Origin of the sequence: Acinetobacter sp. YH12145, assembly GCF_013418335.1 — a bacterium.
In the GTDB taxonomy this organism is placed as follows: domain Bacteria; phylum Pseudomonadota; class Gammaproteobacteria; order Pseudomonadales; family Moraxellaceae; genus Acinetobacter; species Acinetobacter amyesii.
The window spans coordinates 57672-173014 of the sequence record NZ_VPCE01000001.1; the positions used below are offsets into that span (position 1 = coordinate 57672).

Here is a 115343-nt window from a genome sequence, read left to right on the forward strand (position 1 = left end):
ATAATTAAGCGCATTGCTTGGCTATAACTCATACCGAGAGCATAAGCTGCAGAAGTTTGACCTTTAGGAATTGATTGAATACCGGCACGGACAATCTCTGAAAAGTAAGCCGCTTCAAATAGCATGAAGGCCACGATACTCGAAACGAGGGCAGTATCAATCGTTAGATAGTTACCGGTGATCCCTGTGTAGATAAAGGGTACTGCAAAGTAGAACCACATCAGCACCAAGAGCAAAGGAATAGAACGAAAGAGGTTCACATAGCCTTTAGCAAAAATATTTAAAGCCTTAATCGAGGACAGGCGCATCAACGCCAATAAAGTCCCAATAAAGACACCACCAATGGTTGCCGTGATCACCACTTTGAGTGTGATGCTGAAACCATGCCATAGCGCAGGGCCAGACGCTTGAAGGTCTTGAATAAAAGAACTGAGCCATTCCATTATTTATCTCCTGCAATTAAGCCAGGAACGCGTAGGCGTTTTTCCAGAAAATTCATTAAACCAATTAAACAGATGTTGATCACGATGAAAATAATGGTGACGTAGGTATAAATTTCGATAGTGTTTTGCGTGTATTCACTGATGGTTTTCATCTGTGAAATGATTTCTGCAACACCGACCAAAGACGCAACTGAGGTGTTTTTGACACAGTTGGTCAACTCAGAGCTCAGTGGTGGCAAAATCGTACGGAACGACTGAGGTAAGATCACATAGCGATAAAGTTGAGTCGTGCTAAATCCCATGGCATAACCAGCATTGGTTTGCCCCAAAGGAAGCGCTTCAATACCAGTCCTGACTTGCTCACAGACCCGTGCAGCTGTAAAAAGACCCAAGCCGACACTTGCGGAAATTAAGGCGGTCGTATTTGCCCCAAGGTCATTCATCCACCAGCTTTTAATCGCAGCAGGGAGGAAGTTGGGTACAACATAGAACCATATAAATAGTTGAATCAATAAGGGTACATTTCGGAAAATAGTCACGTAGGCCGTACCAATACCTCGTGCTACAGGACTCGGTAGGGTACGCATAATACCCAAGATGCTGCCGAGCACCATCGCAATGCTCCATGCCACCAAAGCGATGACAAACAGCCAGCCGATCCCAATTAAAATCCAATTCAGGTAGGTCGAATCACCTACACCTGTAGATTGGAACAGCACACCCCAATTCCAGCTATAATTCATAGGAACTCCCTATAATGAGCTTAAGCCAAAATCCGTTTGGCTTAAGCATCTTTAGAATGTTTAGGGAAAGTTATTCGTCACGGTCATGTGGATTGCTAATCAATGCTTTTAATTGATCAGACATCGGGAAATTCAAATTGATATTTTTTGGTGGAATTGGCGTTTGGAACCATTTTTTATACATGTCATTGATTTCACCAGAGCTATAGGTCGCTTTGATTGCATCATCAACCACTTGTTTAAAGCCAGTATCGCCTTTACGCAGCATACAACCATAGATTTCATGAATCGGCGCTGTACCCACGATTTCCCATTTATTTGGATCTTTGGCTTTCGATTTTTCACCCGCCAGCAAAATATCATCCATCATAAATGCCGCTGCACGACCATTTTGTAGCATGAGGAAAGACTCAGCATGGTCTTTGGCAGAAATGACTTCACCAATACCTAATTCTTTTTCATGTTGACGAATATAACGCTCAGATGTCGTTCCTGCCGTGGTGACTAACTTTTTGCCTTTTAGGTCAGCAAAGTCTTTAACCCCAGAGTCTTTTGCTGTAAGTAAGCGTGAACCGACCTCAAAGAAACCTGTTGAGAAATCTACTTGTTGTTGGCGTTCTTTATTGTTTGTGGTTGAACCACACTCTAAGTCGACGGTGCCATTAGAAACCAATGGAATACGGTTTTGGCTAGTCACTAAGTTATAACGGACTTTTAATTCGGGAAGATTTAATTGCTTTTTAACCGCCTCAACGACTTTTAATTGAAGATCGTGTGCATAACCTACAGGTTGGTTTGGATTATCTGCGATATATGAAAATGGAATCGATGAATCGCGATAGCCTAATACAATCGTGCCGGATTTTTTGATCTTATCTAAAGTCCCTGAGTCAGAAACAGCAGCTTCACTTCCTGCAGCTTTATCCGTTGTAGGTGCTTTATTGTCACTACATGCGCTAAGCCCTAAAGTGAGCGCACTTGCACAGAACAAAGTTGCTAAATGTTTTTTTGACGTCATCGTTAAAACTCCTTTTACCCTGATTTAATATCCACTTTTTATGATCTTGTTTCTCGTTAGATTTTATTGCTTTGTTTTTAAGAATGTTTCAACAATAAAAAAGAGATCATTTTCTACATCTTAGGTGATAAATTGAGCAAGGCTCAAGCAAAATTTATTGCCGAATTGTTACTAAGAAATGAGATAAGTTATGAACATTTTTTATAAGAAGGTTTGCTATAAGTCATTAAATATAAAATAATTTAATTTTATTGTGAAATAAATAATTAAAATAAAAGGGCATAAAAAAACCTCCAAATGGAGGTTTTCGGGATTAAACTTTAGTTTAATCTCTGTATTAATGCACAAACATATCCATAAATTCACGAATTTCTTGAATCGCTGTGTCTACGTCAGCAGTCAACCAAGTCGGTTCAAAAAAGCCAGCATAATGCTCCAGTCGATCTTGGGGAACAACTAAGCGAATCGGACATTCTTCTTCGAGCAAGCGCCAAGGAATAATAGGCACTTCATTATCTAAAAAAGCCGCAATATTTCGAATATCAATCACCATCGCATTGATGCATTCAGGGAATGGCATCACTGAAAACTCTTCAGTACGTCGGCGGAAATATTCCAAATCACCCCATTTCAACACATAACTCGGCTTACTAAATTCAATAATGCCAATAAGATGCTGATCACGAGTGTAATGAAGGGAACATTGATGAGTGACGTCAGTGTCAAGATCAAGCGTTACACCTTGTTGATGGTACGCCATAGATTTGATAACAGGTGAAAAATAAGGTGCATGATTATAGCTCATTTCATTCATCAAAAGCAGATAATTCCACCGGGCTCAAAAAAGCAGTTATTTTCGAAAAACTTATCACTCTGAAAATGAATACGATTGAAATGTAGTATTCAGTTCATTGTCCGATATTTATACCTTAGCGATTGATTTTAAATCTAAAATTAAGGGAATTATCTAAACAGAAAAACGGATATAAATTGAATTGATCTTTCAAGTTACACGTTTTCACTGATTGTAATTGTTCTTCACACAATACAGGATATTGTATTGCTAGTATAAAAATTCAACTATGAACAACAAAATAGCGAGGGGAATATGACACACGATTTTAATAAACCACCCCATACCACCAGTACGGAAGAAACAACACAAAAAAAACGTATCCCTGTGTACATACTGATTTTAGTGGGTATCTTTTTAATCGCATTATTATTTTATATGTTTGCAGATATGAAACCTTCTGCTTCGGATGCACCGCCTGATCATCCTGCACCCAATGCACAAACTGCGACAGCCAATGATACGACTAGCGGTACAGCGGGAGATGAAGCTGTTGCTAATGACTCAAATACCGCAACTGCGACAGATCGTTGATAATAATTGATGATAAACATGAGTCAGAGTTACATGAGTGCAAGATCTGAACCTTAAGTATCTCTTCAGAGTGACATAAATAAAGCCTTGGTTGTTCCAAGGCTTTTTTACATTCAATTGTGAGCTTTTGTTGGAGTTATGCATACTTTGGTTGATTAAAAAATATGCAAAAACTAAGGTGGAAAAGAAAGCTTAAGTTCAAAGCACTAATGCTGTGTGATACGCGGCATACGTAAAAATGCACATAACAACAGATCATGTATAACAATGAGGGCGAACATATGAATGATTATCTGGGTGGTCCGCGTGGCCGTTTTGATGCCATGTATTATTGGGAACAGTTTCACCCCATTTTAAGTGCAGTAGCAATTCTCCTGATAGGTTGGGTCATTGCCTTATTGATTGCTGCTGGCGTCAAAAAAGTTTTGCAAAAATTAGGTACAAATCAAAAACTTTCAAATGCAACTGGGCACCGTTCCAATGTTGAAAATATAGTCTCCAGAGTTGTGTTCTGGATTATTTTGATCATTGCTGTCATTGGTGCACTCAATGTGCTGAATTTGACCAGTGTCAGCGGCCCATTCAGTAATATGATTCAGCAGTTCTTGTTATTTATTCCACAGCTTTTGGCTGCGGTAGCTGTAGGTTTTATTGGTTGGATCGTGGCAAGTTTGGTCAAAGTCGGTTCAAAGAAACTGCTGGATAAAACCCAACTCGATGAAAAACTCAGTTCTGAGGTTGGCGTCAGCCCAATCAGTCAAAATATCAGTGAAATAGTGTATTGGCTAATCTTGTTACTTTTCCTACCGATTGTTTTATCGATCTTGGGTTTGAACGGTCTATTGTTCCCAATCCAAAATATGGTCACTGAAGTTGTTTCTTATCTTCCCAATATCTTTATTGCTGGTGTCATCGTCTTTGTGGGTTATATCTTAGCGAAGATTGTACGAGGCATCGTGGAAGGCTTGGTGAACAGTTTAAGTCTGCAGCAGCAAGTCGAAAAAGTGGGCATGTTTAAAAACGCAAAACTTGCTCAAGTTTTGGGTAATTTTGTCTTTGCTATAGTCATTATCACTGCATTAATTGTGGCTTTCGAAGCACTTGGTATCGAGGCGATTTCTCAGCCTGCAACAGCCATGTTACATGAGATCATGTATGCGATACCGAACATCATTGCCGCAGGTTTAATCTTAATCTTGGCCTATGTGGTGTCACGCTTTGTAGCGCGTCTAGTGGTGGATGTGATCTCGGGTACAGGTGTTGATACTGTGCCAGAAAAATTAGACATTCAACGCTTTTTGGGCAAAACCAAAGTGTCGGATGTTGTCGGTTGCCTCATTGTATTTTTCACCATGTTATTTGCGGTATCTGAAGCTGCTAACCGTTTAGGCTTTGAGCAAATCAGTGCCCTTATTGCTATGTTTATCCAGTTCGGTGCAAGTATTTTACTTGGTGCTGTAATCTTGGTGGTGGGTTTCTGGCTTGCCAATATTGTGGCAAATGTGGTGCAACGAGGGGAATATAACAGTTCACGTTGGTTAGGTAATTTGGTCCGTGTGCTGATTATGGGCTTGGTTGTAGCCATGGGCTTGCGTGCCATGGGTATTGCTGACTCGATCGTGAATTTGGCCTTTGGTTTAACCCTCGGTGCGGTTGCAGTTGCTTTCGCTTTGGCCTTTGGTCTAGGTGGTCGCAATCCGGCGGAACGATTGTTATCAGATCTTATCGATAAAGCGAAACGCGAAGCCAATGAACCGAATCCAGTACAGGAGCAGGCAAAGGCGAAAACCACCTTTAATACACCTACATCGTCTGTAGCGAGTCCAACGCCATCAACATCTGTGATGACTTCTGAAGTGAAAACCGATGATGGCTATCCAAACATTCAACAGGCTGCTCCCGGTGTCAGTGAAAAAGAAACGGCCACGCCAGATCAGTTGGATGTAAACCCAAGTGATCAACCACAAAATAATCCATTTGGTTCAACTGGTGAGGCTGAAAAAGAGGTCGATGCACCTTCGGCACCTTTAACCCCGCCAAAACCAGATGATCCAAATTAAACTATTCTGTCTTTAAAAAAATCGGCCACGTTTATGTGGTCGATTTTAATGATTTATAAGGAATATTTGTATGGCAAAAGCACCGAATAAATTTTTAGCCCCAGTGATTATTGCAGGGATCACAGTTGGTTTTTTGGCGAGTGCACGACGCTTTATTTTTGCAAAATCAAAACGCACTGATTTGGAGCAGACAGAACAATCACCGCTAAACAGTGAAAATAAAGATACCAATCAGTCCAAAAATAATGATTGAAATTTACCCGAAAATTGGTATTTTAAGTAATAGTGATATATGGAATATTACTTAAAATATAAAAACTTAGGATTCATATTGCTGTCATGAATGACACTTATGATCTGTGCAAAGGAATGGCAAAATGGGGGTAATTTCAATGCTCAATACTTTAGTATCGACACTCAAACAAACCGCAAGCGTGCAACCACAACATATTTCAGTTGCCGTTGAAAAAATGGATCTGACAATTCAACGAACTTCGACGTCGTCAGTATCATTATTTAAAACCGACTATCTTGAATAAATCAGATCGGATAAGAAAAAGGGCTGAATGAATCAGCCCTTTTTTATGCAGAGATCATCTGCAGGTTATGTTTAATTAATTCTTGTCGAGATCAGACGTATTCGGAAGCTGCATGCGCAGAAGCCCATGCCCATTGGAAGTTGTATCCACCTAAATGACCTGTTACATCAAGTACTTCGCCAATAAAGTACAAACCTTTCTGTTTTTTACTTTCCATGGTTTTTGATGAGACTTCTGTGGTATCCACACCACCGAGTGTAACCTCAGCAGTACGGTAACCTTCAGTGCCTGATGGTTTTACTTCAAAGCTTTCTAAACGGCTTGCAATGAGTTCTAGTTTTTCATCACTGATATTGCCAATGGCTAATTCAGCTTGTTCAGGCCAAATCAGATTTTGTAATTCTATAACTACACTTTTCGGTAAGTGTTCATTGAACAGTGTGCGCAGTAGTACTTTGGGCTGACTAGACTTTTTAGATTTGAGGAAATCTAAAACATCTAAAGCAGGCAGGAAATTGATATTAAAACGTTGACCGACATCCCAGTAGTTTGAAAGCTGCAATGAGCTTGGGCCACTTAAACCACGGTGAGTAAAGAGTAAAGCCTCAGTAAAACTATTTAACTCATTCGATAACGTCGCTTCAACAGCATTGCCGCTCAAGCGAGTGGTTACTTCTTTAAAACTATCGGAGAAAGTGAAGGGTACTAAGCCTGCACGAGTGGGGTAGACAAAATGACCAAATTGTTTGGCAATCTCATAGCCAATTCCTGAACCACCTAACGTTGGAATGGACAGACCACCAGTGGCAATAACCACCGATTCTGCTTCAAAAAAGCCTAGATTGGTTGCCACTTGAAAGCCTTGTTCAGGTAAGGCATTGACTGCTTTTACTTCACAGTTGGTTTTAATATCTACCAAGCCTGTTTTGTCACATTCTGCCAATAGCATGGCGAGAATTTCTTTTGCACCATTTTGGGTAAATAACTGCCCATGTTTGCGCTCTTCGTACTCAATGCCATATTCGCAGACCATACCAATGAAGTCCCAGTTGGTATAGCGAGTTAATGCCGAAATAACAAAGTGCGGATTATGTGAAATATAATTTTCTGGTTCGACATACAAATTGGTGAAATTACATTTACCACCACCAGACATCAGGATCTTTTTGCCAACTTTATTGGCTTTTTCAACCACCAAAACTTTGCGTCCACGCTGCGCCGCTTTATATGCCGTCATTAAGCCTGATGCACCAGCACCTAAAACAAGGACATCATATTGATTTTGCGACATGGTAAGTTTCCGCATGGAAGAAAGGACGCAGGATTATACGCTTTTTAGTGCTTCGGTTGAACCTTTCAGGCGACCTTGTAGGCCACCAGTATGGATCACTAAAACACGTTGATGGTTTGTAATTTGACCCCGCTCAATCATGCTGAAAATACCTCGCAGCATTTTAGCCGTATAAACTTGTTCTAATGGGATCGCATAGCGTTGTTCAAAGTCATGCATAAACTGTAATAGTTCCGGCGTTATTTTGGCATAGCCGCCACAGCAAAATTCATCACTGATGTTCCAATTGGTTTTCTGCGTCAACTGAGCAACATCGTCGCAAAGAAAATTGCCTTTGAGCGCTGAAAAACCAAGTACATGTTGATGTTCCGCACTGGCTTCGATCAAGCCCGTTATGGTTCCACCTGTACCGACGGCACAGCAGATGAGATCAAAATTTTGTTGATTTTCATGGCTTAAGATTTCCGTACAGCCACGGATAGCCAAGGCATTGGTTCCACCTTCAGGAATGACATAATGTTCGGGATATTGCTGTTGTAATTGCGCTAAAGCGTCAACTTGTTTCATTTCCCGATACTGTTGGCGTGTGACAAAACTGAGCTGCATACCAAACTGTTGGGCGGTGGCTAAAGTAGGATTTCGGGCTTGATGTTGTAATTCCTCCCCACGGATGATGCCTAAACTGCCGAATCCGAATAAATGTGCAGCATATGCAGTGGCTGCAATGTGATTTGAATAAGCACCGCCAAAGCTAAGCACCTGTTTAAACCCTAATTTCTGCGCCTCAATAAAATTATATTTGAGTTTATAAAATTTATTGCCTGATATTTGTGGGTGTACCAAGTCCAAACGCTTAATACATAAATCAACCCCTTGATATTGAATAGTCTGCTGAGGAATGGCGTGGGCGATAGATTCAAACATGTTGGTAATCGTTATCTTGGTCGTTAGAGTTCAAATAGGTAGGCATTGTAAAACGGGAGGTGCAGAAGATAAAATCCTTTGCATCTTGGTCAGTTCAACTCTGCTTATAGCACTTCACTGCTGATATCTGCTAACTAGCAACATCAACGGAGGTGACGACAGACATACCGGGTCTTAAGTTTTCCAAACCTTGTTGATTGGGATCAATTGCAATTTTCACGGCAATGCGTTGCACGACTTTAGTGAAATTTCCTGTGGCATTGTCAGGTTTCAATACACTAAATTCAGAACCAGCCGCAGGGGAGATTTGCTCAACTTTGCCGTAAAATTTTTGATGTTTCATGCCATCGACGCTGAACCAAGCTTTTTGACCAATATGCATATCTGCAATTTGCGTTTCTTTAAAGTTAGCAGTCACCCAGCGCTGCTGTGGAATTAAATACATCAGTTGAGAGCCTGCCGCAACATATTGACCAATACGCGGGCTGACTTCGCCAAGCTGACCATCCATAGGTGCCACAATCGTGCTGTAGTCTTTAGTGGTCACTGCCTGATCAAATTGTGCTTTGGCACTATTCACTTGCGCTTTAAGCCCTGTCGCTGCAACTTGTGCAGTTTTGAATGATTCTTTGGCAACCAGCAAATTGGCTTCTGCTTGATGAAGTTGGGCCAAACTATTTTTAGCGTCTGCAATCGCTTTATTTTGTTCTGATTTCGATGCAGCGCCAGTATTGCCGAGTTGTTGGTAGCGCGTCATTTGTGCAAGAGCTAATTCATAGGCCGCACGTGATTGGTCCACTTTCGCTTCGGCTGCCGTAATATCTGCTCTGCGTTGTTCAATGGCCTGGCTTTGATTGGCAAGCGAGTTCTGTGCTTGTTCCACCCCAGATTCAGCCTGTGTGACTTTTTGATCATAGGTCGTTGCATCGATATGCATAAGCACTTGACCTTTTTTCACATGATCAAAATCCGTCACCAAAACATCTTTCACATAACCATTAATTTGTGATGAAAGCACCGTGGTTTTGCCTTTGACATAGCTATTTTCAGTCGACTCGATACTGTTATGAAATGGACCAATCCGCCACGCCCATAAGATCAGCGCAATTCCCAACAAGAGGATGATCAACATAAAAATCAAGGTACGCTGCGGCGTAGAAATAAGCTTGCTCGATGGCGCAGGCATAGCGGTTGCTGTTTGTGGTTGCTGCGGTGCTGCTTGCTCAGTGGGTTTATGGTCTTCGGTCATGTTGTTCTCAATATCAATTAGGTCATTTGGCGGTTGCTTATGTTGTTTAAGTCGGGAAAATTTTAACTACTATCCGTGCGTTGCTGTTGGCGTAATTGATATTTATTTTTGCCCATCAGCAATAAACCCCAAAGCAACAATAAAACGGCGAATATGCCATTTAAAAAAATCACATCGTTATAGGCTCGAACTTGGGCTTCTCGAGTGATGGTTTGATTAAGGCTACGTATGGCTTGTTGTTGGTCTAAATTGGGGTCTAAAGAATATTGATGCGCAATTTGAGCCAATAGTTGTAGGCGCTGTTCCACTATAGGTGAGGTTTGCGATAAATCATTATAAATCTGTGCCTGATAGGTTTGGGTACGCATTTGCTGGTAGGTCGAAAAGAACGAGGATCCGACCAATCCCCCAAAGGTTTGCGTTGCAGAAAACAGCACGATAAACGTCACCATGTGAGATGGGCCTTTTTGCAAAGCACTGATAATGCCTGTAAGCAAAAGTGGGCCAATAAACATGCCACTGGCAAAGCCCACCAAAAACTGACTCCAATAAAAATCATGCGGTCGAACATCACTGGTCAGGTGGTAGTCCAGCGCACAGGCAAAGAGCACGAGACCTGCTGCACCAAGCAGATGAAGCACGATTTTTTCTTTGGAAAAGGTCAGGGCACTAAACACTGTACCTAAGACAATCCCGATCAGCACGACGGTATAAAAGGAAACAAATTGGTCGGGTCCCATGCCCATGGTTTTCAAAAAATTCACGGCCGCATAGCTTTGTTCTGACATGAGGAAGCGAATGGCAAAGGCACCGATAATAAAACTTACGGTAGACGATGTTCCGAGCCAGCGTGTGACAATCAGGGGGTTGACCCGAAAATGTTCATAGGTCAGACCGACAACTAAAAGAATCAAAGCCGCGATGAGTAAATAGGCCAACCATTCAGCCTCAAACCACCAAAGAATCGGGCCTTGAGTTAGCACGATACATAGCAAAGCAAAGCCGGGTGCCAATAATGCAAAGGTGAATAAATCCTGCTTTTCAAACACTTCGATTCTTAGACTTCGTGGCAGTTTGAGCGAGACCACCATCGCCAAACAACATAAGGCTAAACCTAATTCAAAGGTATAGAAAATAGACCAATCGTTGACATCGACCAAATAGGGAGACATGATCCATGCCAGCGGAATCCCCAACTGCTGAAAGCCCAAGGCTAGATAAAGCCCACGACCAAAATGGGCGCGTTTAAACGCTTGCATGATGTAATACATCCCAAGCGAACTGAGTGGAGCTGCAAGTAAGCCGCTAATCACCCGTGCAAAAATTGCCATTTCATAGGTATGGACGAATAAATGCAGCACCATCACCGCGATAAATAAAACCAAACCAATTTCTGAAAATAGCCTAAGTCCATATTGTTGACGGGCTTTAAATAAGATTAGGTTGGAGCTGACATTGGCCATAACAAATGCCGCAGGAATCCATGCCGCTTCTGAAGGCGTTAAGCCATATTCACCTTGTAGAAGGGGTAAATTTGCCGTGATAAATCCATTACTTAAACTCCCCGAGATCGCAACAAATAAACCGATAAAGAAGTATAAAAAACGCTTATAGGTGGGATGTGCAATCGCAGCCGGAGAGCCGGGCAGGGTCGGTTTTTCTTCAGGTGTCCAATCCGGAGCAGGTTCCAATAAACGCGGTGATTTGGACATGATGTGTTACCCGCAAATACCATGTAGTAAAAACTCCACGGCACGTTTGGCGAGTTTTTCCTGATCTGCTTCGGTATGGCCTTGCAATGCTGCACGTAAAATGGAGGTGACCATGGCATAGTCCGCCGGTTTAAAGTCTGCTCGACAGCGACCATTTTGAATGGCCTGATCAATCATCGGTTGTAATATGGCATCACGTCGTTGGTATATTTCAACCATGGCAGGATCATCCCGATCGATCACACGCCAATATTCCATTAAAGCCGTGAGATAGGGAATATTATAAATATGGTCTTGAATGAGGCGAATAAATCCATCATCGAACTGTGCATAATTAAGCGCACGTTGTTCAAGTCGGTTTAAGGCAGCTTGCATTAAGGCGAGTACTAACTCACGACGGTCATTAAAATTACGATAAAACGTCGCACGTCCAACTTGAGCTTGATCCATGATGAGTTGTAAAGGCGCATTGATCCCGTGAATACGGAATACCTCAATCGCAGCTTCTAAAAGCACTTCTCGGTTTTGCGCAGCGAGTTGTTGACGTGTGGACATTATTCTTTGACATCATCATTCTAAATTTATCTAGCCATTAAACGGACAAAAGTGTCCGAAGTAAAATCGTATTCGATAGCAGTTTTGTAACTTGTCTTTTATGTAGTTCAAATAAAATGAATAAATTATTTATTTTTAAAGAAAAAAAATCATATCTGCATGAATCTTAATCCGCATTGGTAAGACAGTCGAGACATAATTCCTGACAATTGACCCTAAATCGGCAGATAAATAAGGTGAATATCTGCACAAAAATGCTATGCTGATTTTATAATCAAGATAATTATAAAAATGGAGGGCATCCAATGAGCAAATTAAGACGGGCTGTGCTGCCTATGCTGTGCCTGTGCAGTTTTTGGATGGTTGGCTGTGATACGACTGACGAATTGCATCGTCCTCAAAATGAACATCGCACCATGATCATTGGCGGTGTCCCTGTGAATGACCATGACTATAAATTGCCCCGTGAAGATGTTGCACTCAATGAAGCCGCTGCAGATGACGATTAGCACATAGGTGCATAAAAGGTGCATAAAAAATAGGGTGGACATACTGTCAGTACACGGTAGTGAGACGTGACATGTAAAGAGTCACAGATGCAGTGTGCTACGTCAGATGTGTGAACATTTTGAAGTAGACGTCTTACTTCTGCAGTTTAGTTTGTTGGATTAAAGCCTTACAAACATTTAAAAAGGCTCTGTACTCGCCCAGTATGCCCGAACTGGAATGAACCGTGGTTCAAATGACTAAATCAGGTCAATCTATCAGGTCTATTTGCCAATTAGATGCCTGAATTTCTAAGTTATTTTGTCTAAGTTGCTGACTAATGCTATCGGCCTGTTTCTGTAAATCTGCCACTGCAATGGTTTTAATCCAACGGATTTCACTCGAGCTATAACGACCATTTTCACGGCGTGAGCTGTCAATCGCTTGTTGCAAGATACGATGCTGTTGGGTCAACAAATCACGTTCATTGAGGACTGAAAGCATGGAGCGTCCAGAACTGGTTTTAGCTTGTGCATTGGTGGCGTGAATCTTTTCAATTAAGCCATAAAGTTCTTTATTTACGGCAAATGCTTCTTGAATTAAAGCATTTGGTTCTTCGCTGGGTGCATCACCTTCTTGAATGAGCACGTTGTTATTGATTCGTTGTTGCAGCGAGGCCAATTTAGTTTGTAAGTCACTGCGTAAAAGTAGGGCTTCGGCTAATTTCATTGTCTTGATATTAATTTGTACTTTTAGCGATCATGCGATGGATTAATGCGGTATTCAAGTTATTTATAGTGAAAAATTTGGTCAATTAAAATAAACACTGCAAATTATAGGGAGAAATTCAGAGATTCTATCTGTAAAATTGCCACGAATTTAAGTGAAAACGGTGTGACAGTGGAATCATTTTGGATATTAGGCTCGATTGCGGCAGCACTATTACTTGGTGCAATGAGCCCGGGGCCAACGTCAATTTATGTGGCGAAAAATTCCATTGCGATTTCACGTAAACACGGTTTATTTACCGCTCTTGGTACAGGTTTGGGCGCTGCAATATTTGGCCTATTAGCGGTATTAGGTTTGCAGGCATTTTTATTGGCTGTACCTTCTGCATATTTGGCCTTGAAAATTTGTGGTGGTTTATACCTGCTTTGGATGGCATTTAAAATTATAAAACATGCCAAAGAACCCATCGAAGCAGGCAATTCGAGCATTTCGCAAATGTCACTCCGTCGTGCATTTACCACTGGTTTAATTACTCAGTTGTCGAATCCGAAAATTGCAATTGTGTTAGCCAGTATTTTTACGGCACTTTTACCGAAAGAGATTCCGACTTATTTCTACTTTGTATTGCCTATTTTGTGTTTCTTTATCGATGCAGGCTGGTGCTCATTGGTCGCTGTGGCTTTGTCAGCAGAAAAACCCCGCAAAGTGTATTTGAAGTTTAAAGCGGGTTTTGATCGGGCAGCTGGGGCAGTGATGACAGTGCTTGGGTTAAAGCTGATTTTTGGAATGAAGTGATTGAACGAAGCAAAAAAGCCTCTTTGATAGAGGCTTTTTTATTGGGTTTATTTTTAAATTTACCATGAAATTCTCTCTCCTTTTAGGAGCTGAGAAGCACTTGCTTTGCAAGGGGGGATGGGTTTTAGTAAATTTGATCAAAATCTTTCTTGTGAACCGTAATTTCTATTGAATTCTCTCGATCAGATGGTTGTTTTTGGCGTAAATCTTCAACAATGGCGAATACAGTCGAAAAAATAGCAGATCTCGTAAATTGAAGTAAATTCTGAAGACTACTTTCAAACTCACTTATTTTTACATAAGTATGTGTCGTATCACTAGATAACTCAAATGAGTTTGGAACTAAAAATAAAATATGATGTTCTAGAGAATTTCTCCAAATTTTATAAAATCCAAATTGTCCATTTTTTTCATTCAGATCGTATATAAGACTATTAATTGCAATCAAAGCAAAATTTTCTTTTTCTTCAAGTTCTAATTTGTTTGTATGCCAAAAATTATTAAAAGCCGTATTTTTATTAATTGTTAACCCAAAATATTGGCAAAGGAAAATTGCTAATTTATCTAGAATAGAAAAACATAATCTAAAACAAGTTCTAAGTTTCTCCGATCTTATATTTATGATTTCATGTTCATCTAATTCTGAATAACAGCTTTCAAAATCAAGCTTGGAACTCTCGGTGAATTTAGATTCATAGTAGAGAACTCTAACCAATGAAAATTCAGCTTTAATTCGGTTTAAGTATTGTTCGTATTTGAGAATCTTTTGAGAAGAAATAACTCCTTCAAGTAATGTCAAACTATCTCGCTCATTGGCTATACATGAACAATACATGCCGTGAATATTCAAAGTTAAATTTTCTTTGATACACCATTGTCGGAATTCAGACATTGAGGAAATTTCTTTAGATGTCTCTAATTCGTCAATATCTAAATTTTTGGAACTTAATTGTTTGGTTAAATAATCTATCTTGTGATTGTAATAGGGTATCCAAGCTTTAGGGATTAACGGAGATTCGCTAGCAAATCTATATCCTTTTAATATTTCAATAATCATTTTTTCAGTGCGATGATCTAATAATTGATCGAATTGCTCTAAACATGATGTTCGATTTAGCCATGCTTGAGGGTAGGGAGTATTTTTTTGAATTACGGAATTATAGAGTTGTAAGGCTTCCGAAAAACGAAATTGTTGTTTTAGAGTATTTGCAAGATTAATTATATTTTGCTGATATAAATCGTAGTCATTTTCTTTTTTAATTAATTTATATGCTTTCCAATATAGGTTTTTTACATCATTGTATAAATCTATATTATTAAAAGTTACTTTTTCTTCGGAATAGCCACAGTCATTTGCTAAGGATAATTTTCCATTTGCTAAATTATAATAATAGTTCATATTAGATTGAATTTCATAATACTCTGAGTTTTTTTCTAAAATTTGGATTCCTTTAGAAACGGCATTTTTATTTCTTAAAGATGTACCTACATCTATAAATTGCCCTGCTAAATTAAATAATAAATGTAATACTGTTTCGGTAGTTTCATACTTTCCAAGTTCAATTAACATCATCTCCGAACCTAACAATGCTTCATCATATTGTTCAATATCAATTGAATAAGAAATAGCATTTATTGCTTCATTGATTTTTTTTAATTCTAATTTCATTTGATTTACTTAAATAAAAAGCCCTACTAAGAATATAGCAGGGCTTCTCGTAAGTGTCTAAAAATTAAGAAACTTTATCGCCAGCTTTAGCACCTGTTTCAGGTGAAATCACCCAAACACCTTCGCCATTACCCGCAGCTAAAACCATACCGTTTGAAATACCAAAACGCATCTTACGTGGAGCAAGGTTTGCCACCATTACCACCAATTTGCCTTTAAGGTCTTCAGGTTGGTAGAACTCACGAATACCGCTAAACACGTTACGTGGTTCAGCTTCACCGACATTTAAAGTCAATTGAAGCAGTTTGTCAGAACCTTCAACGTGAGCAGCTTCTAAAACTTCCGCCACACGCAAGTCAACTTTCATAAAGTCTTCGATACCGATAATTTCAGCTTCGCCAACTTTAAGCTCAGGTTTCTTTTCAGCTTTCTTCTCTTTTTTCTTCTCAGCTTTTGGTGCTTCCGCAGGTGCAGCTAAAGAGTCTTTAGACGCATCAACCATAGCAGCAACAGCTTTTGGATCTACACGCTGCATTAATGGTTGGAATTGAGCAATTTCATGATCCACCAAAATCGTTTTACCAGACGCAAAGTCGAAAGATTCTAATTTTAAGAAGCTTTGAACTTCTGCTGCCAATGTAGGAAGTACTGGTGCAAGATACACAGCCAATTGACGGAACAAGTTAATACCGACAGAACATACGTCATGAACTTGTTGTTCTTCACCTTCAATTTTCGCAAGTGCCCAAGGCTTTTTCTCGTCGATATATTGGTTGGCTTTGTCAGCAAGCGCCATGATTTCACGGATTGCAGCAGAGAATTCACGTGCTTCATATTGAGCAGCGATTGATGCACCTGCATCAATAAAGCTTTGTACCAATTCAGGCTCTGCACACGTTGCAGAAAGTTTGTTATCAAACTTGGTGTTGATGAACTTGGCACAACGACTTGCGATGTTCACGACTTTACCAACCAAGTCAGAGTTTACTTTCTGAACGAAATCATCAAGATTTAAGTCAGAATCTTCAACTTTGTCAGAAAGCTTCGACGCGAAGTAGTAACGTAAGTATTCAGGGTTTAAATGCTCAAGATACGTTTCCGCTTTAATAAACGTACCACGAGATTTAGACATCTTCTGACCATTTACAGTCAAGAAACCGTTGACGAACAGGCTTGTCGGTGTGCGATAGTTTGCACCTTCAAGCATTGCAGGCCAGAATAATGCGTGGAAATAAACAATGTCTTTGCCAATGAAGTGATACACCTCATTTTTAGAATCTTTTTTCCAGTAGTCGTCAAAGCTTAGGTCAGGACGTTTAGTCTTGATGTAGTTTTCAAAGCTCGACATATAGCCGATTGGGGCATCTACCCAAACGTAGAAATATTTGTTTGGCGCATCTGGAATTTCAAAACCAAAGTAAGGTGCATCACGAGAAATATCCCAATCCGATAAACCTGCTTCAAACCATTCATCAAGTTTGTTGGCAATTGACACAGGCAGACGACCTTCGTCACGTGTCCATTTTTGCAGGTATTCACCAAAGTTCGGCAGTTTAAAGAAGTAGTGATCTGAAGATTTTTCTACAGGTGTCGCACCGCTCAAAGTCGATTTTGGATTGAGTAATTCAGTTGCGTTGTATGTTGTACCACACACTTCACATGAGTCGCCGTATTGGTCTTCCGCTTTACATTTCGGGCATGTACCTTTAATGAAACGATCCGACAAGAACATTGCTTTTTCAGGGTCAAACAATTGCGTCACAGGGCGTACAGCAATGTTGTCCGCTTCACGGTTCTTAATATAAATCTCAGAAGCACGCGCTTGGTTTTCAGGGCTGTTGGTTGAGTCGTAATGATCGAAGTCAACTTTAAAGCCAGCAAAGTCACGTTCATGTTCTTTTTGCACATTGGCAATTTGCTGTTCAGGCGAAATACCATTGGCTTCCGCACGTAGCATAATCGCTGTGCCGTGAGCATCATCTGCACATACATAAGTCACGTTATGACCCATTGCACGCATGGCACGAACCCAAATATCAGCTTGGATATAACCGAGTAAATGACCCATATGAATTGGGCCATTCGCGTATGGAAGGGCGTTAGTAACTAAAATATTACGCACGGATATGACTCTCTCATTCGTATTTATGCAATGGGCTGTAATTTTACATGAGATAGCCAGTACTTGCACAAGGGAATAGGTGAAATCTTTGCAAAAGTAAAAAAATCTATATTGCTGACACAATTACAGTGATAATAGGGCATAACTGTGATGCCTAAGAGTAACAAGCCCATGTATGAAGATGACTATGATGACGATCAGCCAATCACTCGTATTCCTCAAAATGAACAGCGTCATAAATTGGGGCATCACATTATTAAAGATGCACAGCAATATTTAGAACAGATTTCTGCAGATGAGCATGCCTTACTGATTCAAACCCTGCGTCATTTGGCACAAGATGAGCCTTATTTCGATATTTTGGCCGATGAATTAGATCAGCCTGTAGAAATGAAAGTAGCGAATGATGCTTTAAATTTATTGTATTTTTGGCAACTGCTTCATCAACATGAAAATGATGCAGACTTTGATTTTCTGAATGTCATCAATAGCGAGTTTTTCCAAACTGAATTGTTGAAAGCCTTTGATGCTTTGAATATTGGTGAACATAAAGCACAGCGCCGTCAGGTACTTCTAGATGCGTTTAAACTGTATAAATTAGACATCCATGCCGGTTGTATCCCTGTCTTGTATGCACAGTTAGAAGGCATTTTAACGGATGTACTGATTCAAACGGGCTTTTTAAAGCAGAGCGGTACCAAGTTTGTCGATGTCTACAAAATTGTTCCCGGTCTAAAAGGCAGTGAAATTAAAAGCCTGTGGCACAAATCTAAAATTGCTAATGAGTTGAATCCATATTTTGCCGAATTGGCAGCCTATCAAATGGATAGCAGCTCTACCGTAGCCATGACCCGTCATAATATTTTGCATGGTACAGATGTCGCGCATTTTAATCAGGGACGGAGTTTCATCCTATTTATTTGGCTGTTTTCCGCAGTAAGCTTTATGAGCACGGTCAGCAAATAATCTTTTTATGTAGCGGTAAAGTGCGTCATTAGGGGCTTTACCGTTATTCCTTTTGCTTAATTTAGATTGATGAATATCAATACAATAAAAATAGCCTTTATATTTTTCAATGATTTAATACATTTAAACTCGGATCAATTTTAACTCCTAACCTTATGCCAAAAAGCATAAATGCAACGTCATGTAGCTCAATTGTTTCTAAATGCATATTTTTAAGGTCATCCCGTCAAAGCACGTTATAACTATTGTTAGACAATAACAGAGAAGAGGCGAGAACGATGACAACTGAAAATAAAATTGATCAATTGAAAGATAAAGCGTCAGAATTGGGTGATGATCTAAAGCTCAAAGCCAAAGAAGCTCAGCTTGAAGGTGAAAAAGCCCTCGATGGTGCAAAGCATAAAGCTGAAGAGTTAAAACTCGAAGGCGAAAAAGCCTTAAATGATGCGAAACATGAACATGCAGAACAGCATGCAGAAACCAAAGATCGTCTAGATCAGTTAAAAGCAGAAGCCAGTCACAAATTAGATGAAGCCAAAGTCAAAGCCTCCGAACTTAAACATGAGGCTGTCGAAAAATTTGATGAACTCAAAGTGCAGGCGACAGAGAAATTTGACGAGTTAAAAAAGAAAGCCACTGACACACTGAATAAGTTTAAAAAAGATGATCAAGCTTAATTGGGGCTGATCAAAAAAGCCGTTCTATCAAGAGCGGCTTTTTTAGGATTCATTGTTTTAATCTATCTAAATTTTCAGTCTTAATATTTTTGACTTGATCATCTACTACGGTAATCACGTAGCGCATATTAGCAATTTCATAGGTGTAATCTACCGCTAGTTTCGCAGGCAGATTTTTTTCTTGCAGCGGATAGGACAGCATTTTCATCGGAGAAGCTTGCATACGCGAGCGCATGAGATCGAGGCTATCACCAATCGCCACAGTTTGTCGGTCAGGTGTTTGAATGGCTTCAGTCATAACTTCTGCATAGGCTGCTGAAGTCAGGAGCATCAAGGCACATAAACTCGTTTTATACACAGACTTCTTATAGATAGTCTTCTGATACATCGTCATCCCCATTTTAAAAACTAAAAAGCACAAAATGTGCCTTTAGATTGCACATCCATCGCAATGATTATTCTGTTGAAACGATTGAAATATAAACTGAAATTACGCTGTAAAAGTATGGTTGATATGTAATCAATTTAAAATTTAATGGCTTTAGTTTAGCCGCATAGATCAACTATAAGGGCATTTTAAGTGGCACACGCTTGAAAACTTGCTTGAAAGCTGACTAAATTAATCAACTTTATAAGTTTATAGGGATAAGTCATTCATCTCCCTCTTACTCTGGGGCAGATGAACAGGTAAACTATCGCTATTATCTTTTGATTTTCCTGTTTGGAGACAACATAATGTCGTGGCTTTCTTCTCTAAAATCTGTGTTTTCACCCTCCCAAGAGGTGAAAGAAGAGGAAATCCAACAGGTTTTACAAAACTATGTACTTCCCAATTCAAATAATGCTTTAAAAGACCGTATTACACAGGTAAATGTGCAAGGTCAGATCTTGCAGATCACGATTAATACCTTTCCTTCAGAAGCCGATGACTTACAAAAAATCCATGATGATTTGGCCGATGCATTGGAAAAATGTGGCATCACAGAATTAAATATGCACGTGATTCAGCAAAAGACTGGACATACATCGGGTGGTTGCGGTCATCACCATGCAGAAGGCGAAAGCTGTTCTAGCCAAGAAAAAGCTGAAAGTTCAGCAGCAAAAAGCCAGTTACCTCCAGTTGTGGATGCGTCTGCGAAAACACCCGAAGCACCTGCCGAAGTTGATCCGAATAACCCACCGATTCAAAAAGCCGCTCCACAACAGCGTGATGTACCGAAACATCCACGCATTCAAAATGTAATTTTAGTGTCTTCAGGCAAAGGTGGTGTGGGTAAGTCAACCACGACAGTTAACTTAGCTTTGGCATTACAGCAATTGGGGCTAAAAGTTGGCGTTTTAGATGCGGATATCTATGGTCCAAGTATTCCAACTATGCTCGGTAACGCTGGCCGTACGCCTATGATTGAAGCTGAACAATTTGTACCAATTGAAGCTTATGGTTTGGCAGTCTTATCGATTGGCCATTTAACAGGTGATAACAATACCCCTGTGGCTTGGCGCGGACCAAAGGCGACTGGCGCATTAATGCAGTTGTTTAATCAAACCTTATGGCCAGACCTTGATGTCTTGGTCATTGATATGCCACCAGGTACAGGTGATATTCAGTTGACGCTTGCACAGCGTATACCGGTGACAGGTGCTGTGATTGTGACGACACCACAGAACGTTGCATTAATGGATGCGACCAAAGGCATTGAGTTGTTTAATCGTGTACACATTCCCGTGATGGGCGTGGTTGAAAATATGTCGACCCACATCTGTTCGAGCTGTGGACATGAAGAGCAAATCTTTGGCACAGGTGGTGGCGACCAACTTTCAGCCCAATACGACATTCCACTCTTAGGCCGTTTACCGCTGAACGTACAAATTCGTGAAAATGCCGATGCAGGGAAACCATCTGTGATAGCAGGTGATGATGCTGCTGAAAGCTATATGGCGATTGCGCAAAAAATTGCAGATGCATTGCCTCAGGCTGAAAAAGATAAAAACCGTATTTTCTAAGGGTGAACTGAAATTTAAGTTGATCGTATTAAAATCTGGCCTCGTGCCAGATTTTTTATAACGTGGTATTGGGAGTGTTTGAAAATTATGAGTACTGAACTTTAGACATTCAACGATGTCTATGAATTACACATCTAAAAAACGATTTGCACAATTTCTTATTTTTCCTGCGATTATAAGCCGTCTGCCAAGGATAAAATTCTTGAGGCATATCAAAGGATGTCGCGTTTGTACTTAGTTTTTACAAAATAGCTTTCACGATATTTCTATTATTTTGGCTAGGATCAATTCTTTGAACGGCAGTAACTGTACAAACGCATTGTGTCTTAGATTTTTTGCCAAATGTCCTCTGTTACAAGGGGCTTAGCATTGAAAAAATATAGAGGAACAAATAATTTTAAATATTATTTGAAGTCATTAAAACCCACCCATCAAATGAGGGTACGCCTTAGTCTAAGAAATTAAAAAGCCCGGTAATTACCGGGCTTTTTAATTGGTTTTTTAGGAGGAAAGAGACGGGTTTGCTTTACGTTTAGCAGTGATAATATTCACCGTAATTGCGATGATGACCATGATAATGCCTACAATATCTGTAATGGTTTCTGGAATAATCATACACAGCGCACCCACACCTAAAAAAATACGCCAGAACCAGTTGAGATAAGTCTTGAAATAACCTTCAACTGCGGAGCCTAAAGCGAGAATTCCTATCACTGAAGTGACAGTAATACTCACTATAGTTGTCCATGCAGGAAAGGCAAATTCTCGAGCATTGACTGCAACATTGGTGGTATCAATCATCAGCATGGCAGGGTTATAAACGAATAAAAATGGAACAATAAAACCAGCAAGAGATAGTTTTAAGGCCTGAAACCCAGTGCGCATTGGATCACCGCCTGCAATTCCTGCGCCCGCAAAGGCGGCAAGGGCAACTGGTGGGGTGATGTTTGCAAATAAACCAAAATAGAACACAAACATATGCGCGACTAATACAGGGATATCAAAGTTTGCGAGTGCTGGTGCTGCCATGGTGGCAGTAATGATATAGGCCGGAATAGATGGAAGCCCCATGCCTAAAATCATCGATGCAATCATGGTTAAAAATAAAGTGAGAAAGAGACTACCTGCACCTAAACTCATAATTGAAGAAGTCATTACTGAACCAAAACTTGTCAGACTTACTACGCCGATAATAATACCAACGACAGCACAAGCAGCCATCACAGATAATGATTGTTTGGCTCCATCAACGAGCGCATCTAAAATATCTTTTACACCCATTCGTGTTGATTTTCTTAAAGCTGCTACAAAGATGGTCAGGACGATGGTGTAGACAGCAGCATAGCTCACAGGAATATTCTGAAATAAGAAAAAGACCAGTGCCAAAATTGGAATAAGTAAATGTCCACGCTCTTTTAGAACTTCTTTTACTTTAGGTAAATCAGCTTTAGGTACGCCTTTCAGATCATCTTTACCCGCACGGAAATGAACTTGAGCCATGACGCCAAGGTAATACAATAAGGCAGGTAATAATGCGGCTAGTGCAATCGTGCCATAACTCACGCCAGTTGTTTCGGCCATAATGAAGGCACTCGCACCCATGACTGGCGGCAAAATTTGTCCACCGACGGATGCACTGGCTTCAACGGCACCAGCAAAATTCTTGTGATAACCAATTTTTTTCATCAATGGAATGGTAAATGAGCCTGTGCCAACAACATTGGCAACAGCAGTTCCATTAATACTGCCCATAAATCCACTTGAAATTACAGCAACTTTGGCAGGACCACCTTGTTTATGACCCGCCAATGCCATGGCAAGATCATTGAACAATTTCCCCATACCTGATTTTGCAAGAAAAGCACCAAAAAGGATAAATAAGAAAATAAAAGTGACGGATGCACCAATTGCCGAAGAATATAAGCCTTCGGTTTTTAAATACATATGTCCGAAAATGTCGCTGATGGTATAAGGGCGAGTAATTAATCGATCTGGCAACCAATCAAAGTGACTGATAAATGTATAGGTCAGGAAAATTAAACTTAAAATGGGCAGCATCCACCCCATGACCCGGCGAGTTGCTTCTATGACTAATACCACACTCATAATTGCAAACGCGATATCTAAGGTATTTGGAATACCACCTCGAGTGGTCATAATAGATTGATATTCTTTCCATAAATATAAAAAACTGAAGATGGAAAGCAAAGCCAAGAACCAATCGAGAAGTGAAATATGCTGCCGGGAGCTTGCTTGACGAGCTGGATAGAGTAAGAAAATGAGTGCTAGGCCAATAGCGACATGGGCTGCACGCTGTATTAACTCAGGTAAAGGATTAAACGTAATAAATAAATGAAATAATGAATAAAAGATCGCTACAAATGCAACAAAGTAGGTAACAGATTTGCTCATATTGATTCGAGTAACAGATTCCCGATCAAATTTTTCTAATATGGCTTGTTGTTGTTTCTCATCGAGTTGTTCTAATACAACTTTATCTTCTTTGGAATTCATAGGCATTCTCCAATCCACCAAGACTTCCATTTGGGTTGATATTGAACCGAGATGTTGACCAAACTATAGTCTGGGTAACTTTGAAAAATAGACCAAATTTTTTGGTCAGCGAGGATCGTGCCTTGCATATTTCTAGAAATCACCCAGTTGATTTCATCTATATTTTGATTGACCCGCATTCTAATCACACCATTTTTTTGAAACTCAATGGGATAATTTGAGGGTGTACCTGCACCAAATGAAATCAAATCGGTGTGGCGCAGTAAAAACTTATTCTTTTGACGCTGATATTGTTCAGACCAAGCCGTCTTTTCTACTGAATGCTTCCACTGTAAATCAAATTGATCAGTTGAAATTTTGCATATATCAGTTTCAACTCTAACCTGCGTATACAGTGTTGGATAGCTAGCATAGATTAAGAAGAACAATATAAAAAATGCAGTATAAACTGCATTTTTTTGAAGCTTATTATTTTTTAGCCACTTCATCATAGTAGCGTTTCGCGCCTGGATGTAGAGGCGCTACAAGGCCTTGTTGAGCACCTTCAAGCGTGATTTCTGTTGCTGCTTGGTGTGAAGTTGCCAATTGAGGCAAACTGTCAAAGAAAGTTTTTGTTAGTTTGTAGACATCATCATCCGATATATCTGTGCGAACAACTAATGCATTTTTAATTGCGGCAGTTTGAATGTCCGCAGTATTGCCATATGTGCCTTTTGGAATAATCATCGGTAAGAAATAACTTTGATCTTTAGCTATTTCTTTGACTTTATCTGCATTGATTGAAACTAACTGTAGATCAAAGCTTTGTTGAAGTTCCATGAGTGATGAATTTGGAATGCCACTAGTCAGGAATGCTGCATCAAGCTTGCCACCTTTTAAAGCATCAGCGGCTTCAGCATAGCCTAAATAATCAACTTTAATATCTTTATAGGTGATTCCAAAACCATTCAACAGTGTACGTGCATTTACTTCTACACCTGAATTTTGTGCACCTACAGCGATACGTTTACCTTTCAAATCTTCGATATTTTTGATCCCTGATTTTTTAGAGGTTACGATTTGTACGTAGTTGGGATAAAGCGCTGCGACTTGGCTGACATTCTCAACTTTACCATTTGCGAAACTTCCTGTTCCGTTCAGTGCTTCTGTTAAGCTGTCACTCATAACAAATGCCATTTCAACTTTATTCTGTTTGAGAAGGTTTAAGTTTTCGACTGATGCACCTGTAGTCTGAGTCTTAGAATTTACACCAAAAGTTTTGTTATAAATTTCTGCAAGACTCGTCCCAATCACATTGTAAGGTCCTGATGCTCCGCCAGTTGCAATGGTTACGAACTTAGTTTGAAGTTGGTTAGATGTAGCTGTTTCTGTGCTTTTTCCTTCCGTGGTATTTTTTGAAGTAGATTGATCATTTGAGCAAGCAGTAATACATGCCAAAGTGACCGAGAGTAACGTGAGTTTTGTCCATTGGTTCATAGAAACGTCCTTTTACACATAAATTTTGAATATTGATTTGATGAATTTTAGTTTTAATTTCCACTACTCAATTGAACATAACTTAATCAATTATTTTTGAAAAGTATTTTTTTTGATTTTTAGTTTCCAATAAATAATGGCTATGCGTAAGAATGGCATGGGGCGGTATTGTTTATTTTAATAATATTTTGTTACGTGTAAAAACTGTAGGGTATACATGGAATCATGTGAAATTTCTATTAATAAATATAAGTTCAAGATATTTCTTTGAATTGTAAGGTGCTCTGAATGACTGTTCAGCTAAGGTTTTGTTTTTCTATTTAAGTTACTGAATTTATAATTAAATAAGGAGTTTTTTATAAGCGTTTCTATTTTTTATTTTGCTAATACGAAACAACTGAATTAATCTTCGCGGATTAAGTTTGAGGTCAAAGTATGATTTCATGGTTTTTTATTGGTCTAGTTATCAGTATTTTGTTAACGCCAGGACCAACCAATACCTTACTCGCATCTTCGGGTATTCAAGTTGGGCTACGTAAATCATTCCGACTCATTCCAGCGGAAGCCTTTGGTTATCTTATTTCGATTAGCCTATGGGGTTTTCTCATTGGTAAAATTTCCGTACATCTGCCTTTACTACCGACCATTTTAAAACTGTTTAGTGCTGGCTATATTCTATTTTTGGCTATGCGATTATGGCGTACAGCAACTGTTGCTGAAAATTTTAATCAAAAGGGCATTCGTGCACGCGAACTCTTTGTTGCGACTTTATTAAACCCCAAAGCATTATTATTTGCATCTGCGATTTTCCCTGCGTTGGCTTGGCAAAATGCGCAGTATTATGTAGCTCACATGCTGATCTTTCTGTTGTTGATTGTTCCTATTGCATTCTTTTGGACCTTTCTTGGTTCCGTTTTGGCATCGAATAAAATTAGTTGGCTCAATCAAGCCAATCTACAACGAACAGCATCGCTAGTCTTGGTCAGTTTTTCGATTCCACTGAGTTATTCTGCGATTTTAAAACTCTAAATTGATTTGAAAATGACTAAATCCGCTTAGTTCGGCAAAGCTTATTTTCATTAAGTCGGATTTCAGTTAAAGTACCACGCAATAATTGATTTAAGTTTTTGGATAGAGATAAATGGCTATTAAGTCTGATCGTTGGATTCGCGAAATGAGCGAAAAACACGGCATGATTGAACCGTATGCAGAAAACCAAGTCCGTTATGATGAAAATGGCGAAAAGCTTATTTCGTATGGCGTGTCTAGCTATGGTTATGACGTGCGTTGTGCTCGTGAATTTAAAGTCTTTACCAATGTTCATTCAGCAATTGTTGACCCTAAAAACTTTGACGATAAAAGCTTTATTGATATCGAATCAGACGTTTGTATCATTCCGCCGAACTCGTTTGCACTAGCACGGACAGTCGAATATTTCCGTATTCCACGTAATGTGTTAACCGTTTGTTTGGGTAAATCGACCTATGCGCGCTGCGGTATAATTGTCAATGTGACGCCTCTTGAACCAGAGTGGGAAGGTCACGTGACTTTAGAATTTTCGAATACAACCAACTTACCTGCACGTATTTACGCGGGTGAAGGTGTCGCACAAATGTTGTTCTTCGAATCAGACGAAGTGTGTGAAACCTCTTATAAAGACCGTGGCGGTAAATACCAAGGTCAAACTGGTGTGACATTACCGAAAGCTTAATCCTTCGGATTTAGTTAAATAAAGCGGGCGAATTAGCCCGCTTTTTTGTTGGGTCATTCATCGGAAAATAGACCATTCGGTGGGGAAGTTTTTGCAATTGAGTAATTATTCAGCATAATAAAAAGTTAAGTGACTGGTCTATCACAAGTCTGCATTTAAGGAATAAATGGACAATAACATCAAAGCCAGTTCTCAGGAATAAATATAAGAGAGATGCTGAGCATCTGATAAAAGGAAGGTCGAGATGACTCAATTCACCCAGGCTAAGTTATTCCGCCAGAGTTGCTTAGCAGCCGCAGTCAGCATTTTTGCTGCACCATCTGTATATGCGCTTCAAGATTTATCAGATGAAGCACTTTCAGCCACAACTGGTGAAGGTGTTGCACTCACTTTAGAAAATTTCAAAATGGTCTTTCAAGGCCCAAATGACCGTTCTACAGCTTCTAGTTATGCGTCAGGTATGGTTGATCCAGGGAAAAGCGATACAGGTTTTATTCGGATTATTCCTACAGGTGAAAACTATGAACAATTAGGGCAGCGTGCTTACGATAAAATCTACAAAGCAGCTTATGTTGATGCCTATCAGCAAGGCCGAGTTACGGGCTATAACGGTGTTTATGACTCAACTTTTATAAGTTCTAAAAGCACTTATGAGACCAATAATGCTACACGAGTAACCAATGAAACCATCGCAACATATTCAACAGAATATCGTGGCCGATTAGTACAGTCTTATCTTGAATCACCAACGATGAAGGCATATTACGATCAGCGTTATGCAGATTATTATAATGGTTCATCGGCTGGCTTATCTTTTGAAAACGATGGCACAACGAAAGAATCAATTACACCGCTCTTAAAAGAAAAGTCTCAAGCTGCCGCTTTAAAAAATACCTATGAGATGATTGAGTTACTATACGGTAACAATAGTACGGGTAACTTGCCAACCACTTCGACTTTTTATAAAAATTATGTCTCAGGAAAAATAACACGTTCAAATATTATAGATACAACAAAAAATGCTCAGTTGAATGCCAAAGCTGCAGAAACCCTCAATCAGTTGGCAACGGACTATGCCAAGCTTGAAGCTCAAAAGGCAAGCGATGCAGCATTAGCAACTGTGAAAAAAAATGCTGAGATTACAGCCAAACAAATTGCATCTACTGCAACGGTATCGAGTCTCAGATCGAAAGCAGATGTATTTATGTATGGCTTAGCCCTGTCCAACAGTAAAGATAAAAATGGCAAAAGTTCATTAGCAACACGCTATACCGATCAAGGGTTTAATTGGGGGACAGCTGAAAATCCGTGGCTTTTCCATGCGGGAAATCAAGATGTTGAACAATTTGCGAAAGATAATAAGGGGAATGTTGGTTACTTAGCCATTGAGGCACCATTAAAGAAAATTGCAGCAGATGATGCATCTAATAACATCAAACTTGGTTTGTGGATGGACGTATTTTCACGATCTTTGAATTCAAGTAATGTTGTTGATCCTATTACCGGTGCGCCGACTAGTGGCTTAGATAAAGACTATCGTTTACGTACTCAAATTGTTGCGAATGGCCTGAGTTTTAATGGATCACAAGTTCGAATTTTTCAAACCCTAAAATCTACAAATACAAATTACAACCAAACCTTAGGTTTAGCCAGCCTAATTCGTATTAATACCAATGATCGTGCTGAATCACTCAGTATTAATGATGGTGATTTAGATGCTCGTGGTATACGTATTAGTACAGCTGCACGTTCTGAACTGGATGATGGTACTGCAGCGACACCCGCTATGGATCGTTCTGTCGCTCCGATTTTCCATGAAACGGAAGGTCTATATTTATATAGCCCAAACATCAATTTAGTTTTAGGCAATATGTATCAACCCTTTATTGTGGGATCGGAAGGTCGAAATATTATTTTGGAAGTAACACGTATTCCTAACGTGCCTTCTATATACAGTAAAATTTATACTTACTATACAGATATCGCTGGAAATACCACAGGTACATCAGGCTTAACTGCTGCTGACTTTAAAGGTTCAACCTGTAATGTCTATAGTTGTGGCACAGACTTAAAAGCTAATGCTTCAGATACTACAGCACTGTACCAAGGGCGTGATGCAACACATAGTAGTATTGCAATCGGTACAGTAGAACGCTTGCCTGGTAATCTGCTGAATGCAAAAAGTACGGATGCTGCGACAGGTGTAGTGTTTAAAGGTGTTAATGGACAAAGCACGAACTTAGGATCTGTTGCCATAGATGGCGTCTTGATTCAGCACTTAAAAATAAGAACAACAGGGCTGTAGGAGAAATTACATGTATAAAATTTTATGCGCTGTTGTGTGTGCGGCACTGACACAAACTCATGCAGGTTTAGTGTCTATGGATAATAGCGAACTTACCGCTGCAACCGGTCAAGGCGGTGCTGATCTCAGTTGGACACTTTCATTAAACCATCAATATGCCAATGATATGTCAAAAAACAACATATCAATCATGGATGCGAATGGAAAAACGACTCAAGCTTTTTATGGATATCAATGTTCATCCAATGAATTTTGTCGCTTAGCACTTGCACCCAATAATCATGTGGATGCAAATGGTAATAAGAAATGGTTGGTGTTTAAACAGTTTCAAGGAACGTTACAGATCGATCAATTTTCACTAGATGGTGTGACGATTATCAATCGTGAAGGTAATCCACAAACGGCTATGCAGTTGACATTTTATGATGATAAGCCATTAAAAATTAGAAATTTAGGTTTTGGTACGTTGGCAGTAGAAACAGGGACGACAGGTAAGGAAGGTTATGAAAATACCAGTACTTATACGACCTATACCGAAAAGAAAGCTGATGGAACAACTTCAACTTTAGCTGTGCCTGATTTTGATCGTGGTTCAGAACAAGGATTTATGGGTGTTAATGTGCATGGCAACATGCACATGAGTGGAAAGTTAAACATCTTCAGTTTTAACTGCACTGGAAATGGTGCAGGTCGCTGTTAATCAGCTGTGACTGAATATAAGGATATTGTGATGAAAAAAATAACAACTTTAACGGCACTCGCAACCAGTATTTTACTTGCTCAACATGCATATGCTTTTGAAGCGATGACCGATGAAAGCTTGGGTGCAGTTACTGGCCAAGATGGTATTTCGATTACCCATGAAGTTTCTAGAGTCAAAGTTGATCAGTTAAATTGGGTTGACCCAACTGACCAAAATAAGATGAAAATGGGTTTGCACAATGTACAAATAGATGGCGTTGGGCAAAGCACCATTACATCAAAATTAGATTTTGATGTTGGGACTACGGATGCTGGTGTAGGCATGCGTATAGCTGCAAGTGTCAGTCCATTTACGGCTGTTGCGCAAAATATTATGCTGCTGTGTCAAGGCACAACGTGCCAAACGCCTACGCAAAATTTAGGTTCACTTACGATTGCAACATCTTCACCTTTAAAAGTATTACTTGAAACCAGCAATGGTCTATTTAACCGTAATGATACGGCGTATATGGAATTTCAATTGCAAAATGCCAGTATTAGTCATGGTATGAATGGACATAGCGTAACCTTAAAGGACTTTAACTTTAACTTTGCGGGTTCAGGTTATATGTATGTGGCTGCTGATGAAGGCATTGTTCTCACTACAAAATCTACAGGGAGCAAAGACCATACGGTCAATTTGGGGCGGGTCAAGGACACTTCAGATGTACATAGCTCACGTAGCGATGCCACAAACCCCGGCGTTAATATCGATTTACGATACGGTACCGATGGTGGTGCACAGCGCAATTTAATTCGTATGGGAGCATCGGGTGCTGTCACTAATGCACGAGTTGCCTTAAATGCCAATCAAGAAGGAATTAAAGATTTTGGTCTAGCAACGAAAGCTTCAGGATATGAGTCCGTTGGTTCAGGTGGTTTACATTTAGGTGTGCGCGCGGATTTCACTTCAAAAGATGATCCGAGTCTTGTTGCAGGTCAAGCACCGACAACCTTAGAAATTGGCCATACGGGTATTGGTAGTTATGCCATTGAATTTTCTAATTTAACGTCTTTAGTTGCTGATAAAAATGCCTATATTGATTTTGGCGATATTTATATCAATACCATTCAAGCAAAAAGCCTTGATTTTCTGGTAAATGATAAATTAAAAGCGACATTAGGTTTAACCAATAATGTTTTAACCCAAAATCTGTCAAATCAAACGGCGGGTGGAAATTTTGCACTTGTGGCGATTCGTGGTATGGATTTTCAGTCCATCGCGCGTACCGCACGATTTATTTCGGATAACTCAATTGCTGCAATTGCAAGTAATGACAACAGTTGGGGGATTGGTATCCCGATTTATAATATGAATGCCAACGTTGCATTATCAGAGAAAAAATACAGTTATAAAAATGCGGCTGAAAAATCAGGTATTGGCTATAACCTTGTGATGAGCACAGATGGTTATGGTGTTGATAAAAAAACAGGAACGCCAAGTACAACATCCATTATTTTGATTGATGGTAAAAAAGGTATTAATGGTCAAGAAGTCAATTATTATGCAGGCTTAAGAAACATCAATGCACTTATTCAATCTGATGGTGTGATTGGCTATGAAAATGATGGCATCTATGTACGTGCAGATAATTTATTGATTGCAGCCAATGCCGAGTTAGCGATTGGTCAACTGCCGGGTTCAACCTATAACTGTGCGATTACAGCTTCTGCCAAATGTGGGACCACAGTACCTTTAGATAATTTCTCTAAACGTGATGATGTGTTGACGAATATTGCGTTTAAACTTGATGGTAAAGGTGAGCTATTTATAGTACCGGGTCTAAATGACACTGCAGAAAATAATTATTTATCTTTCCGTGGGAGCTTTGAATTTAAAGCATTAACTGATGCTGAAAAGAAAGATCAAAAAGTTATGGGAAGCTATTTAAGTTTGATGAATGAAGATGTAAATGCCAGCGGTGTCGTTTCAGCTTCAAGTATCAATATTAATAAAATGCAGGGCGATCTAGGCTTTGATGCTCGAATTAAAATGAAACAAGATTCGGTAGAGTTTGATAATCAGGTAAAATTCAATCCAACCAATAATATGTCTAAAGCGTTTCGTGCAGAAGTTTCGATGTTAACAAATGGCAATATGCAAAAGATGGCGGATATTGCCCTAACCGGTGGAACAATGCGAAGTACGATGGGGATTACTCCACGCTAGTAAAATTAAAGCAATAACAAATAAATAAAATAACGAACAGGGAATTTGTTATGAAAAAGAAGTTAATCAGAGGTTTGATATTCTCGACATTTGCGATGAGTAGCTTATCTCATGCAATGATGGCTTTAGATGATGAAAGCTTATCAAAAGTTGATGGTCAAGCTTTACTCTCCATGGAATATACGCAGGGGTATAATTCTGTGGATGAGAGTGGACAAGCCGTTGACCAATCCAAAGTTGGCTTTTATAAACTTGGTTTGGAAGCTGAAATGGAGCTCAATGCCAATATTAAAAAGCTCCAATTGGGTTGTGGTGGTGCAAATGGCTCAGGTGCTTGTGATATTGATATTGATCATATTTCACTGAGTGGCTTGCCTGCAAATAGCAATTATACGTCGGATGAACGTGCGGCAACTTCAGCTTTGCTGACCAATCCTTTTATCGAAATTGCAATTAAAGATCCGAAATCAGCGGCAACACGTGAAGTGATGGGCTTTCGTTTGAGCGCTGAAAAAATTTCTGGATTAATGACATTAGGTACAGAAAATAGCAATACACCCAATGGTATCAATACCTTTAGTGGTTATATGAAAACAAAAGCGTCTGCGGGTGTTGCAACAACTGCCGAGCGTGTGATGGACTATGCTTCTACGCAGCAATACATTGAAGGGGCTGTTAAGGGGACATTATTTGGTGCTGAAGTTGATCTACCGCTTCACTACAAATCAGATAATTATTCCTTTAATTTAAAATCAACCACAGCTCCTTTTACGATTCCAGCCACTGTTGTAAGTGGGAATCGAATGACAGATGTACAGTTAAAGGGTACAGGAACTGTTGATCGTCTAGATTTTAGTGGTCCATTAGTAGCTCAAATCTCTCTACTCGGTTTAAACATTAATTTGGATAAAGATGTGACGGGGTATCTTACTGGGCTAAAAACCGATATTACGGTAAATCAAAGTTTAGGTTTGATTCACGCACTTTATCTAAATAACCCTGCTTCGCTATCTTTACAAGCTCAAAAAATACTCTGGCCTGGTGCTGCAGTCGCAGCAGAAAGAGGGTGGTGGCTGGCGATGGAAGATGAAGTCGATTTGGGCAGTATTACACCATCAGATAAAGTGGCGATTACAGATGAAGTGTTGAAACAAACGATCGCCGGAATTAACCATGACTTAAGTACCAATGTTCGTAACTGTGGAGATTTAATCTTTGGTTGTGTTGCGGGTTCTGCTTTAGATGTTAAAGAGATTAAAAACCCGTCATTAATTGATTTCCCATTAACCAATTTAAAATTGTCTGGACAGGAGTTTCGTTCTAACTGCTTCGGGGGGCTGAAATTCTGTTAAGGCTTAAAATATTTGATATAAAAAATCCCGCACCTAGCGGGATTTTTTATGTTTAGCGTAAATTATTTTGCAAGTTTCGCTAAAAGGTCTTCTTTACTGAGGTTGCTTGATTCTTCATCACGGCGACCTTTGTACTCAAATGTACCAGCATCCAAACCTTTCTCGCCAATGACAATACGGTGTGGAATACCTGTTAACTCGATATCAGAGAATTTAACACCAGGACGCTCATTACGATCATCAAGAAGAACATCATAACCAGCAGCAGTTAATTCTGCATACAGTGCTTCAGCTGCTTCCATTGTACGTGGTGACTTATGTGCATTCATTGGCACGATAGCAACTTCGAAAGGAGCAATTGCAGACGGCCAAATAATACCTTTGTCATCGAAGTTTTGTTCAATCGCAGAAGCAACAACACGAGTTACACCAATACCGTAGCAACCCATAGTCACAACGAGAGGTTTGCCATCTTCACCTAAAACTTTGCAGCCAAGCGCTTCAGAGTATTTTTGACCCAACTGGAAGATATGACCAACTTCGATACCACGTTTAATCAAGATTGTACCTCGACCATCTGGAGAAGGGTCACCTTCAACAACATTACGCAGGTCATAAACTTCGGTGTATTGTGCATCACGTTCCCAGTTTACACCTACAGCATGTTTATCAACTTGGTTTGCACCAGCAACAAAGTCTGAAAGTACAGACGCTGCACGGTCAACAATAACGGTAATGCCTTTTTCGGTTAAGCCTTGAGGGCCACAGAAACCAGCAGTTAAGCCTAAGTCAGCTAATTGTGCTTCAGTTGCAAAAGTTAATGGAGCAGCAATTAATGGGTGTTTTTCTGCTTTAATTTCATTCAGTTCATGGTCGCCACGTAGGAATAAGGCAACCACTGGTGCAGCTTTACCTTCTTCAGCAACACCTTGAACCAATAATGCTTTGACAGATTGAGTAGGGTCTGATTTAAGGAATTCAGAAACCTCAGCAATGGTTTTCTGATTTGGTGTATCAACAATCTCAAGTGCTTTAGTCGGAGCAGCACGTTCACCTACTAATACTGCTTCCGCCATTTCTACGTTAGCAGCATAATCTGACTCTGTAGAGAATGCGATGTCATCTTCGCCGCTAGACGCAAGGACGTGGAATTCGTGTGAACCAGAACCACCAATTGAACCTGTATCCGCTTGAACTGGACGGAAATTTAAACCTAAACGAGTGAAAATCTTGCAGTAAGCTGCATACATCTTGTCATAGGTTTCTTGTAAAGAAGCTTGGTCAACATGGAAAGAATAGGCATCTTTCATGATGAATTCACGTGAACGCATCACACCGAAACGAGGGCGGATTTCGTCACGGAATTTGGTTTGTACTTGGTAGAAGTTTGCAGGCAATTGCTTATAGCTTTTCAATTCATTGCGAGCAAGATCTGTAATCACTTCTTCATGTGTAGGGCCAAGTACAAAGTCATTGTTATGACGGTCTTTAAAACGTAAAAGTTCTGGACCATATTGTACGAAACGACCTGATTCTTCCCATAAAGATGCGGGTTGAGTGACAGGCATCAGGACTTGAAGTGAACCAGCACGATCCATCTCTTCGCGGATAATCGCTTCAACTTTATTTAATACGCGAACGCCCATCGGCAGCCAAGTGTATAAACCTGAAGCCAATTTACGAATCATCCCGGCACGAAGCATAAGCTGATGTGAAATAACTTCAGCATCGTTTGGGGTTTCTCTTAACGTTGCAAATAAAAAGCGACTCGCGCGCATGGAAACTGTCCTAAAAAATTAAGCGTTAAAGTGGAGAGTATACAATAAAAAATGAGGTGAACATTTTCCAAAGTCACCTCATTTTAGATTTTGTCATTATGACATGATTTTTTTGGCCTGACGTGCAAGGAAGTTTCGGAAATCATCCAAATAGGTAAAAATCACCGGCACAACCACAAGTGTTAGTAGGGTAGAGGTAATCACCCCGCCAATCACGGCATGTGCCATTGGTGCACTTTGTTCACCGCCTTCACCTAAACCAAGTGCAAGCGGAATCATACCCATCACCATTGCACTGGTAGTCATTAAAATGGGACGTAAACGGGTTTTACCTGCTTCAATAATCGCTTCATAACGATCTACACCATGATCCATGGCTTTTTTAATAAAGTCGATGAGTAGAATTGCGTTCTTTGTCACCAAGCCCATGAGCATAATAATCCCGATAATGGAAAAGAGGTTCATGGTTGAATTAAATAAGAATAGGGCTAAGAAAACCCCAATCAATGATAAGGGCAATGAAGCCATAATGGCTGCAGGGTGAATGAAGCTATTAAATTGTGAACCCAAAACAATATAAATAAATACAATAGAGAGGGTAATCGCTGTCATTGCATAACCCGCAGACTCAGCCATATCTTTATTGGCACCTTGCGTGACAAAACTATAACCTGGTGGCAAGTCGAAGTTTTTCTCTATCTCATTGATTTCGGCACCAATATCACCCGCAGGACGTCCTGCTGTGTTGGCTTCAACCATCACTTCACGTGCCAGATCACGACGGTTAATTTGTGAAGCACCGAGTGTTTCTTCAAAGCTTGCCACACTTGCCAATGGAACTAAAATAGGTAAGCCTGCAGCATCGGTTTTTTGTGATGTGATGTACATGCTTTGAATGTCAGTTGGCAGTCGACGCTGATCTTCAGTGAGTCTTAAATTTACATCATAGGTTTCGCCTTTATCATCCTTCCACGTTGTTACATTATCACCCGCAAGAAGAGGGCGTAATACATTGGCGATTTGATTGACGGATAAACCTAAATCACTGGCTAAAACGCGATTGATATGTACACCTAAGGTCGGTTTAGGTTCTTTGAGTGAGCTTTCTAAGTCGACAATACCGTCGACTTTCGAAATTTCTTTCATGAAGCGGTCAGAAATACGTTGTAACTCATCTAAGTCTGGTCCCTTAATCGAGATCATTACCGGCTTTTGGCCGCCCGATACTGTTTCATCAGCTGAGGCAATCGAGGTAATGGTAATACCTGCTACATGTTTTAAGCGGGTACGGAATTCATTGTTGAGATCTGTTAGGGTTTGACTACGCTCTGTACGTGGTGAAACGGTGACACGAATGCTGGCATGGTTTTTACCCCGATCAGTGGCACTATTAATTGCACCATAAGTGGCTTTGACTTCTGGATGTTGGCGAATGATACGATCTACTTGCTTAAGCTTAGCCTGCGAATATTCAAGGGTTGCATCAACTGGTGTTTCAAATTTGATCCGAATTTCACCTTTGTCTGGTACGGGTACAAATTCAGTTCCGATCATTTTGGATAAAGCTAATGCGCCAAATAAAGACGCGACGGCGATTAAAAGGGTAATGAGCCTAAATCTTAAAGCAAGCTTGAGTAATTTTTCATAATGATGGCTTAGGTTGTCGAGCTTGCTCGAAATCCAGTTAAAAAAACGTTTGATTTTACCCGGCTTTTTATTTGGATCTTGGCGCTCTGCCCAGTGAGCAGACAACATGGGGTCAAGGGTGAAACTCACAAACATTGAAATCAGTACAGCGGTACTGACGGTTACACCAAATTGATAGAAGAAACGCCCAATAATGCCGCCCATAAATGCCACAGGTAAAAATACCGCGACAATGGTCAATGTTGTGGCCAATACGGCTAAACCAATTTCTTTCGTGCCGTCGAGTGCAGCGGTGACGTGGTCCTTGCCCATATCGGCATGGCGGACAATATTTTCACGAACCACAATGGCATCATCAATGAGTAGACCGATACTTAGTGAGAGAGCCAGTAGGGTCATCATGTTGATGGTAAAACCAAAAATCCAAACAAAGGTGAGGGTACCTAGTAGCGAAATCGGTAGGGTTAAACCTGTAATGGCTGTCGAACGAAATGAGCCGAGAAATAACAATACAATGAGTACCGCAAGTACTGCACCTTCAATAATCGTACGTGCCACGTCTTTAATGCTGCCACGAATACCTTTTGAAGAATCAACCACAATTTCTGCGGTCGTGCCTTGCGGCAATTGCTTTTGGATTTTACTTAAGGTTTTACGGGTATTATCAACCACCTCAATCACATTAGAGTCCGAACTTCTCAGAATGTCGACAGCGACGGCTGTTTTACCATTCAGATAAGCACTCGACTCCATTTCAGCTTGGCTATCTTCTATTTCGGCAATTTGTTTGAGATAAATCGGCGCGCCATTTTTATTGGCAACCACTAAATCACCGAATGAGTTTGGGTGAATAACGCGAGATTTAATTTCGACCACCAATTCTGAATTCTTTTGTTTTAAGGTTCCTCCCGGAACTTCAATATTTTCAGATTTTAGGGTGTTTATAACTTGGTCTATCCCAATCCCGAAACTTTGTAATTTTTGCGGATTTACTTGAATACGAATTTGACGCTGTGCATCACCCAATAAATTGACCGTACCGACACCGGGAACCGTTCTAAGCTGGGGCACAATCCGTTGATTCAGATAGGAACTCAAATCACGTAAAGACATGTCCTTCGATTCAAAAACAATCGACATAATTGCACTGGCAGTAGGGTCATAACGTTCTACGATGGGGTCATCAATTTCATCACGAAATTGTGCGGTTACTGGTGCAATTTTATCTCGAATATCCTGTGCAGCTACAGAGGACGAGACATCTAGATTAAATTCGACAATAACCGTGGATAAACCTTCACTGGATTGAGAAATGACTTGCTTGAGGCCTGAAATGGTATTGATCTGATCTTCAAGTTTCTTGGTGATTTCAGATTCGACAGACTCAGGAGAAGCACCCGGATAGTTGGTGTAGACAACAACAAAAGGGAAGTCGACATCAGGAAACTCTTCAACACCCATACGTTGCCAAGATGCGAGTCCTAGTACCATCAGACAGAACATCATCATGATGGTGAAAACAGGATATTTCACACTAATTCGGGTTAACCACATAACAACTGTCCTGCCTTATTCTTTTAATTTTGGCTGATACTTACATCTTGTTTGATATCTGAATCATTAAATTTAATTCGGCTGATCAGATCGCTATTTTGTAAGCCCTGAACAATCGCGGTGTTATTGCTATAACTCTGATTCAAAATTTGTACAGGTACTTTGGCAATTTTATTTTGACGAATGACCCAGACGTAAGGTTGGTCTTTTAGACTTTGAATGGTATCGAGTGGAATTTTTTGGCCTGAAATATTATCCGTGCCTAAGATGTGACCTTCGACAAAAGCACCAATACTTAATGAAGTAATAGTTTCATTTGGGGCTGCAAAAAATTCAATTTGACGACTGGCTTGATTGGCAATCGGTGAAATCCGGCTGATTTGTGCTGTGAGTAAATTGCTATTACCTTGGATGCTATATTCAATCTTTTGTCCAATTTTCAGTGCAGCTTGCTGATCACTTGGTAATTTGGCTTGAATTTCTAATTGGTCTGGATTGACAATTTCAAAAAGGGTTTGTCCGGCAGCAACCGTTTGTCCCGGTTCAACATCACGTTTGGTAATCACGCCTTGGATAGGGCTATAAATGGTACCATCTTGACTGGCTTTTCGCGCAATATCGACATTAGCTTGTTGGGCACGAACATTTTCCATTTGAGCTTGGTAATCGACACGACTTTGTTCAAACTCTACTTTGGAAATAAAGCCTTGATTCAGCAAACGCTGTTTACGTTCCATCATCAGTTTGGCTTGATTGGCTTGAGCTTGCGTTGATGCAAGGTTTGCTTGAGATTGAGCAAGACGTGCGGCATTGTCTTGATTATTTAAACGCACCAACACTTGGCCTTTGCTGACACGTTGTCCGACTTCTGCATTAACATTGGTTGCAGTCGCAGTGACTTGGGCTTGAATACTGCTCTGATTGACTGCCCGAATGGTACCTGTAAAGACTGTTTTTGAAATGGCATTGCCTTGTTCGATCGTGACCAGATCTTGTTGAATCAATTCAATCTTATTTTCTGGTTTAACACTTTGCTGCGGATCTTCTTTTTGACATGCAGCCAAAGCCAGGCTTATGCAAAGCAGGCTAAGCTTTAAAAATGGGGATGATTGCTGTGCAGAGTGCATAATGGTCCTTGTATCAGCGGTCTACAAAAGCAATTGAATAACAAGTTTATTCCATCGCTTTTAAACGCGTAATAATTCTGTCGTATTCAGCTTCTGTATTTCGATAGCGAGTTTGTAACGATTGAATGTATTCTTTTTTCGCTACCATATTTTTTTGATTATTATCCAACATTGTTTTTAATTTTGCCGGAACGGTTTCACCTTTTCGAAAATGTTCACGTTCTTGACGAACAAATAATACACGATCATTTTGTAATTGTTTTAATTGTTCTTGTTCAAACACGATCTGTTTACGTATACCAGTCAGTGCATCACGTTTTTTAATGGCTGCAGTTCGGCTATTGGTATAGGCTTTTTTAAGTTTGATATCTGACGCTTGCTGACGTGCTTGGGCAGCACGCTGAGGAGCTTGTCTAATGTCAGCTTCAGCATTGTAGGGGCGGTTACGTTTAATCACTTGCATATTTTGATCAAGTGCTTCATAACCATAGCGGATGTGATTTGGTGTCACATTGGTACTGATGTTTGCTACACCTTTACTGTCATAGTAACGATACCAAGTCGCCTTTTGTGGTTGCTGTATATTGGTTGGTGCAGCAAATAAAAGCGGGGTATAAGCCAGTAAACAAGTCGTCAGAATGATTTTTTTTGAGAAATGTTTAAGGCCAATCAAGTGAATTTTTTTTGTAAGCGGACTCAACCTTGTACTCCCCAGTTTAAAGTTGACTAAATTACTTATTTTAAAGTAATAATCTTGCTATAATATGCTTAATTAAGATAATTAAATACTATTCCAAGTTAAAAAAAAATCGTTGGTCATCGGAAAGTGTGAAGCAGTTAATAAAAACAAGAAATCTTGTGTGTTTGCGCAGAAAATGTTCATTGAAAACGCAAGTAAAGATATGTTAAAAATGTTCACAACTTGTAAATAATAATGCTGCTAACTTAATTGTTTGTACATCCTCAATGGGTAGGGTCAATAAATGGACGATAAATTCCAAAATCTAAAAGTCATGGTAATTGATGATTCAAAAACCATTCGTCGTACGGCCGAAACGCTGCTTCAGCGTGAAGGATGTGAAGTGGTCACTGCTGTAGATGGTTTTGAAGCACTTTCAAAAATTGCAGATGCGAATCCAGATATCGTATTTGTCGATATAATGATGCCACGTCTAGATGGCTATCAAACTTGTGCCCTGATTAAAAACTCTCAAAATTATCAAAATATTCCTGTGATTATGCTTTCAAGTAAAGATGGTTTATTTGATCAGGCGAAGGGTCGTGTTGTAGGTTCTGATGAATACTTGACTAAGCCATTCAGTAAAGATGAATTGCTGAATGCAATTCGTAATCACGTTACAGCTTAATTAGATTTTTTATTTTTTGGGGAAAAAGCATGGCACGTATCCTAATCGTTGATGATTCACCAACAGAAACATTCCGTTTTAAAGAAATTTTAAGTAAACACGGATTTGAAGTTATTGAAGCTTCAAATGGGGCAGATGGGGTGACAATGGCTCAAGCTGAGTTACCTGATTTGGTCTTAATGGATGTGGTAATGCCGGGTGTGAATGGATTCCAAGCAACACGTCAAATTGCACGTGGTGCGACCACCAAACATATCCCAATTGTCATTGTAAGTACCAAAGATCAGGCAACTGACCGTGTTTGGGGTAAACGCCAAGGTGCTTCTGATTATCTGACTAAACCTGTAGACGAAAAACAATTAATTGATGTGATTAAGCAACACCTCAATGCAGGATAAAGCTCTATGGCAGCAAATGGATTTATCGAATTACTTCGAATCGCAAAACGAGGAAACAAAAACTACGTTTCCACTGAAAATGAAGTAAACCGATGGTCAGGCATTGCTTTTGAGATGATGGGGCAATATTACGTTGCTCCTTTAGGTGAAGTAGCTGAAGTGATCTACCCACCAAAATATACGCCAGTTCCCAATACCCAACCTTGGGTGATGGGATTAGCCAATATTCGGGGACGCTTACTTTCTTTGTCTGACCTAGCACAATATATAACCGGTCATCGAAGTAGTTTTTCACCCACTCAAAAAGTTTTATGTATTAGTCATAATGACCATTATGTCGGTTTGGTAGTCGATCAAGTTTTGGGTATTCAACACTTTAATAAGAAAAGTTATTTTTCTAAACATAATGAGTTGGATCGAAATTTGCAGGAATATTGTCAGGGGTATTTCCACCAGCATAACCAGCAGTGGAATGTATTTCTCTTCAGTCGTTTACTGCAAAATCCAAAATACATGAACGCATCTATAAAATTTATAAATTAATTGTCGCGCACGAACGAAAGAAGGCGTAATCGGGGAGAAGCTGAATGGGCTTTAAACTTAAAAAGAAAAATACGGGTGAAAGCACCAGTGGTCGTAAAGGCGGTAATGCTTTTCTGGCAAAACTGCAATCACAGACAGATCAATTATCTCGAGTTTTTGGTGATAGTGAAAAATCCAAACCATTTATTTATGGTGCGATTGGTTCATTAGTACTGGCAACGATTATTTTATTATACCTATTCTATAGCGTTCCTCGCGGTAACCAATTAACGCAAAGTTTGGGTGAACTCCGTCTTCTTTCGCAAACAATTTCGCGTCAAGCAACTGAAGCAACTGCATCAGGTACTGAAGATGCAATGAAAAAATTAATTGCCTCTCAAGATTCGTTCAAAGAAAACTTAGAAACTGTAAAAGACATTCATGCAAATACAGATGCGCTGAAATCTGTAGATACGCAGTGGGCTGAGGTTTCAAAAAGTATTGACTTGATTACTTCGCAACAAAAAATCATTAATAAGTTATATGACACGAACATCGCGATTGGTGAAACCATTCCGGGGATTCAGGCTGAATATAACTTGATGGTCGACCAAATGGCACGTCAAGACATGCCTTCGAACCAGGTGGTTATTGCGAAAAACCAGGTATTCATTGCTGAACGTATTTTACGTTCGATCAGCTCGGTGCTTTCCGGTTCTGATAGTTCACGTGAGTCTGCGGATGACTTTAGTGCCGATACTGAAACCTTCGGTTTGTACTTAAATGCCCAATTGGATGGTAGTACAGAGCTTGGTGTACAACGTATTGAAAGCCCTGAATTACGTGAGTCTCTTGAAGGTATTAAAGCTGAATATGACGATGTATTAAAATCAGCGGCTGCGACAATTTTGAAAAACTCAACGCAAATTGTGAACGTACGTAAAGCATCTTCACAAATTTTTGCTGAGTCAGACAAATTATTGGACAACTTAAATCAATTGTCTTCTAGCACAGGTCTGAAAACCATTTTACCTGCGGTAATGTTGATTCTTGCTTTAACAGCCTTCTTGATCTGTGTGTTCAAACTTCTTTCTTTACGTGGTCAATCGGATAAATTCCGTGTAACCCGTCTTCAAGAAGAATATGACCGTAACCAGAACGCGATTTTACGTTTACTCGATGAAATTGCCGATCTTGCAGACGGTGACTTACGTTCGTATGCGACGGTATCTGAAGACTTTACTGGTGCGATTGCCGACTCGATTAACTTCGCAATCGACCAATTACGTGACCTTGTATCGCGTATTACAGAAACTTCTCAAGAAGTTGCGCAATATACGGCGAATACGCAGGGTATTACCAACCAGCTTGCAGAAGCCTCTGAACATCAGGCGCAAGAGATTGCTGGTGCATCTGCCGCGATTAACGAAATGGCAATGTCGATTGACCAAGTATCTTCGAACGCTGAAGAATCAGCTGTTGTAGCAGAACGTTCTGTACAAATTGCTGCAAACGGTGCAGATGTCGTAAACCGTTCAATTGAAGGTATGGACACGATTCGTGAACAGATTCAGGAAACTTCAAAACGTATTAAACGTTTGGGTGAGTCTTCTCAAGAGATTGGTAACATTGTCGCACTGATTAACGATATTGCCGACCAAACAAACATCTTGGCATTAAACGCAGCAATTCAGGCGTCGATGGCGGGTGAAGCAGGTCGTGGTTTCGCCGTGGTAGCGGATGAGGTACAGCGTCTTGCGGAACGTTCAGCGTCTGCAACCAAACAGATTGAAGGCTTGGTAAAAACCATTCAAACGGATACCAACGAAGCCGTAATTTCAATGGAACAAACGACTTCGGAAGTTGTACGTGGTGCGAACTTGTCTAAGGATGCCGGCGTAGCACTGGATGAAATTCAGTCTGTATCGGGTAACTTGGCGAAACTGATTGCAAACATTTCGGATGCTGCAAAACTTCAGTCTGCTTCAGCAGGTCATATTGCGACAACGATGAACGTTGTACAAGAAATTACCTCGCAAACCACCAGTGCAACATTTGATACTGCACGTTCGGTATCTGAATTGGCGAATATGGCTGAATCATTACGTGAATCTGTATCTGACTTTAAACTCCCAGAGTAAGTCAGGCGCAAACCTGTAGTACCTTAGCTGCGGCTAGGGTACTGCACCGATTACAGATAACACATCGATAAGGTGAACTTAACGTCACAGTTAAGTCTTAGGTGATGGTTACAATTAAGTTTGAGCAACCTTCTTGGTGGCAAAACATAAGAAGCCTTAGCTATGAAAGAAATATTAAAAAATTTAGTTGAAACAACTACGCTTCCTGAAGATAGTTATCTTGATCAAGATGCAGAAATTTTAGAGATTTTTGTTGAAGAAATAGAAGAAATCTTTGAAGAACTGGCGGGTTTATTTACAACTTGGTTGGAAAATCCACAAGATAAAGACACTTTAACGACGATTCGTCGTCATTTCCATACCCTGAAAGGTTCAGGTCGTATGGTCGGGGCAAAATCGGCGGGTGAAACTGCATGGGCAGTTGAAGATACGCTGAACCGTGTCATTGCGGGTTCAGTACAGTTAACGCCGACCGTTCAAAAGTTTGCACAAACAGTTTTAAATGTTTATCAATATAAGCTCTATCCACGGTTTAAAAATGTTGCCGAATTGGATGTTGACTTACGTCCATTGGTTTTAATGGGGCAACAATTACAACAAAATATTAGCCTTGAGCCTGCACTCGAAGAATTATTAAAACTGGCAGATCAATTAAAATCTGAAGATGGTGTCACTGGTTTAGAACTGACTGATGTTGAAGCTACAGCACCTGTAGAAGTGCTTGAAAACACGATTAATGAGGTTGTTGAATCAGAACCTGCTCCTGAACAAGTGGATGCAGATGCATCACTGGTCGAAGAGACAGTGAGCATTTTTATTGAAGAAGCTGAAGAACATCTACAAACGATTGATCAGTTCCTCCAATCTGATGACAGTAAATCACAAGATTATAATGGTTTGATTCGCGCGCTACACACCTTGCGTGGTAGTTCGTCGATGGCGCAAATCGAAGAGATTTTTGAAGCCAGTTCAAAAGTTGAAAACTTATTCAAAACCTTATTACAAGACGAAATCGTATCGAGCTCGAAAGAAACTGCTTTATTGATTCAATATGCTGAATTTGTTCGTGATTATTTGCACGTGCTGCGTTCAGGGGATAAGGCAAATCTTGCATCTATTTATGAAACCTTCAAAGCTGCTTGGGATGATTATGGTTTTGCTAGCCAAGATCAATTGGCGCCTGAAGATAATCCGCAAGGTTTGGTTTCTAAACTAATCGAATTAAATATTGATCAGTTATTAGATGCTGAATTTGAGTTTGATAAACGTGCCCTTGCTGAATTCCCAGACTATATTCAACAGCTCAGTCAGCAAGCTTTAGAGTTGATTGAACATACGGATAATCGTGCGTCTGTTGGAATCCATGATTTTACAACTCAATTGCGTGCAGCGTATCAGTCTTTAGTTGAAAAGCCTGAATTACTCCATGCTGATTATGGCTATGAGTTATTTGCGCAAGCACATCAAGAGTTTATTCACTTATTTGACACCTTAGCTGCGGGTCAGCGTGTAGTGTTAAGTGAAGAGGTTCAACGTTTCTTAAATGAGCTGACTGCATTTGTTCAACAAGACATTGAAGCAGTTGCAGCGACGACAACACCAGAAGCCCATGTAGTTGCTGAACCTGTTGCCACAGTAGAAGATAAAGCCGCTGTTCCAAATACAACAGCAGTAGACTTTGCTCAATTAAGTCAGCGTATTCAACTTGATCATCAACAGATGCAAGCGGCGGATGCGAATAATGACTTTGATGAAGATCTTTTGGGGATCTTTATTGAAGAGGCTGAAGAATTATTGGTGGGGATTGACCAAGACCTCAGTACTTGGACGCGCGATCAAACCAATACTTCAGCTTTGAATAATTTAATGCGCTATTTGCATACCTTAAAAGGTGGTGCAAATATGATTGCCGCGTCTCATGTGGGTTTGATTTCGCATGAATTGGAATCAATTTATGAGCGCATTATTCGTCAGCAAATTTCGAATACTCCTGCGTTAATTCAAATTATTCGTTTGGTGCAAGATGATATTTCAGATCGTATTCAAACCATTCGTGACCAAGGGATCGACTACCCTGCGAATAATGTGATCGATATTCTAAGGAATATTCAGTCAATTGTGGCAGGAGAGCGTTCAGAACCTGTTGCATTGGCTTCGGCTCCTATTTCAGCTGAAACTCTACAAGCTACAGTAGAGCCAGATGTGTCGGTGTCAGAGCCGATGGATGCTGCTGAAGACACTGCAGAAGCAGTGATTGAAGCTCAAACGACTGCTCACACTGAGTCTGCTGTTGAACATCTTGAACATGCGGTTGCTGAACATGTTGAGCATCCAGATGACGATCTACGTTCTGTCATGGAAGAAACCTTCCTTGAAGAGTCTGAGGAAATTCTTGAACAAGCCGTTCAATTATTAAATCAATGGACTGAACAACGTAGTGACCGTAACGTATTGCTTCAATTACAACGTGCTGCCCACAGTATTAAGGGTGGTGCGCGTATGGTTGAAAATGAACCTGTTGCCGCAATTGCGTATCAACTTGAGACGACGTTTGAGCATTTTGCGGTTCATCATTTCAACTCAAATGCATATGACGGCTTACTCAAAACGACGTTGGCATGGTTAAAAGAAGCAATCTTCAACCATGACTATAGTAATTTTGACAGCATCAAATTGAGCTTAGAATCCATTCAGTATGTGGATGTTACGGTTCAATTGCCAAACCGTGTTGCAGAATTAGAACAAGGTATTGTCAGTAAAGGCTTTGAATTTATTCAAGGTGATGGTGTTGAACCTCCATCTATGTTGGGTGAATGGTCTGAAGCCAATTCTTCTGATAACAGTAATGAGATGATTCGTATTTCGGCTGATCTCGTCGAGAAGATGATTGACTTATCAGGCGAAAACTCGATTAACCGTTCACGTATTGAGATGGACTTAGGTCAGCTAGGCAATACCTTGAATGAAATGGAGTTAGCAATTAAGCGACTTGCTGACCAGTTACGTCGAATGGATGGTGAGCTTGAGTCACAAATTATTGCCAAACATGGTTCTGAAAATTCACGCTATGCGGATTTCGACCCATTGGAGATGGACCAATATTCATCGATTAACCAATTGTCAAAATCTCTAGCCGAATCTGCGTCGGATTTGGTTGACTTCAAGAGTACTTTGGCAGAAAAAATCCGTGATGCGGAAGGTTTGTTATTACAGCAATCACGTATTCAGTCAGAAATTCAAGAAAGTCTGATGCGTACCCGTTTGGTGCCATTTGATCGTTTGTTACCACGTTTACAACGTATTGTGCGTCAAACTTCTTCGACCTTGAACCGTCCTGCAGAATTGATTGTTCAAAATACAGAAGGTGAATTGGACCGTACGATCTTAGAGCGTTTGGTGACACCATTTGAACATATGCTGCGTAATGCGGTCGACCATGGTTTAGAAGATACTGCTGACCGTTTGGCTTTGAAAAAGCCAGAAGTGGGTAGCATCGTCTTGAACATTAGTCGTCAGGGTACTGATGTACTGGTGTCTTTCAGTGATGATGGTAAAGGGATTGATGAAACCAAAATTAAAGACAAAGCCTTAAAACTTGGTTTAATCAAAGCGGATCAGTTCCTCGATAAACAAGAAATCTTGCAATTGATCTTCCATCCAGGTTTCTCAACGGCACAAGCGGTAACGCAAATTTCGGGTCGTGGTGTTGGTCTGGATGTGGTGCAAAGTGAAATTAAAGCCTTGGGTGGTCATGTTTCCGTTGAGTCTGAGTTAGGTAAAGGGACGACCTTTACCATTCGTGTACCAACGACAGTAGCGGTCAGCGATGCCTTGATGGTGAAAGCGGGCGATCAGCAATATGCGATTTCATTAGCGCAAATTGAACGTATTGTCCGTATTGCACCTACGGCACTCGAAACTTATTTCAATAGTAATGATGACGTGTTTAAAATTGACAACACCAATTACAAATTACGTTATCTATCAGAGTTTGTGGGTAATCAGCCAATTCCACGTTTAAATAATGTCGGCCATTCATTGCCTGTACTACTAATTAAAGGCAACAGTGGTCAAACCATTGCTTTATTGGTCGATCAGCTGGTGGGTTCACGTTCTCAAATCGTGGTGAAACCAATTGGTCAACAATTTACCAGTGTAGCCGCGATTGCAGGTGCCACGATTCTAGGTGATGGTCATGTATGTTTGATTTTGGATGGGCAAAATATTGCACGTCAAATTCAAACTACGCAGCGTGTTAAACATTCAGCTGAACAGCGTGATTTGGGACGTCAAGCCAATGCGCGTCGTTTAGTGATGATTGTCGATGACTCGGTAACTGTACGTAAAGTGACTTCACGCTTACTTGAACGTCAAGGTTATGACATTGTGACAGCGAAAGATGGTGTGGATGCAATTGAGCAGCTTGAAAATGTCCGTCCAGACTTGATGCTACTCGATATTGAAATGCCACGTATGGATGGTTTCGAAGTGACTAACTTAGTCCGTCACCACGACATTCACCGTGACTTGCCAATCATTATGATTACATCGCGTACAGGTGAAAAACATCGTGAGCGTGCATTTAGCTTAGGTGTGACTCACTATATGGGTAAACCGTTCCAAGAAGCTGAATTGCTTGCCAATATTGAAGCTTTAATTGCAGAAAAGCAGGGGTAATCTATGAGCCAAAATACTGTTTCTCAGGTTGTCAGTGATAAAATTGATCAGCAGGAACTGCAACATCTCATTACGGTATCTACCGGGTTTATCGATGCATATATCATTGATTGTCATGGTAAAGAGCCAATGTTGTTGCCACAAAATATTGTGCTATCAGCGCTCGATAGTGCAACCAAGGTTCCTTTTGTTGAATGGCATGAATTGAAATTGCCTGTTTTCTCGGTCAATGATCCTGCAAAAAATCAGGGCGTGGCTTTGGTGATTGAAGGCGATGATGTTGGGCAGCGTTTTGCACTGATGTGTAATGAAATGCCGAAAACCATTCGTCTGCGTATTTCTGAAGTGGTTGATGAAGAAAAAGCTGTGAAAGACGCCAATATTTTCCAATATGTACGCATGGCCGATCAGGTATTTCATATTCCAAATTTAGCTAATATTCAAAACAGTATTGGGCTTCAAGCAGCTTAGTATTTGCAAAACGCGATATAAAAAAAGGAACTCAATGGAGTTCCTTTTTTTTGACTATGCAGGGAATATTTAAGCCAACAGGTTTTCTAAAATCTTTTCGTAAATTTCAGAAAGTGGCTCCAATTCTTCCACATTGACATGTTCATTGATTTGGTGAATCGTGGCATTTAAAACACCCAGTTCAAGCACCTGCGCACCTGTAGGCGCAATGAATCGACCATCAGAAGTACCACCACTGGTCGAAAGTTCAGTTTCAGTCCCAGTAACTTCTCGAATGGCATCACGTGCGGCATTCACTAACTCACCTACAGGGGTTAGGAATGGCAAACCAGATAACGTCCAAGAGATGTCATATTCAACGCCATGACGATCTAGAATTTCTAAGGTACGTGCTTTGAGTTCATCTGCCGTTACTTCAGTTGAATAACGGAAGTTAAACAGTAGATTCATCGTGCCCGGAACAACGTTGGTTGCACCTGTACCGGCATTGATATTGGAAATTTGGAACGACGTTGCAGGGAAGTATTCGTTACCATTGTCCCACACGGTATCGCAAAGTTCAGCCAGTGCTTTTGACGCAGTATGGATTGGGTTTATTGCTAGATGTGGGTAAGCAACGTGCCCTTGTTTACCTTTAACCGTTAAATTGGCATTTAGCGAACCACGACGACCATTTTTAACAATATCGCCAAGTGTTTTAGTACTAGAAGGTTCACCCACCAAACACCACGTCATTTTTTCATTACGCGCTTCTAACGTTTCAACAACTTTGACGGTCCCGTTGATCGAAGGGCCTTCTTCGTCAGAGGTAATGAGAAAGGCAATCGAACCTTTATGATTTGGATGCTTCGCAACAAAACGTTCTGAAGCGACAACCATAGCTGCCAACGCGGTTTTCATATCTGCACTGCCACGACCATACAGTTTACCGTCGCGAATTTCAGGAAGAAATGGGTCAGAACCCCATGCATCCAAGTTACCCGTAGGTACTACATCAGTATGACCTGCAAAACAAAATACTGGTGCTTCAGTCCCTTTACGTGCCCAAAGATTATCTACATCATCAAAACGCATATTTTCAATGTTAAAGCCAATCTTGGCTAAACGTTCCGCCATAATGTTCTGGCAGGTATGGTCAATCGGTGTCACCGACGGTTGGCGAAGTAGTTCTAGGCTGAGATCAAGAGTTGCTGTTGAGGTCATGCTAAATACAGAAGTCAAAAATGTCGCAATATAATAGGCGAATCGACAAGCGAAGGGAAATTTAGACGTAAAAAAACCCTATTTAAAAAATAGGGCTCTTTTATAAATTCTTGGGAAAGAAATTAATTGCGGCGAATTTCTTCCGAAGTTTTCTCAGCAGTATTGGTTACAGCATCTCCAGCTTTAGATACGTCTTTACCAACACCTTTTACTGTATTACAACCTGTCAGTACGAAAGCAACCATAAGTGATGCAGCTAAAATTTTTTTCATTGAATGTAATCTCCATTATGAAAGAATAATTTTTAGAGGACTAAATTATTCTGTTGTGAGATTTAGATTAAAAAATAGCCGTATCAAACAGTAGGTGGTTTTTACGGTGGTTGAGTAAATAAATGTAAATTTCTACTAAATGGTGCATTGAGTCTTAAATTGTTTGCGGCAAAACCAAGCGTGGCTGTCTATACATATAATAGCTTTCATCACTGTCTTTTTTATATAAACCATCTGTCCACCAATGTGCGGTTGCACTCGTCGGTTGCTGCTGCACGCAGATCCATTCATGTCGTTGTAGGCGATAGTAACCTTGACTTTTTGAGGGAATGACATGTCCCCATTGACCTATTCTACGCGCAGGATTGACCCAGTTTGGCAATGCGTTGGTACGCTGAATAGGTAAATATAATTGGCCCTTTAAAACGCAATAGCGCTGTTGAATCTGCTGCCCAAATGCTTCATCAAATTGGAATTGTTTTTGGGTAAAATGATTAAGCTTTCGAGCCAAAGTATCACTACGATTTAAGCCATACCAATAGGGTAATTGAAAATCGCGCTCTGCTAGATAGTATTTTAAAGCCACTTCCCAATGTTCAACTTCACCACTTTCAGTATTTTTTAAAACAAAGTCGAGTTCACCTACTGTACGAGGGCCGTCAATTTTTTGAATGCTATGTCCGAGTAACTGGTAGGGATGGTATGGGTGATCGAGAAGCCAAAACCATATAAACATTTCGAAACGTAAACCAAGGCGAGTACTTTTTAATTTTTGTAAAAATTCTACTAATGAACTTGGGTGTTGTTCGAGTTGTTTTAAACGGGGAAGGTAGGCTTCAAAATGTTTTTGCCAAAGCTCGTTTGGATGAAAATGAAAGGGATAGCGGATTTCGAGTTCATTGGGAATTTGCTGCAGAATATTTGGGCTAGCAATACAGAAAGCTAATTGGCGAACTAAGGGCTGTTTAAATTGCAACCATGGCTCAAAATAAGACGATGTTGTCGGGGCTACAGCCATATTGAAACCTTTTGAATAATGCAGAATAACAACGGATAATTGTTAAAAACATCTTATACTACCTGAATTGAAAGTTCAGGGTAGCGGTATGAAGACGTTGTTTTGGCGAAGCTTAGTGGTTGTCTTTGTCATTTTAGGCTTTATAGGGGCTTTATTGCCGGGAATGCCCACGACAGTCTTCTTAATATTAGCGGCATGGGCGGCTTCAAAAGGTTGGCCTCAAATGGATGCTTGGTTGTTGAATCATCCTAAATATGGGCCAACCTTACGCGCTTGGCGCGAAAATGGCACAGTCCCACGCAAAGCAAAATGGTTTGCATCGATCATGATGTTTGTGAGTGGTCTGATTATGCTTTTTACATCAGCACCGATTGCCGTCAAGATTTTCACTGACTTAACCATGTTGATTGTTGGCATTTGGTTATGGACACGACCAGAGCCAAATCAGATGCGGACTATTGAACATTCGCCGCAGACTAAACCACAAGATAAAGATAAGCAGAAAGAGCAAGAGCATGTCTGAATATACCCAAGATCAAGCAGATATCCTGATTAACTTGAAAGATCAAACTTTAACTTTGCCGAAACTGAATAAGTTTTACCTCATTTCATCGGGTAAAAATGGCATTGGTGAGCAGGAAAATAGTGGCAAGACGCCACGAGGCTGGCATCAAGTGGCTGAAAAGTTTGGTGGACAACAACCTCAAAATGCAGTTTTTAAAGCACGTCAGTGGACCGGAGAGGTTTACGACGAGCAACTTGCTGCATCACACCCTGATCGGGATTGGATTTTATCTCGAATATTATGGCTCAGTGGTTTAGAACCCGGCTTTAATGCAGGTGAGGGCTGTGATACTTATCAACGTTATATTTATATCCATGGCACACCAGATCGCGAGCCTATGGGCATACCGATGTCACATGGTTGTATTCGCATGCGAAACAGCGATGTTGTAGAACTTTATCAATTGATTCCATTAAATGCTTTGGTTTACATCACTGAACATTGAACACGTCGTTAAAAGCACAAGCCATGAAAGCCGAAATTCATGACATCAAACCATGGTTTGAAGAATTAAAGTGAGTTTGAAAGGCGTTTTTTGTCAGAAGTAATACACGCAAACTAACAGAAAATCGTGTTTGAATGTATTTTGTACACTGTGGTGTTTTAGAATGTAGTGTATGTGATGAATTAATCGTCGGTTCGCTGAATGATTAGTTATGAGTCCACGCGAAAAACTGTTTTTTATGTGAATGATGCAGAATATAAGTCATATTTTTAGTAATAAATTTACAGGTTTATAGCTAAAAAATGTTCAAAAATACTGATTTTTCCGCAATATAACTTATTTTTTAATCACTCAAACAGAAAAAGTGGAAAAGAGTTAGAAAAGCGTTTGACAGACCGTGAGGATTCTCTATAATGCACCTCATCAAACGATGAACATGTTTTGAAAAGGGCGCTTAGCTCAGTTGGTAGAGCGTCTGCCTTACAAGCAGAATGTCGGCGGTTCGATCCCGTCAGCGCCCACCAAACCTTTTCAGCGTTAAGATATTTAGAGTGCAGCGGTAGTTCAGTTGGTTAGAATACCGGCCTGTCACGCCGGGGGTCGCGGGTTCGAGTCCCGTCCGCTGCGCCACTTTAAATCTTGATTCGTTTGAACCACAATAGCGACATTGTGTAAGTGCAGCGGTAGTTCAGTTGGTTAGAATACCGGCCTGTCACGCCGGGGGTCGCGGGTTCGAGTCCCGTCCGCTGCGCCATTTACATGATAGACCTTTTGAGGGCGCTTAGCTCAGTTGGTAGAGCGTCTGCCTTACAAGCAGAATGTCGGCGGTTCGATCCCGTCAGCGCCCACCATATTTTTTGCGATGCAGCGGTAGTTCAGTTGGTTAGAATACCGGCCTGTCACGCCGGGGGTCGCGGGTTCGAGTCCCGTCCGCTGCGCCATTTCAAAGAATATAATTGTTGTACCCTTTAAGGGCGCTTAGCTCAGTTGGTAGAGCGTCTGCCTTACAAGCAGAATGTCGGCGGTTCGATCCCGTCAGCGCCCACCATATCTTTTAAGATATAGGTTGTGTTTCGAAAGAAACTACGTGATGCAGCGGTAGTTCAGTTGGTTAGAATACCGGCCTGTCACGCCGGGGGTCGCGGGTTCGAGTCCCGTCCGCTGCGCCATTTATCTTAAAAATCTCTGTTCAAGAGAATGCCTTTAGAAAAATCTTTGATTTTTCTCTTGCGCTCAGACAAGGCTTCGCTTTGTTACTCTTCGCTCAGGGCGCTTAGCTCAGTTGGTAGAGCGTCTGCCTTACAAGCAGAATGTCGGCGGTTCGATCCCGTCAGCGCCCACCATATTCTTCTATAGAAACTTCTTTATCCAAAAGCTTGCCTAAATTTTCTGATTTACATAGAATCCGCTCTATAATAATTTTAATATTGTATGTGATCTATGAGAAATCCATATCAGCGCAAGGCAGCGTCTAAAACTCAAACTACAAATTACAATCCTCAAGAAACCTATAAACAATTTATTGAAAATATGGTCGCTCAAGGTGGCGTGATTGCGTTATATCAAGATGGTTGGGCACTTTGTGCGACACCTACAGGTCAACGTTCCTTCGCCATTTGGCAAAACCGTGGTTTGGCACGTTTATTAATTAAAGACAATTGGTCCAATTATGAAATTCAGGAAATTTCATTAAAAGACTTTATCGAAAAAGTCATTCCGTTTTTACGCAGCGAGAGCACTACAGTATCTTTAGATTTAACCCCAGAAGGACAAAATATTTTGGTTGCACCTGAAAAGATGCTGTTAGATATTAAAAATTATTTATATCAAGTTTATCAACAGCGCCCAGAAGTATTTGAAAACCTTAAAATTCCTTTGCCACGTAGTATTCGTTTAAATTAATGGTTTATTTACAGCATAAAAAGCCCTTGTTTACTGATCAAACAAGGGCTTTTTTAATATTCATTGAGTACAAAACCACTCAAAAAGGCAAAATATTCACGTAACCAAGAGTTGTAGCGGATGTAAAGCGGTGTAGGTGCTGCAATGGTATACACTTGTGTATAGCCTAACTTTCGTGCAATTGCTTTTGCACGTGGGAGGTGAAAATCACTACTGGCAATCGCAATGGGGGCATCAAGAGAAATCTGATGTTGTTTTAAAATCATTTTACTGTTGATCAGGTTGAGCTCTGTACTGGTACTTTTGCTTTCTTCATATACACGTGCCGCTGAAATGTCATAGTGTTGAAGTAAATAGCGCTTCATGACAGAAGATTCGGTTATTTTTTCATTAAAGCCTAAACCACCGGTCATGATCACAATAGTATTGGGTTGTTGCAAGGCATACGGTGCTGCGGCATCGAGACGCGCCTTTAATGTCGGAGAGGGTTGACCATTTTCAATACCACTACCCAAAACGATGATGGCTTGGACGGAAGTAAATGGCTTGGATTGCTGGCTATTGAAGTGTAAATACGCAAAAAACAGTAAAAGGCTCAATAGCCAAAGCCAAAACAACCACCATGTAGCACGCCAGAGCCTTTTGAGTTTAGGGTATTGATCTAAAATATTGTGGATTTGGGTTGAAAATAGTCCGGATAAAATAAAAATACACCCAATGACTAAGGGTAAAAGGATGCCTAAATGAATTTTATCTAATGTAAGTAACCAAATGGCATCTACGCAGAGCAGCAAGCCTACACAAAGCAGTAGTATTCTTTTCATGCAAAAAATTAAAGCAGTATCCGTATTTGGCCCAAGTATAGCGTGAAAAAAACCAGACACGAGGTCTGGTTTTGAGTTGGGACTATTTATTGGAAAACATCTTACTTAGTAAACATCACGACGGTAACGCCCAGCTTGACGCAGTTCAGCAACAACATCTTCACCTAGTATATCAATCAATGCGTGGTCAACGTCCGTTGCCATACCATTGATACTACCGCAGACGTAAATCACGGCACCTTGTTCTACCCATGATTTTAATAAGGCCGCTTGATCACGTAGCTCATGATGCACATAGCGTTTCTCCGTTTGATCACGAGAGAAGGTGAGGTCTATGCGTTGAACTAAACCGGTGTTTTGCCATGCTTCAATGACGTCTTGATAAAAGAAATCATGTGCGCGTTGGCGCTCACCAAAAATCAGCCAGTTTTGCGTATAGTCTTGACGAACTCGTGTATGTAACAGGCTGAGTAAACCAGCAATACCTGTACCGTTACCAATACAAATCACAGGACGATTATCTGCAATCAGATGGAATGATTCATTGGTACGAATACGCAGTTGTAGTGTGCTATTGATCGCAGCATGTTGTGTTAACCAACCAGAGCCTAAACCAAGCTCACCATCCGCATTGGATTGCTGACGCACCACTAAGCGTAATACTTGCTGACTTGGAATACTGGCAATGGAGTATTCACGAGTTGGAAGCGGTGGAAGCTGTTCAAGCAAATGATCAAGGTTGGCAAAGGGTTCAACATCCGTATTTAGGTTGCGATCCCATAATGCATCTTCAATACGTTGCTGAGTAGAATCAACCACTTGCTGACTTTGAATTTGGTACTTTTGCATGAAGTTTGCAATACGTTCAGCACTATTACCTGGTTGAATCTCTGCAATATCACCCGCTTGCCAATTGGCTTCATGTTGCGGTTTTAACTCAATATTAAATGCAGGTGCACCTAAGCTGTTCGGGTTGAGTAAATCACGTTTGGTCAATGTCCATGCATCAAAAGTTTTTTCAATTTGCATGTGCTGAAGTTCAAGTTTAGTCGCTTTGGCTAAAGCGCTATTCCATGCTTGAATGGCTTGGGTGTCGCCATTATTGACTTCAATCGTGTTAAACAGGGGCTTCGCAGCATTACTCTGCATCCAACGATGAATCGCATGACCAAAGCTACAGAAAGTATCAGGATATTCTTTAGAACCTAAAGCTAATACGGCAAACTGAACATGACTCAAATCGAGGCCTTGTGCCATCAGTTTACGTTCAAAGCTTGAAGCAAGGTCAGGTGCTTCCCCAGTGCCATAGGTACTTGCAACAAATAAAACCTGAGCGGCTTGCGTTAAGTCATCTGCTGAAAGTTGCTGAACAGCTTTCACTGTGACAGGCTGACGAGCCTCTTGTAAGCTTGTTGCTGTACGCCATGCCAATTGTTCAGACTGACCTGTTTGTGATGCATAGCAAATTAACCAAGGCTGTGCATTTGAGTCGATGGTAACTGGTGCTAAGCTTTGACGGGCTTGCTGTGTCAGTTTTTTCTGTTTACGACGTTTGAGATAGAGCATCCATCCTGTGACAAAGAACAGCGGCATCATGAGGGATGCAATAACCACAAAGAACTGATAAATCGGTCCGAAGAAACTACCGCGATGTACAGGCAACATGCTGGTCATGATTTTTTCATTTAGCTTTTTATCTTCGTATAACTCGATATCGGTAAGAGCATCCGTTTTGTAGTTATAAGTCGCTTTGTTGCGCGCACGTTCATGTTGAGGGACGGCATCCACAAAGTTAATTTCTAATTCACCATTGGCTTTTTTCGGAATATTAAAAGTAACACTTGAGTATTCACGACCAATATTTTGATTAAAGCCGTTCCAACTTTGCGTAAGGGCAATATTCACTTGTTCTGGTTTTAGACCACGTTTTTCTCCGCGACCTTCAGCACCATGTTTATTTTCTTGAGCGCCGTGTTCAGAGGGACTCGACGTTGCAGGGTTTCTTTCAGAACGTGCTTGGTGTTCGCCATGAGTTTGTTTTGCCTCAGTGGCTTGTTTTTCACCACCTTGCTTTGCACCCGCCTGTTCAGCAGATTGCCCATTCGGTTTTGGACGTTCTTGTAACTGGGGCTGTGGACGTTCAACGCCCATGACTTTAAACATGCCATTACGCCACCAGTCATAAGACCAGTACAGGCCTGTACATGCCAAAATGAGATAGAAAATAATCACCCATGTGCCGACGACAGCATGTAGATCCCACAGGAAATTACGTCCTTTGAGCTTTGGTTTAACTGCAAGCCATTGTTTTACAGAATGTCTTTTGGGCCAGCGCAGATACAAACCACTCAATACAAAATAAATCAGCATCAGTGTACATGCGCCGGTAATTTGTTTACCAACAGGGCCAACAGTTAAATTACGGTGTAGCTGCTGTACAAACTGGAAGAATTTTTGACCTTTAATTTCAGGTAAAACTTCGGCTGTATAGGGGTTAACCATCATGTTATAGCCACGACGAGCACCTTCTTTGACAATATTCACGGTACTTGAGGCGGTAGCATCTGAGGCAATAGAGATGCTATTAATTTTCATGTCAGGATCAGACTGACTAAAGTGCTGATAAAGCTCAGCAGGGGTTAGTTTAGGCTGCTGTTGAGCCTGAACCACATAACTGTCCTGATTGATTGCTTTAAGTATTTGCTGTTCATAGGAATAAATGGCACCTGTAACCCCCATGAGCGAGAGTATTAAGCCGGCACTAATCCCCAAGAACCAGTGAATCTGGAAAAGGGCTTTCTTAAACATGATGAATTTAATATTGATAAAAGGTTGCTGAATTGCGACAAATTATAAACGATGATGTAGTAGAGAATGTGGAAAAAGTAAGTAATATTCATTCTCATTATTGTAATTATCAATAATTATTCAAAAATTAAACACATAAAAAAACCTCCAAAAAGCGGAGGTTTTTTATACATAAATGTCTGTTTGGCTTAAATTGCTTTAGCTGGGCCTACAGTTTCATTTAAGTGTTTACGAATGGTCGAAAATGGAAACTTCTTGCTATCCATACGTTTAGGCAAGATGTATGCACCGTCTTGACCCTTTACTTTAAAGTTCAAAAGGATGAAGTCTTTGGTGTCATACCATTCATGAATGTCTTTCCAACCGACAGTCATCGTCCCCATGTTTGCGCCCATACGTTGCTGCATAGAGATCCCATGCGGCTGAACACCCATACGGATGCCTTTAATTTCTTGAACAGGGACTTCGTTCAGTTTGCGTTTCGCATACCATTCGATACCGAATTTACGCACAAGGAAGTAAATCACGACACAGACAATAGCTACCCAGCAAAATACTGTTGAATAGTTCTTAATAAAGATGAGGCCCAAGAGTGCCAGTGCAAGAATTGCACCCATAATTAGCCATGCTTTTTTGCCAATTTTGAAGTTACTGCGAGACAGAACAAGTTGAGCATAACGTTGTTCTTCTTCAGAAATTTCATAAGCCACTGGCTCTAGCGTGTAGGCATATAAATTTTTTGCGGTCATAGTGAAAGTAACAGATTTAAAACTGTAAAAAGTTTAGCATTATTTATACCAATTCAGTGAGTATATTGTTCCAAAATCATCCAAATTATAGCGAAGCCAGTTCAGTCGATGCCTGATCATGCTCATGACTGAGATTTTGTTTCAATTGGCTAAATTGGTTCAACACGTTAAACATCAAAGAAAGCTGTTGTAGCACAATCAAGGATTTTTGATCTTCCTCACTGTTTTGTGACAAACGCTGACGGATTTCTTGCAACATATTTTGCGCAGATAAGTCTGGAACTTCGTCACGCAGCAATGCACCTTGAATGTCATCTGTAGCTTTATCCAATAAGGTTAAGACCTGTTGGTCTTGAATTTTTTCACGATGCGCACCTAAGGCCGCGATATAACTAATAAAGGTGTGATTGAGACACAAAAACTCAAAGGCTAAAGCTTTTTGAGTCGGATCGGTATCGGGTTCGGTGGCTAATGTGGAAATCAGTGATGCTACTTCTGCATCGGTATTATGTGCTGCACGTCGTACCACACGATAATTCAAGCCGTTATTACGACCAGATTTGTATTGTTCAACCACTTCGGCCAAATAATCACACTGCGCTTGAATAGAGCGACTGATGGTCCGAGGTAGGCGACGGAACTTCCAGTCTGGGAAAATGAAACTCACACCAAACCATGCCAAGGCACAGCCAATCAGTGTATCAATCATACGCGGCATAGCTGCGGCAAAACCCATGCCATCTAAGTTAAAGTTGATCAGCGCCAAAATGGTAATAAATGCAGTGGCTTGTGCATATTGCTTACTGCGTAATTCAAAAAACAGCACGCCACTTAAAATGAGTAGCAGTAACTGACCTTCGACAGAAGGAACAAAATATAAAATCGCATAACCTAAAATAATTCCGACCAAGGTGCCAATGATACGTAAATAGAGGCGGCGCTTGGTGGCGTTAAAGTTTGGCTGGCTGACAAACAGGGCAGTCAATAAAATCCAATAGCCATAACTGATATTGGTCACTTGGACAAAAATATAACCAATAAATAAGACAGTCGATAAACGCACAGCATGACGGAACAGCACCGATTCAGGGCTCAAATGTTGTTTGAATCGAATGACGATGTCGTCCCAACCTTTTAAATCATCATCTTTTAAACGATTTTCAATCAGGGCTTGTCGGTCAATATAACGCTCGGTTTCGACATTACGTAATTGCGCATCAATGCCTTTTAGGTTTTGGTATAAAGCAAATAAAGAGTTGATCCAAACTTCATCGTATTTTTGTTCTTCACGCAGCTTTTCGAGTGACAATTTCAGATTGTGGAACGCATGTTTAAAACGTTGATTATGATGATAAGGTTTTCGCTGTAAGATACTGATACTCAAATCTTTACAAGCTTTACCTTGAATCGAAAGCACGCGTTGAAAGCGAAATAAAATATCACTATGTTCAAAAATACGGGTCAATTTTTGATAATCAATATGCGCGGAATCGGCACGTTCATGAATGTCTTGCGCGACAAAATAATATTGCAGGCTACGACGCGTATCTTTTTGTCCACGGTCACCTTTTAAACGCGTTAATAAGGCTGTTTTCATATCGTTGAAAATGCCAATTAATTTGCCATTTTCTAGCGATAGCTCAATCAAACTTTGCTGATAACTTTCTGGTGTCATATCGACATCAAACAAGTTAGATTTTGCAAATAAGAAGTCACCTAGAGACGAATAGCTTTGGGCCAATTTGTCCTGAACTTGACGCACAGGAAACAGCAGAAAGCTCAAAGTCGAAAGCAGTCCGTACCACATCGCACCGATGACCAATAAACCTGCTTGTGTATACCAATTTTCAAAAAGTTCAACCCCAAGCATGGAATACACGGAGATCACCAAACAGCCATAAGAAATGGTGGCGTAGCGACGACCCAATGAACCCAAAAGAATCCAACCGATACAAGACACAATCAGGCCCAATGCAAATAAGATCGGATGCGGGAACAACAGATAAATGGATACCGCAGTAACAAAGAACCCGATATAGGTATAAATTTGATTGAGCACACGGACTGAAAAGCGGTCATCGATATCACTCAGACCTGCGGCCACCACACCCAAAGTGAGGGGAATGGTCATTAATTGCTGATCTAAAAAATATGGGACAAAGGCTGTTCCTGCGAAGGCAATGACCATGCGCAAGTTATACATAAAGGTCGTGTTATAGGTTGCTTGTTTCAGTCGTGCGAGCCAGGCGTTCAAAATTTTTCCTTTGCTAAAGCGATGGGGCAGTAAGCAATGTGTATCGTGTGAATTTTCACATTGAAGCCAAGAAATAATACTATGTGCAGTGTAAACTTGTCTGCAAAACTTGCTTGCGATAAATGAATTATTCTTATGAAAAGCGTCGAATCACAAAAGGAATTTTCTCAACGCTGGATCGTCTTGTTGGCATTGCTGACTGCTTTAGGGCCACTTTCAATCGATATGTATTTGCCGGCTTTACCTCAAATGGCCGATGATTTTGGTGTCACAACGCAACAAGTGGCCAATAGTCTTCCAGCGTATTTCTTGGGTTTGGCGATTGGGCAGTTAATTTATGGGCCAGTCAGCGACCGTATTGGGCGTAAAACACCGCTATATTTCGGTTTGGTTTTATATATTTGTGCCAGTTTTCTGTGTGTCTTTGCCAATAGTGAATGGAGCTTGATCGCGGCTCGTGTTTTGCAAGCGTTGGGTGGCTGTGTCGGTGTGGTGATTGCCCGTGCTGCAATTCGTGATCGCTTAAGTATGCAAGCTTCTGCTCAAGCCTTTGCGAGTATGATGATCGTGACAACAATTGCACCAATCATTGCACCTACTTTAGGCGCGTGGGTGTTACAGGTGTTTGAATGGCAATACATATTTGCGGTATTGGTACTTGTCGGTATTTTTTGTCTTTTCTGCGTACATTTTTTCTTTCAAGAAACCCTCCCTGTTGAGCGGCGCTTAAACTTAAGTTTAAAACAAGTCTTAGGTTTATATGGTGCGATTTTGCAAGACGAAACCTTCCGTAAACCGATGCTCACAGGCTGTTTTTCTGGCGCAATTTTATTTTGTTATATCAGTGGCTCATCTGCCATTTTAATGGATGGTTATGGTCTGAGCCAACAGCAATTTGCTTATGTATTTGGTGCGAATGCTTTAGGGATTATGGTGTTTTCGACCTTCAACAAGAAACTTGCAAATCGACTGGATGTTCGCCATCGTTTGCAATTGGGTAATGCACTTCAATTGTGTGGTGTGCTGATCTTATTGGCGGCGGGGCTATTTTATCTTTCATCTATCGTTGTTGTAATGTTGGGCATGTTCTTATGTGTTGCATCAATTGGCTTCACTGGGCCAAATGCGATGGCTTTGGCGATGTCTGAACAAGGCTCACGAGCTGGCACAGCCAGTGCAATCATGGGAAGTATGCAATTTGCCTGTGGTCTATTGGCTGGAGTGTTTTTGAACTTTTTAGTATGGTCAGCGCTGATCAATATGGCCCTGATTATGCTTCTATTTGTGGTTGTTGCAATGTTCACCATGCGTAGTTTAAGAGCTTCAGCCATGGGGTGAACTGAATGAGGGTGAAGACGTTTAGCTGGTTTGACTTAAACGTCAGTCATCAATGTCCATATATTTTTGATGAAATATGTGTGTCATTCATTATAAATGTTCATCATCATAACGATGAATGATTGTGCTATTTTCCCATTGTGAGGTCAGTTTCTATTTTCTCGAAACGTATATCTAAGAAATCATCCACTTGAAAATAATTAATGAAACTGCGCATCATTGTTGTCTTAATCTAAGGAAATAGAATAATTATTAAATAAGTATTATTCGCATTAAATACATTACGTTATGCTGGATAAATACATTGTGAATGTCTCTATCGGTAATATGTCGGATTTTATTGTTTTTATTGCATACCTACAGGGTATGGGTTTTTACCTTTAAGGTATGAATATTGAGATTTTTTGCCATCTGAATCGGCTAAGTCCGAATTTTAACTAAATATTTCAGTCTATTTTCAGTAATGGATTCAGGTTTCGTGCTTTTTGCTTTCAAGTATTTCGTTATTGGGGGCTACAAGTTAAGGTTTTAATGCGACTAAAGCACGGATATGCAGCATGAAATTTGTCCGCTCAAATAGCTGAATAACAAAGCACCCGGATTTAGGGTATACAACAATGACAGGACAATAGAGAGCTTAGGATGAAAACTCAAACTGTATTCCACCCAATGAAAACCCTTGTTGTTGCCATGAGTTTGGCAACGGTATCAATGGCTCATGCAGGCAGCAATACTTCTGAAATTGAACAATTACGTGCAGAAGTTGCAGAACTGAAAAGTTTGATTAAAGCGCAGCAGCAAGTTCAACAACAGCAACAAACAGAGATTCAGCAAGTTAAAGCGCGTCCTGTTGCACCACCACCGCAACCAGCTACTCCAGCTGCAAGCTTAAAATCTAAAACAGGTGCAGATGTAAGTCTTTACGGTTTTGTTCGTGGTGATGCGAACTACATTATTGAAGGTGCGGATAACGACTTTAACAACGTACATACGTCTAAAGAAGAAGCACGAGATAAACTTCGTGCAACTGCAAAAACCACACGTTTTGGTTTAGATTTTACAGCACCCGTCGGTGGTGATGATAAAGTGGGCGGTAAAATCGAGGTCGATTTCAATGGAAGTGGCGAAACTATTCGTCTACGTCATGGTTACTTAACCTTTAACAACTGGTTATTTGGTCAAACGACATCTAACTTCTTGTCTAACCATGCACCAGAAATGATTGATTTCAATACAAACTTGGGTGGTGGTACTACACGTATTCCTCAAGTTCGTTATAACTACAAGTTAGCTCCAGATACTCAATTATTTGTTTCTGCGGAAGAAGGGGATAGTAAAGGGACTGTTGCTGCAGATCCGACGTATCGCCTTCCAAACTTAACTGCCAAAGTGACTCAAAGTTTTGCCGCAGGTAAAGGTAGCGCTTCAGCTCGTGCATTGGTTGAAAACTACAAATCTAAAGCTGCGGATGATACTGAAACAGCTTGGGGTGTAGCAGCGGGTGCATCTTATGCAGTGACTGATCAATTGAAATTGAATGGTGATGTTTCGTATACAGAAGGCAACAGCAACTATTTATATGGTTCTAACTCGGCTTACTCTGTTGTAGATGGCAGCATCGAGCAAAACAAATTCACTGCTGTACAAGTGGGTGCAACTTATAAGTTTAATGAAAAACTACGTTCGACTTTAGCTTACGGTGCGCTATTTGCGGATGATGGCAGCGCGTATGCGAAAGATGCATCTAACTCAAATGCGAATGAAGAAGCACAGCAAGCTTGGATTAACTTTATTTACGCACCTGTAAAACCAGTTGAACTTGGCTTAGAATATGTGAACGGTAAACGCAAAAACTTTGCGGGTGAATCTTATAACGATGACCGCGTTGGCTTAATGGCTAAATATAGCTTCTAAGCTCAAACTACTGATCTAATCAATCAAAAAAGCCTGACTCAGTTCAGGCTTTTTTTGTTGAAACAGGAGATTTTTCAACGCAAATTAACCCATAGCACTAAGCAGATGGAATCACTAAATCGCCTGAGTCTTGATGTCGTACTGGTTAAAGCAGTCGTTTAACCACGTCTTACATGGGCATCATGTTCAAATCTTTAATATTTTATATAGATAAAAAATGCGAATACATTTTAGTAAAAACAAACAGATATAACTTTAAATTATAGCAAATAAAACTTTTTGTAATTAAAATTAATGAAATTTCTCTGTTCTCCACGCATAATGTGCGACTTTTCTAATCAGCATTTGATTTTATGTATTTCATCTATGATGTGAATATTGTAGTAAGTGTTGGTTTAGTAAGCATGAACTGCTTTTATGGATTTGTTTTGTCGAATTGAGTTTTCACTTTTTTTAACTCAGGCATACATATTTGAATCAGATGATGAATATTTATGATTGGCAATGAATAGCTGGTAGCCTGATTTATTGGTTAAATTTACAAATTGGAATTGTATTTTAATTAATAAACGCTACTAATTTCTATTAATTGGACTAATAAATATTCTAACCATTTTGGACAAATTATTATGGAATTTAGCTTTAACGCATTTTATACCTTAATTGCGGCGGTGATCGTTCTTTTATTAGGACGTTTTCTGGTAAATAAAATCAGTTTTTTGAGGCGTTACAATATTCCTGAGCCCGTAGCTGGTGGTTTGGTTGCTGCAATAATTTCATTGGTTGTACATAGCATTTGGGGTTATAGCATTACTACGAGTAGTGAATTACAAACCAGTTTTATGCTGATTTTCTTCTCATCCATTGGTTTAAGCGCAAACTTTGCCAAATTGAAAGAAGGCGGAATTGGTCTTGTTATTTTTCTGGTAGCCGTTGCTTCTTTCATTGTTGTGCAGGATGTCGTTGGTATCAGTCTTGCCACTTTATTGGGTATTGATCCACTGATTGGTTTGATTGCAGGTTCAATTACGTTGACAGGTGGTCATGGTACAGCTGGTGCATGGGGTGAAATTCTTGAAGTTGAACACGGTATACAAGGTGCATTAGCTTTAGGTATGGCAAGTGCAACTTTTGGTTTAATCATTGGTGGTATTATTGGTGGACCATTAGCTAAGTTGCTAATTAATCGTTATCACCTAGCAACTCCGCGCACAAATGAGCAAATTGAGCGTAGTGATAACACACCACTAGCTGATATTAATTCAACAGAATATGTACCTTTTGAATATCCACATCGTGTTCGTTTAATTACCGCAGATAATGCAATTACGACTTTGGGCTTATTTGCTGGCTGTTTAGCATTTGCTGATTTTATGACGGCTTTCAGTAAAGGTACGATGTTTGAATTACCGACATTTGTATGGGCTTTAGCTGGTGGTGTCATTTTACGAAATGTATTAGAAGGTATTTTCCGCGTACAAATATTTGATCGTGCAATTGATGTATTTGGTAATGCTTCATTATCACTGTACTTAGCAATGGCACTATTATCGTTGAAACTATGGCAGCTATCAGATCTTGCAGGACCATTAGTTGTGATTTTGGGAGCCCAAACATTAACAATGGCACTATATGCTGCGTTTATCACTTTCCGTGTAATGGGCAAAAATTATGATGCTGCGGTTTTAGCGGCGGGTCATTGTGGTTTTGGTATGGGGGCAACACCTACCGCAGTTGCAAATATGCAAGCCATTACCAATATGTATGGTCCATCTCATAAGGCTTTCCTAATCGTTCCTTTATGTGGCGCATTTTTTGTTGATTTGATTAACGCAACAGTTATTCAATTAATTCTTAAATTCTTTGCTTAATTTAGAAAGGCTCTTCAAAAAAGAGCCTTTTATACTTTTGACCATTTAAAACTAGGGTTGAATATGAATGAACAATTAAACGAAACCCTGATGAGCTGGGTCAAAGTTTTTAATGATCCGCTTTGGGATTTCTTAGTCGTATTTTTAGTGGCGGTTGGTATTTTTTATACCTTAATCACTGGTGCAGTTCAGATTCGTCTATTTTTTCATAGTATTAAAGTGATGAAATCTAGCCGAAAGGAAGGTGATGATGATCATGGTATTACACCATTTCAGGCTTTTGTAACTGGACTGGCAAGTCGTGTCGGTGTGGGTAATGTCGCAGGTGTTGCAATTGCAATCGCTATTGGTGGGCCTGGTGCAGTGTTCTGGATGTGGTTTACCGCATTTTTAGGGATGAGTTCTGCATTTGTTGAATCTTCTTTGGCTCAACTTTTTAAAGTACGGGATACGCAAAATCAGCAATTCCGCGGTGGACCAGCTTATTACATTACCCAAGGCTTAAAACAAAAATGGTTGGGTGTGGTTTTTGCGATTGCCCTGATTTCAACCTATGGCTTTGTGTTTAATGCAGTACAAGCCAATGCCATTACGGGTGCAACTTCACATGCTTGGGGTTGGGATAAAGCCAATCTAGTATTGAATTTGGGCAGTTTTAGTTTTGAAATTTCATGGGTAGGGTTATTCCTTGTCTTTATAACAGCGCTGATTATTTTTGGTGGTATTAAGCGTATTGCAAAAGTGGCAGAACGTTTTGTTCCATTTATGGCATTACTTTATTTGGCAGTCGCGCTCTATATCGCTTTTGCTAACTTTGCAATCTTGCCTGATATCTTCCAGTTAATATTCAGCAAAGCATTTGAGTTTGATGCTGCGGCTGGTGGTTTCTTCGGTGCTATGGTTTCTATGGCGATGATGCAAGGCATTAAGCGTGGATTATTCTCAAACGAAGCGGGTATGGGTTCTGCTCCGAATGCTGCGGCAGCATCAGATGTTAAACACCCGGTCAATCAAGGCCTGGTTCAGATGCTCGGTGTCTTTGTCGATACATTTGTGGTGTGTACCTGTACGGCGATCATTATTTTGGCATCTGGCTTGTATGAAAATGCAGGCTTTGAGGGTGTTGCTTTGACGCAAATGGCGCTTGAAAGCCAGATTGGCGCATGGGGAGATGACTTCCTTGCCATAATCTTGTTCTTATTCGCTTATTCTTCAGTAATCGGTAACTATGCTTATGCTGAAGGTAATGTGCAGTTTATCAATAACAATCCTAAGGTCATGTTTATATTCCGCGTAGTCGTCCTCATGATGGTGTACTTTGGCTCAATCATGAGTGTGCCACTGATTTGGAACTTAGCGGATCTCTTCATGGGCGTGATGGCGAGTATTAACCTCTTTGCGATTTTATTGCTGACGCCATTCTTATTGATGCTGATGAAAGACTACACCTCACAGTTAAAACGGGGTGTAAAAGAGCCAGTATTTAAAATGGATGAACATCCAAAATATAAGGATCGCGTTAATTCCGATATTTGGTAAAGCAAAAATTAACTTTAAAAAGCTCCGTTATCGGGGCTTTTTTTGCTAGACAATGTTTTGGATCTTGATGTGGAAATTCTGCTAGACACTGAAATTTTGACAGCCAATGACTTTCTAGGTTGTATGTCAATATAATGTGCATCGGTCAGAGGCATTAACGAATAATAACAGTGACGTGAATGTGGACTGATTAGACTACTTTTTCTCTTCAAATCTCGAGTTGCATTTGGAATATCTCTCAATGAAAAGCATAACTGTTTTGATGACTGCATTCGCAATCAGCCTTGTAGGTTGTCAAAGTGTGGGCTCAAAAAAGGTCAGCGCTGAAACAACATCACAAATTCGAACTTATACAGCAGCACCTGCTCAAGTGGCGAATAACCGCATTGACTTTAAAAAAGTGAAAAAGCAGGAAAAGCGTCCGATTGTTGCTTTGGTTTTAGGGAGTGGTGGGGCACGTGGTTATGCACACATTGGCGCCATTCAGATACTTGAACAGCAGGGAATACACCCAGATTTTATTGTTGGAACCAGTGCGGGTAGCATTGTGGGTTCAATCTATGCTTCAGGTAAAAGTGCCAATGAGTTAAGAGATATCGCCTTAAATATGAAAGCCAATGATGTTCGAGAAATACGTTTGGACAAAAAAGGCTTTTTTGACGGTAAAAAAGTTGAAGATTATATCAATGAGCAAGTTGATGATGTGCCTTTAGAGTTGCTAAAAACCCCAATGTATGTGGTGGCAACCGAGTTAAAAGATGGCAAAAAAGTCGTGTTCAATTATGGCAATACGGGGCAGGCTGTTCGTGCTTCGGTGTCAATTCCGAGTATGTTTATTCCAACGATTATTGAAGATACAGAATATGTCGATGGTGGCTTGGTCAGTCCTGTTCCTGTGGACGTTGCACGCGATTTAGGGGCAGATATTATTATTGCGGTGGATATTTTGGCACGACCGATTCATACAGAAACGTCGAATGTTTGGGGCTTGTTTAACCAAAATATCAATATTATGCAAAATCGTTTAGCTCAAGAAGAGCTCAAGCGAGCAGACATTGTGATTCAACCTGATTTACGTGAAAAAGCACATATATTTGATGTGAAAGGGCGTGAAGCGACGATGCTTGCAGGTGAAGAGGCAACCTTGGAAAAACTTGGAGAGATTTCTCGGGTTTATGCTGAACATCAATATAGCAAGGGACATCATATTCCTTATTTGGCAGCCAAAGACTAGGCTGATACGATTCGCAAATTTAAACGCATCCTGTTCACCTCTCAGGGTGCATTTTTATTTCAGCAAAGCATTTTAATTTTTGCTCTCAGCTTTTCCCATGCTCAATAGTATCTAGTAATCATTAATATCTTGGATGTTGATTGGTTTTAGGTCTTAATCAAAAGATTTGCCAAATATAAAAATCTTAATAATACGAAAATATACAGTTAATTATTTGAAATTAATTAAAAAAATCATATTAATTGGTTTTACGTAGATTTTAAGAGTATATACCTATATTAGCGTTTTTATTCATGTGCTTACATTTACCAATACTGTTGAAGTGTTTAGAATATCATCAGGTTATTAATACTTAAAACCAATAAATATTTTAAAGGTAGCTGTAGATGAAAACGCTTGATGTAGGACAAAAAGTAAAGCTTGCGATGATGGAAGAGAGGGTATTTATTGTCACTCATGTACATGTAGATAATTCTTACACGCTAGAAAGTACCAATGATTTTGGGCAAAAAACCAGCTATGACAATGTATCTTTCGAGATGTTAAAAGTCTTAGAAGATTAAGTTTAATGCCGTGCTATGTTGAATCGATGAACAACGCGTTTTAATGAATATGTTTTAAATATAAAACACAGCATAGCTTTGATTAAAAAACTGATAGATAGCGTGATAAATACTTGTTTATCGGGTGTATATCGTTATCGATATATATTTTACTGAATGATGGTGTGATCACTATAAATAATAATGATGGTTTTTTTGCCGATTTGAACATTTAATTTTGATTAAAATCTATATAATAATCACATTAATCATTGTTATATCACGAGTCTAGAGAAACAAGATGTCCCCATTAGATCAAATTGCGAATGCACTAGACGACCAGTCAGAATTATCGATGTCAGTTTTAATGACTCCTGACATGGCGAATTTTTCGGGTAATGTGCATGGTGGAACGATTCTAAAATTGTTAGACCAAGTCGCGTATGCTTGTGCAAGTCGCTATTCTGGTAGCTACGTGGTGACACTATCAGTCGATAAAGTGAATTTTAAAGAACCAATTCACGTGGGTGAGTTGGTGACTTTCCTTGCAAGTGTGAACCATGTTGGTCGTACTTCAATGGAAATTGGTATTCGTGTTGAAGCGCAGAACATTCAAAAACGTACAGTACGTCATACCAATAGTTGCTATTTCACAATGGTCGCTGTTGATGATCAAGGTAAACCGAAACAAATTCCAGCATTGAATCTAGATAATGACTGGAAACGTTGTCGTTTCGAAGCTGCGGAACAACGTAAAGTGGCACGTTTACAGGAAAATCATCATCCTTCTTGCAGTATTTATAAAAAGTCGACACAAAGCTAATCACTTTGGTGGCTGAATATTTGAAAAGATCGCTTAGGCGATCTTTTTTGTATTCTGAAATTCGTCTGGAGAGTGCAGTTGAGATTTGAGTTCCGAGTGTGCGACTAAAGTTTATTCTTCGAAGCTCAGTTAAAGATAGTCATTCAGTCCAATACCGTTTAATATAAAACGATACGTAGCGTTTCGTTTTATGTTATGAGTGAAACTGAAAAAACTTCTCGGCGTAAGCAATGTATCTTACAGGCAGTCACAGATGCTTTAGCGGAAAGTGATTATCGAAGCATGACCATTGAAGATATTGCGGCTCGTGCAGGCGTGGGAAAATCGACGATTTACCGTTGGTGGAAGCATAAGTCCGATCTGGTTTTCGATGCTTTTAAAGCGCACACTGCTTCGGTGTTTGAACTCGATTTATCACAAAGTTTAGAGTTCAATCTAAATCAACAATTGCTCAAACTATCAAGGGCTTTAAATCAGCACGTGGGTCGAGCATTGCTCGTGGTTTTGGCGGAGCATCGTGAAGCAGCGGGTGAGTTTTTTAAACAGTATTTGTTACCTCGACGAGAAGCGACACGTGAGCTGATCCAATTGGCCATTCAACGAGGCGAAATTCGGGCGGATTATCCTTTCGAACTCATGTTGGACATGTTGTATGGCCCGATTCATTATCAGATCATTTTCTTTAATACCCAGCCAGATGAAGACTATATCAAGCGACTGGTGCAGTTGGCGCTAAACCCGATTTTTACGCAGTCCCAAGCCACGCGTAGCAGCGAGGAAATGACCTCATGACTACTCAACATCAGGCATCGCTATGGAACAAGTCTTTCGTTTTTTGTCTGTGTAATAACTTGTTTTTATTTAGCTATTACTTTGCGCTGCTGACAATATTGCCCATTTATATTATGAAAGAATTGGGTGGTTCGATTCAGCAAGCGGGTATGGCTTTAACGCTATTTTTGGTGTCATCCATTGCGATTCGTCCCTTTTCCGGCATGATCATTGAACGTTTTGGTAAAGCCAATTCTGTGCGTATTTCAGGCTTGATCTTTGTCGTTTTTGCGCTGAGTTATTTGTGGATTGACAGCATGTGGTCGTTGTTGGTCATTCGTTTTTTACATGGTTTTTGGTTCAGTATATTAACCACGGTCAATGTTCCCATCGTAAATGATTACATCCCAGATCATCGAAAGGGCGAAGGCATGGGCTACTTTGTCATGTCGACTAACTTAGGCGTGGTGATCGGGCCATTTTTAGCGCTGAGTATGATTCAATTCAGCAGTTTTAGTACCTTATTTGCAGTATTAGCCTTATTGGTTGCAGTGGGCTATATTTTTACGTGGTTAGTTCAAATACAAGAACACGTACAGCATAAATCAAGTGATCAAGCGAGCCAATCCGCAGCCATCCAATGGCGTGATGTGATAGAAACACGGGTACTTGCCATCAGTTTTGTGGCATTGCTGACCGCATTTGCATATTCGAGTGTGATGAGTTTTATCACCGCTTATGCAGAGTTGAAGCATTTACTCGCTTATACCAGTATCTTTTTTATTGTCTTTGCCGTATCGATGTTGATCGTCCGTCCTTGGGTTGGCAAAGTTTATGATCGCAAAGGCCCGAGCGCAGTCATCTATCCATCCTTTATTTGCTTTGCCATTGGTTTGGTGGTTGTGAGTTTTCTCACGAATCAATGGGTGCTTTGGATATCGGCAGTTTTTATGGGCATCGGCTACGGTTCAGTGTTCCCATGCCTGCAAACGGTCGCAATTCAAACGGTAGAAAAAGCCCGAATGGGACATGCGATATCCACCTTTTTTGCCTTGTTTGATATTGGCCTTGCTGTCGGTTCGGTCATTATGGGGGCGCTGATTGCATACTTTGGATTTCAGGCAACCTATTTATTTTGTGCGGTGATGGTGCTGTTCACTACGTGGATGTATCGTCTATTCGTGGCAAACCAATTCAAACGCAGTGCTTTAGGAGCTGAATAATGGAATTACGACATCTACGATATTTTGTTGCGGTTGCCGAAGAGCTAAATTTTACCAAGGCTGCGCAGCGAATGTGTACTGTGCAACCTTCTTTAAGTCAGCAAATTAAAGATCTAGAACAGGAAGTTGGGGTGCAATTATTGATGCGAACCAACCGAAAAGTTGAACTGACTGCAGAAGGTCAGGCCTTTTTAAAAGAAGCGCGTTTGAGTTTAGAGCATGCAGAAAAAGCTATGATTGATGCGCGTCAAATTGCGCAGCTCAGTAAAGAACAACTGAATATCGGCTTTGTTCCTGTGGCTGAAATGAAGGTCTTTCCTTATATCATGCCAAATATTCGAGCTCAGTTTCCTGAGTTAAAAATTCATTTTCATAGTTTAATGGATGTCGATCAGATCAGCGCAGTGCGTAAAGGGGAAATTGATATTGCCTTTACCCGTTATGTCGAAGAAAGCCCTGATATAGAATCTGTTCAGATTTTTACTGAGCCTTTGGCGCTGATTGTGCCGAAAAATTCGCCTGTGGCAGAACAGCGGCATATCAGCATTAAAAACATGAATAATCAGGATTTTATTATTAGCGATGAACATTCATCACCTGAGCTATACCGAATTATTCAGGATTTCTTTAAGCAAAATAAACTGAATGTGAACTTGGTACAGCATTCGACCAATATTTTGTTAAATGTCAATTTGGTCGGTATGGGAGTGGGGTGGAGTTTGGTACCGTCTTATGTCATTCCATTGCTCGGTGATAAAATATTGGTTAAAAGTACGGTTGAACCTTTGCCGACCATTGGTTTGTATGCAAGCTATCGAAAAGATCGTAAAAATGATGCAATCGAATTGATTTTAAAAGTCTTAAAAGAGCAGTTCTATATGGGTTTTTTCTAGGCCTTTAAATATTGCCCTAAGATTTAAACAAAAAATCCCGAATTAAGCGCTTCGGGATTTTTTATTTATCGTATTTTTAATCATAGATTAAATGAAGAATGGAGCTTGTTCAGCTCATTCATTTAAACCATTTTTGTAAATAGGGTTTCATCACACGGTAGGCAATCAAACCGATAATAATAATCAGATAGAGTGGCCAAATCGTAATGAGAATAACCAGCAGGCTCAATACAAATTGCCAACCTTTTTGAATACCGTACCACGCTCTTTGCCAGAAACTATCGCCATTTAACTGCGCAATAGCATCAAGGTTAATATCGATATGTTCACGGACAGTGGCAGGTTGAGTAAATCCAATCACAATCGTGCTATAGCGGACACGATCTTGAACTTCTAAGCGGGTCAGTCGTGAGATTTCATTGATTTGTGCTGCTGCAACATGGTCGGGCACGACCTGTGTTTGCGACATTTTTTCTTCGAGTAGTTTTAGCTCATAGCGTTTTGCTGAATATTGCTGACGGTTCAAAAAATGCATTAGTGGCAACAGTTGATTGACGAAATGTGCAGCTTTTTCACTTGGCACACGAATGATCATTTCCGCTTGCGGATTTACTTTTTCAAAGATTTTAATTTTGCCGTCAGCAATCGGGTAGGATTGACTCTCTTGCACCACAAAGTCGATATTTTTCTGTTCAATAAAGCCGCCTAAACTTAGCGTCAGTTTTTCAATTTCTAAGGCCGTTTTAACCACATCTTTCGACTCAAAACTGACATTGGCTTCTCGTACCATTTTACGTGAGGCTTCAGCTGGGTTGACCTGCTCATTTAAAATAGTTTCAGGTTTTTGTGTTGTTGCAGGCGTGGTAGACGGCTCATTGGAAGTGCTTTCCGCTGCTTGATCTTGCTGTGTACTGACTTGAGCAGGTTGTGCATCTGCGCTGGCTTCAGTTGCCATTTCTTCGGTTTTCTTGGAACAGCCTGAAATTAAAATCACCGTTAACATGGCAATTAAATATTTATTTTTCATAGATGTAGAGCTCAATTGTTTGATTATCAGAAAGTCGGAGTAAATACTTTTTGCTTTAAATATAGATTCAAATTTAGCGTAATTATTAGTCGGGCGTATTGTATCGGAAAGTGTTTAAAGCAGGGATGAACGCAACATAATTCTACATAGAGCCGCGTATAGTCATAGATAGAACAACAAGGAAGAAAATAAGGATATCTACAATGAACCCAACAATGAAACTCTACAGCAATCCACGCTCACGCAGTAATACCATTCTGCCTTTATTGAAAGAATTAAATATCTATTGAAAGAATTAAATATCGAGTCAGAAGTTGAGATTATTGAAGTGCCATATGAAGAGATGTATCAAGCGGCATATCTCAAGATTAATCCCATGGGCAAAGTTCCCTGCTTGGTCGATGGTATTGTCGTGATTAGTGAGACCGCAGCCATCTTTAGTTATTTAGCCGATAAATTCAGTGACAAAGGTTTGGCACCCGCATTGGATGATCCCAAACGTGGTGAATATTTGAAATGGATGTTTTTCTGTCATGGTCCGCTGACTGAATACATGGACATGAAAAATGTCGGCATTAGCACTGAGTTGATGGATGAGAAACGTGGCAGTTTGAGTTTTGGTAATGAAAAAATACTTTTAGATTTTATTAAAACAGGGCTTGTGCAGGCCCAGCCATATCTGTTGGGGGATAAAATTAGCGCAGCAGATTTGTATTTAGCTTATTGGATGGTGTATGCCATTTCATTCAAAATATTGCCATATTTAGATGAATTTAAACCTTTTATTCAGCAGATTCAGCAACGTGAATCGGTAAAAGATGTGCATTGGTTTCAGTCGGTTTAACTTGGATGCTTATTTGATTGTTGGCTGAACTTGGTATTGCTATATGTCTATTCATATAACTCTTTCTTTGAGAACTAAAAAGAAAGAGTTTTAAATATCAATCACTAAGATGATAAAGCGATTTTAATTATTGCCATAAATAATGTATGGCATATATTGCGCTAAATTAAATAGACTCAATCGTTGTTGGGTCTATTTAAAAAATCATGGGCTTCATCATCAGATAGAGGTGGGCCTAAATCTCTTTCAAGTTTGGCATATATTTCGAGTAGTCTTTTTTGTTGAGGATCGATATCTAAGGCACGATGCTGCTGATATGTTAATTGATCTTCAATCCAATAATAATCCTGAATCGCAGCCCCTGCGAAACTGGTTTTCAAATGGAGTTTGTAATAACCAGAAAATTTATGTTTCTTGGTATCTAGACAGAGATACGCGAAGGTAGACCAACCACTTTCGGGAAATTTAAGGCGAGCTCGGCAGGGCTTCTTTTCTAGTGTAAATGTAGGTGAATAGACTTGGCCTTTTAGAATGATATTTTTATCTTGACCAAAATATTGAGTTTGTAATGCAAATAAAGCAAGAATCACTGTGGTGAGAAAAAAGCTGGCAATGACTGAATAAAAAAATGAAATGTATAAATGGAAGGACAAAAAATTAGATTCTTCGTTTTTGTTCACATCTTTTTCTAAGCGTAATAAATAGCAATTCAAAGAAATAAGAAAACAGAGGCAAAAAACGAAAATAGGTAACCAACTATTGGCATGAAAATGATGTATCTCTACGAAAATGAGTGAACAGATAAAAATAAAGCCCAACAAACTATAAATGAATAATTTCTGAAATCTTTTTTGCATTTTGTGAAGCTTATAATTATGTATTGAACGATTATAGCATGCGATGTTTATAGTGATTATAGAAAAAAATCACCATGCTTAATGCATGGTGATTTTTAATTCTTGCAGATCTATTTGGATTATTAAGCATGCAATTTTGCAAACAATTGTTGGCTCACGCTGTCTAAAGTTTGTGGAATTGCAATCGCTGCAACAAAACGGTCTGGGCGAAGAATCGTAATAGATTCAGTGGTTTTACCAAACCAACCACGAATATCAGTACCAATATCACCAATCGTGATCACATTGTCGTACTTGGTGCGATTTTCATTGCTAAGTTGAACAGCAGGCAATACTTGGATAAATTTAACGCCCAATTTTTGCCATTTTTTCATGGTCGCATCTGACAGACCCCATTTGGGATCGACGCCCCAAGCAATGATTGCAAAGTCGTTACCGATGACTTCATCAAGTAGGACTTTCTCACCAGATTCAAGTTGAACATGTGGTTGAATGAACATTTTACCCACAGGTGAGTCTTTAACACCGTTATTGATCAATGCACCATCGTTGTACTTCGGCATTGGTTTGAAGCGCATTTCCAATAGATATTGCTTGATCGGTTTGATGTAATTGAGCGCATAGGCAATACCATCACGCACGAAACCTTGCCATTTTTTTGGTGGCGCAAGGACATGACCCGCCATTACAGAAAGATCAATCATCGCTTTGGCATGATCTTTACGTTCAACTTGGTACGTATCTAAAAGCGCAGGGCCAGCTTTGCCTTGTACAACCATTGCAACTTTCCACGCAAGGTTGAATGCATCGCGCATACCACTGTTATAGCCTTGACCTTGCCATACTGGCATGATGTGCGCAGCATCGCCTGCAAGTAAAATACGGTCTACACGGAATTTATCTGCAATACGGGCATTGTGGGTATAAACACGCTGACGAATCACTTCAATACCATCGGTCGTTGGAAGTACTTTCGACAAAAGTTTTGCAATGTTTTCAGGTTTGCTTAATTCTTCTTGAGTTTCACCAGGCATCACCATAAATTCGAAACGACGAATACCGTGTGGAAGAGCAGCAGATACATAAGGACGCACAGGGTCACAGCATAGGTAAATGTGTGGCGTTGCAAGTGGGTCATTATTGATGTCGATCACGATCCATTGGTTCGGTGCAGTTTTACCATCGAAGCCGATGTTGAGGGTACGACGTACCACAGAGTTACCACCATCACAAGCAATCAAATACTGCGCTTGAATTATTTCAGCTTCACCGTCTTTATTTTGAATATTGAGCGTTACACCATTGGCATCTTGGCTAAAATCAGACAATTGACGAGAGAATAAAACATTTGTGGTTTCGTACTGTTTTAAACCTTGTAGCAGTACATTATCGACTTGCGGTTGAATAAAGGCATTACGACGTGAGAAACCAAATTCACGAGTGAGCGGTTGAATGTCTGCGAAACAACGACCTTTAGGGGTTAAGAAACGCATCGCGTGGTTCGGTGTCGTATGCGGTAACACTTGGTCCACTAAACCTAATGATTGGATGGTACGTAATGATTCATCATCAATACCAATCGCACGTGGGTAGTCAATCAGGCTGTCCAGTTGTTCAATCACAGTGACATTGACGCCTTGCTTACTTAAGTAGTTTGCAATGGTTAAGCCGACAGGACCTGCGCCCAGAATGGCAACTTCCGTTGTGTAATTTGCTTTATTGCTCATGCGTAAACATCCAATCACTTCACATATGCCACTATTAAGTTCTAAACAGAGACTTTCAACAAGCTAGGCATAAGTCGAAACGATGAATCGAATTGTCGTGTTTTTTGCAGGGTTTTATTTTAAGTGGGTGATATATATTTATTTATATGAAAATCATCAATCATTTTGAATGATTTATCGATCATTAAAATCTATCAATCAGTGGCTTTGAGTATAAAAAAGCCGAACCATTTTTCAATGATCCGGCGACTTTAATTCATTTAGCACAACATTTTATTAGTGAGGGATAAATGTTGAGCAGCAGACTAAATGAATTTAGCGTGTGGAGTACGCTATTCGTCTATTATTGAGCAGGTTGAGCTGGTGCAGAACCTTCAGCATTTGCTTCTGAAGCAGGTTGAGCAGCAGTACCTTCAGCAGCAGTTGTTTCAGTCCCTGGCTGTTCTTGAGTGCTAACCACTACTTTTTCTTGTTCAGGTGCTTCTTGTTTATCTTTGCTTGCAGCAAAACTTGTTGCAGCTGCAGCAGCTAGAGTAGAAGCAAGTAAAATTTGAGTTAATTTCATTTTGAGCATCCTTATATATTTTAGTAAGTCCTGAAAAGATCATCACGTCCATCAGGAGAGAACTCATGCTAAATCGAGAAAACCGAGTGATCAATGCGAGCAACAAAGTGAAACAGACTGGTTAACTGGATGAATACATAACCGTCCATCCTGTGTTTTAAATGTAAAAAAATATCGGAATCTTCATTTAACTTTGCAAGAAAAAATGACCAAATCGACTTCATGATTCATTCATTGTTTACATGATGATTACATCGAAGTCGTAATTAAGCTGAATCCAGAATTTTCACTAAAATCCAAATGTAAGGATTCTTTTCGATATGGCTATTTTTTTAAATATAAGAGTTAACTTTGCCAATAAAATGTGACCAGATATGTCATGCATTCATGCAAATGGAATAAATAGGCTGTTTAACAGCCAGATCATCATTCAATGCCTCGGATACTAGGCTGATCTATGCTTTAGGAAAATGAAGACGGAGAAATGAAGACTAGGCTTGCAGCATTTTTTTGAAATCATTATGGTAAAGGCCATCAATCATTGGCTATTTATTTGAGTGACTCACTTTTGAAATTAGTTTCTACCCACGGTGCGATTCCGGTTCATATTATTTCTGGCTTTTTAGGTGCGGGTAAAACCACAGTTTTACAGCAGTTATTAAAGCAAAAGCCAGCGGGCGAAACTTGGGCCGTACTGATGAATGAGTTTGGGCAAATTGGGGTCGATCAACAGATGTTGCCGCAAGATCAGGGCTTTGCGGTGAAGGAATTATTGGGTGGATGTCTATGTTGTAGCAGCCAACTGCCGATGCAAATTGCGTTGTCACGGTTATTGTCAGAGGTGAAACCCGACCGACTGTTTATTGAGCCGACAGGTTTGGGGCATCCGGGACAACTTTTGGAGCAATTGACTGAGCCACATTGGCATCCGCATTTAGCCATGCGAGCATTGGTGACCGTGGTCGATGGCTCACGCTTACATAATCAAGATTGGACTTCGCAAAACCTGTATGCCGATCAACTCAAAGTGGCACAAATCGTTGTGGTGTCTCATGTCGATTGTATGAGTGATGCCGATCAAGCTGGTTTGGAACGACTCAAACAAGCATATTTACCGTATCAGCAGCAATGGATCAATGTTGTAAAAGGTGATTTAAAACTAACAAATATTGATCTTGCCTATATGGGAAGTCCTCGTAAAATTCAGCCTTTATTGGCGATGCAAAAGCAAATGTTGGTCGATGTACCCACAGAAATTAAACAGTTGCCTTATCATTATGTTGAATCCGCTCAGGGCTATAGTGTCGCAGGTTGGAAACTCCCAAAACGATGGATTTTCGACTTTTTTGAGCTGTTAGATTTACTCTGTGAGCAGCAAGATTGGCTACGGATCAAAGGTATTTTTCAGACAGACCAAGGGTGGAAAACCTTTAACTTTAATCCTGATCAGTTTAATTATCAGTCGAGCGAGGAAAGTATCGATAATCGTGTCGAAATTATTTACCAAACTGAACGTGAATGGCTCGAATTTGAAGATCGTTTAATGCAGTGTCGTATCGATGCCGATAAAGCGGAGAAATAAGTAAATCAACGCAGCAAAAGCTTGCTAAATCTTATATGCTAAGCGCCAAATTTGAGGACTTTCACATGGCGCTAAAAGCTACAATTTATAAAGCAGATTTGAACATTGCCAATATGGATGTACACCAATATGGTGATTATCAATTGACGATGGCTTTGCATCCTTCTGAAACGATTGAACGTTTGATGGTACGTGTCTTGGCATATGCACGCTATGCTGACGAAGCATTAGAATTTACCAAAGATCTTTTCGAAACAGATGAACCTGCGTTGTGGGAAAAAGATTTAACAGGTCAATTGGTGAAATGGATTGAAGTCGGTTGTCCTGACGAAGATAAAGTCAAAAAAGCCAGTGCTCGTTGTCCACAAGTTGCTGTGATTACCTATGGTTCTTCAGTAGACGAATGGTATAAACGCAACAGCAAACTGAAAACCCTGAAGAATGTTGAAATTTGGCAATTATCTGAAGCGAGTACAGCTGCCATTCAAGAGTTATGCGAACGAACCATGTCTTTACAATTAAACGTAATGGATGGCGAATGGACTTTGATTGGTGATAAAGCTCAAGCGGTGATTGAATGGACACAATTGCAATAAGCATTTGATGTGATTTAATTCATCACGATGGATGTGAGTTCAGGCTTGCATCCTTGTTGCTATAACTATTTTTCAGCTAATACAATTCTGTTAATTTAAAAGTTGATTTGAAACTCAGTCAATCTAAAACCAAAATAAAAATTTAATTCGGGAAAATTTCTAGCCCTCAATTTATGTAACGCCAATGGAAGAATCCTCTTTATTAGCTATGTAAATAGCGTTGTTTATAGCGCTTAAACTTCTTCATTCAATGAACGTTCAAACTTTTAGAGCGCTTTAAATTTTTTATTCGTTTCTTCCCATTGCATCTTAGTGATAATGGAATACTCCTAAATGTTTCAAGACATGTGAGCTTTACTAGTAAATGTTTATTTGCATACTGATCTAAATCATTGTGTTCTCAACTTTGAGTCGGTAAGTTCTAACGCATTCAAGGGCATCATGTTCAGACTGATTCTGTTTATAATAGTGCTTTATTTAGATTGCGGCATTTGAGGTTGAGAGCATGAGCACGGAATTAGAAATTATTGACTTAGTGGTAGGTGAAGGTAAAGAAGCGGTTAAAGGCGCTTTGATTACAACACACTATACAGGCTGGTTAGAAGACGGCACTAAATTTGATTCATCACTGGATCGTGGTAATTATTTTGAAACAGTGATTGGTACTGGCCGTGTGATTAAAGGTTGGGATCAAGGCATCATGGGGATGAAAGTCGGTGGTAAACGTAAGTTAATCGTGCCATCACATTTAGCTTATGGTGAACGTAAAATGGGTAATGTAATTCCTGCCAATTCAAATCTTATTTTTGAGATTGAATTGTATGATGTAAAAACTCGCGATTAATACAGCGACTGTTTTAGATCAGTGACATGGAAGTTATTGATCAATTTGATAAAATAGTAGTTGTTATTTTTGTCTTTTACCGTAGATTAGAATAATTGCTCGAGTATAAACGCAGGAATCAAAGCCGTTGTCTTTACAGTTGCCTTGCACCAGATTGTTCTGGGTTCTTACCTTTATTATTTTTACATTGGCATTCACTGTATCGACTGCTCAAGCACAGTATGAAACTGCTCCTAAATCGTTTTATTTAAAACATCAAAACGAAGTTAACCAAATCTACTTCACTGAAGACACCAGTAGCCTCTTACAAGGCAAATGGTTGTTTTATCCAAATCAATTTTTAACGTCTCCGAGTTCAGTTCTAGTCGGTCAAACGGTCTATCTGCCTGCTTCATTTAAAGACATCACAGGGGACAGTAAAGGTTTTGGGACATACACTGGGCATTTCCAAATTCCCAAACAATTTATTGGCCGACGTATCGCGGTATTGATTCCAAATCAGTACGGTGCATATCGGGTATTTTTAAATGGTGATGTGATCGTTCGTTTGGGAGAAGTTGGGCGTACTGAAGCAGAACAAAAAACGGAGAATGCACCGCGAATTGCCTATTTTGTGGCACAAGATGAATATTTCACTTTAACCATTCAGGCTTCAAGTTTTAACAGTATGCACGGCGGGTTTGAAAACCCCATGCGTATTGGTATCGCCAAGACAGTAAACCGCCAATTCCAACAACAAATGATGAGTATTGGGATGGTGTCTGGCGCCGTCTTGGGTGTGGGATTATTTACGATCCTATTTTCAGTCTTTCGAGGTTTACGCGGTCGCAATAGCCGAAGTAATTTGGTGTTTGGCTTATTTATTGTCTTTTTAGCACTCCATAATTTATTTTCAGCACCTTATGCCTATACAACTTTTACCGATATTAATTGGTTGTGGGGCACGCGATTAGAATACTTATTTACCTATTTGGCATCGATTTTCTTTTTAAGTTATATCCACTTGCTCAGTCGTCGCTATTTATTTACCTTAAATTATCAGATCGCGATGTTGCTGTTGTCGTTGAATATTTCAGTGACTTTTGTTTCGACGCCTGAAATTTTTCAACCTTTGGCAACTTACAGTTTTGCCTATGTGATCGTTGTTCTAAGTAATTTTGCTTATGGTTTTTACGTAACACTGAAAAAGAAAGAACCGTATTCAAAATTAAATTTAATCGCGGTTATTTTCCTATGCATTACTTTTTTAAACGACTTTTTGCTGATGATGAATTTGATTGATTCAGTCAATTTATCGTTCATTTCAACCAGTTTGTATGCCTTGTTGATCATGTTTCAGCAATCGCACCATTATGCACAGCAGTCGATGCATACCGAGCAGTTAAATAATAGTCTGCTTGAGCTAAACAGTTCACTCGATCAGAAAGTCAAAGAGCGCACCTTACAGCTCCATGAGCTGAATAAAAAATTAGAGCTACAAATTCGTATTGATGCTTTAACGGGGGCATTCAATCGTCGTGCTTTGAATGCAGAAATTCAACGTTTATATTCAGAAGTCCGTTTTCATAGTCATCGAACATTGGTCTTTGCCATGTTAGATGTCGATTATTTTAAAAATTATAATGACCACTATGGACATCTCAAAGGCGATGAGGTGTTACAGCAGATCGTGAAAACCATGCAAAATACCCTGCCAAGTTCAGCCTATGTGGCTCGCTATGGGGGAGAAGAGTTTGCCATATTGATGCATGATGTTCCGTATGCGATTGCCCAAGAACAATTGCAATTGGTACTCGAAGCCATGCGTAATGAACAACTTGAACATGTTAATCGGGGGGATGACAAAAATTACGTCACACTGAGTTTGGGCATGGCATGGATGGATAAGCAAAATGACTTCGACAGTATCGAAGCCTTAATGAAACATGCAGACCATTATTTATATATGGCTAAACAGGCAGGACGCGATCAACTTAAGCCTTGATACTCCGTTGTAAACGGTGAAAACTTTGCGGTGCTATCGCTAGTATCCTTTGCCAATACTTATTTAGATTGATCTCTTTTTAAATTCACCTATCATATTCATCCTATTTGAAAATCTATCTTTTTATGAGGTTTGCCTCTCTACTAACAGAGCTGTTTGACCAATTTGAGCGGAACATCGGCAGGCTCAAAATCCTGATGTGTGACAAAGCCATATTTTTGGTAAAAGGCGAGTGCCGTATGAGTACTTTCTAGACTGATCTCGGTAATATTCTTTTTCCTGACACAGTGTATCATGTTTAACAATAACGCCTTACCAATGCCTTGGTACTGACGTTCTGGGCAGATATAGTTCAGTAAAATTTGTCCTTGATCACTGACTAAAATAAAGCCGACCACTCGATTATCACTGACGTAGACCCAACTGTCGTTGTAAAGCATCCACATTAGAATATTTGATTGATTTGCCTCCTCAAGCCAAGTTTGAATCACACTTTCATTACGTTGATGGTCCTGGATACATGAACGAATGCTGTTGTGAATCACGTGAATAATTTCGGGTATATCCTGAATTTGTGCTTCGCGTATCATAATTTTTTCTTTTTATAGAAAACTCCAACAGCCTGCCATTTCAGAAGATATCGCCTTGTGCTTAAAGAGGCTTCTTGTTGCGTTTTATGTTTTTTTGCAGCCATTGCGCCGTTGGGTTGGGTTTTTATTTCAAAATTGTTGCAAAATTTACAAATGTATATTTATAAATTAATCGTTAAATACGGATAAATAACGACATAAATGCATCTAACTATACTGTTTTTAAAGTAATAATAGATTTTTTAGAAATGTATACATACTCAATGATTTCAGCAGGTGTAATAGTTTGAAATAAATTAGCAAAGAAAATAGGCAAGATTTCAGCTTTAAAATAATTTTGTATGAATTTTAAACGTTATTGTGCGTTATATTAGTCCATAAAAATATTCGATGATTCAAGATGTGCATGCTCGTCATCGGCAGTAGGTTGTTATTATGGTTAATTTTCTCATTGTGATATGTATTCTGATCGCGTTGTCTGCAGCGGGCATTGTGGTCAAAAAAATCCTAAAAACAGAAAAATATCGTCAAAAATATACGCGCTACCAAGCACCAGAAAAATCGAACAGTATCTCTTTAGCATCGAATGATTATGCTATACGCCAAGTCGATCAGGTCATTGAAGTTGATGAATATGAACAGCAACTTTTTGATGATATTGCGGAAATTTTCTTTCAACAACAATACAAATTAGATTCGCTACAGGCAGCCGAGCAGTTACAAGAAGTCTTTTTACGTCGCATGCCAGTGAATTGTAAAACTCAAATTCGCCAATTAGATCTGAATGAATGGTCGATTTATTGGAGTTTTTACAATCAATCGCTCGAGTATTATTTAGGCCGATACGGTGAGTTTTATACACATGTCGACCGTTTTGGCGAAGAACATAAAATTGAATATCGCTATCAAGACTCCGCAAGTTGAAGCAAAATGCGATCTTGGACTAAATCGAGATAACTCAAATCATCGGTTATTCGGGCCATTAAAATTGCGCCTTCATAATCTGCCAAGCTGATTTTGGCAAGTTGCGTGGCGTGTTCGATGGTCATGCATCGCTGAAAAAACACTTCAAAGGCGAGTTGCCACTCGTGAAAGATGGATTGTAATTTTGCAAAAATCTCGGTAGGCAAATGTTGACGTTCCATACTTAATATCCCGACTAAACAACCTAATCCACCTTGGCTAAAAAACTGGATGGCCAGTTGATGGATGTGCGGGTAAGTCTGTTGAGGTGATGCAGTGGATTGCTGTAATTGCTGAAAAATACTGTGCTTTAACTTCACGTGTGTCAGGTTTAAAATTTCCATCAGCAAAGCGTCTTTATTCGGATAGTCATAATAAAACGCAGCTTTTGAGAGTCCACAGGCTTCAGCCAATTTCCCCATGCTACAGCCCATATAACCATAGCGTTTAAAGGCGTGTGCTGACTGTAGTAATAGATGTTCAGAGGTGTTTTTCCGTGGACGCATGTATCTCTCTATCCGAATAAATCAATGTGCTATGTATGAAGTAAATTGGTCTAGGCGACTAATAGCTCGTTAAACCTTCCAATCACTTCCTGCCATAAGAGTTCAGCACCTTTGCGGAAATATCCCATATGACCAATCTGTTTTAGACCATAATCTTGCGCTTCAATATTGATATAGTGCATTGATGCTTGCGCATAATGCTGCATAAAAGCATGTCGTGAATTGGGTAATGCCCAGTCATCATCGAGCGCAGCGACCGCATAAATCGGCGTTTGAACTGCAGCATATTGTTGAGATAACTCACTCAGCTCAGGGTCGGCAAAGAAATAGGTTGGGTTTTTACACCAACGGCGCCACTGTTTATAGACATCGACAGGAAGGTCAGCGCCCATATTGAGTTTGCTCCAAGGCAAATACCCTTTGACAGCAACCATCGGTGGAAAAACGATATTCCACATCACGTGCACTTTCATTTTTTCCTTAAATGGCATATAGCCATGCCAACCTGCGCCAGTGCCAAAACAATACATGGCACGTATCTGATCATGATTTGAGGTGAGGCCTAGTGCTTGACCGCCATAGGAGTGTCCCACTAGAAAAGTTTCCTGACCGTGTTGTTGCATATAAGCTATGGCACCAGAAAGGTCATAACGTCCCCAGTCGAGGTAGGACATTTTAAAGCCTTTGAGTTTTGGAGGAGCAGAACGTCCAATACCACGATAATCAAAAGTTAATACTTGATAACCGAGTCCTGCGGCATACTCGGCAAAACGACGGTAAAATTGTTGAGGTACACCTGTCGCACTTGAAATAATAATATTGGCCTTAGCGGCAGTATTAGGCCGATATTCAACGCCTGAAAGCGTATAACCATCGGTTGCAGGGAAACTCACGGGTGTACTATGTATTTCTTGCGCTGCTGATTCTAAATCCGTTGACATAATTTTTCTCTTGATAGGCAGGACGTAAAGGGTTTACTCAGTTTAAATAAAGGGTTATTTGCCCTGAAAATTGGCTGCGCGACGTTGTAGCATGGCCATCACACCTTCTTGTACATCTTGTGTTTTTAGTAGTGGTTGTAAATGCTGATCTAATTGAGCAAAGGCAGCATCGGCTCCCAAATGCACCCCTTGCTGTGCTGCAGCGAGTGTTGCCTGAACCGCTAGTGGTGCGGCCTGCGCAATTTGTTCCGCAAGTTCAATGGCACGAGATAAGGGTGCTTGGTCAGTGATTTCAGTCACCAAGTTCATGTCATATGCCGTTTGCGCATTGAAACGTTCACCCGTGAGTAAGTAACGCATGGCTTTATTCCAACCCGCTGCTTGCACAAAGCGAACTGTTGCACCACCAAAAGGAAGAATGCCACGTTGCACTTCCATTTGAGCAAACTCGGTCTGACGCTGTGCGATCACGACATCGGCATTCAGCATGAGTTCAATACCCGCTGTAAAACAGAACCCTTGTACCGCGACCACAACTGGTTTTTTTCGTTGTCGTGAGTTGGTTCCCCACGGATTAATTTGCTGATCAGGAAAATTAAACAGCCCGCTGCCAAGTTTGGGTTGTAGTTCGACCAGATCTAGACCCGCAGTAAAATGATCGCCATGAGCAAAAATCACCGCACAGCGTAAATTTGGATCATCTTCATATTCAGTGAGCGCCAGTGAAAGGTCATGAATTAAATGACTGTCAAACGCATTTCGTTTATCTGCACGGTCCAAACCGATCAAATAAAGATGACCACGGATTTCTCGACTTACACGACCTTGTTGTTCTGACATTTGGATGATTCCTTCTGATTATTCTTTATGCATAGCTAAGTTTTTAAACGATTGTTAGAAAACTGTCAAAACTGATGCGTTCAAAACATCAAAATCATCGTCTGGTGGATGAGTGGTTTGATTTAAAATTTACAGAGTTGATATGAAATAGTGTGGGATATAGCTTGCCTTTGGGCTGATTTTTTCCATAATAGCTGCAGCTTTTTTAAGGCCCAATCAACCATGTCGAACTTAGAAATATTTGCAGTTATTATTAGCTTAATCGGGGTGAGTTTAACCATTAAGCGAAATATGTGGTGTTGGTGGTTTAACTTTGCAGCTTTTTTGCTGTATGCCTACCTGTTTTATACCTACAAACTTTATGGCGAAACCATTTTGCAGTTTTTCTTTGTGGTGGTGAACTTCTACGGTTTTTATCACTGGTTGAAGGGCAAACAACAAGATCATGACATCCGTATTGAACCGATTGCGACCAAAATTGTGATCTTTCAAATGCTCTTAGCTGCGGTGGGCGGTTTGATTTTTGGTTTAAGCCTGCACTATTTTACCGATGCAGCCGTACCAATTTTGGATGCACAATTGGCCGCGTTTAGCTTACTCGCAACGTATTGGACCAGCCGGAAACATATTGCTACTTGGGTGCTTTGGGTATTTGTCGATATTATCTATGTGGGTATGTTTATATACAAAGACCTGTATCTCACTGCGGCGTTGTATGCAGGTTTTGTGGGCTTGGCGGCATTTGGTTGGTGGCAATGGACACAAGTCAAAAATAAACAGCAGCAACAGGCGATGAAAGCTTTATCCATTTAGCCCACAGATGTTTTTTTCATTCCCAATTTGACAATTTATAAAAATATATTTACTTTGTAACCATAAAGGGCATTTCATAATCGGGCTTCACCCCGATGAGAAGTGCCTTTTTTATGCCTTAAGAAATGTGGCTGTGTGCATTTGAGTCTAAGACATGTCATAAAATCCTCTGTGAATTTATAAGCAAAATTGGGTGTCTGCGAAGCTTGATTTTAATAGCCGATGATCCGATCCCGATGAATAAGTAAAGAGCGTGCAGAGTCATGATTATCGACTTTCAACTTGAGCAGCAACTGCGTTTTGACCGACAAGCTACGGTTCTACTGCAGCAAAAGGCGAGCTTTTTTCAGTTTGAGCAAATAGCAGATGTGTATAACGCTGAATGGCTCAAGGCATTTCCACAAGGGACGCAATGTAGCATCAGCGGTTTGGATGATGGTGCAGATGAATACGGCATCCAAATCAGTTATAAACACCAAAGTTTCTTGATCGATTATTCACAACCGATCAAATTGGTACACCGTGATCGAGATGGTGTGGTGCATAGCATGCGGTTAAAATAACTAAAATTTTTAAAATCAGCTCTATAAAGATTCGTTTTATAAAGATAAAAATAAGCGCAGGAAGAAATGAAAAGATATGGAATGTTATAAAAAAATGACGCAACTTGATCCCAAAAGATTCAACATTTAAAATTTTTAATCAGCTATGTTTCAAACTTTTTCATGATTATGGCTCGCACTGCACGTCTTTTGAACCAAGCGCTTTGATACATGCAAAACCAATGCAACAGCTTCCTGAACAAGCCAGCTTTGATATTTTTAGCCTCGACTTTGGTCATTGGTACGCAAAGTTGTCCTATGCAGGAATGTATTTAAAAATTGATGCGGGCTGGGAATTTCAGCTCGAGTTTAAAGATCAGCATGGGCAAATCTATCAAAAAGTCCTTTAAGCCAGAGTCCCTATGAATTTCAGTATGGCAATTCTGTTTTTCTAGCTTGGTTTCAGGTCAATGACAGCCACAGCGCTTTCCGATTTAATCCAAAGCACAGTTTTAGCAACTGTAGACTGGGCGAAATAAAACAATAAAACCAATATTGACCTGAAGGATTACGAGAATGGCACATCAATTTACCGTCAATGCCACAATTCATGGCGTTTCACTTGAAGATTTTAAACGACTAGCCGCAGATATCAGCTTGCATGAAGCGGTGTGCAAACGCATACCGGGTGAAAATCTAGAAATTTTAGAATCAAAAAAAACAGGTGATATGTATACCTTAAAACGTGCGTATAACCTTGATGTAAATATTCCAGATATTGCCAAGAAGTTTTTAAAAGATGCGTTTCGTCTGAAACGTACGGATATTAGTAATTTGGCGGCATTAACCTCTGACGTCAAACTAGATCCGAACCTACCGCTCGAAGCCAGTTGTAAACGAAGTGTCAGTGGTGATGCAACACAAGTGAGTTTCAATTTGGACTGGACGGTGAAAGTCAAAGTTCCACTGATTGGTGGATTACTTGAAAAACATGCAGAAGGTGAAATTCGTCGTTTTAGTCAGCTTGAGATTGAAATTGTAGAAGATGAATTACGTAAAAATTTAAAAGCCTGAATTGATTTGAAAGCAAGTTAAAAAAAGCGGTCATTGACCGCTTTTTTATTTTTAGTGCGAAGTTTTTTCAAAACGTTGACGATAGAGCATCGCAGTAAAGAAGGTCACCAAACAGACGCTCCATATATAATACATGGCGCCAATGTTGCTGTATAAACTCAACCATTGAACCAATGGCAAGGTGATACCACCCGCGATGGCATAGGCCAAATTGTATGAAAATGAAATGCCCGAGAAACGAATCTGTGCAGGGAACATTTTCACCATACTATAAGACACCATACCAACCGTGCCTGATGCCAAACCGAGCAGCATATAGAGCGCAAACACGGTCGATGCTGCCACATGGCCCAAGCTGTTATAGAACACGCCCGCAATTATCGCAACAAGGAGGGAACCGAATAGCATCACTTTACCCGCACCGAAGCGATCTGCCAAAAGACCTGCCAAGATACAACCGACCATTTGCATCACAATAGCGGCACTTTGCATTTTAAAGGCATCTGCACGTTCAAAACCAAAGGTGCTCGTGAGTAGATTTGGCATCGCTAAAATCAATACAACAACGCAGCCAGTTAAGAACCATGTAAACAGCATACCAATCACAACGCCTGTTTTGTGCTGTTGCAGCACTTGTTTCACAGGAAGCTCTTTAGCCAATTGTTTCTTTTCTTGCATGGCTTTAAATACAGGCGTTTCTTTTAAATAACTGCGGAGATAGAGCGCAACAAAACCAAAGATTCCGCCTAGAATGAATGGAATCCGCCATGCCCAGTCATGGATTTCTGACTCTGTAAATTGTAATGAAATAAACAAAGACATCAGTGCGCCCAATAGGATACCTAAAGATAAGCCAGCAGTGAGTAAGCCATTGGCGATCCCAATTTTTTGCTCAGGCACATGCTCTGAAACAAAAGTCCATGCCGCTGGGATTTCACCACCAATCGCGATGCCTTGAATCACACGCATCAGTAGGAGCAAAAGTGGTGCTGCATAGCCAATACTTTCAAAAGTCGGCATCACACCGATCATCAGTGTAGGCAGAGCCATGAGTAAAATAGACAAACTAAATAAACGCTTACGACCAATCAAATCGCCAAAATGCGCCATCACCACACCACCCAATGGGCGGAAAAAATATCCTGCGGCAAAAATACCGTAGGTATTTAGCATCGCCCAAAATGGACTGAGTCCAGTGGGGAAAAACAGTTCCGAAATAATTTTGGCGTAAAATACATAAATAACGAAGTCATAAAACTCGAGAGCTCCACCGAGTGATGACAGTCCGAGGGTACGTTTATCTTGACGAGTCAGGCGTGGCTGAGCTTCCATGCAAATATTTTCCAGCAGCAAATAGCATTTGAGGATTTTAGTGATTCAAATTTTTATTGAATAATCAAACTTTGTTGCATTATTAAAAACTTATAGTTATGAAAATATCATTAATTAAGAATAAAATAATATAGATAAAGTCGCATTAACTTAAAGAATGATTGCTAATAGATAATGGCGTACCTTGATGTATAAATGATAAATATCAATGGTATAGGGTAGTATGATCTACTATTTTACTTTGTGCTCTATATAAACCACAAAAGATTCAAAGCCATAGCATGCTGTTGTTTTATACTCAGAACCGATAATAATGCATATTGCATGATTGTTTTTTTTACGTAATTTAAGCCCGCTAGACTTAAAAGGATAAAAACATGAGTTATGTTGCTGCTGTTGCACAGCGTGGTGAGGCAATTTTGACGCTCACTGCCGCAGAGGTACAAGCATCTGAAATAGGTTCTGCATGGTTAACTGCACTAAGTGAAACACTGCATGCCACTATGCTTGAGCGTCAAGGCGTAGGCATTGCCGCGCCGAAAATTTATGTTTCAAAGCGGGTGATTATCGTGGCTTCACGTGCAAATTTACGCTATCCCGATGCGCCTGAAATGGAGGCGATCGTGATGGTCAATCCAGTGATTACATCTCGATCTACGACCACGGTTTTGGGTGAAGAAGGCTGCTTAAGTGTGCCGAATGCACGAGGACAAGTCCCGAGAGCCGAGCAAATTCACGTGCGATATTTGACCCTTCAAGGTGAAGTCAAAGAGAAAACCCTGAATGGCTTTCCTGCACGGATCGTACAACATGAGGTCGATCATCTGAACGGGATCTTATTCACCGAGCGTTTAGAATAATAAACTGTACTATTTCAAAAAGATAAAAGTGACCAATTGAGCTAAAAAAAATAGCGGAAAAGTAATTTGAATAGTGGTGTAAGTGAAGTTTAAAGGCTTCAAAGGTTGCACTTTTAACTGTGAAAATAGGCTTTCTTTTTGAAGTTAAAACCTTGTATAACTAGCGAAATAATAAAATAAAAAAGAAGATTAATGGGGAAGAATTGGGGCAATGCTGTCTGTACGAAATGGGGCGTACAATGGCGTAAATTGAAGCATCTTTTGTTTGAGTCAGACTATCTCATCATCAATTGGTCTGACTACGATAAAGGGCGTTTACTCCTCATCTTTGGCATGCTGAGTCAAGTCAGCGTGTTGAAGTGGTGCATCATGAATTTTTATTATTCGACAAATCGGATTTGGTTTAATCCAGATGAACTCAAGTTGAGGATCATCGTCGCTTGTATAGTCCTACTCAGTTATGGCGTATTGGCAGTACTCAGTCTTTATTTCAAAAAATATTTAAATTTTAGACTGTTTTTTAGCTATTTTGCGCCCGTCCTATTTGGGATCGGCATGATCTATGGTGGCTATATGATCGGGATCTATAGTCCTGCCACCATGGCGGGAACAGTCAATTTGTTGATGGTCGGTTTGGTTTTTTATCGTCCTGCAATTATGCTCAGTATTACATTTCCGATCACACTGTTTATTGGCTACATTTGCTATCAAACTTCGATTGACCATCTAGAATATGCACCGATTTTCAGCCCAGCTTTAAAACAGAGTGAGTTTTACGACAATGCCTTTTGGCTGATGAGTATGGCGGAGTTGTATTTACCCATATTGATCATCAGTGCAGTATTTTTTCAGATTTTGCTTTTACAGTGGCGACACCGTGAACAAAAGATGGAAGTCCTCAGCCGTGTCGATGGGCTGACCAATGTGTTTAACCGACGTTATGTTAGTCATGAACTTGATAAACTCAGCAAACAGACACGGCCTGAATTTGCAGTGGTTTTGCTTGATCTCGACCATTTTAAACTGATCAATGACCAATATGGACATGATGCAGGAGATGCCGTTTTACAACGTGTTGCTCAAATTTTAAATGATAATACCCGTGTGCAAGATGTGGTTGGGCGTTATGGCGGCGAAGAATTTATTTTGATTTTAAAAAATCAGAGTTTAGAGCAGGCGATAGATGTCGCTGAACGCTGTCGATTAGCCATTTCTGAAGCTGAAACCATGATAGCCAACCAACAAATGTTGAAGATTAGTGCAAGTTTTGGTGTAGCAACTGCGATTGAGGGGACACCGTCTGCTGTGGTCACGCGTATGGCCGATCAAGCGCTGTACATGGCAAAGCAACAAGGTCGTAACCAAGTACGCAGCTTTCGTGAGTTAAACTTGGCAGAAGATTAAATAATTTAAACGATAGTTATGCAGCAATTACAATTTCAGCTCGGATTAGCGCAGCTCGACTTTCAGACCGAGCAAAAGAATATTCATTTTGATCATGGCTTAGTCGCTTTGGTGCAAAAATGTGTTCGACATCAGCGCTTCGATGCTTTGGCAATTGAATATTTGATCTATGAAATTGAAGAAATTTTAGAACGATTACAGCTCGATTATCAGACGCAGCGCTATGCTCAGTCGAATGATGCGATGCTGCATATATTGGCGCAGAGCTTTTTTGAACATGCGACCCACATTGACCGACAAAGCTTAGAACATGGCTTTAATGAAATGATTGAACATACCGAATATTACCAAAATCTATTTGGTGAACAGGCAATCATTCAACTCAGTTATTTCGTTTTTATTCGAGAAATGATGCACCATTTGAATATACAGCACATACAGGTTTTAGCTCAGAACACGGCTTCACCATAAGGACTTATACAGAGGCAGCTCAATTTGTTATAAATAAAAAAGCACACAACAAAAAATAGCCCTTATGAAAACGCCTGTTCCAGATTATTTACAGCATGTCCTCAATGCCTGCGATGCCAATCAGCACGGAGCTTTGGCAGATTATATTCCTGAGTTAGCTAACGCCAATCCAAATAGACTGGCTTTGGCACTGTCTACCGTAGATGGCACAATTTATTCCACGGGTGATGACGAAGTCGAGTTCACCATTCAATCGATGTCTAAACCTTTTGCTTATGCCTTGGCGATACGTCATCAAGGTTTGGATGTGGTATTAAAAAAAGTCGGTGTCGAGCCATCGGGAGAGGCATTCAATCAAATTGCACTCGATCCACAAAGCAATACCCCGAAAAACCCGATGATCAATTCGGGTGCAATCACCACACATTCACTTTTACCGCATGACGAACACAGCACTCGAGCTGAAAAACTCCGTGAATTTTTAAGTGAACTGGCGGGGCGTGAGCTGAGTTTTGATGAAGCGGTTTATAAGTCTGAAGTGAAGACGGCTTTTCGAAATTTGTCGATCGGTTACATGCTGCGCACAGTCGGTGTACTTGAAGAAGACCCTGAAGATGTGGTGAACGGCTATATTCGTCAGTGTGCAATATTAGTGACGGTTAAAGATTTGGCAAAAATGGCCAGTGTGCTTGCCAATGGTGGTGTGCAAGCAGCCACAGGTAAACGGTTGCTGTCACGTTCGGTGGTGCGCCAAGTGTTGAGTGTGATGATGACTTGCGGCATGTATGATGCTGCGGGTGATTGGCTGACAACGGTCGGTATTCCTGCCAAAAGCGGTGTGGCCGGTGGCATCATGGGAGCTTTACCGGGGCAGGTTGGGCTGGCGGTCTTTAGTCCGAAACTGGATACACATGGGAATAGTGTTCGGGGCGTCGAAATATTTGAACGACTGTCTAAGGACATGGGGCTACATGTGATGGAGGGAACACCTTCAGCGCAAACGATCGTCCAAAGTCGCTATACCTGCGGCCTTGATCATTCGGTGGTGGTGTATGAACTGCGCGGCGTTTTGCAATTTACTGAGTCGGAAATGTTGCTGCGGATCTTAGAGGATGAACCTGTTGCGAATAACCATATCGTTTTAGACCTGACCAATATTTCTTTGATACACGATGTTGGTGTCCGAATGCTCTTTGAAGGTGTAGATCGTTTAATTGCGGATGGTCATCGCGTGGTAGTGATCGACTCAGAACATCTCTTGGAACAAAGTCGAAGTCATGCAGGACATGAGGTGGTTGTTCGAGAAGAGCTGAGTCAATATTTACAACGGTTTGAGCGTTAATGGATAAAAATCCATTGTTGATTCATACAAGGTGCTCATAGGCTTAGTGCTTAGATCGGCTATAATTTTCTTTTTGCGTTAAATTTGCTTATGTCTTTTGAGTTAAAAGTCAGTTTACTCCCGAGAGTTGAAGCTTTATCCCCACAGCATAAAAAGCTGAATAAACTGATTGAGCAAATCGAACAGCAAAAGCTGGATTTAGATCTTTGGCAAAATGCCAAAAGTGAGATTCAGAGTTATATTCAGTTAAAACTTGTGCCGATTTATCGTGATTTGCATGCGGTGTACTACCGCCAGCTTGCACAACTTTGGCAGCACATACAGCAAGAAGACTTTGCCAAAGCCGATTTAGCACAGCTTGATGCCAAACTCACCAAATTGGCAAAGCAGTTGAAAAAATCCAATTACTTAAATACAGCCGAACTTGAAAAAGTCACTGAAGTAGATGCTTTTTATCAGCAGCACCATGCACATAATCAAAAGCTGAATAAAAAAGCCAAGTTGGCCCAAACTGAACAGAGCAAAGTAGAAGGTCAAGTTGATATAGAACAAGAAACGACAGAACAAAATGAGTCTTATGAAGCGTGGGATAGCGATCAATATCAACGTGAGAAAGAAGAACATCAGCGTAAACGCCTAGCGCAAAAACGTGAGCAAGCTGAAAAGTTAGTGAATCAATCACTGAAAACCGTGTATTTAAAAATCACAGCCATGATTCACCCAGACCGAGAGCCTGACGAAACTAAAAAAGCTGAAAAAACCGAGTTGCTGCAAGTGGTGAATCAAGCTCATGAAGCACAGGATTTGTTTTATTTATTAAAGCTGCAATTACAGCTAGAAACTAATAAGGGCAAAAGCCCTAAAGCCTTAACCGATGAACATTTAAAGTTTTATCAAATGGCGCTAGAAGCACAAAGCCAACGCCTTGCAAGTCAAATTGATGACATCAAGGATAGCTTTCACTGGAGTGAAAAACCGAAGCCGAAAAATATGCAGGTGAAAGATGTGTTTAAGGTGATTGATGGCGATGTTTCGGTATTGAAAGAACAAGTGAAGTGGGAAAAAGAACGGCTGAAATATATGGAGAAGGTGAAGGGGCTGGAAGTGTTGTTGGAGAATGGGGTTTTATAAAAGCACCTCTCCCTAACCCTCTCCTAGGAGGAGAGGGGATTTCCATTATTGATTGAATTTTGGGTAAAATTTAGCTGTTATATTTTTTAAATTTGATAATTTAAATTAAGTGATGTCACAATGAATGTTCCCTCTCCCTATGGGAGAGGGCTAGGGAGAGGGCTAGGGAGAGGGCTAGGGAGAGGGCTAGGGAGAGGGCTAGGGAGAGGGAAATAAAAATTAAAATTGACCCTGCATTATTAGAATTCGCCAAATCTATGCGCCACACTGCCACCGATGCAGAACACTTCATATGGCAAATTTTACGTGCCAAGCGTTTTATGAATCTTAAATTCCGTCGTCAGCATGTGATCAAACCTTATATTGTGGATTTTTACTGTCATGAAATTGGTTTAGTGATTGAGGTAGATGGTGGACAGCATGGAACAGATGATGCCATTGAATATGATGCCGAACGAACCAAGTATTTAGAGGCTTTAGGTTTAAAAGTAGTGCGGTATTGGAATCATGATGTGTTAGGGCGGACTGATGTGGTTTTAGAACACTTATGGTCAGTGTGCACTGAATTGAAAAATACCTCTCTCTAACTCTCTCCTAGGAGAGAGAATTTCTTCGCGTATCGGATGAACGATGTAGAATTAAGAGATTTTCCCTCTCCGAAAGGGAGAGGAAAGTTTTATTTTTATATTCTGATTTTTGAGAAATCATTTATTATTTGCTCTTTCTTATAATCATAAGTTTTGATTTCATTAAGGCTATTAATTACTTTTATTAAAATTGGATTTAAAATGTTTTTTTGTGATTGATTAAAAGAGTAATAGTATCTATTGGTAATGTCATAAAGATCTGAAATCCTTCTGATCTTAAAATCATTAGATGGTTGATTTAAAATCAAAGTGCAAGCTTCTCTATATTTTTCGAAATTATCATTAATGGAATTATGGTCATTAATTTGTAAAAGTAATAGTCTAGCTTTTTGGTTATCTATTTTATGAGTGTTATATGATGCCTCAGCCAAGCCATATGCAGTATTAAGCAGTTGATCTGCTTTAGGGTAATCCTTGTGTGCAATATAACACATAGCATATTGTAACCAAAATTGGGGATCATTTTTTAAACCAGGTATTTCATACTTTAACTCTTCATAGTAATTGCGTAAAGTTTCTATTTTAACGTTTTCAGATAAAATTCTTTCTATAAAAGAAAATCTGATTAGAGCTTTATATAACTCTCTTTCATCGAAGTCCCAAGACTCTCTTAAATCTTGCAAATTTTTAATAATAAGAAGTAGTGAATGTGTTACTTCAGAGGCAGGAAAATGATTTTTCAAAATAAAGTTGAATAAGATGCTGTTTTTTAATTCTTTATAATTTCCAAAAATAGATTTAAAATTTTCAGACATAGTAAACATAGTATCATAGATTTTATTGCTATTAGACATCTTACAAATGAGGCTTTGTGTTGGACTAATATTTAATGACTGTAAGAGACATATCAATATAATATTGATATGATTTTTTTCATCTTCATTTTTTAAATTTGAGATGTTTTCTTCGATTTTGCTTTTTATATTAGGTGATTTTAAAAGTTCCAAAAGTATTAATGATAATTCAGCTTCTAAATCATCCTTAAAGTATCGAACTTTTCGAGATTCAGAATACGATGATTTTTTACCCCAAGCTCCTAAATGAGTAAATACTGAGACAAATTTTCTTATTTCAGTATCATTTAATTTGTCTACCATTAAGTGATATCCAGTATTATAAAATTCAGAGTTTTCATGCTTACTAGTTCTGTCGAATAAAAATAACTTAGTATCTTCACTTCTATATATATTTATATATTTTATAATTTCATTATACTGAGTATAATTATCAATTAAGATACAACATTTAATTTCCTTTGCTCTTATTTTTAATAAAAAGTCAATTTCTTTATAAATATTATGATCACTTTTTTTAAGCTCATAGCACTCATATCCATGGTTGGTTGTGAGATCTAATGCTAAAATATTAAGTAAACAAGTTTTTCCATTTCCTAATTTAGATGATATAAAGATAGGATCTTTATGGTGAATTAACTCTTGTATGTCTTTAATAGCCTGTCGATTAATTAGATAGAAATTGTCATTATGATCAGAGGATGGTAATGGTATTAAGTTGTCATCTAATATTCCATTTATTAATAACTTTTCAATATCTGAGTCTTTTGCTTTTTTAGGTAGGTTGGTCAGATTGTATTGTATTTTTTGAAAACAATATAACTCAATCTCTTGTTTTCTTTGTACTAAATTTTTTGATTTTATGAAATTATAGAAACCATCTAAGCCAATTTTTAAGACCGTTCCAAATTTTTTTAATTTGTATTCTTCTTCTTTCGATATACTCTCATGTACTATGAAATAAGTTTTATTTTTAATGTTATCAGATTGGTGTTTCAACACTCTTTGGATATCTAGGTCATATAATGAATAACCAATAAATAGAACAATTGAAGACCGTTCAATATCTTTTTGGAAAATATAACCCCAATCTGAGTTTATAAAACTATTTGGATCTAAATATGATGATAGTGATAATTTAAAATTTTTCTCTAAGGTATTAATATTTAAATTGCTTATATAGCCATTTAGATGTACACATAGATTCTTTCTCTGCAGATATAGTTTCGCTTCGGTATCTATATCAACTGCTTGAATATCTTTTTGATGGAATTTATATGCGGTTTCAATTACTTCATCATAATTTGTTGTATATATTCTTAACCAGTCAAATTCACATATTTTTTTATGACTTTCTTGTATCTCTTTTACAGAGAACTCTCCTCTCAAAAAGTCAATTAAATATTCTTTTGAGTTATTTTCTAGAAAATAATCTGTTGCGTAATCTAAAGCGTCACTTTCTTCAAATTTACCTAATCTACATATCTCATGTGATAAATTTCTTGCTAATTTGAATTCAGAGTTATTTATATTTATAGCTTGACTTGAAAAGCCCGCACCGACAAATAATAATCCATTTCCTGTTTGCACAAGTTTTAATATTTCTTCCAATAAGGCTGTATTGTCAGTATCTACTGTTTTTAAAAGTTCTTTAAATTTATTCATGATTTGCAGTATAAAGGGCTGAATATTCAACCCTTTATACACAAATTAGATCAAAGTAACAACATATTAAAGCGCCGCAATTTGCTCCATATTCGCTTTAATCTTCGCTAATTGATCAGCAAACTCAGCAAGTTTGGCTTTCTCGCCTTCAACTACAGCAGCAGGCGCTTTCGCGACAAAACCTTCATTGCCAAGTTTAGTCGCAATTTGGTCATGCTGTTTTTGAACCTTGTCTAAGTCTTTTTGTAGACGACCCAATTCCGCTTTAGGGTCAATTAAGCCCTTCATAGGAACGAATACAGACACATGTCCAACTACAGATGATGAAGACAATGGCGGTTGTTCAGCATCTGCAAGGAAAGTAATGCTTTCAACTTTCGCCAATGCTTTAAACAACGGTTCAATACGTGCGATTTGTGCTTTTTCCGCATCAGTCGTGTTTTGAAGAAGAACAGGCAACAAACGCGCATTACCTAGGCCCATTTCACCACGGATGTTACGTACCGCACCAATCAAACCTTGCAGCCATTGCATATCTGCTTCAGTTTGTTCATTCACTAATGCTTGGTCAGCAACAGGGTACTGTGCGAGCATAATCGTTTCGCCAGAAATGTTGAGTTTCGGCGCAAGGGTTTGCCAGATTTCTTCTGTTAAGTAAGGCATCAACGGATGTGCCAAACGTAAAGAGGCTTCCATTACAGAAAGAAGAACACGACGCACTTCAGCTTTACGTTCAACCGATACGTTTTCATCGTTTAATACAGGCTTCGTCAGCTCGACATACCAGTCACAGTATTCATTCCAAATGAACTCATAAATCGCTTGTGCAGCCAAGTCTAAACGGTAAGTCGCAAATGCAGTTTGCACCGCTTGTTCCGCTTTTTGTAGACGGCTGACAATCCACTGCTCAGGCAATTCCCAAAGGTCTTGACGTACTTCTTGACCAATCACTTGCTCTTCGCAGTTCATCATCACGAAACGGGTAGCGTTCCAGATTTTGTTGGCAAAGTTACGGTAACCTTCAACACGCTTCATATCGAACTTGATGTCACGGCCAGTGTTCGCAAGCGCACAGAAAGTGAAACGAACCGCATCTGTACCGTAAGATTGAATGCCTTCAGGGAATTCTTTACGGGTTGATTTTTCAATCTTCGCCGCTTGTTTCGGGTTCATGAGTCCTGTAGTACGTTTTTGTACTAAAGTTTCAAGATCAACACCGTCAATCAAGTCTAATGGGTCAAGCACGTTGCCCTTAGATTTAGACATTTTCTGACCTTCGCCATCACGTACCAAACCGTGAACGTATACAGTTTTGAACGGAACTTGCGGTGTGCCATCTTCATTTTTCATGAAGTGCATGGTCATCATGATCATGCGGGCAACCCAGAAGAAAATGATGTCGAAACCAGTGACCAATACATCAGTCGGGTGGAAAGTATTTAAGAAATAGTTTTCTTTATCTTTCGCCGCGTCGCCAGTCCAACCTAAAGTTGAGAACGTCCAAAGACCAGAAGAGAACCATGTATCAAGCACGTCTTCGTCTTGTTTCAATTCAACTTCAGGTGCAATGCCGTTTTTCGCACGAACTTCAGCTTCATCACGACCTACAAATACGTTACCTTCAGCATCGTACCAAGCTGGGATACGGTGACCCCACCACAATTGACGTGAGATACACCAGTCTTGAATGTTGTTCATCCAAGCCATGTACATGTTGCTGTATTGCTCAGGAACGAATTTAATTTCGCCATCTTTAACCGCTTTAATTGCAGGCTCAGCAAGTGGAGCAATTTTCACATACCATTGGTCTGTTAATAACGGCTCTACGATCACGCCTGAACGGTCACCACGAGGTGGCTTCAAGGTATATGGTTGAATTTGGTCTAACCAGCCTTCAGCTTCCGCTTGAGCAACCAATTTTTTACGTGCTTCAAAACGTTCTAAACCAATGTAGTCCGCAGGTGCAGGAATGGTTTTAGAAATTTGCTCGCCCGCTTTCGCGATGTATTCAAACTCAGCAAGAACTTCAGCATTTTTGTTGAAGATGTTGATGATTGGAAGTTCACAGCGTTTGCCCACTTCATAGTCATTGAAGTCGTGCGCAGGGGTGATTTTCACACAGCCTGTACCAAATTCTTTGTCTACATATTCGTCTTTAACGATTGGAACAGCACGGCCTGTAATTGGCAAGATAATGTTCTTGCCAACAAGCGCTGCATAGCGTTCATCATCAAGCGCAACCGCAACAGCTGTATCGCCAAGCAATGTTTCAGGACGTGTTGTCGCCACAACAATGTGATCTTTGCCGTCATGGGTGCGGATTGATTTGTCTTCAAAGAAATATTTGAAGTGCCAAAGTGAACCTGCTTCTTCTTTATCAGACTCAACTTCTAAGTCAGAAAGGGCAGTTTGTAGTTTAGGGTCCCAGTTGACTAGGCGTTTACCACGGTAAATTAAGCCTTCTTCATGTAGCTTAACAAATACTTCTTTAACCGCGTTAGAAAGACCTTCGTCCATGGTGAAGCGTTCACGTGACCAGTCTACAGATGAGCCTAGACGACGAATTTGACGGGTAATGTTCCCGCCAGATTGTTCTTTCCATTCCCACACTTTTTCGATGAACTTTTCACGGCCTAGGTCGTGACGGCTGATGCCTTCAGCACCCAATTGACGTTCAACAACCATTTGCGTTGCGATACCTGCATGGTCGGTACCCGGCTGCCAAAGGGTATTTTTGCCAGACATGCGGTTATAACGAGTCAACGCATCCATAATGGCATTGTTGAAACCATGACCCATATGCAAGCTACCAGTGACGTTTGGTGGCGGAATCATAATACAGAATGAATCACCTTTTTGAGATGGCTTGAAGTAGCCTCTCTCTTCCCAAGTCTTGTACCATTTTTTTTCGATCTCGGTCGGATCGTAGGTCGTAGCAATATTTTGCGCTGAATCAGTCATAGTCTAAACAGATCAAAAGTGGATAAAAAATTAGATCTATTGTAGCAAAAAAAATGGTGAATTAGGGATGTTGGGCGAATGTTAACTTTTAGGATTTGGCAGTAAATAAAAGAGTCCGTATGATAGGACCTAAGATAAGAAGTATCCATTGATCCCAAAACTAAGATAAAAGGAGCAATATCAAATGACTTATTCTATTTCTTTAAAGATTCAACCTACGACATATCAACGTTTTGAGACAATTCATCAAAAACTCAATGCAGGTGAAACAGAAAGTCAGTCCAAAGCCTTAGGGGATAATTTAGCGGATATTGCATGTGAAATTTTAGATCAAGTTTTTGGCCAAATGGCGCGTATGAATAAGTCTGGAGACAATGAATCCGAAAAAATTATTCAGCAAATACGTGAAACAACCCGTAAATATATGCCGTGGTCGGTGTCTTTTTTTGGCAATGACCGCCTTGTACCGATGGTAAATTATTTATATGGACGTTTTTACAGCGAAGATGGTCAGCATTATATGCATTATCCGATCGATGCCTCTTTAGCCACCGACTTGCTTGCCTATGTCAGTCAAATGAAAGAAGGGCAGAATCAATATGTCCCACTCGCATTGAAGGCATTTACACAAGTGGTCGATGCCGGGGTGACGCATTTGGTGCGAGAACCAAAAAAAATGCTGAAATTTAATATGGTGGTGGATAAAACTTTAACCGGTGTCATCAATCTCACCACGCAACTCGGATATAAACGCTTCGATAAACTCGGCAAAATTTATGATGCACAATCGATGAGTCAGTACTTTGATCATTTTATGGTGTTTTTGAACAATGAGCCTGTACTACGTAAAGCATAAAATACATATAAATGAATAAATTAGTTATTTAAAAGGATGTCAAAATGGCAAAACGTGATGATTTGAACGGAAAAGTGGTATGGATTACTGGGGCATCTTCAGGTTTGGGTGAAGCTTTAGCAAAAGAATGTGCTTTGCAAGGGGCGCAGGTCATTTTGACCGCACGTCGTTTTGAAGAGTTGGAAAAAGTCCGTGTTTCATTATTACATCCAGATCAGCATCTTTCAGTGTGTGCAGATATTACCAATGAAGAACAAGTTCGCCATGCTTATGAACAAGTCCTTGCGCATAAAGGTCGAATTGACTGGCTAATCAATAATGCGGGATTGAGTCAGCGTGCATTGATTACGGATACGACTATGCAAACTGAACGTGCCATCATGGAAGTAGATTATTTTTCGCAAGTCTATTTAACCAAAACCGTTTTACCGACATTTTTAGCACAAAAGTCTGGTCGAATTGCTTTTGTTTCAAGTGTTGCAGGCTTATTAGGGACACAATACCGCGCGACCTATTCTGCTGCAAAAGCTGCCATTCATATGTGGGCGAACAGTCTACGTGCGGAAGTTGCGGATCAAGGGGTGGGCGTATCGGTGATATTCCCCGGATTTGTCAAAACCAATGTTTCATTTAATGCACTCAATGGTGCCGGCAAGCCACAAGGGCATCAGGATGAAGCCATTGAAAATGGTCTAGAAGCCAATGAGTTTGCCGAAACGGTGGTGCAATCTTTGCAACGTGGGGAAGAATACATCGTGGTGGGTGGTTCTAAAGAAAAGCTCGGTGTTTGGGTATCTCGATTATCACCGACAACGTTATATAAAATGATTCGTAAAACCAAAGTGAAGTAAATTTTATCAAGTTTAAATAGTTTAAAAGTCACTCTTAACAGTGACTTTTTTAATGAGTAACGAGATTATAAGAAATGAAAAAGAATAATTTTAACAAATGGGGAATAGCCATCATTTTGTGCGCAATCATTGGTGCAATCGGTACAGTGGCATATTTTTATTTTAAACAGAAAACTCAAAAAATTGAGCAGAAGTCAACGCTCGAAAAGCCTGAAAAAGAAATAGGAACTGTATCAGAACCAGTTATTGAATCTGTTGAGATTGAACCTAAAGTTGAAGCGGCGAGTGCAGAAGTTGTTATGCGAGGACCAAATGAGGGGTGGTTACCGATCGAAGCACTGTTTGATGAAAAAGGATTATTGAAGTCTGAGTATTACAGTCAAAATCCTCAAGATTCAGATGTTGATAAATTACCTTATAGCTCGAATAAAATTGGTGATTTTAAATGGCGAGCTGAATTTCATCCTGTTGATGATTTTAAAGGCGATCAGGCTAGATTCAAAGATCAATGTTTTGGATATTGTGTTTTAGTGAAAGGTAAGTTGCTGACCAGTGTTGAATCGACTGTATTTACGGGAGCATTTATTGCGAAAGATCATTTGATCGAAGTGATTGCACATAAGGGGAGTGGAGCGTATATGCCTGTCAACTATACCTTTATCAAAATCGACAAAGCTGGTAATGCAGAGTTAATCTCAGATGATCATAATTCTTACAAAGATCAATTGGCTCGTATCAATCATTCGGGACTCGAGATTGACTTAAAACCATTTAGAAAACTTCAATATTTTCTTCTAATGAATGAATATGGTTTAAATGTGTCGATGCAAAAACCCAATAAGGTGGATGTCGAACCGACTCAGTGTAAAGAGTATTACGAAGGAACATTAGAGGCATGTCCAACTTTATATGGATGTAAAGCTGACATTGTGGTGCAAGATCTGGCACGTGCTTATGCTGGAGATGTTGCATTTAGTTATCATGATCCAAATATTGATGAAAAGAAATTTAATGAGGTTTGCTTTAAAATTTGTCGCAATGAAAATGTGAGTTATGAAGAGTTTGAAGACACATTGTGTAAAGTAAATTAAATAGTAAAAATGAATTGGGGAGAAGTAGAGAGATCAGATGTCTCTCTTTTGAATTGCAGTCCCATACGCAAAGACTTCGACCATGCCGCCTTGCATACCCAGCTCAGTGGTGCTTAAACGCAGACCCATAATTTGCGTTGCGCCCATTTTTTCAGCTTCTTGCTTTAAACGCACCACGGCTTCACGACGTGCCCGATCGACGATGCTTTCATAACTGGTTAAACGTCCGCCAAAGAAGTTCTGAATATTGGCAATCACATATTTAAAATAATCATGTGAAATCACTACATTACTCGAAATAAGTTGTCCGAAATGTTCAGTAGTTTTAAAGCGGTTGTTGTCTATGCGAATATGTGCCAATCGCTTTTCTTGAGCTTCGAGTTCTTTGAGATGTTTTTGTTCGATATGGCGACCGAAGCCCCAACCAATACAAAAGAGCACCACAAAGATCAGGACTTTAAAAATAAAGGCATCCATGACTTAGTCCTGAGTTGGAAATGGGTCTGGGAGTTTTGCTGAGTTGGCTTCTACGCGAACAGCCGTGCCATACACAAATAATTCAGAGGCGCCTTGAGCAATATTTGAGGTTGAAAAACGGATACCGACGACCGCATTCGCGCCTAAGGCACGTGCTTTATCAATCATACGGCTCATAGCTTCTTGACGGGATTCTTCGAGTAGTTCTGTATAACCTTTGAGTTCACCACCCACGATATTTTTTAGGCCAGCCATAAAGTCACGACCAACATGTTTACTGCGGACAGTACTGCCATAAACGACATCAAGTTGTTGTGTAATGGTATGACCCGGAACAGATTCAAGATTACTTAAAAGCATTTTTAGTTATCAATATAAAAAGGTGAATTGAAGATAGAAAACTCTTTAGCAAAAAGCAATAAATTCATTTTTATTTTAAAGCTTCGATCTAAAAATGAAAAAGCCCACCGAAGTGAGCTTTTCAAATATTACTGGCTAGGCTAAATCAAATTATTGTTTTGATGCAGCTTTACGCTCAGCAGTAGAAGGTTGGTATTGCACAGCATCAGAAGTGTTGGCTTTGATACCACCACCAAGTGTTTTATACAATTCAACTTGATTGTTGAGATTTGCTTGTTCAAGCAACAACAAACCTTGCTCAGCTGCATAAGATGCACGCTGCGCATCCAGTACAGTTAAGTAGCTATCAATACCAGCACGGAAGCGAGCATTTGATAGTTTGTACGTTGTGTTGGTTGCATCAACTAAACGGCGCTGTGCTGCAATACGGTCACCAATGTTTTGGCGAACTGCAAGCGCATCATTCACTTCACGGAAAGCTGACTGAACTGATTTTTCATAATCAGACAATGCAATTTTCTGGTCAGTTTCAGAAACTTTAATATTTGCCTGACGTGTACCCCAGTCGAAAATTGGAATATCTAGGCTAGGGCCAGCAGACCATACAAAGTTGCCTGATTTAAATAGATCACCTAAGTCCGTTGAAGCATAACCCGCTGAACCTGTCAGACTAATCGTAGGGAACAGACGTGCTTTAGCTGCACCAATGTTCGCACCAGCAGCAGACAGTTTATATTCAGCTGCACGTACATCTGGACGGTTGTTCAACAAGTCACTTGGAATACCTGAACCAATGGTATTGGTCGAAGTAATTCGACTGACACGTTGATTTGGCAGCAAGTTCGCAGGCACTTGTTGACCCACTAATAGGTTCAATAAGTTTTGCGCTTGAGCAATTTGAGTCTTGTAATTTGCAACATCATTACGTGCAGTTTCTACAGAAATTTGAGCCTGACGAACAGGAACTTCACTGTCAATACCGACATCAAAACGCTTTTTGTTGAGGTTGTAAGATTCAAGCTGAGCCTTTAAGGTTTGATCCGCAAGCTTCAAGTTTGAGTTAGCGTATGCATAGTTTAACCATGCTTGAGCCACTTGACCGATCAAGGCAATTTGTGTCGCATCACGGGCACTTGCAGTTGCAAGGTAACTGTCTAAAGCATTGTCTTTTAAGCTACGTACACGACCCCAAAAATCAAGTTCATAGGCAGTGACACCTAAACCGACATTGTAAGAGGTGATAGGCTTTTGCGTATTCAACGTGTCTTGACGAAGTACGCTACCACTGGCACCAATGGTTGGTAATTGACCATTGGCAGTGATTTGATACTGTTGCTGTGCACGTTCAATATTTAAAGCTGCGGTACGCAGGTCACGGTTGTTGGCTAAAGCTAAGTCAAGAACTTGTACCAGACGTTGGTCAGCAAAGAAATCTTTATATCCTTGTTCAGCAACAGAAGTACCAGAAGCACTTGCTGTGTAGCTTTCGGGGATATTGGTCTGAACAACCGGCTCTGGACCACGCATGCTTTGGCAGGCAGCCAAAGCAAGCGCAAGTGAAGAAACCGCAATGCTACGACCTGCAATAGACCATACATTTTGCATCACGATAAATGCTCCTGATTATTTTGTTGTTTTGGTTTGTACTTAAAGATACTTCGGATCCATACATAGAACACAGGAATAAAGAAGATACCAAGTAGGGTAGAACTGATTACGCCACCCAATACACCATAACCTACGGAGTGCTGGCTACCTGCACCTGCACCCGAAGAAAGCGCAAGCGGAAGTACACCAAAACCGAAGGCTAAAGTAGTCATGATAATTGGACGTAGACGCATTTTAGCGGCATGCAATGTTGCGTCAAACAGATCTTCACCTTTTTCTTGAAGTTCTTTGGCAAATTCTACGATCAAGATCGCATTCTTCGCGGACAAACCAATGACGGCAATAATAGCCACCTGGAAGTAAATGTTATTCGCCAAGTTTGGATTTTTGAAGAACACCATTCCAAGGAAAGTCAGTAATAACGCACCCAATACACCTAATGGTACAACCAGTAATACTGAGAACGGAATAGACCAGCTTTCATACAAGGCAGCAAGACATAGAAAGACGATTAACAATGAAAGTGCGTATAGGAATGGTGCTTGTGCGCCAGACTCACGTTCTTCTAGAGATAAACCAGTCCATTCATAGTCAAAGCCTTGAACGCCCATCGAAGGAAGTTTTTGTACAATTTCTTCCATCGCTTTCATCGCGTCGCCCGAACTTACACCCACACCCGGTGAACCTTGAATGTTCACAGATGCGATACCGTTATAACGTTCAAGACGTGGTGAACCATAAGTCCATTCACCAGTAGCGAAGGTCGAGAATGGAACCATTGTGCCTTGGTTGTTACGGACATACCACTGGCTCAGGTCTTCAGGCATCATACGTGCCGCAGCTTCACCTTGTACATAGACTTTCTTCACACGACCACGGTCAACGAAGTCATTGATGTAAGAACCACCCCATGCCATACCCATTGTGGTGTTAATCTCAGAAATACTCACACCCATTGCACCAGCTTGAGCTTGGTCAATCGTGATTTTGTACTGTGGTGTATCTTCTTGACCGTTAGGACGAACACCCATGAGGCGTTTATCTTGAGCAGCCATACCGAGCACCATATTACGGGCATCGATAAGTTGTTGATGGGTTTGACCTGCAGAAGCTTTTAACTGCAAGTTGAAGCCGGCAGTTACACCCAATTCAGGCATTGCTGGTAATTGGATTGGCATGATGTATGAAGCATCCTTCACGATCATGTTCAATGCCATACCACGTTGAATAATCGCACCCACTTGAGATTCAGGTGATGTACGGTCTTCCCAATCTTTTAACTTGATGAATGCAAGACCTGCGTTTTGACCTACACCTGTGAACGAGAAACCGGCAACACTGAATACAGAATCGACATATTTTTCTTCGTTTTTCAGGAAGTAATCGGTCATTGCAGTGACAGTTTTATCCGTACGCTCAAGTGAGGCATTCGGTGGTAACTGTACCAGTGTCATTACAACACCTTGGTCTTCTTCAGGTAAGAATGATGATGGTAACTTTTGGAATAAAAGCACTAATAAGCCGATTACAACTGCATAAATCACACCAGAGAAAATCTTGTGGTGTGTCATGAAGTTCACGCCGCCTTGGTATTTATGCGCAACTTTATCAAAAGAGCTGTTAAACCAACGGAAGAAACGGGCAAAGATGTTGTTGCTTTCAGGTTTGTTTGGATCATGTTGTTTCAACATGGTCGCACATAGGGCAGGGGTAAAGGTCAATGCCACAATCAATGACAGAATCATTGCTGTTACCAGCGTGATTGAGAACTGACGATAAATTACACCTGTTGTACCACCGAAAAATGCCATCGGCACGAATACAGCGGTTAACACAGAGGTAATACCGATTAAGGCACCCGAGATCTGTTTCATTGAGATTTCAGTTGCAGTCACGGGGTCAAGATGATCTTCAACCATGACACGTTCAACGTTCTCTACGACAACAATCGCATCATCCACGAGGAGACCAATCGCCAGTACCATCGCGAACATGGTGAGTGTGTTGATCGAGAAACCAAACATGTTAATGACAGCAAAAGTACCCAATACCACTACAGGTACAGCCAATGTCGGAATAATCGTTGCGCGCCAGTTCTGTAAGAATAAGAACATCACAAAGAATACAAGAATCACGGCTTCTACAAGGGTATGTACAACACTTTCAATCGATAACTTAATGAATGGAGTCGTATCAAATGCAAGCGTGTCTTTTAAACCTTCAGGGTAGTTTGGACGTAGTTCTTTTAAACGTGCTTCAACAGCTTCGGCTGTATCTAATGCGTTTGCACCAGTTGCTAGTTTGATCGCTACACCACCAGCAGGTTTGTTGTTGAACTTAGAGTCAAACTGATAGTTGTCAGCACCTAATTCAACACGTGCAACATCACCTAAACGTACCTGAGCACCATCACTACTGTTACGCAGGAAAATGTTTTTAAACTGCTCTGGTGTTTGCAACAAACTTTGTGCTGTAACTGTCGCGTTCAGTACTTGACCTTCAGTTGCAGGCGCACCACCTAACTGACCAACAGCAACCTGAGCATTCTGTGTACGGATAGCCGCAGCCACATCACTCGGTGTAACTTTCAGGTTTGCCATTTTGGCTGGATCTAGCCAAATACGCATCGCATAAGAACCACCGAATACTTGGACTTCACCTACACCTGCCACACGGCTGAGAGGTTCAGAAATATTCGAGTTTACATAGTCCTTAATGTCGTCCGCAGTCAACTTACCCGATGGTGAGTGGAATGCTACAACTTGTAGGAAGCTTGCGCCAGATTTGGTTACTTTTACACCTTGACGTTGTACGTCTTCAGGTAATAGCGCTGTCGCAGACTGGAGTTTGTTTTGGACTTGAACTTGGGCGATATCTGGATCGATCCCTTGTTCAAAGTTCAATGTAATAGATGCCTGACCGTTACCCGCACTGTTTGACGAAATATAACGTAAGCCATCCAAACCATTCATTTGTTGTTCAATGATTTGGGTTACGGTGTTTTCAACTGTTTCTGCAGATGCACCAGGGTAAGTCGCAGAGATTGAAACCGTTGGCGGCGCAATGGTCGGATACTGTGCAATTGGCATATTTGATAGCGTGAGTACACCCGCCAACATAATCACCAATGCAATCACCCATGCAAAAATGGGGCGATGAATAAAGAATTGAGCCATTCAGTCTACTCCCTATGCGTTTGAAGTAGCTTTTTGTTCAGTTTTAGGCGCTGCTTGTTCTGCGGCTTTAGCGTTTGGCTTTGCTGCAGCAGGTTGTTGAGCACCTTGAGGTGCAGCAGCCTGAGGTTGATACGGTTTGGCTACAACTTGTTGCTCTGGCTTAACTTTCGCAATACCGTCAACAATCACTTTATCGCCAGTGTTTAAGCCTTGAGTCACGATCCAATTCGAACCTTGCGTACCAACAGTGGTTACAGGACGAGATTCAACAGCACCTTTTGCATTCACAATCATTGCAATCGCTTGACCTGTAGGGGTACGCGTAATGGCAGCTTGTGGAATCAGGTAAGCATTTGGAATCACACCTTGAACGATGCGAGCATTGGCAAACATACCCGGAAGTAATAAATGATTCGGGTTAGAAAAAACAGCACGAAGTGTAACCGTACCTGTATCTGGGTTTACACTCGCATCAGAAAATGCAAGACGACCTTCAATTGGGTATTCGCTACCATCTTCAAGACGTAATTTCACTTTGGTGTTATTACTGCTGTCCAAGTTGCCTTGGCTTAACTGCTGACGTAAGCGAAGAAGTTCAGCGCTTGATTGGTTAATGTCAACGTACATTGGATCAAGACGTTGAATTGTGACTAATGGATCAGCCTGAGATGCAGTAACTAAAGCACCCGCTGTGACTGTAGAACGGTTGGTTTGACCTGAAATTGGTGCACGTACAGTTGAGTAACCTAAGTTAATTTCTGCATTTTTAAGTTCCGCCTGAGATGCAGCAACATCTGCTTCAGCCAGTTTAACTTGAGCAACAATATCGTCGTATTCTTGTTTTGAAATCGCATTTGATCCCACAAGCTGACGGTAGCGACCTTCTTTAACACGTAACACGCCTAAATTTGCTTGTTGACGTCTTAAAGCAGCACGAGCACTGTCAGCTGAAGCACGGTTTGTACGCGAGTCTATCTCGTACAAGGCTTGTCCTTCGCGAACATAACTGCCTTCTGCAAATAGACGTTTCAGTACTACACCACTGGTTTGTGGACGTACTTCTGAAATTTCATAGGCAGATGTACGGCCGGAAAGTTCAACAGATTGTTCAACGCTTTGCGGTTGGGCAACAATGACACCGACTTCAGTTGGTGGCATTTGCTGTGCAGCAGCAGCTTGCTGTGCATTTTTAGGATCTTTGCTACAACCAACAAGTGCAATACTTGTTGCCAATGCGCAAGCAGTCAGGGCGGGAGCCCAAAGCTTTGCAGACATCATTGTTCCACCTCAATTAGATATTTATCTAAATTATTCATTTGTTTACGCTTTACTGATTTTGATGTAACTCAAATAAAGTAGCGCGATCCAAATAAAACTTATGCTCCAACCGGATAAGACATCTGTCGGAAAATGAACCCCAACATATACTCGCGAAACACCCATACACAGCATCCATAACAATGCCAAAATGGTGATCAAGCGATGTTGAGCATGTTGTCGGTAAATCAAGATCATAAGACACGCAAGCGATGCAGCATAACAACTGTGTGCACTTGGGAATGAACTCCCGTAAGACGCTACAAGATGGTACATTTCTGGGGGACGCGGTCTGGTGAACGTAAATTTAAGCAACCATGCAAGGCCGATACTTCCAAAGATCCCTATACTGATAAAAACAATCTCTGTGTATTTTTTATACCACGCAAAGTGTAAACACCATAGTGTGGTGAAAAATAATACAAAAGGCATGCCGCCTAGCGCCGAAAGTCCGATGGCAATTTGATTAAAAACAGCAATACGGTGCTGACTCATCCATTCCACGATACTTAAATCTAATAGATTTAAATAGCTAGAATAAAGCGACAACACACTGATAATTAATGCAAAAAAACCAACAAACAGTAGCGTTCGTGGCATATTTTATTCCTTGTCATTTTAACCGGTTTGAGCTCGGTTAATTAATGGATTAAAGTGTACTCATCAGTACACTTTATTTCAAGTATGTGTAAATCATACTGATTTTATTTTTTGTGTTCATTTACATCTTACTAAAATAAAACACAAATCTGCTAATGATTGTTCTTGCTGGCTTGTGTGCCATCTTCAACTTCAAGTGGGGTTTTCGGTGGCCAGAAAAAGTCACTTGGTCGCGTTAGAAAATGAGTCATCACCAATTTAGCCAGTGGTTTCCATTGTTCAAATCTTACGCGACGTGCCCGTAGTGCCACAATAATGGTTAACGTGAAACTGACGAATAAGTTAGTCAGACCAATCAGAATAACTCCTAAGAATGACACAATGATTAAGCCAATGTCTGGTGAACCATTAATATTGATGAGGCCTTGAATGAAGTTGGCCGAGGCGAAGGCAATATGGCGAATATCTAAAGGTAAACCAAAAATAAATCCAATCGTTCCCATACTGCCCAGCATGATCCCAAATAAGAAGTTACCTGCTAAAGCACCTAAGTTTCGCTCAATGTAAGCGGCAAGCTTATCCAGTCTCTCTTGACCCATGATGCGTTTTAACTTTGGATGTGCTTGAATCCGAGGTCCAACTTTGCGATAGATTGCCATGTTGTCAAAGTACCCAGCAAGCAAACCTGATAAAAACAAACATACCCCAGCTATCGCAGCATGTGGCACAGCCAGTGAGGTAAATGGATTGAGGTCGTGTAAGGTTTTAGCTGCTTTTGCATGATTCATTAATGGCTCATGTAAAGCCATATCCCAACTTAAGGCGATCAATGCCGCGACCGGAATCGCAATACTGATGTTGCCTAAGATTGCAATAAACTGGGTTCGAATGATGTTAATAATTAGCGCGGCAAGTTCGGCAATCTGCGCCATTTTCGAGCCTTTACGATGCTGAACCGTCGAGGCAAGGGCGGCAGCTGTCATCGCAGGCTGTTTAGTGGCAACAGTAAAATGTAAGACATGAATCAGCATAAAGCCGAAAGAGTAGTTCAGACTATATGAAATGGCTTGCATGAGCGGTGCCATGCTGACACGGGCCATCAGCACTTTTAAAGTTGCCATACACGCAATGATCACACCGGCACCTGCCGCAGATCGGTACATGCTCATAAAGCCTTGTTTGTCCGTACTTACATAGTGTTCGCCAGTTTTACTTGCGTTTTCGGTGACTTGTAGGGCAACCAATTCACTATTGGTGGCGAGCAAATCGCGCACACTGCGTTCGCTATAAATCGCTGACGTCACATCACTGAGTAAACTACCCATAGACACATAGCGGACATCATCTTCTTCAACAATCAGGTTGAGTAAGATTTCTAAGCGATCTAAACACTGTTCTAAAAGCGACAATAAGTAAGTCAGGCTGACACTTACGCCAATTCGTTTGGTCGCACGCCGAATCTTCAGTACCACATCACGACATTGTTCCAGCATTACCAACGCTTGAGAAGCATCTGGCGGTAGCACAGCACTCATTTCTTCAGCACTTTGATGGAGCTTTTTATACTGCTGAATAAAATCGTTTATTTCGCGGTTTTGCACCAAAAAAGGTGATTCATATTCGGTCAGTTCAGGCTGTGCATTAATAAATTCAGGATATAAGCCAATACCACTTACCCGATAGGACAAAACGGTAATGGCTTTAATTAACTCACGGCGAATTTTCTTTTTTTCTTCCTGATTGCTATGACCTTGGTTAAACAGTCGAAATAGCTGCATCCATTGCTGATCATCAATACTGTCCAGCCAATATTTGTCGCTATGACGATAAAAAACTCGACGGACTAAATCTTGTAATTGAGTTTCGTCATTGATCAGAGGAAGAAAATGTGCGCCAAGCCGTTGGAACAGTTGTCCCCAGAAACCATCGAGAGACAAAATACCCGTGTCCGCATATAAACTGGTTTGTTTATATCGGCTAATGAGTTTTAGGACAAAACTTTGCAAGGTAGAGGCTGCATCTGGCGTGATGAGTAAAGCTTGGATGAAAGCCTGAAATTTTTTCTTAATTTCGTCAGTATTTTTTGTATCTTCTGGTCGAATTCGGTTGACCAATTCGATCAGCAAGTTTTCATCCAGCACAGCCCGAGGGGTATCGAGCTGTTGCTGCATGGTCAAAAAGATATCATTCAGTTTTATATGCATAGGCAATGGGAATTACGAGGAATATTGTTAATTATTGAATTCGGTGTAATGCCAAGTTTGCGAGGTTGATTAAAGCTTGACGATATTCAGTATCTGGTAGCGCTGCTAAAGCGGCTAGTGCTGCCTCAGTTTCTTCAGTCGCTCGTTGGCTACAATAATCAAGTGCCCCAGAGCTTTGTACAATCTGAATAACACGCTCTAAATCTGCCGTACCACCTGTGGCAATACTGCGGCGAATAATGTCATGTTCTTCGCCAGTGGTATTCTTTAAGGCAGAGATTAAAGGTAAAGTTGGTTTACCTTCCATCAAATCATCGCCAATATTTTTACCTAATGTTTCAGCATCTGAGGTGTAATCTAAAATATCGTCAATAATTTGAAAGGCATTTCCAA

Annotated in this window: 98 protein-coding genes, 8 tRNA genes and 1 pseudogene (2 of these 107 cut by a window edge); 61 read left to right on the forward strand and 46 right to left on the reverse strand. The window is 40.2% G+C overall.

Going from position 1 to position 115343, the window contains the following annotated elements; all coding sequences use genetic code 11:
• The 4 genes from FTU80_RS00275 to FTU80_RS00290 all read right to left on the reverse strand — a co-directional run.
• Positions 1-443: the 5' portion of an ABC transporter permease subunit gene (locus FTU80_RS00275; protein ID WP_180083550.1), read on the reverse strand. The gene continues 241 nt to the left of window position 1, outside the view; only the first 443 of its 684 coding nucleotides appear in the window; its start codon is at positions 441-443; its stop codon lies beyond the left edge, outside the window.
• Positions 443-1186, reverse strand: a complete 744-nt coding sequence (locus FTU80_RS00280) for an amino acid ABC transporter permease (RefSeq protein ID WP_078192284.1) — start codon at positions 1184-1186, stop codon at positions 443-445. Before FTU80_RS00280 ends, FTU80_RS00275 begins: the two co-directional genes overlap by 1 nt.
• Positions 1187-1256: 70 nt before the next feature.
• Complete coding sequence (locus FTU80_RS00285) at positions 1257-2204, reverse strand: transporter substrate-binding domain-containing protein (protein WP_180083553.1); 948 nt, start codon at positions 2202-2204, stop codon at positions 1257-1259.
• 337 nt (positions 2205-2541) lie between these two features.
• Positions 2542-2964: a hypothetical protein gene (locus FTU80_RS00290; protein ID WP_078192409.1), complete on the reverse strand. Its 423-nt coding sequence runs from the start codon at positions 2962-2964 to the stop codon at positions 2542-2544.
• 348 nt (positions 2965-3312) lie between these two features.
• Here FTU80_RS00290 and FTU80_RS00295 point away from each other — a divergent pair, with 348 nt between their 5' ends.
• The 4 genes from FTU80_RS00295 to FTU80_RS00310 all read left to right on the forward strand — a co-directional run bounded on the left by FTU80_RS00295 (position 3313) and on the right by FTU80_RS00310 (position 6190).
• Positions 3313-3591, forward strand: a complete 279-nt coding sequence (locus FTU80_RS00295; protein WP_111884899.1) for a hypothetical protein — start codon at positions 3313-3315, stop codon at positions 3589-3591.
• 281 nt (positions 3592-3872) lie between these two features.
• Positions 3873-5651: a mechanosensitive ion channel gene (locus tag FTU80_RS00300; RefSeq protein ID WP_180083556.1), complete on the forward strand. Its 1779-nt coding sequence runs from the start codon at positions 3873-3875 to the stop codon at positions 5649-5651.
• Between the two features lie 70 nt (positions 5652-5721).
• Positions 5722-5904 (forward strand): hypothetical protein, encoded by a 183-nt coding sequence (locus FTU80_RS00305; RefSeq protein ID WP_180083559.1) that lies wholly within the window; start codon positions 5722-5724, stop codon positions 5902-5904.
• A 124-nt stretch (positions 5905-6028) separates the two neighbouring features.
• Entirely contained in the window at positions 6029-6190 is a 162-nt protein-coding gene (locus FTU80_RS00310; RefSeq protein ID WP_162689753.1) for a hypothetical protein, read from the forward strand.
• 91 nt (positions 6191-6281) lie between these two features.
• Here the strand turns inward: FTU80_RS00310 and FTU80_RS00315 are convergent, their stop codons facing one another.
• The 5 genes from FTU80_RS00315 to FTU80_RS00335 form a co-directional block, all read right to left on the reverse strand.
• Entirely contained in the window at positions 6282-7481 is a 1200-nt protein-coding gene (locus tag FTU80_RS00315; RefSeq protein ID WP_180083562.1) for an NAD(P)/FAD-dependent oxidoreductase, read from the reverse strand.
• Positions 7482-7514: 33 nt separating this feature from the next.
• Entirely contained in the window at positions 7515-8405 is an 891-nt protein-coding gene (locus tag FTU80_RS00320; protein ID WP_180083565.1) for a 1-aminocyclopropane-1-carboxylate deaminase/D-cysteine desulfhydrase, read from the reverse strand.
• Positions 8406-8535: 130 nt separating this feature from the next.
• Positions 8536-9654, reverse strand: coding sequence for an HlyD family secretion protein (locus tag FTU80_RS00325; RefSeq protein WP_180083568.1), 1119 nt, complete (start codon positions 9652-9654; stop codon positions 8536-8538).
• Positions 9655-9716: 62 nt separating this feature from the next.
• The gene (locus tag FTU80_RS00330) at positions 9717-11366 is read right to left on the reverse strand and encodes an MFS transporter (protein ID WP_180083571.1); all 1650 of its coding nucleotides are present in this window, start codon (positions 11364-11366) and stop codon (positions 9717-9719) included.
• Positions 11367-11372: 6 nt separating this feature from the next.
• Positions 11373-11921, reverse strand: a complete 549-nt coding sequence (locus FTU80_RS00335; protein WP_180083576.1) for a TetR/AcrR family transcriptional regulator — start codon at positions 11919-11921, stop codon at positions 11373-11375.
• A 305-nt stretch (positions 11922-12226) separates the two neighbouring features.
• Here FTU80_RS00335 and FTU80_RS00340 point away from each other — a divergent pair, with 305 nt between their 5' ends.
• On the forward strand, positions 12227-12430 hold the full coding sequence (locus FTU80_RS00340) for an NF038215 family lipoprotein (protein WP_180083579.1): 204 nt from the start codon (positions 12227-12229) through the stop codon (positions 12428-12430).
• A 247-nt stretch (positions 12431-12677) separates the two neighbouring features.
• Here the strand turns inward: FTU80_RS00340 and FTU80_RS00345 are convergent, their stop codons facing one another.
• A complete protein-coding gene (locus tag FTU80_RS00345; RefSeq protein ID WP_180083582.1) occupies positions 12678-13136 on the reverse strand; it encodes a DIP1984 family protein in 459 nt (152 codons plus the stop codon).
• Positions 13137-13307: 171 nt separating this feature from the next.
• Here FTU80_RS00345 and FTU80_RS00350 point away from each other — a divergent pair, with 171 nt between their 5' ends.
• The gene (locus FTU80_RS00350; protein ID WP_180083585.1) at positions 13308-13931 is read left to right on the forward strand and encodes a LysE family translocator; all 624 of its coding nucleotides are present in this window, start codon (positions 13308-13310) and stop codon (positions 13929-13931) included.
• A gap of 124 nt (positions 13932-14055) precedes the next feature.
• Here the strand turns inward: FTU80_RS00350 and FTU80_RS00355 are convergent, their stop codons facing one another.
• Both FTU80_RS00355 and metG read right to left on the reverse strand, forming a co-directional pair.
• The gene (locus FTU80_RS00355) at positions 14056-15600 is read right to left on the reverse strand and encodes an LA2681 family HEPN domain-containing protein (RefSeq protein WP_180078193.1); all 1545 of its coding nucleotides are present in this window, start codon (positions 15598-15600) and stop codon (positions 14056-14058) included.
• A 64-nt stretch (positions 15601-15664) separates the two neighbouring features.
• The gene (gene metG, locus FTU80_RS00360) at positions 15665-17722 is read right to left on the reverse strand and encodes a methionine--tRNA ligase (RefSeq protein ID WP_180083588.1); all 2058 of its coding nucleotides are present in this window, start codon (positions 17720-17722) and stop codon (positions 15665-15667) included.
• 171 nt (positions 17723-17893) lie between these two features.
• On the opposite strand from metG, the gene FTU80_RS00365 reads away from it, so the two are divergent.
• Together FTU80_RS00365 and FTU80_RS00370 are read left to right on the forward strand one after the other, a co-directional pair.
• On the forward strand, positions 17894-18688 hold the full coding sequence (locus tag FTU80_RS00365; protein ID WP_180083809.1) for a hypothetical protein: 795 nt from the start codon (positions 17894-17896) through the stop codon (positions 18686-18688).
• Positions 18689-18966: 278 nt separating this feature from the next.
• Positions 18967-19365: a hypothetical protein gene (locus tag FTU80_RS00370; protein WP_180083590.1), complete on the forward strand. Its 399-nt coding sequence runs from the start codon at positions 18967-18969 to the stop codon at positions 19363-19365.
• Positions 19366-19414: 49 nt separating this feature from the next.
• Here the strand turns inward: FTU80_RS00370 and FTU80_RS00375 are convergent, their stop codons facing one another.
• A complete protein-coding gene (locus tag FTU80_RS00375; RefSeq protein WP_180083593.1) occupies positions 19415-19753 on the reverse strand; it encodes a hypothetical protein in 339 nt (112 codons plus the stop codon).
• A 347-nt stretch (positions 19754-20100) separates the two neighbouring features.
• On the opposite strand from FTU80_RS00375, the gene apbC reads away from it, so the two are divergent.
• Positions 20101-21369, forward strand: a complete 1269-nt coding sequence (gene apbC / locus FTU80_RS00380; protein ID WP_180083596.1) for an iron-sulfur cluster carrier protein ApbC — start codon at positions 20101-20103, stop codon at positions 21367-21369.
• Between the two features lie 501 nt (positions 21370-21870).
• On the opposite strand, the gene FTU80_RS00385 is transcribed toward apbC, so the two are convergent.
• The 3 genes from FTU80_RS00385 to FTU80_RS00395 are packed head-to-tail and all read right to left on the reverse strand — an operon-like array spanning position 21871 to position 25359.
• Entirely contained in the window at positions 21871-23883 is a 2013-nt protein-coding gene (locus FTU80_RS00385) for a TRAP transporter permease (RefSeq protein WP_067764590.1), read from the reverse strand.
• A complete protein-coding gene (locus FTU80_RS00390; RefSeq protein WP_227591861.1) occupies positions 23880-24374 on the reverse strand; it encodes a DUF1850 domain-containing protein in 495 nt (164 codons plus the stop codon). Before FTU80_RS00390 ends, FTU80_RS00385 begins: the two co-directional genes overlap by 4 nt.
• Positions 24352-25359, reverse strand: a complete 1008-nt coding sequence (locus tag FTU80_RS00395) for a TAXI family TRAP transporter solute-binding subunit (RefSeq protein ID WP_180083599.1) — start codon at positions 25357-25359, stop codon at positions 24352-24354. The genes FTU80_RS00390 and FTU80_RS00395 overlap by 23 nt, the downstream gene beginning before the upstream one ends.
• A 435-nt stretch (positions 25360-25794) precedes the next feature.
• On the opposite strand from FTU80_RS00395, the gene FTU80_RS00400 reads away from it, so the two are divergent.
• The 6 genes from FTU80_RS00400 to FTU80_RS00425 all read left to right on the forward strand — a co-directional run bounded on the left by FTU80_RS00400 (position 25795) and on the right by FTU80_RS00425 (position 33638).
• The gene (locus tag FTU80_RS00400) at positions 25795-26388 is read left to right on the forward strand and encodes a LysE family translocator (protein ID WP_078192265.1); all 594 of its coding nucleotides are present in this window, start codon (positions 25795-25797) and stop codon (positions 26386-26388) included.
• Between the two features lie 112 nt (positions 26389-26500).
• The gene (dcd, locus tag FTU80_RS00405) at positions 26501-27070 is read left to right on the forward strand and encodes a dCTP deaminase (RefSeq protein ID WP_005008040.1); all 570 of its coding nucleotides are present in this window, start codon (positions 26501-26503) and stop codon (positions 27068-27070) included.
• Positions 27071-27314: 244 nt separating this feature from the next.
• Entirely contained in the window at positions 27315-29375 is a 2061-nt protein-coding gene (locus tag FTU80_RS00410) for a hypothetical protein (protein ID WP_180083602.1), read from the forward strand.
• A 10-nt stretch (positions 29376-29385) separates the two neighbouring features.
• Positions 29386-30075 carry a hypothetical protein gene (locus FTU80_RS00415; RefSeq protein WP_180083606.1) on the forward strand — a complete coding sequence of 230 codons (690 nt, stop codon included), beginning with the start codon at positions 29386-29388 and terminating at the stop codon, positions 30073-30075.
• A 30-nt stretch (positions 30076-30105) separates the two neighbouring features.
• Positions 30106-32286, forward strand: a complete 2181-nt coding sequence (locus FTU80_RS00420; protein ID WP_180083609.1) for a DUF6160 family protein — start codon at positions 30106-30108, stop codon at positions 32284-32286.
• 50 nt (positions 32287-32336) lie between these two features.
• Positions 32337-33638 carry a hypothetical protein gene (locus FTU80_RS00425; protein ID WP_180083612.1) on the forward strand — a complete coding sequence of 434 codons (1302 nt, stop codon included), beginning with the start codon at positions 32337-32339 and terminating at the stop codon, positions 33636-33638.
• A 62-nt stretch (positions 33639-33700) separates the two neighbouring features.
• On the opposite strand, the gene FTU80_RS00430 is transcribed toward FTU80_RS00425, so the two are convergent.
• From FTU80_RS00430 to FTU80_RS00445, 4 genes are all read right to left on the reverse strand, one after another.
• Positions 33701-35416, reverse strand: coding sequence for a proline--tRNA ligase (locus FTU80_RS00430; RefSeq protein ID WP_180023163.1), 1716 nt, complete (start codon positions 35414-35416; stop codon positions 33701-33703).
• 96 nt (positions 35417-35512) lie between these two features.
• Complete coding sequence (locus tag FTU80_RS00435; RefSeq protein WP_180083615.1) at positions 35513-38617, reverse strand: efflux RND transporter permease subunit; 3105 nt, start codon at positions 38615-38617, stop codon at positions 35513-35515.
• Between the two features lie 23 nt (positions 38618-38640).
• Complete coding sequence (locus FTU80_RS00440; protein WP_180083618.1) at positions 38641-39744, reverse strand: efflux RND transporter periplasmic adaptor subunit; 1104 nt, start codon at positions 39742-39744, stop codon at positions 38641-38643.
• A gap of 46 nt (positions 39745-39790) precedes the next feature.
• A complete protein-coding gene (locus FTU80_RS00445) occupies positions 39791-40384 on the reverse strand; it encodes a hypothetical protein (RefSeq protein WP_373685158.1) in 594 nt (197 codons plus the stop codon).
• Positions 40385-40727: 343 nt separating this feature from the next.
• Here FTU80_RS00445 and pilG point away from each other — a divergent pair, with 343 nt between their 5' ends.
• From pilG to FTU80_RS00475, 6 genes are all read left to right on the forward strand, one after another.
• A complete protein-coding gene (gene pilG, locus FTU80_RS00450) occupies positions 40728-41111 on the forward strand; it encodes a twitching motility response regulator PilG (RefSeq protein ID WP_078191060.1) in 384 nt (127 codons plus the stop codon).
• Positions 41112-41140: 29 nt separating this feature from the next.
• A complete protein-coding gene (locus FTU80_RS00455; RefSeq protein WP_180083624.1) occupies positions 41141-41509 on the forward strand; it encodes a response regulator in 369 nt (122 codons plus the stop codon).
• A gap of 6 nt (positions 41510-41515) precedes the next feature.
• Positions 41516-42052, forward strand: coding sequence for a chemotaxis protein CheW (locus FTU80_RS00460; protein ID WP_078191058.1), 537 nt, complete (start codon positions 41516-41518; stop codon positions 42050-42052).
• A 44-nt stretch (positions 42053-42096) separates the two neighbouring features.
• Positions 42097-44172 (forward strand): methyl-accepting chemotaxis protein, encoded by a 2076-nt coding sequence (locus FTU80_RS00465; protein ID WP_180034510.1) that lies wholly within the window; start codon positions 42097-42099, stop codon positions 44170-44172.
• Positions 44173-44334: 162 nt separating this feature from the next.
• Positions 44335-48849, forward strand: coding sequence for an Hpt domain-containing protein (locus FTU80_RS00470; protein ID WP_180083627.1), 4515 nt, complete (start codon positions 44335-44337; stop codon positions 48847-48849).
• 3 nt (positions 48850-48852) lie between these two features.
• Complete coding sequence (locus FTU80_RS00475) at positions 48853-49320, forward strand: hypothetical protein (protein ID WP_078191055.1); 468 nt, start codon at positions 48853-48855, stop codon at positions 49318-49320.
• 69 nt (positions 49321-49389) lie between these two features.
• On the opposite strand, the gene dapE is transcribed toward FTU80_RS00475, so the two are convergent.
• The 3 genes from dapE to FTU80_RS00490 all read right to left on the reverse strand — a co-directional run bounded on the left by dapE (position 49390) and on the right by FTU80_RS00490 (position 51813).
• On the reverse strand, positions 49390-50523 hold the full coding sequence (dapE, locus tag FTU80_RS00480; RefSeq protein WP_180083630.1) for a succinyl-diaminopimelate desuccinylase: 1134 nt from the start codon (positions 50521-50523) through the stop codon (positions 49390-49392).
• A gap of 122 nt (positions 50524-50645) precedes the next feature.
• Positions 50646-50795 carry an entericidin A/B family lipoprotein gene (locus FTU80_RS00485; RefSeq protein ID WP_078191053.1) on the reverse strand — a complete coding sequence of 50 codons (150 nt, stop codon included), beginning with the start codon at positions 50793-50795 and terminating at the stop codon, positions 50646-50648.
• A 154-nt stretch (positions 50796-50949) separates the two neighbouring features.
• Positions 50950-51813 carry a DUF1853 family protein gene (locus FTU80_RS00490; protein WP_180083633.1) on the reverse strand — a complete coding sequence of 288 codons (864 nt, stop codon included), beginning with the start codon at positions 51811-51813 and terminating at the stop codon, positions 50950-50952.
• A gap of 88 nt (positions 51814-51901) precedes the next feature.
• Here FTU80_RS00490 and FTU80_RS00495 point away from each other — a divergent pair, with 88 nt between their 5' ends.
• From FTU80_RS00495 to FTU80_RS00545, 11 genes are all read left to right on the forward strand, one after another.
• Entirely contained in the window at positions 51902-52336 is a 435-nt protein-coding gene (locus FTU80_RS00495) for a YbaN family protein (RefSeq protein ID WP_180083637.1), read from the forward strand.
• Entirely contained in the window at positions 52329-52823 is a 495-nt protein-coding gene (gene elsL, locus FTU80_RS00500) for a cell wall-recycling L,D-carboxypeptidase ElsL (RefSeq protein ID WP_078192250.1), read from the forward strand. Before FTU80_RS00495 ends, elsL begins: the two co-directional genes overlap by 8 nt.
• Before the next feature lie 448 nt (positions 52824-53271).
• Positions 53272-53347 (forward strand) — tRNA-Val (locus FTU80_RS00505).
• A gap of 29 nt (positions 53348-53376) precedes the next feature.
• Positions 53377-53453: transfer RNA gene (locus tag FTU80_RS00510), tRNA-Asp, on the forward strand.
• A 47-nt stretch (positions 53454-53500) separates the two neighbouring features.
• Positions 53501-53577 (forward strand) — tRNA-Asp (locus FTU80_RS00515).
• Between the two features lie 21 nt (positions 53578-53598).
• Positions 53599-53674, forward strand: a tRNA-Val gene (locus FTU80_RS00520).
• A 13-nt stretch (positions 53675-53687) separates the two neighbouring features.
• A tRNA-Asp gene (locus tag FTU80_RS00525) sits at positions 53688-53764 on the forward strand.
• A gap of 31 nt (positions 53765-53795) precedes the next feature.
• Positions 53796-53871 (forward strand) — tRNA-Val (locus FTU80_RS00530).
• Between the two features lie 44 nt (positions 53872-53915).
• Positions 53916-53992 (forward strand) — tRNA-Asp (locus FTU80_RS00535).
• Positions 53993-54090: 98 nt separating this feature from the next.
• Positions 54091-54166 (forward strand) — tRNA-Val (locus FTU80_RS00540).
• Between the two features lie 97 nt (positions 54167-54263).
• Positions 54264-54725 (forward strand): DUF2750 domain-containing protein, encoded by a 462-nt coding sequence (locus FTU80_RS00545; protein ID WP_180007534.1) that lies wholly within the window; start codon positions 54264-54266, stop codon positions 54723-54725.
• A 53-nt stretch (positions 54726-54778) separates the two neighbouring features.
• On the opposite strand, the gene FTU80_RS00550 is transcribed toward FTU80_RS00545, so the two are convergent.
• From FTU80_RS00550 to yccS, 4 genes are all read right to left on the reverse strand, one after another.
• Positions 54779-55549, reverse strand: coding sequence for a YdcF family protein (locus tag FTU80_RS00550; RefSeq protein ID WP_180083640.1), 771 nt, complete (start codon positions 55547-55549; stop codon positions 54779-54781).
• Between the two features lie 105 nt (positions 55550-55654).
• Positions 55655-58357 (reverse strand): sulfite reductase flavoprotein subunit alpha, encoded by a 2703-nt coding sequence (locus tag FTU80_RS00555; protein ID WP_180083643.1) that lies wholly within the window; start codon positions 58355-58357, stop codon positions 55655-55657.
• Between the two features lie 188 nt (positions 58358-58545).
• Positions 58546-59106, reverse strand: coding sequence for a YcxB family protein (locus tag FTU80_RS00560; RefSeq protein WP_078191438.1), 561 nt, complete (start codon positions 59104-59106; stop codon positions 58546-58548).
• Positions 59107-59191: 85 nt separating this feature from the next.
• On the reverse strand, positions 59192-61360 hold the full coding sequence (gene yccS / locus FTU80_RS00565; protein WP_180023177.1) for a YccS family putative transporter: 2169 nt from the start codon (positions 61358-61360) through the stop codon (positions 59192-59194).
• 135 nt (positions 61361-61495) lie between these two features.
• Here yccS and FTU80_RS00570 point away from each other — a divergent pair, with 135 nt between their 5' ends.
• The 10 genes from FTU80_RS00570 to FTU80_RS00615 all read left to right on the forward strand — a co-directional run bounded on the left by FTU80_RS00570 (position 61496) and on the right by FTU80_RS00615 (position 73508).
• Positions 61496-62698: a multidrug effflux MFS transporter gene (locus FTU80_RS00570; RefSeq protein WP_180083646.1), complete on the forward strand. Its 1203-nt coding sequence runs from the start codon at positions 61496-61498 to the stop codon at positions 62696-62698.
• Positions 62699-63340: 642 nt separating this feature from the next.
• A complete protein-coding gene (locus tag FTU80_RS00575; RefSeq protein ID WP_180083648.1) occupies positions 63341-64612 on the forward strand; it encodes a DcaP family trimeric outer membrane transporter in 1272 nt (423 codons plus the stop codon).
• Between the two features lie 629 nt (positions 64613-65241).
• Positions 65242-66483, forward strand: a complete 1242-nt coding sequence (gene gltS / locus FTU80_RS00580) for a sodium/glutamate symporter (protein ID WP_180083651.1) — start codon at positions 65242-65244, stop codon at positions 66481-66483.
• A 63-nt stretch (positions 66484-66546) separates the two neighbouring features.
• Entirely contained in the window at positions 66547-68022 is a 1476-nt protein-coding gene (locus FTU80_RS00585; protein WP_180083654.1) for a sodium:alanine symporter family protein, read from the forward strand.
• Positions 68023-68263: 241 nt separating this feature from the next.
• Positions 68264-69256 carry a patatin-like phospholipase family protein gene (locus FTU80_RS00590; RefSeq protein ID WP_180009823.1) on the forward strand — a complete coding sequence of 331 codons (993 nt, stop codon included), beginning with the start codon at positions 68264-68266 and terminating at the stop codon, positions 69254-69256.
• Between the two features lie 386 nt (positions 69257-69642).
• Positions 69643-69819 (forward strand): hypothetical protein, encoded by a 177-nt coding sequence (locus tag FTU80_RS00595; protein WP_171319286.1) that lies wholly within the window; start codon positions 69643-69645, stop codon positions 69817-69819.
• A gap of 280 nt (positions 69820-70099) precedes the next feature.
• The gene (locus FTU80_RS00600; protein ID WP_078192241.1) at positions 70100-70621 is read left to right on the forward strand and encodes an acyl-CoA thioesterase; all 522 of its coding nucleotides are present in this window, start codon (positions 70100-70102) and stop codon (positions 70619-70621) included.
• A 195-nt stretch (positions 70622-70816) separates the two neighbouring features.
• Positions 70817-71413 (forward strand): TetR/AcrR family transcriptional regulator, encoded by a 597-nt coding sequence (locus FTU80_RS00605; protein ID WP_180083657.1) that lies wholly within the window; start codon positions 70817-70819, stop codon positions 71411-71413.
• Positions 71410-72615: an MFS transporter gene (locus FTU80_RS00610; protein WP_180083660.1), complete on the forward strand. Its 1206-nt coding sequence runs from the start codon at positions 71410-71412 to the stop codon at positions 72613-72615. Before FTU80_RS00605 ends, FTU80_RS00610 begins: the two co-directional genes overlap by 4 nt.
• The gene (locus FTU80_RS00615; RefSeq protein ID WP_078191428.1) at positions 72615-73508 is read left to right on the forward strand and encodes a LysR substrate-binding domain-containing protein; all 894 of its coding nucleotides are present in this window, start codon (positions 72615-72617) and stop codon (positions 73506-73508) included. The genes FTU80_RS00610 and FTU80_RS00615 overlap by 1 nt, the downstream gene beginning before the upstream one ends.
• A 118-nt stretch (positions 73509-73626) precedes the next feature.
• Here the strand turns inward: FTU80_RS00615 and FTU80_RS00620 are convergent, their stop codons facing one another.
• Positions 73627-74535 (reverse strand): DUF4349 domain-containing protein, encoded by a 909-nt coding sequence (locus FTU80_RS00620; RefSeq protein ID WP_180083663.1) that lies wholly within the window; start codon positions 74533-74535, stop codon positions 73627-73629.
• Positions 74536-74750: 215 nt separating this feature from the next.
• Between FTU80_RS00620 and FTU80_RS00625 the strand changes: the two are divergent.
• Positions 74751-75379 (forward strand): annotated as a pseudogene (locus tag FTU80_RS00625) (glutathione S-transferase family protein).
• Between the two features lie 176 nt (positions 75380-75555).
• Here FTU80_RS00625 and FTU80_RS00630 read toward each other — a convergent pair.
• The 3 genes from FTU80_RS00630 to FTU80_RS00640 form a co-directional block, all read right to left on the reverse strand.
• Entirely contained in the window at positions 75556-76059 is a 504-nt protein-coding gene (locus FTU80_RS00630) for a hypothetical protein (RefSeq protein WP_180083668.1), read from the reverse strand.
• A gap of 299 nt (positions 76060-76358) precedes the next feature.
• Positions 76359-77963: a bifunctional 3-(3-hydroxy-phenyl)propionate/3-hydroxycinnamic acid hydroxylase gene (locus FTU80_RS00635; protein ID WP_180083671.1), complete on the reverse strand. Its 1605-nt coding sequence runs from the start codon at positions 77961-77963 to the stop codon at positions 76359-76361.
• Between the two features lie 343 nt (positions 77964-78306).
• The gene (locus FTU80_RS00640) at positions 78307-78528 is read right to left on the reverse strand and encodes a hypothetical protein (protein WP_180083674.1); all 222 of its coding nucleotides are present in this window, start codon (positions 78526-78528) and stop codon (positions 78307-78309) included.
• Positions 78529-79096: 568 nt separating this feature from the next.
• On the opposite strand from FTU80_RS00640, the gene FTU80_RS00645 reads away from it, so the two are divergent.
• The 4 genes from FTU80_RS00645 to FTU80_RS00660 all read left to right on the forward strand — a co-directional run bounded on the left by FTU80_RS00645 (position 79097) and on the right by FTU80_RS00660 (position 83534).
• On the forward strand, positions 79097-80110 hold the full coding sequence (locus tag FTU80_RS00645) for a GTP-binding protein (protein WP_180083677.1): 1014 nt from the start codon (positions 79097-79099) through the stop codon (positions 80108-80110).
• 65 nt (positions 80111-80175) lie between these two features.
• On the forward strand, positions 80176-80706 hold the full coding sequence (locus tag FTU80_RS00650; protein WP_168379277.1) for a YaeQ family protein: 531 nt from the start codon (positions 80176-80178) through the stop codon (positions 80704-80706).
• Between the two features lie 505 nt (positions 80707-81211).
• Positions 81212-81550 carry an FKBP-type peptidyl-prolyl cis-trans isomerase gene (locus FTU80_RS00655; RefSeq protein ID WP_078191421.1) on the forward strand — a complete coding sequence of 113 codons (339 nt, stop codon included), beginning with the start codon at positions 81212-81214 and terminating at the stop codon, positions 81548-81550.
• 187 nt (positions 81551-81737) lie between these two features.
• A complete protein-coding gene (locus FTU80_RS00660) occupies positions 81738-83534 on the forward strand; it encodes a diguanylate cyclase domain-containing protein (RefSeq protein ID WP_180083811.1) in 1797 nt (598 codons plus the stop codon).
• A 143-nt stretch (positions 83535-83677) separates the two neighbouring features.
• Here the strand turns inward: FTU80_RS00660 and FTU80_RS00665 are convergent, their stop codons facing one another.
• Complete coding sequence (locus tag FTU80_RS00665; RefSeq protein WP_180041948.1) at positions 83678-84124, reverse strand: GNAT family N-acetyltransferase; 447 nt, start codon at positions 84122-84124, stop codon at positions 83678-83680.
• A gap of 435 nt (positions 84125-84559) precedes the next feature.
• On the opposite strand from FTU80_RS00665, the gene FTU80_RS00670 reads away from it, so the two are divergent.
• Entirely contained in the window at positions 84560-85048 is a 489-nt protein-coding gene (locus FTU80_RS00670) for a hypothetical protein (RefSeq protein WP_180083679.1), read from the forward strand.
• Here the strand turns inward: FTU80_RS00670 and FTU80_RS00675 are convergent.
• The 3 genes from FTU80_RS00675 to FTU80_RS00685 are packed head-to-tail and all read right to left on the reverse strand — an operon-like array spanning position 85030 to position 87374.
• Positions 85030-85593, reverse strand: a complete 564-nt coding sequence (locus tag FTU80_RS00675; protein WP_180083682.1) for a TetR/AcrR family transcriptional regulator — start codon at positions 85591-85593, stop codon at positions 85030-85032. The genes FTU80_RS00670 and FTU80_RS00675 overlap by 19 nt on opposite strands.
• A 50-nt stretch (positions 85594-85643) precedes the next feature.
• The gene (locus FTU80_RS00680; RefSeq protein WP_180083685.1) at positions 85644-86534 is read right to left on the reverse strand and encodes an alpha/beta fold hydrolase; all 891 of its coding nucleotides are present in this window, start codon (positions 86532-86534) and stop codon (positions 85644-85646) included.
• Positions 86535-86588: 54 nt separating this feature from the next.
• Positions 86589-87374: a crotonase/enoyl-CoA hydratase family protein gene (locus FTU80_RS00685; protein ID WP_180083688.1), complete on the reverse strand. Its 786-nt coding sequence runs from the start codon at positions 87372-87374 to the stop codon at positions 86589-86591.
• Between the two features lie 222 nt (positions 87375-87596).
• Here FTU80_RS00685 and pnuC point away from each other — a divergent pair, with 222 nt between their 5' ends.
• The 4 genes from pnuC to FTU80_RS00705 all read left to right on the forward strand — a co-directional run bounded on the left by pnuC (position 87597) and on the right by FTU80_RS00705 (position 89803).
• On the forward strand, positions 87597-88187 hold the full coding sequence (gene pnuC / locus FTU80_RS00690) for a nicotinamide riboside transporter PnuC (protein ID WP_180083691.1): 591 nt from the start codon (positions 87597-87599) through the stop codon (positions 88185-88187).
• A 263-nt stretch (positions 88188-88450) separates the two neighbouring features.
• Positions 88451-88750 (forward strand): hypothetical protein, encoded by a 300-nt coding sequence (locus tag FTU80_RS00695; RefSeq protein ID WP_180083694.1) that lies wholly within the window; start codon positions 88451-88453, stop codon positions 88748-88750.
• Positions 88751-88971: 221 nt separating this feature from the next.
• Positions 88972-89139, forward strand: a complete 168-nt coding sequence (locus FTU80_RS00700; protein ID WP_180083697.1) for a hypothetical protein — start codon at positions 88972-88974, stop codon at positions 89137-89139.
• Positions 89140-89305: 166 nt separating this feature from the next.
• Positions 89306-89803, forward strand: a complete 498-nt coding sequence (locus FTU80_RS00705; RefSeq protein ID WP_078192225.1) for a DUF2505 family protein — start codon at positions 89306-89308, stop codon at positions 89801-89803.
• Between the two features lie 51 nt (positions 89804-89854).
• On the opposite strand, the gene FTU80_RS00710 is transcribed toward FTU80_RS00705, so the two are convergent.
• Positions 89855-91135, reverse strand: a complete 1281-nt coding sequence (locus FTU80_RS00710) for an MFS transporter (protein WP_180083700.1) — start codon at positions 91133-91135, stop codon at positions 89855-89857.
• A 377-nt stretch (positions 91136-91512) separates the two neighbouring features.
• On the opposite strand from FTU80_RS00710, the gene def reads away from it, so the two are divergent.
• From def to FTU80_RS00740, 6 genes are all read left to right on the forward strand, one after another.
• Positions 91513-91995 (forward strand): peptide deformylase, encoded by a 483-nt coding sequence (gene def, locus FTU80_RS00715; RefSeq protein ID WP_180083703.1) that lies wholly within the window; start codon positions 91513-91515, stop codon positions 91993-91995.
• Between the two features lie 192 nt (positions 91996-92187).
• A complete protein-coding gene (locus FTU80_RS00720; RefSeq protein ID WP_180083705.1) occupies positions 92188-93399 on the forward strand; it encodes a GGDEF domain-containing protein in 1212 nt (403 codons plus the stop codon).
• Between the two features lie 18 nt (positions 93400-93417).
• Positions 93418-93870 (forward strand): hypothetical protein, encoded by a 453-nt coding sequence (locus FTU80_RS00725; RefSeq protein ID WP_180083708.1) that lies wholly within the window; start codon positions 93418-93420, stop codon positions 93868-93870.
• A gap of 64 nt (positions 93871-93934) precedes the next feature.
• Entirely contained in the window at positions 93935-95212 is a 1278-nt protein-coding gene (locus FTU80_RS00730) for a glutaminase (RefSeq protein WP_180083711.1), read from the forward strand.
• A gap of 90 nt (positions 95213-95302) precedes the next feature.
• On the forward strand, positions 95303-96343 hold the full coding sequence (locus FTU80_RS00735; RefSeq protein WP_180083714.1) for a molecular chaperone DnaJ: 1041 nt from the start codon (positions 95303-95305) through the stop codon (positions 96341-96343).
• A 218-nt stretch (positions 96344-96561) separates the two neighbouring features.
• A complete protein-coding gene (locus FTU80_RS00740) occupies positions 96562-96930 on the forward strand; it encodes an endonuclease domain-containing protein (RefSeq protein WP_180083813.1) in 369 nt (122 codons plus the stop codon).
• A gap of 95 nt (positions 96931-97025) precedes the next feature.
• Here the strand turns inward: FTU80_RS00740 and FTU80_RS00745 are convergent, their stop codons facing one another.
• Positions 97026-99449 carry an SIR2 family protein gene (locus FTU80_RS00745; RefSeq protein WP_180083717.1) on the reverse strand — a complete coding sequence of 808 codons (2424 nt, stop codon included), beginning with the start codon at positions 99447-99449 and terminating at the stop codon, positions 97026-97028.
• 66 nt (positions 99450-99515) lie between these two features.
• The gene (locus tag FTU80_RS00750) at positions 99516-102410 is read right to left on the reverse strand and encodes a valine--tRNA ligase (RefSeq protein WP_180083720.1); all 2895 of its coding nucleotides are present in this window, start codon (positions 102408-102410) and stop codon (positions 99516-99518) included.
• 184 nt (positions 102411-102594) lie between these two features.
• Between FTU80_RS00750 and FTU80_RS00755 the strand changes: the two genes are divergently transcribed.
• The 3 genes from FTU80_RS00755 (at position 102595) to FTU80_RS00765 (ending at position 105208) form a co-directional block, all read left to right on the forward strand.
• Positions 102595-103266, forward strand: a complete 672-nt coding sequence (locus tag FTU80_RS00755; protein ID WP_180083723.1) for a hypothetical protein — start codon at positions 102595-102597, stop codon at positions 103264-103266.
• Between the two features lie 44 nt (positions 103267-103310).
• Entirely contained in the window at positions 103311-104117 is an 807-nt protein-coding gene (locus FTU80_RS00760; RefSeq protein WP_078191399.1) for an SDR family oxidoreductase, read from the forward strand.
• 74 nt (positions 104118-104191) lie between these two features.
• The gene (locus FTU80_RS00765; protein WP_180083726.1) at positions 104192-105208 is read left to right on the forward strand and encodes a hypothetical protein; all 1017 of its coding nucleotides are present in this window, start codon (positions 104192-104194) and stop codon (positions 105206-105208) included.
• 33 nt (positions 105209-105241) lie between these two features.
• On the opposite strand, the gene FTU80_RS00770 is transcribed toward FTU80_RS00765, so the two are convergent.
• The 8 genes from FTU80_RS00770 to sdsA form a co-directional block, all read right to left on the reverse strand.
• Entirely contained in the window at positions 105242-105685 is a 444-nt protein-coding gene (locus tag FTU80_RS00770; RefSeq protein WP_111885285.1) for a YbjQ family protein, read from the reverse strand.
• A 3-nt stretch (positions 105686-105688) separates the two neighbouring features.
• The gene (locus FTU80_RS00775) at positions 105689-106045 is read right to left on the reverse strand and encodes a YbjQ family protein (protein ID WP_078192212.1); all 357 of its coding nucleotides are present in this window, start codon (positions 106043-106045) and stop codon (positions 105689-105691) included.
• A 150-nt stretch (positions 106046-106195) separates the two neighbouring features.
• Positions 106196-107650, reverse strand: a complete 1455-nt coding sequence (gene adeK, locus FTU80_RS00780) for a multidrug efflux RND transporter AdeIJK outer membrane channel subunit AdeK (protein WP_180034600.1) — start codon at positions 107648-107650, stop codon at positions 106196-106198.
• Positions 107650-110829: an efflux RND transporter permease subunit gene (locus FTU80_RS00785; protein WP_078192210.1), complete on the reverse strand. Its 3180-nt coding sequence runs from the start codon at positions 110827-110829 to the stop codon at positions 107650-107652. Before FTU80_RS00785 ends, adeK begins: the two co-directional genes overlap by 1 nt.
• A gap of 12 nt (positions 110830-110841) precedes the next feature.
• Entirely contained in the window at positions 110842-112107 is a 1266-nt protein-coding gene (locus FTU80_RS00790) for an efflux RND transporter periplasmic adaptor subunit (protein ID WP_180083729.1), read from the reverse strand.
• 42 nt (positions 112108-112149) lie between these two features.
• On the reverse strand, positions 112150-112746 hold the full coding sequence (locus FTU80_RS00795; RefSeq protein ID WP_180023210.1) for a phosphatase PAP2 family protein: 597 nt from the start codon (positions 112744-112746) through the stop codon (positions 112150-112152).
• Positions 112747-112898: 152 nt separating this feature from the next.
• A complete protein-coding gene (locus FTU80_RS00800) occupies positions 112899-114950 on the reverse strand; it encodes a site-specific recombinase (protein ID WP_078192207.1) in 2052 nt (683 codons plus the stop codon).
• A 31-nt stretch (positions 114951-114981) separates the two neighbouring features.
• Positions 114982-115343, reverse strand: the 3' portion of a protein-coding gene (sdsA, locus tag FTU80_RS00805) for an All-trans-nonaprenyl-diphosphate synthase (RefSeq protein ID WP_078191391.1). 616 nt of this gene lie beyond the right edge of the window; 362 of the gene's 978 nt are visible here — the last part of the coding sequence; its start codon lies beyond the right edge, outside the window — the gene reads right to left on this strand; the stop codon is at positions 114982-114984.

Bases quoted from the DNA above. Each gene is read 5' to 3' on its own strand.
- FTU80_RS00280 (WP_078192284.1), bottom strand. From the start codon at position 1,186: ATGAATTATAGCTGGAATTGGGGTGTGCTGTTCCAATCTACAGGTGTA.
- FTU80_RS00285 (WP_180083553.1), bottom strand. From the start codon at position 2,204: ATGACGTCAAAAAAACATTTAGCAACTTTGTTCTGTGCAAGTGCGCTC.
- FTU80_RS00290 (WP_078192409.1), bottom strand. From the start codon at position 2,964: ATGGCGTACCATCAACAAGGTGTAACGCTTGATCTTGACACTGACGTC.
- FTU80_RS00295 (WP_111884899.1), top strand. From the start codon at position 3,313: ATGACACACGATTTTAATAAACCACCCCATACCACCAGTACGGAAGAA.
- FTU80_RS00300 (WP_180083556.1), top strand. From the start codon at position 3,873: ATGAATGATTATCTGGGTGGTCCGCGTGGCCGTTTTGATGCCATGTAT.
- FTU80_RS00305 (WP_180083559.1), top strand. From the start codon at position 5,722: ATGGCAAAAGCACCGAATAAATTTTTAGCCCCAGTGATTATTGCAGGG.
- FTU80_RS00310 (WP_162689753.1), top strand. From the start codon at position 6,029: ATGGGGGTAATTTCAATGCTCAATACTTTAGTATCGACACTCAAACAA.
- FTU80_RS00315 (WP_180083562.1), bottom strand. From the start codon at position 7,481: ATGTCGCAAAATCAATATGATGTCCTTGTTTTAGGTGCTGGTGCATCA.
- FTU80_RS00320 (WP_180083565.1), bottom strand. From the start codon at position 8,405: ATGTTTGAATCTATCGCCCACGCCATTCCTCAGCAGACTATTCAATAT.
- FTU80_RS00325 (WP_180083568.1), bottom strand. From the start codon at position 9,654: ATGACCGAAGACCATAAACCCACTGAGCAAGCAGCACCGCAGCAACCA.
- FTU80_RS00330 (WP_180083571.1), bottom strand. From the start codon at position 11,366: ATGTCCAAATCACCGCGTTTATTGGAACCTGCTCCGGATTGGACACCT.
- FTU80_RS00335 (WP_180083576.1), bottom strand. From the start codon at position 11,921: ATGTCCACACGTCAACAACTCGCTGCGCAAAACCGAGAAGTGCTTTTA.
- FTU80_RS00340 (WP_180083579.1), top strand. From the start codon at position 12,227: ATGAGCAAATTAAGACGGGCTGTGCTGCCTATGCTGTGCCTGTGCAGT.
- FTU80_RS00345 (WP_180083582.1), bottom strand. From the start codon at position 13,136: ATGAAATTAGCCGAAGCCCTACTTTTACGCAGTGACTTACAAACTAAA.
- FTU80_RS00355 (WP_180078193.1), bottom strand. From the start codon at position 15,600: ATGAAATTAGAATTAAAAAAAATCAATGAAGCAATAAATGCTATTTCT.
- FTU80_RS00365 (WP_180083809.1), top strand. From the start codon at position 17,894: ATGTATGAAGATGACTATGATGACGATCAGCCAATCACTCGTATTCCT.
- FTU80_RS00370 (WP_180083590.1), top strand. From the start codon at position 18,967: ATGACAACTGAAAATAAAATTGATCAATTGAAAGATAAAGCGTCAGAA.
- FTU80_RS00375 (WP_180083593.1), bottom strand. From the start codon at position 19,753: ATGTATCAGAAGACTATCTATAAGAAGTCTGTGTATAAAACGAGTTTA.
- apbC (WP_180083596.1), top strand. From the start codon at position 20,101: ATGTCGTGGCTTTCTTCTCTAAAATCTGTGTTTTCACCCTCCCAAGAG.
- FTU80_RS00385 (WP_067764590.1), bottom strand. From the start codon at position 23,883: ATGAATTCCAAAGAAGATAAAGTTGTATTAGAACAACTCGATGAGAAA.
- FTU80_RS00390 (WP_227591861.1), bottom strand. From the start codon at position 24,374: ATGATGAAGTGGCTAAAAAATAATAAGCTTCAAAAAAATGCAGTTTAT.
- FTU80_RS00395 (WP_180083599.1), bottom strand. From the start codon at position 25,359: ATGAACCAATGGACAAAACTCACGTTACTCTCGGTCACTTTGGCATGT.
- FTU80_RS00400 (WP_078192265.1), top strand. From the start codon at position 25,795: ATGATTTCATGGTTTTTTATTGGTCTAGTTATCAGTATTTTGTTAACG.
- dcd (WP_005008040.1), top strand. From the start codon at position 26,501: ATGGCTATTAAGTCTGATCGTTGGATTCGCGAAATGAGCGAAAAACAC.
- FTU80_RS00410 (WP_180083602.1), top strand. From the start codon at position 27,315: ATGACTCAATTCACCCAGGCTAAGTTATTCCGCCAGAGTTGCTTAGCA.
- FTU80_RS00415 (WP_180083606.1), top strand. From the start codon at position 29,386: ATGTATAAAATTTTATGCGCTGTTGTGTGTGCGGCACTGACACAAACT.
- FTU80_RS00420 (WP_180083609.1), top strand. From the start codon at position 30,106: ATGAAAAAAATAACAACTTTAACGGCACTCGCAACCAGTATTTTACTT.
- FTU80_RS00425 (WP_180083612.1), top strand. From the start codon at position 32,337: ATGAAAAAGAAGTTAATCAGAGGTTTGATATTCTCGACATTTGCGATG.
- FTU80_RS00430 (WP_180023163.1), bottom strand. From the start codon at position 35,416: ATGCGCGCGAGTCGCTTTTTATTTGCAACGTTAAGAGAAACCCCAAAC.
- FTU80_RS00435 (WP_180083615.1), bottom strand. From the start codon at position 38,617: ATGTGGTTAACCCGAATTAGTGTGAAATATCCTGTTTTCACCATCATG.
- FTU80_RS00440 (WP_180083618.1), bottom strand. From the start codon at position 39,744: ATGCACTCTGCACAGCAATCATCCCCATTTTTAAAGCTTAGCCTGCTT.
- pilG (WP_078191060.1), top strand. From the start codon at position 40,728: ATGGACGATAAATTCCAAAATCTAAAAGTCATGGTAATTGATGATTCA.
- FTU80_RS00455 (WP_180083624.1), top strand. From the start codon at position 41,141: ATGGCACGTATCCTAATCGTTGATGATTCACCAACAGAAACATTCCGT.
- FTU80_RS00460 (WP_078191058.1), top strand. From the start codon at position 41,516: ATGGCAGCAAATGGATTTATCGAATTACTTCGAATCGCAAAACGAGGA.
- FTU80_RS00465 (WP_180034510.1), top strand. From the start codon at position 42,097: ATGGGCTTTAAACTTAAAAAGAAAAATACGGGTGAAAGCACCAGTGGT.
- FTU80_RS00470 (WP_180083627.1), top strand. From the start codon at position 44,335: ATGAAAGAAATATTAAAAAATTTAGTTGAAACAACTACGCTTCCTGAA.
- FTU80_RS00475 (WP_078191055.1), top strand. From the start codon at position 48,853: ATGAGCCAAAATACTGTTTCTCAGGTTGTCAGTGATAAAATTGATCAG.
- dapE (WP_180083630.1), bottom strand. From the start codon at position 50,523: ATGACCTCAACAGCAACTCTTGATCTCAGCCTAGAACTACTTCGCCAA.
- FTU80_RS00485 (WP_078191053.1), bottom strand. From the start codon at position 50,795: ATGAAAAAAATTTTAGCTGCATCACTTATGGTTGCTTTCGTACTGACA.
- FTU80_RS00490 (WP_180083633.1), bottom strand. From the start codon at position 51,813: ATGGCTGTAGCCCCGACAACATCGTCTTATTTTGAGCCATGGTTGCAA.
- FTU80_RS00495 (WP_180083637.1), top strand. From the start codon at position 51,902: ATGAAGACGTTGTTTTGGCGAAGCTTAGTGGTTGTCTTTGTCATTTTA.
- elsL (WP_078192250.1), top strand. From the start codon at position 52,329: ATGTCTGAATATACCCAAGATCAAGCAGATATCCTGATTAACTTGAAA.
- FTU80_RS00545 (WP_180007534.1), top strand. From the start codon at position 54,264: ATGAGAAATCCATATCAGCGCAAGGCAGCGTCTAAAACTCAAACTACA.
- FTU80_RS00550 (WP_180083640.1), bottom strand. From the start codon at position 55,549: ATGAAAAGAATACTACTGCTTTGTGTAGGCTTGCTGCTCTGCGTAGAT.
- FTU80_RS00555 (WP_180083643.1), bottom strand. From the start codon at position 58,357: ATGTTTAAGAAAGCCCTTTTCCAGATTCACTGGTTCTTGGGGATTAGT.
- FTU80_RS00560 (WP_078191438.1), bottom strand. From the start codon at position 59,106: ATGACCGCAAAAAATTTATATGCCTACACGCTAGAGCCAGTGGCTTAT.
- FTU80_RS00570 (WP_180083646.1), top strand. From the start codon at position 61,496: ATGAAAAGCGTCGAATCACAAAAGGAATTTTCTCAACGCTGGATCGTC.
- FTU80_RS00575 (WP_180083648.1), top strand. From the start codon at position 63,341: ATGAAAACTCAAACTGTATTCCACCCAATGAAAACCCTTGTTGTTGCC.
- gltS (WP_180083651.1), top strand. From the start codon at position 65,242: ATGGAATTTAGCTTTAACGCATTTTATACCTTAATTGCGGCGGTGATC.
- FTU80_RS00585 (WP_180083654.1), top strand. From the start codon at position 66,547: ATGAATGAACAATTAAACGAAACCCTGATGAGCTGGGTCAAAGTTTTT.
- FTU80_RS00590 (WP_180009823.1), top strand. From the start codon at position 68,264: ATGAAAAGCATAACTGTTTTGATGACTGCATTCGCAATCAGCCTTGTA.
- FTU80_RS00595 (WP_171319286.1), top strand. From the start codon at position 69,643: ATGAAAACGCTTGATGTAGGACAAAAAGTAAAGCTTGCGATGATGGAA.
- FTU80_RS00600 (WP_078192241.1), top strand. From the start codon at position 70,100: ATGTCCCCATTAGATCAAATTGCGAATGCACTAGACGACCAGTCAGAA.
- FTU80_RS00605 (WP_180083657.1), top strand. From the start codon at position 70,817: ATGAGTGAAACTGAAAAAACTTCTCGGCGTAAGCAATGTATCTTACAG.
- FTU80_RS00610 (WP_180083660.1), top strand. From the start codon at position 71,410: ATGACTACTCAACATCAGGCATCGCTATGGAACAAGTCTTTCGTTTTT.
- FTU80_RS00615 (WP_078191428.1), top strand. From the start codon at position 72,615: ATGGAATTACGACATCTACGATATTTTGTTGCGGTTGCCGAAGAGCTA.
- FTU80_RS00620 (WP_180083663.1), bottom strand. From the start codon at position 74,535: ATGAAAAATAAATATTTAATTGCCATGTTAACGGTGATTTTAATTTCA.
- FTU80_RS00635 (WP_180083671.1), bottom strand. From the start codon at position 77,963: ATGAGCAATAAAGCAAATTACACAACGGAAGTTGCCATTCTGGGCGCA.
- FTU80_RS00640 (WP_180083674.1), bottom strand. From the start codon at position 78,528: ATGAAATTAACTCAAATTTTACTTGCTTCTACTCTAGCTGCTGCAGCT.
- FTU80_RS00650 (WP_168379277.1), top strand. From the start codon at position 80,176: ATGGCGCTAAAAGCTACAATTTATAAAGCAGATTTGAACATTGCCAAT.
- FTU80_RS00655 (WP_078191421.1), top strand. From the start codon at position 81,212: ATGAGCACGGAATTAGAAATTATTGACTTAGTGGTAGGTGAAGGTAAA.
- FTU80_RS00665 (WP_180041948.1), bottom strand. From the start codon at position 84,124: ATGATACGCGAAGCACAAATTCAGGATATACCCGAAATTATTCACGTG.
- FTU80_RS00670 (WP_180083679.1), top strand. From the start codon at position 84,560: ATGGTTAATTTTCTCATTGTGATATGTATTCTGATCGCGTTGTCTGCA.
- FTU80_RS00675 (WP_180083682.1), bottom strand. From the start codon at position 85,593: ATGCGTCCACGGAAAAACACCTCTGAACATCTATTACTACAGTCAGCA.
- FTU80_RS00680 (WP_180083685.1), bottom strand. From the start codon at position 86,534: ATGTCAACGGATTTAGAATCAGCAGCGCAAGAAATACATAGTACACCC.
- FTU80_RS00685 (WP_180083688.1), bottom strand. From the start codon at position 87,374: ATGTCAGAACAACAAGGTCGTGTAAGTCGAGAAATCCGTGGTCATCTT.
- pnuC (WP_180083691.1), top strand. From the start codon at position 87,597: ATGTCGAACTTAGAAATATTTGCAGTTATTATTAGCTTAATCGGGGTG.
- FTU80_RS00695 (WP_180083694.1), top strand. From the start codon at position 88,451: ATGATTATCGACTTTCAACTTGAGCAGCAACTGCGTTTTGACCGACAA.
- FTU80_RS00700 (WP_180083697.1), top strand. From the start codon at position 88,972: ATGCAACAGCTTCCTGAACAAGCCAGCTTTGATATTTTTAGCCTCGAC.
- FTU80_RS00705 (WP_078192225.1), top strand. From the start codon at position 89,306: ATGGCACATCAATTTACCGTCAATGCCACAATTCATGGCGTTTCACTT.
- FTU80_RS00710 (WP_180083700.1), bottom strand. From the start codon at position 91,135: ATGGAAGCTCAGCCACGCCTGACTCGTCAAGATAAACGTACCCTCGGA.
- def (WP_180083703.1), top strand. From the start codon at position 91,513: ATGAGTTATGTTGCTGCTGTTGCACAGCGTGGTGAGGCAATTTTGACG.
- FTU80_RS00720 (WP_180083705.1), top strand. From the start codon at position 92,188: ATGGGGAAGAATTGGGGCAATGCTGTCTGTACGAAATGGGGCGTACAA.
- FTU80_RS00725 (WP_180083708.1), top strand. From the start codon at position 93,418: ATGCAGCAATTACAATTTCAGCTCGGATTAGCGCAGCTCGACTTTCAG.
- FTU80_RS00730 (WP_180083711.1), top strand. From the start codon at position 93,935: ATGAAAACGCCTGTTCCAGATTATTTACAGCATGTCCTCAATGCCTGC.
- FTU80_RS00735 (WP_180083714.1), top strand. From the start codon at position 95,303: ATGTCTTTTGAGTTAAAAGTCAGTTTACTCCCGAGAGTTGAAGCTTTA.
- FTU80_RS00745 (WP_180083717.1), bottom strand. From the start codon at position 99,449: ATGAATAAATTTAAAGAACTTTTAAAAACAGTAGATACTGACAATACA.
- FTU80_RS00750 (WP_180083720.1), bottom strand. From the start codon at position 102,410: ATGACTGATTCAGCGCAAAATATTGCTACGACCTACGATCCGACCGAG.
- FTU80_RS00755 (WP_180083723.1), top strand. From the start codon at position 102,595: ATGACTTATTCTATTTCTTTAAAGATTCAACCTACGACATATCAACGT.
- FTU80_RS00760 (WP_078191399.1), top strand. From the start codon at position 103,311: ATGGCAAAACGTGATGATTTGAACGGAAAAGTGGTATGGATTACTGGG.
- FTU80_RS00765 (WP_180083726.1), top strand. From the start codon at position 104,192: ATGAAAAAGAATAATTTTAACAAATGGGGAATAGCCATCATTTTGTGC.
- FTU80_RS00770 (WP_111885285.1), bottom strand. From the start codon at position 105,685: ATGGATGCCTTTATTTTTAAAGTCCTGATCTTTGTGGTGCTCTTTTGT.
- FTU80_RS00775 (WP_078192212.1), bottom strand. From the start codon at position 106,045: ATGCTTTTAAGTAATCTTGAATCTGTTCCGGGTCATACCATTACACAA.
- adeK (WP_180034600.1), bottom strand. From the start codon at position 107,650: ATGCAAAATGTATGGTCTATTGCAGGTCGTAGCATTGCGGTTTCTTCA.
- FTU80_RS00785 (WP_078192210.1), bottom strand. From the start codon at position 110,829: ATGGCTCAATTCTTTATTCATCGCCCCATTTTTGCATGGGTGATTGCA.
- FTU80_RS00790 (WP_180083729.1), bottom strand. From the start codon at position 112,107: ATGATGTCTGCAAAGCTTTGGGCTCCCGCCCTGACTGCTTGCGCATTG.
- FTU80_RS00795 (WP_180023210.1), bottom strand. From the start codon at position 112,746: ATGCCACGAACGCTACTGTTTGTTGGTTTTTTTGCATTAATTATCAGT.
- FTU80_RS00800 (WP_078192207.1), bottom strand. From the start codon at position 114,950: ATGCATATAAAACTGAATGATATCTTTTTGACCATGCAGCAACAGCTC.